The organism is Spirosoma koreense (assembly GCF_054777875.1).
This window is the reverse complement of sequence record NZ_BAAHAC010000002.1, coordinates 287,836-403,178: the sequence shown is the minus strand read 5'-3', so window position 1 is coordinate 403,178 and position 115,343 is coordinate 287,836. Positions and strand designations below refer to the sequence as shown.

General features: G+C 47.7%; 91 protein-coding genes and 1 tRNA gene (2 of these 92 only partly in view). 55 read left to right on the top strand and 37 right to left on the bottom strand.

Annotated features, from left to right (window positions below):
• Nucleotides 1-2,091: the 5' portion of a 2-oxoglutarate dehydrogenase E1 component gene (locus ACYVC2_RS02330; protein ID WP_461100666.1), read on the bottom strand. It extends 681 nt beyond the left edge of the window; 2,091 of the gene's 2,772 nt are visible here — the first part of the coding sequence; the start codon lies at nucleotides 2,089-2,091; the stop codon falls past the left edge of the window.
• A gap of 480 nt (nucleotides 2,092-2,571) precedes the next feature.
• Between ACYVC2_RS02330 and ACYVC2_RS02325 the strand changes: the two genes are divergently transcribed.
• From ACYVC2_RS02325 to ACYVC2_RS02305, 5 genes are all read left to right on the top strand, one after another.
• Complete coding sequence (locus ACYVC2_RS02325; RefSeq protein ID WP_461100665.1) at nucleotides 2,572-5,745, top strand: cyclic nucleotide-binding domain-containing protein; 3,174 nt, start codon at nucleotides 2,572-2,574, stop codon at nucleotides 5,743-5,745.
• Nucleotides 5,742-7,109, top strand: a complete 1,368-nt coding sequence (locus ACYVC2_RS02320) for an ATP-binding protein (RefSeq protein WP_461100664.1) — start codon at nucleotides 5,742-5,744, stop codon at nucleotides 7,107-7,109. Before ACYVC2_RS02325 ends, ACYVC2_RS02320 begins: the two co-directional genes overlap by 4 nt.
• 244 nt (nucleotides 7,110-7,353) lie before the next feature.
• Nucleotides 7,354-8,418, top strand: coding sequence for an alpha/beta hydrolase family protein (locus ACYVC2_RS02315; protein WP_461100663.1), 1,065 nt, complete (start codon nucleotides 7,354-7,356; stop codon nucleotides 8,416-8,418).
• Nucleotides 8,419-8,475: 57 nt separating this feature from the next.
• Nucleotides 8,476-8,856 (top strand): response regulator, encoded by a 381-nt coding sequence (locus ACYVC2_RS02310; protein WP_461100662.1) that lies wholly within the window; start codon nucleotides 8,476-8,478, stop codon nucleotides 8,854-8,856.
• Complete coding sequence (locus tag ACYVC2_RS02305) at nucleotides 8,853-9,899, top strand: adenylate/guanylate cyclase domain-containing protein (protein ID WP_461100661.1); 1,047 nt, start codon at nucleotides 8,853-8,855, stop codon at nucleotides 9,897-9,899. Before ACYVC2_RS02310 ends, ACYVC2_RS02305 begins: the two co-directional genes overlap by 4 nt.
• Nucleotides 9,900-9,981: 82 nt before the next feature.
• Here the strand turns inward: ACYVC2_RS02305 and ACYVC2_RS02300 are convergent, their stop codons facing one another.
• The 3 genes from ACYVC2_RS02300 to hemC form a co-directional block, all read right to left on the bottom strand.
• Nucleotides 9,982-11,211 (bottom strand): ABC transporter permease, encoded by a 1,230-nt coding sequence (locus ACYVC2_RS02300; protein ID WP_461100660.1) that lies wholly within the window; start codon nucleotides 11,209-11,211, stop codon nucleotides 9,982-9,984.
• Nucleotides 11,212-11,274: 63 nt separating this feature from the next.
• Nucleotides 11,275-11,712: a GNAT family N-acetyltransferase gene (locus ACYVC2_RS02295; RefSeq protein ID WP_461100659.1), complete on the bottom strand. Its 438-nt coding sequence runs from the start codon at nucleotides 11,710-11,712 to the stop codon at nucleotides 11,275-11,277.
• Nucleotides 11,709-12,638, bottom strand: a complete 930-nt coding sequence (gene hemC / locus ACYVC2_RS02290) for a hydroxymethylbilane synthase (RefSeq protein ID WP_461100658.1) — start codon at nucleotides 12,636-12,638, stop codon at nucleotides 11,709-11,711. Before hemC ends, ACYVC2_RS02295 begins: the two co-directional genes overlap by 4 nt.
• Nucleotides 12,639-12,927: 289 nt before the next feature.
• Between hemC and ACYVC2_RS02285 the strand changes: the two genes are divergently transcribed.
• The 3 genes from ACYVC2_RS02285 to ACYVC2_RS02275 all read left to right on the top strand — a co-directional run bounded on the left by ACYVC2_RS02285 (nucleotide 12,928) and on the right by ACYVC2_RS02275 (nucleotide 15,458).
• Nucleotides 12,928-13,332 (top strand): Hsp20/alpha crystallin family protein, encoded by a 405-nt coding sequence (locus tag ACYVC2_RS02285; RefSeq protein ID WP_461100657.1) that lies wholly within the window; start codon nucleotides 12,928-12,930, stop codon nucleotides 13,330-13,332.
• A gap of 170 nt (nucleotides 13,333-13,502) precedes the next feature.
• A complete protein-coding gene (locus ACYVC2_RS02280; protein ID WP_461100656.1) occupies nucleotides 13,503-14,447 on the top strand; it encodes a bifunctional helix-turn-helix transcriptional regulator/GNAT family N-acetyltransferase in 945 nt (314 codons plus the stop codon).
• 210 nt (nucleotides 14,448-14,657) lie between these two features.
• On the top strand, nucleotides 14,658-15,458 hold the full coding sequence (locus ACYVC2_RS02275) for a lipid II flippase Amj family protein (protein ID WP_461100655.1): 801 nt from the start codon (nucleotides 14,658-14,660) through the stop codon (nucleotides 15,456-15,458).
• A gap of 215 nt (nucleotides 15,459-15,673) precedes the next feature.
• Here ACYVC2_RS02275 and ACYVC2_RS02270 read toward each other — a convergent pair whose 3' ends face one another.
• Genes ACYVC2_RS02270 through ACYVC2_RS02260 form a run of 3 tightly spaced genes read right to left on the bottom strand, consistent with a single transcriptional unit; the run spans nucleotide 15,674 to nucleotide 17,535 of the window.
• Nucleotides 15,674-16,174: a hypothetical protein gene (locus tag ACYVC2_RS02270; RefSeq protein WP_461100654.1), complete on the bottom strand. Its 501-nt coding sequence runs from the start codon at nucleotides 16,172-16,174 to the stop codon at nucleotides 15,674-15,676.
• A complete protein-coding gene (locus tag ACYVC2_RS02265) occupies nucleotides 16,171-16,995 on the bottom strand; it encodes a fimbrial biogenesis chaperone (protein ID WP_461100653.1) in 825 nt (274 codons plus the stop codon). The genes ACYVC2_RS02270 and ACYVC2_RS02265 overlap by 4 nt, the downstream gene beginning before the upstream one ends.
• Nucleotides 16,996-17,004: 9 nt before the next feature.
• Nucleotides 17,005-17,535, bottom strand: a complete 531-nt coding sequence (locus ACYVC2_RS02260) for a hypothetical protein (protein ID WP_461100652.1) — start codon at nucleotides 17,533-17,535, stop codon at nucleotides 17,005-17,007.
• Between the two features lie 322 nt (nucleotides 17,536-17,857).
• Here ACYVC2_RS02260 and ACYVC2_RS02255 point away from each other — a divergent pair, with 322 nt between their 5' ends.
• Together ACYVC2_RS02255 and ACYVC2_RS02250 are read left to right on the top strand one after the other, a co-directional pair.
• Nucleotides 17,858-20,611, top strand: coding sequence for a hypothetical protein (locus ACYVC2_RS02255; RefSeq protein WP_461100651.1), 2,754 nt, complete (start codon nucleotides 17,858-17,860; stop codon nucleotides 20,609-20,611).
• Nucleotides 20,612-21,258: 647 nt separating this feature from the next.
• Nucleotides 21,259-21,636, top strand: a complete 378-nt coding sequence (locus tag ACYVC2_RS02250; protein ID WP_461100650.1) for a hypothetical protein — start codon at nucleotides 21,259-21,261, stop codon at nucleotides 21,634-21,636.
• Nucleotides 21,637-21,776: 140 nt separating this feature from the next.
• Here ACYVC2_RS02250 and ACYVC2_RS02245 read toward each other — a convergent pair.
• Nucleotides 21,777-21,847 (bottom strand) — tRNA-Gln (locus ACYVC2_RS02245).
• Nucleotides 21,848-21,968: 121 nt separating this feature from the next.
• A complete protein-coding gene (gene fabD / locus ACYVC2_RS02240) occupies nucleotides 21,969-22,844 on the bottom strand; it encodes an ACP S-malonyltransferase (RefSeq protein WP_461100649.1) in 876 nt (291 codons plus the stop codon).
• A 370-nt stretch (nucleotides 22,845-23,214) separates the two neighbouring features.
• Here fabD and ACYVC2_RS02235 point away from each other — a divergent pair, with 370 nt between their 5' ends.
• The 5 genes from ACYVC2_RS02235 (at nucleotide 23,215) to ACYVC2_RS02215 (ending at nucleotide 31,415) form a co-directional block, all read left to right on the top strand.
• Nucleotides 23,215-23,910 carry a succinate dehydrogenase cytochrome b subunit gene (locus ACYVC2_RS02235; protein ID WP_461100648.1) on the top strand — a complete coding sequence of 232 codons (696 nt, stop codon included), beginning with the start codon at nucleotides 23,215-23,217 and terminating at the stop codon, nucleotides 23,908-23,910.
• Nucleotides 23,911-24,003: 93 nt separating this feature from the next.
• Nucleotides 24,004-25,941, top strand: a complete 1,938-nt coding sequence (locus ACYVC2_RS02230) for a fumarate reductase/succinate dehydrogenase flavoprotein subunit (RefSeq protein ID WP_461100647.1) — start codon at nucleotides 24,004-24,006, stop codon at nucleotides 25,939-25,941.
• Nucleotides 25,942-26,019: 78 nt separating this feature from the next.
• Complete coding sequence (locus tag ACYVC2_RS02225; RefSeq protein WP_461100646.1) at nucleotides 26,020-26,778, top strand: succinate dehydrogenase/fumarate reductase iron-sulfur subunit; 759 nt, start codon at nucleotides 26,020-26,022, stop codon at nucleotides 26,776-26,778.
• Between the two features lie 191 nt (nucleotides 26,779-26,969).
• Entirely contained in the window at nucleotides 26,970-30,446 is a 3,477-nt protein-coding gene (locus ACYVC2_RS02220) for a ThuA domain-containing protein (protein ID WP_461100645.1), read from the top strand.
• Between the two features lie 90 nt (nucleotides 30,447-30,536).
• Complete coding sequence (locus ACYVC2_RS02215; protein WP_461100884.1) at nucleotides 30,537-31,415, top strand: SMP-30/gluconolactonase/LRE family protein; 879 nt, start codon at nucleotides 30,537-30,539, stop codon at nucleotides 31,413-31,415.
• 79 nt (nucleotides 31,416-31,494) lie between these two features.
• Here the strand turns inward: ACYVC2_RS02215 and prfA are convergent, their stop codons facing one another.
• Complete coding sequence (gene prfA / locus ACYVC2_RS02210; protein ID WP_461100644.1) at nucleotides 31,495-32,568, bottom strand: peptide chain release factor 1; 1,074 nt, start codon at nucleotides 32,566-32,568, stop codon at nucleotides 31,495-31,497.
• A 199-nt stretch (nucleotides 32,569-32,767) separates the two neighbouring features.
• On the opposite strand from prfA, the gene ACYVC2_RS02205 reads away from it, so the two are divergent.
• Nucleotides 32,768-33,349: a hypothetical protein gene (locus ACYVC2_RS02205; RefSeq protein WP_461100643.1), complete on the top strand. Its 582-nt coding sequence runs from the start codon at nucleotides 32,768-32,770 to the stop codon at nucleotides 33,347-33,349.
• Between the two features lie 66 nt (nucleotides 33,350-33,415).
• Here the strand turns inward: ACYVC2_RS02205 and mnmH are convergent, their stop codons facing one another.
• Nucleotides 33,416-34,465 carry a tRNA 2-selenouridine(34) synthase MnmH gene (gene mnmH / locus ACYVC2_RS02200; protein ID WP_461100642.1) on the bottom strand — a complete coding sequence of 350 codons (1,050 nt, stop codon included), beginning with the start codon at nucleotides 34,463-34,465 and terminating at the stop codon, nucleotides 33,416-33,418.
• Between the two features lie 74 nt (nucleotides 34,466-34,539).
• Entirely contained in the window at nucleotides 34,540-35,259 is a 720-nt protein-coding gene (locus ACYVC2_RS02195; protein WP_461100641.1) for a pyridoxine 5'-phosphate synthase, read from the bottom strand.
• Between the two features lie 133 nt (nucleotides 35,260-35,392).
• Between ACYVC2_RS02195 and ACYVC2_RS02190 the strand changes: the two genes are divergently transcribed.
• The 4 genes from ACYVC2_RS02190 to ACYVC2_RS02175 all read left to right on the top strand — a co-directional run bounded on the left by ACYVC2_RS02190 (nucleotide 35,393) and on the right by ACYVC2_RS02175 (nucleotide 39,117).
• On the top strand, nucleotides 35,393-35,842 hold the full coding sequence (locus ACYVC2_RS02190) for a GatB/YqeY domain-containing protein (protein ID WP_461100640.1): 450 nt from the start codon (nucleotides 35,393-35,395) through the stop codon (nucleotides 35,840-35,842).
• 76 nt (nucleotides 35,843-35,918) lie between these two features.
• Nucleotides 35,919-36,485, top strand: coding sequence for a CvpA family protein (locus tag ACYVC2_RS02185; protein WP_461100639.1), 567 nt, complete (start codon nucleotides 35,919-35,921; stop codon nucleotides 36,483-36,485).
• 37 nt (nucleotides 36,486-36,522) lie between these two features.
• Nucleotides 36,523-37,569 (top strand): dual-specificity RNA methyltransferase RlmN, encoded by a 1,047-nt coding sequence (gene rlmN, locus ACYVC2_RS02180; RefSeq protein ID WP_461100638.1) that lies wholly within the window; start codon nucleotides 36,523-36,525, stop codon nucleotides 37,567-37,569.
• 126 nt (nucleotides 37,570-37,695) lie between these two features.
• Nucleotides 37,696-39,117, top strand: coding sequence for an inorganic phosphate transporter (locus ACYVC2_RS02175; RefSeq protein ID WP_461100637.1), 1,422 nt, complete (start codon nucleotides 37,696-37,698; stop codon nucleotides 39,115-39,117).
• Between the two features lie 18 nt (nucleotides 39,118-39,135).
• Here ACYVC2_RS02175 and ACYVC2_RS02170 read toward each other — a convergent pair whose 3' ends face one another.
• The 4 genes from ACYVC2_RS02170 to ACYVC2_RS02155 form a co-directional block, all read right to left on the bottom strand.
• A complete protein-coding gene (locus tag ACYVC2_RS02170) occupies nucleotides 39,136-39,831 on the bottom strand; it encodes a 3-keto-disaccharide hydrolase (protein ID WP_461100636.1) in 696 nt (231 codons plus the stop codon).
• 132 nt (nucleotides 39,832-39,963) lie between these two features.
• Nucleotides 39,964-40,788 (bottom strand): formylglycine-generating enzyme family protein, encoded by an 825-nt coding sequence (locus ACYVC2_RS02165; protein WP_461100635.1) that lies wholly within the window; start codon nucleotides 40,786-40,788, stop codon nucleotides 39,964-39,966.
• 5 nt (nucleotides 40,789-40,793) lie between these two features.
• Nucleotides 40,794-43,109, bottom strand: a complete 2,316-nt coding sequence (locus tag ACYVC2_RS02160; protein WP_461100634.1) for a DUF7133 domain-containing protein — start codon at nucleotides 43,107-43,109, stop codon at nucleotides 40,794-40,796.
• Nucleotides 43,110-43,382: 273 nt separating this feature from the next.
• Complete coding sequence (locus ACYVC2_RS02155) at nucleotides 43,383-44,195, bottom strand: lysophospholipid acyltransferase family protein (RefSeq protein WP_461100633.1); 813 nt, start codon at nucleotides 44,193-44,195, stop codon at nucleotides 43,383-43,385.
• A 282-nt stretch (nucleotides 44,196-44,477) separates the two neighbouring features.
• Between ACYVC2_RS02155 and ACYVC2_RS02150 the strand changes: the two genes are divergently transcribed.
• Nucleotides 44,478-45,173 (top strand): porin family protein, encoded by a 696-nt coding sequence (locus ACYVC2_RS02150; protein ID WP_461100632.1) that lies wholly within the window; start codon nucleotides 44,478-44,480, stop codon nucleotides 45,171-45,173.
• A gap of 211 nt (nucleotides 45,174-45,384) precedes the next feature.
• On the top strand, nucleotides 45,385-46,416 hold the full coding sequence (locus tag ACYVC2_RS02145) for a fatty acid desaturase (RefSeq protein WP_461100631.1): 1,032 nt from the start codon (nucleotides 45,385-45,387) through the stop codon (nucleotides 46,414-46,416).
• A gap of 135 nt (nucleotides 46,417-46,551) precedes the next feature.
• Here the strand turns inward: ACYVC2_RS02145 and ACYVC2_RS02140 are convergent, their stop codons facing one another.
• A complete protein-coding gene (locus tag ACYVC2_RS02140; RefSeq protein WP_461100630.1) occupies nucleotides 46,552-48,648 on the bottom strand; it encodes a protein-disulfide reductase DsbD family protein in 2,097 nt (698 codons plus the stop codon).
• Nucleotides 48,649-48,812: 164 nt separating this feature from the next.
• On the bottom strand, nucleotides 48,813-49,646 hold the full coding sequence (locus ACYVC2_RS02135; RefSeq protein WP_461100629.1) for a phytanoyl-CoA dioxygenase family protein: 834 nt from the start codon (nucleotides 49,644-49,646) through the stop codon (nucleotides 48,813-48,815).
• A gap of 152 nt (nucleotides 49,647-49,798) precedes the next feature.
• Between ACYVC2_RS02135 and ACYVC2_RS02130 the strand changes: the two genes are divergently transcribed.
• Entirely contained in the window at nucleotides 49,799-50,674 is an 876-nt protein-coding gene (locus ACYVC2_RS02130; RefSeq protein ID WP_461100628.1) for an AraC family transcriptional regulator, read from the top strand.
• Between the two features lie 80 nt (nucleotides 50,675-50,754).
• Here the strand turns inward: ACYVC2_RS02130 and ACYVC2_RS02125 are convergent, their stop codons facing one another.
• The gene (locus tag ACYVC2_RS02125; RefSeq protein ID WP_461100627.1) at nucleotides 50,755-51,057 is read right to left on the bottom strand and encodes a hypothetical protein; all 303 of its coding nucleotides are present in this window, start codon (nucleotides 51,055-51,057) and stop codon (nucleotides 50,755-50,757) included.
• A gap of 291 nt (nucleotides 51,058-51,348) precedes the next feature.
• Between ACYVC2_RS02125 and ACYVC2_RS02120 the strand changes: the two genes are divergently transcribed.
• The 4 genes from ACYVC2_RS02120 to ACYVC2_RS02105 all read left to right on the top strand — a co-directional run bounded on the left by ACYVC2_RS02120 (nucleotide 51,349) and on the right by ACYVC2_RS02105 (nucleotide 54,525).
• Nucleotides 51,349-52,641, top strand: a complete 1,293-nt coding sequence (locus ACYVC2_RS02120; protein ID WP_461100626.1) for a serine hydroxymethyltransferase — start codon at nucleotides 51,349-51,351, stop codon at nucleotides 52,639-52,641.
• A gap of 92 nt (nucleotides 52,642-52,733) precedes the next feature.
• Nucleotides 52,734-53,591 (top strand): twin-arginine translocase subunit TatC, encoded by an 858-nt coding sequence (tatC, locus tag ACYVC2_RS02115; protein WP_461100625.1) that lies wholly within the window; start codon nucleotides 52,734-52,736, stop codon nucleotides 53,589-53,591.
• Nucleotides 53,592-53,679: 88 nt separating this feature from the next.
• Entirely contained in the window at nucleotides 53,680-54,303 is a 624-nt protein-coding gene (locus tag ACYVC2_RS02110; protein WP_461100624.1) for a Uma2 family endonuclease, read from the top strand.
• A gap of 3 nt (nucleotides 54,304-54,306) precedes the next feature.
• Entirely contained in the window at nucleotides 54,307-54,525 is a 219-nt protein-coding gene (locus ACYVC2_RS02105; RefSeq protein WP_461100623.1) for a hypothetical protein, read from the top strand.
• Nucleotides 54,526-54,555: 30 nt separating this feature from the next.
• On the opposite strand, the gene ACYVC2_RS02100 is transcribed toward ACYVC2_RS02105, so the two are convergent.
• The 8 genes from ACYVC2_RS02100 to ACYVC2_RS02065 form a co-directional block, all read right to left on the bottom strand.
• Nucleotides 54,556-55,899 carry a DUF58 domain-containing protein gene (locus ACYVC2_RS02100; RefSeq protein ID WP_461100622.1) on the bottom strand — a complete coding sequence of 448 codons (1,344 nt, stop codon included), beginning with the start codon at nucleotides 55,897-55,899 and terminating at the stop codon, nucleotides 54,556-54,558.
• Entirely contained in the window at nucleotides 55,896-56,717 is an 822-nt protein-coding gene (locus ACYVC2_RS02095) for a tetratricopeptide repeat protein (RefSeq protein ID WP_461100621.1), read from the bottom strand. The genes ACYVC2_RS02100 and ACYVC2_RS02095 overlap by 4 nt, the downstream gene beginning before the upstream one ends.
• Nucleotides 56,714-57,856 (bottom strand): hypothetical protein, encoded by a 1,143-nt coding sequence (locus ACYVC2_RS02090; protein ID WP_461100620.1) that lies wholly within the window; start codon nucleotides 57,854-57,856, stop codon nucleotides 56,714-56,716. Before ACYVC2_RS02090 ends, ACYVC2_RS02095 begins: the two co-directional genes overlap by 4 nt.
• 32 nt (nucleotides 57,857-57,888) lie before the next feature.
• Entirely contained in the window at nucleotides 57,889-58,863 is a 975-nt protein-coding gene (locus ACYVC2_RS02085) for an AAA family ATPase (RefSeq protein ID WP_461100619.1), read from the bottom strand.
• 119 nt (nucleotides 58,864-58,982) lie between these two features.
• Nucleotides 58,983-60,179: a DUF4350 domain-containing protein gene (locus ACYVC2_RS02080; RefSeq protein ID WP_461100618.1), complete on the bottom strand. Its 1,197-nt coding sequence runs from the start codon at nucleotides 60,177-60,179 to the stop codon at nucleotides 58,983-58,985.
• 26 nt (nucleotides 60,180-60,205) lie between these two features.
• Nucleotides 60,206-60,961, bottom strand: a complete 756-nt coding sequence (locus tag ACYVC2_RS02075; protein ID WP_461100617.1) for a DUF4129 domain-containing protein — start codon at nucleotides 60,959-60,961, stop codon at nucleotides 60,206-60,208.
• Nucleotides 60,945-61,829: a hypothetical protein gene (locus ACYVC2_RS02070; RefSeq protein WP_461100616.1), complete on the bottom strand. Its 885-nt coding sequence runs from the start codon at nucleotides 61,827-61,829 to the stop codon at nucleotides 60,945-60,947. Before ACYVC2_RS02070 ends, ACYVC2_RS02075 begins: the two co-directional genes overlap by 17 nt.
• Entirely contained in the window at nucleotides 61,822-62,769 is a 948-nt protein-coding gene (locus tag ACYVC2_RS02065; protein ID WP_461100615.1) for a stage II sporulation protein M, read from the bottom strand. The genes ACYVC2_RS02070 and ACYVC2_RS02065 overlap by 8 nt, the downstream gene beginning before the upstream one ends.
• A gap of 165 nt (nucleotides 62,770-62,934) precedes the next feature.
• Here ACYVC2_RS02065 and ACYVC2_RS02060 point away from each other — a divergent pair, with 165 nt between their 5' ends.
• The 9 genes from ACYVC2_RS02060 to ACYVC2_RS02020 all read left to right on the top strand — a co-directional run bounded on the left by ACYVC2_RS02060 (nucleotide 62,935) and on the right by ACYVC2_RS02020 (nucleotide 73,354).
• A complete protein-coding gene (locus ACYVC2_RS02060) occupies nucleotides 62,935-63,630 on the top strand; it encodes an RDD family protein (protein WP_461100614.1) in 696 nt (231 codons plus the stop codon).
• A gap of 72 nt (nucleotides 63,631-63,702) precedes the next feature.
• The gene (locus tag ACYVC2_RS02055; RefSeq protein ID WP_461100613.1) at nucleotides 63,703-64,896 is read left to right on the top strand and encodes a M20 metallopeptidase family protein; all 1,194 of its coding nucleotides are present in this window, start codon (nucleotides 63,703-63,705) and stop codon (nucleotides 64,894-64,896) included.
• 205 nt (nucleotides 64,897-65,101) lie between these two features.
• Nucleotides 65,102-65,740, top strand: coding sequence for a gluconate 2-dehydrogenase subunit 3 family protein (locus tag ACYVC2_RS02050; protein WP_461100612.1), 639 nt, complete (start codon nucleotides 65,102-65,104; stop codon nucleotides 65,738-65,740).
• Nucleotides 65,741-65,837: 97 nt separating this feature from the next.
• Nucleotides 65,838-67,556: a GMC oxidoreductase gene (locus ACYVC2_RS02045; protein ID WP_461100611.1), complete on the top strand. Its 1,719-nt coding sequence runs from the start codon at nucleotides 65,838-65,840 to the stop codon at nucleotides 67,554-67,556.
• Nucleotides 67,557-67,724: 168 nt separating this feature from the next.
• Entirely contained in the window at nucleotides 67,725-68,273 is a 549-nt protein-coding gene (locus ACYVC2_RS02040; RefSeq protein WP_461100610.1) for a hypothetical protein, read from the top strand.
• Nucleotides 68,274-68,350: 77 nt separating this feature from the next.
• Nucleotides 68,351-69,781: an ATP-binding cassette domain-containing protein gene (locus tag ACYVC2_RS02035; protein WP_461100609.1), complete on the top strand. Its 1,431-nt coding sequence runs from the start codon at nucleotides 68,351-68,353 to the stop codon at nucleotides 69,779-69,781.
• A gap of 42 nt (nucleotides 69,782-69,823) precedes the next feature.
• Nucleotides 69,824-70,630: a 4-(cytidine 5'-diphospho)-2-C-methyl-D-erythritol kinase gene (ispE, locus tag ACYVC2_RS02030; protein ID WP_461100608.1), complete on the top strand. Its 807-nt coding sequence runs from the start codon at nucleotides 69,824-69,826 to the stop codon at nucleotides 70,628-70,630.
• A 79-nt stretch (nucleotides 70,631-70,709) separates the two neighbouring features.
• Nucleotides 70,710-71,318, top strand: a complete 609-nt coding sequence (locus ACYVC2_RS02025) for a cytochrome c oxidase subunit 3 (RefSeq protein WP_461100607.1) — start codon at nucleotides 70,710-70,712, stop codon at nucleotides 71,316-71,318.
• A 65-nt stretch (nucleotides 71,319-71,383) separates the two neighbouring features.
• A complete protein-coding gene (locus ACYVC2_RS02020; protein WP_461100606.1) occupies nucleotides 71,384-73,354 on the top strand; it encodes a M1 family metallopeptidase in 1,971 nt (656 codons plus the stop codon).
• A gap of 67 nt (nucleotides 73,355-73,421) precedes the next feature.
• Here ACYVC2_RS02020 and ACYVC2_RS02015 read toward each other — a convergent pair whose 3' ends face one another.
• From ACYVC2_RS02015 to secA, 4 genes are all read right to left on the bottom strand, one after another.
• On the bottom strand, nucleotides 73,422-74,360 hold the full coding sequence (locus ACYVC2_RS02015; protein WP_461100605.1) for a 3-oxoacyl-ACP synthase III family protein: 939 nt from the start codon (nucleotides 74,358-74,360) through the stop codon (nucleotides 73,422-73,424).
• 146 nt (nucleotides 74,361-74,506) lie between these two features.
• Complete coding sequence (locus ACYVC2_RS02010; RefSeq protein WP_461100604.1) at nucleotides 74,507-75,631, bottom strand: glycosyltransferase; 1,125 nt, start codon at nucleotides 75,629-75,631, stop codon at nucleotides 74,507-74,509.
• A 15-nt stretch (nucleotides 75,632-75,646) separates the two neighbouring features.
• Nucleotides 75,647-76,729 carry a hypothetical protein gene (locus tag ACYVC2_RS02005; protein WP_461100603.1) on the bottom strand — a complete coding sequence of 361 codons (1,083 nt, stop codon included), beginning with the start codon at nucleotides 76,727-76,729 and terminating at the stop codon, nucleotides 75,647-75,649.
• A gap of 115 nt (nucleotides 76,730-76,844) precedes the next feature.
• The gene (gene secA, locus ACYVC2_RS02000; RefSeq protein WP_461100602.1) at nucleotides 76,845-80,240 is read right to left on the bottom strand and encodes a preprotein translocase subunit SecA; all 3,396 of its coding nucleotides are present in this window, start codon (nucleotides 80,238-80,240) and stop codon (nucleotides 76,845-76,847) included.
• Between the two features lie 323 nt (nucleotides 80,241-80,563).
• Here secA and ACYVC2_RS01995 point away from each other — a divergent pair, with 323 nt between their 5' ends.
• From ACYVC2_RS01995 to ACYVC2_RS01970, 6 genes are all read left to right on the top strand, one after another.
• Nucleotides 80,564-82,888, top strand: coding sequence for an SLBB domain-containing protein (locus tag ACYVC2_RS01995; protein ID WP_461100601.1), 2,325 nt, complete (start codon nucleotides 80,564-80,566; stop codon nucleotides 82,886-82,888).
• A 52-nt stretch (nucleotides 82,889-82,940) separates the two neighbouring features.
• Entirely contained in the window at nucleotides 82,941-84,008 is a 1,068-nt protein-coding gene (locus ACYVC2_RS01990; protein WP_461100600.1) for a GNVR domain-containing protein, read from the top strand.
• Nucleotides 84,009-84,719: 711 nt separating this feature from the next.
• Nucleotides 84,720-86,042, top strand: a complete 1,323-nt coding sequence (locus ACYVC2_RS01985) for a flippase (RefSeq protein ID WP_461100599.1) — start codon at nucleotides 84,720-84,722, stop codon at nucleotides 86,040-86,042.
• Between the two features lie 18 nt (nucleotides 86,043-86,060).
• Complete coding sequence (locus ACYVC2_RS01980; RefSeq protein ID WP_461100598.1) at nucleotides 86,061-86,786, top strand: FkbM family methyltransferase; 726 nt, start codon at nucleotides 86,061-86,063, stop codon at nucleotides 86,784-86,786.
• Nucleotides 86,779-87,756, top strand: a complete 978-nt coding sequence (locus tag ACYVC2_RS01975) for a nucleotide-diphospho-sugar transferase (protein WP_461100597.1) — start codon at nucleotides 86,779-86,781, stop codon at nucleotides 87,754-87,756. Before ACYVC2_RS01980 ends, ACYVC2_RS01975 begins: the two co-directional genes overlap by 8 nt.
• Before the next feature lie 3 nt (nucleotides 87,757-87,759).
• Nucleotides 87,760-88,857, top strand: a complete 1,098-nt coding sequence (locus ACYVC2_RS01970; protein ID WP_461100596.1) for a glycosyltransferase family 4 protein — start codon at nucleotides 87,760-87,762, stop codon at nucleotides 88,855-88,857.
• Nucleotides 88,858-89,168: 311 nt separating this feature from the next.
• On the opposite strand, the gene ACYVC2_RS01965 is transcribed toward ACYVC2_RS01970, so the two are convergent.
• Nucleotides 89,169-89,972 carry a glycosyltransferase family 2 protein gene (locus ACYVC2_RS01965; protein ID WP_461100595.1) on the bottom strand — a complete coding sequence of 268 codons (804 nt, stop codon included), beginning with the start codon at nucleotides 89,970-89,972 and terminating at the stop codon, nucleotides 89,169-89,171.
• 931 nt (nucleotides 89,973-90,903) lie between these two features.
• On the opposite strand from ACYVC2_RS01965, the gene ACYVC2_RS01960 reads away from it, so the two are divergent.
• From ACYVC2_RS01960 to ACYVC2_RS01935, 6 genes are all read left to right on the top strand, one after another.
• Nucleotides 90,904-91,638 carry a glycosyltransferase family 2 protein gene (locus ACYVC2_RS01960; RefSeq protein WP_461100594.1) on the top strand — a complete coding sequence of 245 codons (735 nt, stop codon included), beginning with the start codon at nucleotides 90,904-90,906 and terminating at the stop codon, nucleotides 91,636-91,638.
• 24 nt (nucleotides 91,639-91,662) lie between these two features.
• A complete protein-coding gene (locus ACYVC2_RS01955; protein WP_461100593.1) occupies nucleotides 91,663-92,685 on the top strand; it encodes an acyltransferase family protein in 1,023 nt (340 codons plus the stop codon).
• Nucleotides 92,686-93,650: 965 nt separating this feature from the next.
• Nucleotides 93,651-94,460 (top strand): glycosyltransferase, encoded by an 810-nt coding sequence (locus ACYVC2_RS01950; protein WP_461100592.1) that lies wholly within the window; start codon nucleotides 93,651-93,653, stop codon nucleotides 94,458-94,460.
• A 111-nt stretch (nucleotides 94,461-94,571) separates the two neighbouring features.
• Nucleotides 94,572-95,873: an oligosaccharide repeat unit polymerase gene (locus tag ACYVC2_RS01945; protein ID WP_461100591.1), complete on the top strand. Its 1,302-nt coding sequence runs from the start codon at nucleotides 94,572-94,574 to the stop codon at nucleotides 95,871-95,873.
• 10 nt (nucleotides 95,874-95,883) lie between these two features.
• Nucleotides 95,884-96,594: a glycosyltransferase family 2 protein gene (locus tag ACYVC2_RS01940; RefSeq protein ID WP_461100590.1), complete on the top strand. Its 711-nt coding sequence runs from the start codon at nucleotides 95,884-95,886 to the stop codon at nucleotides 96,592-96,594.
• Nucleotides 96,595-96,604: 10 nt separating this feature from the next.
• Entirely contained in the window at nucleotides 96,605-97,519 is a 915-nt protein-coding gene (locus ACYVC2_RS01935; protein ID WP_461100589.1) for a glycosyltransferase family 2 protein, read from the top strand.
• Here the strand turns inward: ACYVC2_RS01935 and ACYVC2_RS01930 are convergent.
• Complete coding sequence (locus tag ACYVC2_RS01930; RefSeq protein WP_461100588.1) at nucleotides 97,514-99,145, bottom strand: glycosyl hydrolase family 28-related protein; 1,632 nt, start codon at nucleotides 99,143-99,145, stop codon at nucleotides 97,514-97,516. The two genes, ACYVC2_RS01935 and ACYVC2_RS01930, sit on opposite strands and share 6 nt — an antisense overlap.
• A gap of 159 nt (nucleotides 99,146-99,304) precedes the next feature.
• The gene (locus ACYVC2_RS01925; RefSeq protein ID WP_461100587.1) at nucleotides 99,305-101,119 is read right to left on the bottom strand and encodes a hypothetical protein; all 1,815 of its coding nucleotides are present in this window, start codon (nucleotides 101,117-101,119) and stop codon (nucleotides 99,305-99,307) included.
• 852 nt (nucleotides 101,120-101,971) lie between these two features.
• Between ACYVC2_RS01925 and ACYVC2_RS01920 the strand changes: the two genes are divergently transcribed.
• The 6 genes from ACYVC2_RS01920 to ACYVC2_RS01895 all read left to right on the top strand — a co-directional run bounded on the left by ACYVC2_RS01920 (nucleotide 101,972) and on the right by ACYVC2_RS01895 (nucleotide 109,890).
• Complete coding sequence (locus ACYVC2_RS01920; RefSeq protein ID WP_461100586.1) at nucleotides 101,972-103,657, top strand: beta strand repeat-containing protein; 1,686 nt, start codon at nucleotides 101,972-101,974, stop codon at nucleotides 103,655-103,657.
• Nucleotides 103,658-103,742: 85 nt separating this feature from the next.
• Complete coding sequence (locus ACYVC2_RS01915) at nucleotides 103,743-104,198, top strand: T9SS type A sorting domain-containing protein (protein ID WP_461100585.1); 456 nt, start codon at nucleotides 103,743-103,745, stop codon at nucleotides 104,196-104,198.
• A gap of 150 nt (nucleotides 104,199-104,348) precedes the next feature.
• Nucleotides 104,349-105,881, top strand: a complete 1,533-nt coding sequence (locus ACYVC2_RS01910; protein ID WP_461100584.1) for a capsule assembly Wzi family protein — start codon at nucleotides 104,349-104,351, stop codon at nucleotides 105,879-105,881.
• Between the two features lie 246 nt (nucleotides 105,882-106,127).
• A complete protein-coding gene (locus tag ACYVC2_RS01905; RefSeq protein WP_461100583.1) occupies nucleotides 106,128-107,507 on the top strand; it encodes a sugar transferase in 1,380 nt (459 codons plus the stop codon).
• 172 nt (nucleotides 107,508-107,679) lie between these two features.
• Nucleotides 107,680-108,921 (top strand): serine hydrolase domain-containing protein, encoded by a 1,242-nt coding sequence (locus tag ACYVC2_RS01900; protein WP_461100582.1) that lies wholly within the window; start codon nucleotides 107,680-107,682, stop codon nucleotides 108,919-108,921.
• 69 nt (nucleotides 108,922-108,990) lie between these two features.
• Nucleotides 108,991-109,890 carry an alpha/beta hydrolase gene (locus ACYVC2_RS01895; protein ID WP_461100581.1) on the top strand — a complete coding sequence of 300 codons (900 nt, stop codon included), beginning with the start codon at nucleotides 108,991-108,993 and terminating at the stop codon, nucleotides 109,888-109,890.
• Between the two features lie 4 nt (nucleotides 109,891-109,894).
• On the opposite strand, the gene ACYVC2_RS01890 is transcribed toward ACYVC2_RS01895, so the two are convergent.
• The 3 genes from ACYVC2_RS01890 to ACYVC2_RS01880 form a co-directional block, all read right to left on the bottom strand.
• Entirely contained in the window at nucleotides 109,895-111,043 is a 1,149-nt protein-coding gene (locus ACYVC2_RS01890; RefSeq protein ID WP_461100580.1) for an acyltransferase family protein, read from the bottom strand.
• A 110-nt stretch (nucleotides 111,044-111,153) separates the two neighbouring features.
• Nucleotides 111,154-112,059 (bottom strand): prohibitin family protein, encoded by a 906-nt coding sequence (locus tag ACYVC2_RS01885; protein ID WP_461100579.1) that lies wholly within the window; start codon nucleotides 112,057-112,059, stop codon nucleotides 111,154-111,156.
• 344 nt (nucleotides 112,060-112,403) lie between these two features.
• Nucleotides 112,404-112,844, bottom strand: coding sequence for a DUF1573 domain-containing protein (locus tag ACYVC2_RS01880; RefSeq protein ID WP_461100578.1), 441 nt, complete (start codon nucleotides 112,842-112,844; stop codon nucleotides 112,404-112,406).
• A 243-nt stretch (nucleotides 112,845-113,087) separates the two neighbouring features.
• On the opposite strand from ACYVC2_RS01880, the gene ACYVC2_RS01875 reads away from it, so the two are divergent.
• Nucleotides 113,088-115,343, top strand: partial view of a thiamine pyrophosphate-dependent enzyme gene (locus ACYVC2_RS01875; protein ID WP_461100577.1) — the 5' portion only. It continues 150 nt past the right edge of the window; only the first 2,256 of its 2,406 coding nucleotides appear in the window; it begins with the start codon at nucleotides 113,088-113,090; the stop codon falls past the right edge of the window.

Here is a 115,343-nt window from a genome sequence, read left to right as displayed (position 1 = left end):
GATAAGCTGTGCGCCGTTCGAGAAATCACCGAACTGCGCTTCCCAGATCACCAGCGCATGCGGATTTGCCATGGCATAGCCATATTCAAATCCGAGTACGCCGTATTCCGACAGAAGTGAGTTATAGACCTGAAACTTCTGCTGTCCTTCCTGAATGAAGTCGAGCGAAGAGTAGGTTTTGTTCGTTTCAGCATCATGCAGGACGGCGTGGCGGTGCGAGAACGTACCCCGCTGCACATCCTGTCCGCTCAGGCGAACCGGCTTCCCTTCCAGCAACAGCGAACCGTAGGCCAGCAGCTCGGCCGTGCCCCAGTTCACCAGTTTGGTGTCGGTCAGCATCGTTTGCCGATCTTTCAGCAACTTTTCAATCTGCTTCAACGGCTTGAAACCTTCCGGTACGTTGACCAATGCCTGACCGATCGTGGCCAGCGTGTCGGCAGCAACCCCCGTTTCGGGCGATTTCTCGAAGTCGGAAGGCTCACTGAACCGGAGTTCGGCCCAGTCGAGGTCCAGACGAAGCGGCTTATATGGAATTTCTTCTTTTTGCTTCACCCGGTCGAGCCGATCCTGCAACTGTTTCTTGAACTCGGTGTCCATGCGCTGAGCCAGTTCGGCATCTACGTCGCCCCGCTGGATCAGCAGGTCTTTGTACAGTTCGCGTGGATTCGCGTGCTTATCGATGATGTTGTACATCGTCGGCTGCGTAAACTTCGGCTCGTCGGACTCGTTGTGGCCGTAGCGCCGGTAGCAAACCATATCGATAAACACGTCCCGGTTGAATTTCTCCCGGAACTCGACGGCTAGTTTCGCGCAGAAAATAACGGCCTCCGGGTCATCGCCGTTGACGTGGAAAATTGGAGCATCCACGATTTTAGCAATATCGGAGCAGTAAATCGAGGAACGCGCATCCTCGAAATCGGTGGTGAAACCGATCTGGTTGTTAATGATAAAATGGACGGTTCCGCCGGTCTGATACCCCGCCAGTTTCGCCATTTGTGTTACTTCATAAACAATACCCTGCCCTGCCACAGCTGCATCGCCGTGGATCAGAATAGGCATAATTTTTCTGAAATCGCCGTTGTATTCTTCGTCGGCCTGTGCCCGAACAAACCCTTCGACTACGGGATTGACGGCTTCCAGGTGAGAAGGATTCGGGGCCAGTTTCACGCTGATTTGTTTCCCCGATTTGGTTTCGGTCAGGCTCGAATAGCCGAGGTGGTATTTCACGTCGCCGTCGCCATGAACCTGGTCGGGTACGTTCCCCTCGAAGCCATCGAAAATCGACTCGTACGATTTGCCAAGAATATTGGCCAGCACGTTCAGACGACCGCGGTGTGCCATTCCGATCATCACCTCTTCGACGCCCATGTCGGCGGCCTGGCTGATGATGGTATCGAGCGCCGGAATCGTTACTTCACCCCCTTCGAGCGAGAATCGTTTCTGGCCTAAATATTTGGTTGCCAGAAAGTTCTCGAAAACGGTTGCCTCATTGAGTTTTTCCAGAATCCGCTTCTTCTCATCGAGCGTAGGCTCGAAAACGAGAGCTTCTTTCTCGATTTTATTCCGCAGCCAGTTCTTAACGTCCAGTTCGCGGATGTACATGTACTCGAAGCCAATGTCGCCCGAATAAATTTTCCGCAACGATTCCATAATGACCCGTAAGGTAGCGGGGCCAATGCCCAGTAGCTTACCCGATTCGAATACGGTATCCAGGTCGGCATCAGACAGGGCGTAATCGGGTAGGTCGACACGGGGCTGCCGGTCTTTCCGTGCTTTTAATGGGTTGGTTTTCGCCAGTAAGTGGCCCCGGGAACGGTAAGCTTTGATCAGGCTGGCGACCGAAACTTCTTTTTCGGCATGTGAGGCATCCACCGGTTTCGAGCTGATCGCGTGACCATTGCTCGAAGCGCCGTTTGTGCTGACGCCATTGGCTTTACCGTTGGCTTTTTCGCCGTAGGCTAATGAAAATTCAAATCCTTTAAAAAATTGCTGCCAGCTTTCGTCAACTGACTGAGGGTCTTGCTTAAAAGACTGATACAGTTGATCGACGTAAGCCGCGTCGGAATTGGCGATATATGAATACTGATCCATGACGGGGGCGCGTCGTTGTTTTGACCCACAAAGGTAGCGTATCGCCCAAACAGTTTACTGCAAACGGGCCTGTTTTTTATGCTATTTTCTTCTGGTAATAACGCGCTTAGCTTTACAACAGCATAAACCCCGGATTAGTTGGCAAACTGGACCGGAGTTATAATTAATACAAGATCCCCGACCGCTTACTAACCACTGCGTATGACTTTTTGAAGAAGCCACTGGCCAGCCCTGATGAGCCGGGCAAAATTTAAAAAGCGAGCCGACTGCGTAGCAAGATCGGAACAAGGTATTGATATAGCGTGGCCTTATAGCCGTTAAATGCCTCGTCAGGTACGTAAACAGAAATTCTTTTGCTGAATAAGCACGTCACTGACAACAGATGAGCCCACGGGTCAGGCACCATATTCCGGCGCTGATTATCGGCTTCTGCGCTGCCGGTGCGTATATTTGACCATAAATCGTGTCGCGAACTTGCTTATGACCGTTGGTGCTTCTCCTGCTTATCAACCTTCTTCCTCAACACCGCGGTGGTACCGATTACTGGGTATCCGACCGGATGAAGCCCGAACGGTAGGATTATTTTTTATTCATAATTTTTTGCTGGGTATTGGTACGATCCTGATCTACGTAGCGGCCAATGCCATTCTGCTGGAAAATCATCCTGAATCGAGTTTGCCCATTGCGTACGTCGCTTCGGCGATGGCTATGATTGTTACGGGTCGATTGTATGCCTATTTCGAACACCATTTAGTGCTGCATAGCCTGGCAGTGCGGGTACTGCTGGCCGTGGTGGTTATGACACTAATCGTGGGCGTGCTGGTGGTGGTGGGTCATTCGGTGGCGGCTGCGGTGGCGATTATGGCCGGCTACCGGATCATTTATTTGCTGACAAACCTCGAATTTTGGGGGGTGTCGGCGGTGGTGTTCGATACGCGGCAGAGCAAACGGTTGTTTGGGGTGATTAGCTCGGGCGACATGCCAGCCAAAGCGTTAGGGGCTATTCTGGCAGCTCTGGTGCATGCACACGCTGACGTGCTGCGGTTACTATTGGTCGCTTTCGGTACGTTTCTGGCGGCTTTATATGTGCTTCGCCTGACGATTCAATCGCACGATGTTCATGCTCCGCACCTCCCACCCCGGCTGGCCCGACGCGAGCCATCACGGCTGATTGGACAACGATTTGGCGGTAGCGAGCTGGTGTTTTACATGTGCGTAAGTCTGGCTGCTCTGGCCGCCGTCGGTACCGAAATCGAGTATAATTTTTTCATCAACGTAAAGCATCGGTTTCACGACCAGACGGATGTAATTCGCTACGTCAGCTATGTGCTCGCGCTTACCTACGGGGTAGCCATGCTGGTGAAACTTCTACTGTCGAGGCAGGTACTCGATCGGTTCGGTATTCAGCGATCATTGCTGGTGTTGCCCTGGGTTGCCCTCGTGGCTCTGGCCGGTCTGACGTTCCTAAATCGGTTCGTTGCCGACGAGACTGTTCTGCTGGTGTATTTCTGCGGGCTTTATCTGGTGTTCGAGGTGCTTCGTCGGGCATTGTTCGATCCCGTATTTCTGGTGTTGTTTCAGCCATTGTTGCCGCCCCAGCGGCTCAAGGGGCATACGCTGGTCAAAGGGCTTTACGAACCTATTGGACTGGGAGTAGCCGGTTTTCTAATCTTCGTTCTGCATGCCACTCTCGATTCGTGGGTACCGTTGGTATGGATCGGGGCGTTGGCCGGAGCCATCTGGCTGCTCCGGCAAACGTATCAGCGGTATCTGCATGAACTGAATGATGCCATTGGTAGACGGTTTCTGGAGCAGGATCAACTGCCTATTCCTACGGCGGCCGAGGCTGTTCTCGTCAAACAGTTGCAGAGCCATAAATCCGAGGAGGTCTTAACCGCTATTGGCTGGCTGGCTGCCCACTCTCCAGCAACGCTGGCTCAGCAACTTCCTGCTTTACTGGCACATCCTGACGCCACGATCCGCCGGCAGACACTGGCGAGTATCACGCGGGTCAACCAACCCGTACCGACCCGCCAGCTGATGCATATCGCCCTAACCGACAACGAGGCCCGGTTGCGTCAGCAGGCTGCTTATCTGGTTGGGCGGCAGATTACCATCGAGCCCGCAGAACTGGCACCTTTGCTGAATCACACAGACCTGCATATTCGGCAGGGTGCGATCAACGGCGTCCTTGAATTGAATCCGCACGATGCCAGAGCCCGTCAGGCGTTGACGCAACTAGCGGACAGCGACCGCCCGGAGCAGCAGAAAATAGCGTTACATCTGATCGAAACTCTGCGGTTGAACGAATTCTCACCTTCGGTAAAACACCGGCTGGCGAGTATGCATACCGATGTTGTAAAAGCCGCCATTGCTGCCGCAGGTCGGCTATCGGACGCTGAACTGACGCGGTATTTACTGGATAAACTTACGGATGAAACCATCGGACGGGCGGTTATGCAGGCTTTGAAATCACGCGGGGCCGACATTATTCCGGTATTGGATCATGAACTGAAAACAACCGATAGTCGGCTGAAACGCGAACGGATTGCGGCCATTTGTGGCTCCGTTGCTACACCCGCGAGTCGGCATTTGCTGAATCGACTGGCGCAGCAGCCTGACGTGCAGGTTCGGGCAACGGCGCTGCGGGCCTTACGTCGGTTTCCCGACGAACCTGCCGATGATGCGCTCTTTCAAAAGCTGATGTACGAAGAAATCCGGCTGGCTCAGCGGCTCCTTCACGGTAGTGTGACCGATCCGGATCTGGCCGATACGCTGGCTTATGAGTTAACCGTACTTCGTCAGCGATTATTCGACATTCTGGCGCAGCTTTACGACTCCGAAACGATTGCGGGTGCTCGGATGGGGGTCGACCACCCGGCCCGTGAGCGCCGGGCCAATGCGCTCGAAATGCTCGACAATCTGATCCCCAGAGCTACTTACCAGACCTTGCAGATATTGGTCGATGATTTGCCTCTTGACGAAAAAAATCGTATTCTCGACACCGAACTTGGTCCGTTTGCCGACCCGGAGCCCATTCGGGGGTTTATTCTCCGAATGGGGGAAACCGTATTTTCGGCCTGGACGGTGAGTGTGGTGCTGAGGAGCCTGCCGCCCCAGGAAGCGGTGGTAGCTCATCAGTCGTTAGCGTCTCGTTTTTCTACCTTATCACCACTGCTTATGAATCATTCGGCGGATCAGATTTCGGCTTACGACCGTGTGCTGTTGCTGGCACACGCCAGCCTGTTTGCGCAGACGCCCGAGAATGTACTGGCCAGCATTACACCCATTATGAAAGAAGAAGCGCATGCTGCCGGAGAAACGATCTTTTCGAAAGGAGATCTCGGCACCGGTATGTACGTGATCTATACGGGGGAAGTAGCTATTCTCGACGGGAGCACCGAACTGGCCCGCTTTAGTCGCGGAGATTTCTTCGGAGAGCTGGCGCTGCTGGATACGGAAGCCCGCTCGGCCACGGTAGAAGCCATAACGGATGTACGTCTGCTTCGCATCGATCAGGACGATTTCTACGATTTGATGGAAGAGCGGGGCGAGGTTTTGCGGAGTATCGTCCGGAGTTTGTCCGGGCGGATTCGGCGGCAGAACGAAGTCATTGCACAGCGGTCGGTCCTTGCTAATGAACAAAACGTATGAGCTGGTTAGATGGTGAATCGGTCGTAGCGGTTTTTATCGCCTTTTTCTCAATTCGTTACATTCGGAAATTTCTGGAGACGCCGACACGGCTGCCGGGCTGGGACCGATATCTGCAGCAGGTATGGCTCACGGGCTTTATCCTGATGGGATTGGGGCAGGTCTTTCCGCGGCCCTGGCTTGTCTGGTACTGGCTCATTGGCTATGCTGCTATTGCCTATACGGTCTGGCTGCTGCACAGTTTCCGGCCAGGTCGTACTTTGCTCCTGGCCATAACGCCCTACACGATCGTCGGTATTCTCAGCGATGTGTTCGAGCATGTGGCCCCAACTTTCTTCAAACATAACGAAGACTATTTCAGCTCGGCCGCCACGTTTTCGGTAATCTGGATGATCACTTTTGTGATCATCGCATCGAATCAGAAAAAGGGGCTGCTGAAGGAACAGCAACGACGGGAGCAGGAAGCTGAACAACGGCGCGTCATTGAGGAGAAGAAGAACGAACTGGAATACCTGGTGGCCGAACGAACGGCTGAAATTACCCGCCAGAAAGACGAACTTGAGCAAACCCTAACGGAGCTGAAAGCGACGCAGAACCAGCTGATTCATAGCGAAAAAATGGCTTCGCTCGGTGAGCTTACGGCCGGAATCGCCCACGAGATACAGAACCCACTCAACTTTGTTAATAATTTCTCGGAGGTTAGCATCGAACTGATCGATGAGTTGAGCGAAGAGCAGTCCAGAGAAGAGCGCGATCCCGAACTGGAGGCCGAAATTCTGGCTGACCTCAAACAAAATCTTCAGAAAATTACCCATCATGGCGGGCGGGCGTCGTCGATTGTCAAAGGAATGCTGCAGCACTCCCGTGCCAGCACCGGGCAACGCGAACCCACCGACATAAATGCGCTTTGCGACGAATACCTACGGCTGGCGTATCATGGGTTACGGGCCAAAGACAAAAGTTTTAATGCTACGCTGACAACGGATTTCGATAAGTCGCTGGGGCAGATCAGTGTCGTGGCACAGGATGTAGGCCGGGTTTTGCTCAACCTGTTTACCAATGCTTTTTACGCCGTACAGCAGCGCCAGAAACAATCGGGCGCCGATTATAGTCCGACCGTGTCAGTCAGTACGCGCTGTATCGATGAACAGGTAGAAATTACCGTCCGCGACAACGGAACCGGTATTCCGGAAACAGTCAAACAAAAGATTTTCCAGCCTTTCTTTACCACCAAGCCAACCGGCGAAGGAACCGGACTGGGCTTGTCGCTGGCATACGACACCATCACAAAAGGACATAATGGTACGCTTCGGGTAGAGAGCGAAGAAGGGAAAGGGACCACATTTGTCGTAACCTTACCCGCTTAATAATTCCTCTGGGCAAGCCGGGCCGGCAGTTAGTTGTTTTCGCCCAACGTCTCCGCTGCTGGCCTGACGTCCTCCTGCACTGTCGAAAGGTTAGCCGACAGACGCCCGCACTGGATTTTAGAACCGGATTGTTTCAATAATCGTAGAGAACAGTCGGGCTAAAGGACCAAAGTTTGTATTTTACCTCTGCGCTCGAAAGGTCACCTCGTATCTTCTTCGACCAATCACTCAATCAATAAACTACATGTACAAACTCGGTCTACTCATTTATTTTTCGTTCATTCAGGCGGTAACGTACGCCCAGACAGCACTTCCCGTACCCGCAACACCAACTGCATCGCCCGACCTGAGCGAGCGGGTCCGCATGCTGGAAGAAAATAATCGCTTTTCTGATCAGGGGCTGGCGAAGAGCATCGACGATTTGCTCTGGTATCAGAAACTGGGTGACGTGGCTAACATCGATAAAGTACGGTACGCCAGTAAACCTCCGCATGTGGTCCGTAACCCAACCGGGCAGGGAGCTACTAATCCTGTCGTGATTCCTGCGTATACCTTCGTCGCGAAGAAGTTTGCGTCGGCCAAAAAATTGCCGTTGCTCATTTTCGTACACGATGGTATTCACGGTGACTTCAGTACACTGTATGCGCACATCGTCCGTGAATTGATGGAGCAGGGTTACCTGGTGCTGGCACCCGAATACCGAGGGAGCGCAGGGTACGGCGGAACCTTCTACAACCAGATCGATTATGGCGATTTTGAGAACGACGATGTGCTGGCCGGAAAGCGCTGGGCTGTTGAAAATCTGCCCCAGGCCGATGCCGATCGGGTCGGTATTATCGGCTGGAGTCACGGTGGTATGATTTCGCTGATGAATATTTTCGATCATCCCGACGAGTACAAGGTAGCCTACGCTGGTGTACCGGTTTCGGACATCATTGCTCGGTTGGGCTACAAACCCCAGTCGTATCGAACTATATTTTCGGCCGCTACACACATCGGAAAAGACCCGTCCGACAATGTAGCGGAATACCGTCGGCGGTCGCCGGTCTGGAATGCCCAGAAGCTGAAAACGCCACTGCTCATTCACACGAATACCAACGATGAAGACGTCAATGTGCTGGAAGTCGAATCGCTGATCAACGCTCTGAAAGCGCACGAGAAAAAGTTTGAGTACAAGATCTATCAGGATGCTCCGGGTGGACACAGTTTCAACCGGCTCGATACGAAGCTGGCCCGCGAGTCACGCGAGGAGATCTACCGGTTCCTGGCCCGCTACCTCACTCCGCCCGGCGCAGTTGGCCAGAAATGAGCTCGTCTGTCCCCGGCGGGTACGGCAAATTGCTTATCTTTGACTCATTGCTACATTATGATGAAGATACTAGTCGTCGATGATGAAGTCGACGTAAAAGATCTGTTTCTCCAGCGGTTCCGTCGGGAAATTCGTAACGCAGAATTTGAATTGGACTTTGCCAACTCGGGTGAAGAAGCCCTGACCTATCTGGCTGGCCATACCTCGGAGGTTATCCTGATCCTGTCCGACATCAATATGCCGGGCATGAGCGGGTTTGAGTTACTGCGCCACATTCGGCAGGATTTCAATTCAGAACCCCCGCCGGTAGTTATGATGATTACGGCCTACGGCGATCCTGACTCCCAACAACAGGCCGTTGATCTGGGCGCCAACGACTTCTTAACGAAACCGCTTGATTTCACGGTTCTCAAGCAAAAACTTCACGATCTGGTATGAAGGCCAAAATATTAGTGGTCGACGATGAAACAGACCTGGAACTGCTGATCAAACAGAAATTCAGGCGGCAGATTCGGGAAAAACAGTACGAGTTTGTGTTTGCCACCGACGGCGTTGCGGCTCTGGAGACCTTACTGGAGCATCCAGACACCGATATGGTGCTTACCGACATCAATATGCCAGGCATGGATGGGCTAACGCTGCTGGTGAAGCTTCACGAGAATAACCCCATGCTCAAAGCGGTCATCGTGTCGGCTTATGGCGATATGGACAATATCCGCACGGCCATGAACCGGGGGGCCTTCGATTTTGTCATGAAGCCCGTCAATTTTGAAGACCTGGAGCTGACCATGCAGAAAACCATGGAATACGTCACACAGCTACGCAAAACCGTACAGGCGATCAAAGAGAACAACATCCTGAAGATGTACGTCGATGAGTCGGTACTGACGTTCATGAGCCAGTCTGAATTCGAAACGGCCCTCTCGGCCAGTGAAGCAGTGGAGGCCACGGTATTATTTATCGACATCTGCGGATTTACGGCTCTCTCCGAACGGGAATCGGCCGATACGATCGTCAAGCTGATCAACCGCTATTTCGATGTGATGGTCAAAGAAATTATTGCGCAGGGTGGACACGTCGACAAATTCATGGGCGATGCCATTATGGCGGTCTTCCGGGGCGAATATCACCTTGATCGTGCCATCGAAGCTGCTCTGGGAGTACGTGCCCAGATCGATAGCCTGGAAGACCATCTGCCGAATCATCCTAACTACAGGCCACAGGTAGCCATTGGTATCAACACCGGCGAAATGGTATCGGGTAATATCGGTTCGACAACGCTCCGTCGGTTAGATTATACCGTGATTGGCGATGCCGTCAACGTTGCCCAACGGCTACAATCGGTAGCCCAGGCGGGCCAGATTGTTATTGTCGAATCGGCCCAGCGGCAGATCGCCGAATCGTTCACTTGCGAACGGATTGGTGAAGTGAGCCTGAAAAATAAGGCCGAACCCGTGGTCATTTATAACGTAGTAGGATGAGAGGAGATGTATGATATATGAAGTAGAATGTAGAATGTATGAAGCCGTGCATACATTCTACATTCTACTTCATATATCTTTTTTATTCTTCCGCCAGCGTACGCGAGATGTTCATCCGATATACGCCCAGGGCCGGTAGGGCAGAGGCCAGAAAACCGACCAGAAGTGCAACCCCCAGCAATGCCCATTCTTCAGGCAATATACCGAACGCGGCTAAATTATAGTGGTACTCCGACGAGACACTGCTCGAAAAAAGCCATAAGCCAATACGGCTCAAAAGAATCCCCAGTACGAAGCCGATCAGAGCCAATACCAACCCTTCCAGGAGCAGCATACCGAATAACTGCGCTCTTGTTGCGCCCATAGAGAGCATGAGGGCCATTTCGTAGCGTCGTTCTTTCAGCGAGTTGTAAAGCGAAACGAAGACGCTGATGCCTGAGATCAGCATAATCACGATGGCCAGCCCCCGCAACGTTTCGACACCGACGCCCAGGAGCGAAAACAGCCGGTTGACTTCAATATTGGGCAGTGCGGCCTGAAGCTTCGAATTGCTGTTGATGCCCCGCGCGAGCATCATACCCAGCGGATTCCGGAATTTAATGAGCATGCTCGTGATCTCACGGGGAGCTTCTTCATGACCTTCTTCGTGCGCTTCTCCGTCTTTGTGTTCACTTTCCTCATGGTGTTCTTCGTGTCCATGATCGTGAATAGCCCAGACGCTCGATACCGGGGTTAGAATGAGCTGGTCCGTGACCGTGTTGGTCGGGCTCAGGATTCCGACAACCTTATACTTCGAATCGGCATGTTCTTCGCCCGCTTCATCGAGACCGTGTGAACTGGCAAACGTATCGCCAATTTTCAGACCCGTGATGGCGGCTACGCGCGGGCCAATCACCGTTTCCAGGTTTTGTTGAAATAGTTTGCCTTCGGCTACGGTCGCGCCGAAATGATCCAGGTATTTTTTGTTGGTACCGACAATCCGAAAAGACCGATAATTATCGCCTATGGCCAGCGGAATAGCTGTTTTGATCATCGGATTGCGCGTCAGCCGCTCCGCTTCGTCAAGTGGAATATTGCCCGTCGGCGAATCGATCTGATAAATACTGGAAAGAATGAGTTGCAGTGGGCTTCCTTTGGCTCCCAGAACCATATCGATGCCCCGAATATTCTTGCGAAACTGGTCGTCCAGTTGCTTATTGAGCAACAACAGCAGCGAAATAATCGTAATCCCAAAGGTCATCAGTAATCCGCTCAGGAAACTGCTCAGGGGCTTGTCTCTCAGATTACTCCAACTAATTCGAAACAGATTCATAAAGGCAGATCAACAGCAGTCTTTGGAGGCAATACAAACGCAAATTACTGAATCGTAACGCGATTACAAGTCCAGCTTAAAATGATGACTGGTAATGTTGAATCGTTTGTTCAGGTATAATCGGTGGGCATCGTAACGCGCCGGATTTTGGCCTGAATCGAGCGAAACACATTGGCAACCGGCCTGCCGTGCCTGATCGATCACAAAATCGAGCAAGGCGCTGGCGCATCCTTTGCCCCGGGCTTCGGGCAGAGTCGACAGATCGTCGATGTAGAGAGTTTTGCCGCTGTATAACAGATTTAAATACCGATAGCCGACGGCGGCAGGCGCGGGTTCCGACGCATTGCCGGGATCCACGAATGCCAGTACGAATCCGTCGTTGGCCTGCTGAAAACGAATACGCTCAAAAGCCTCTTCAGGTGTCAGATGCGACCGAAGCGCCAGCATAGCCGGTATCGCCCGCCGGATATCGGCATCAGACGAAGCAATTACGATGGTCATAATAGTTCGCGAATAGTTTGTAAGAGTTGGTCACCTCCGCGTTCCAAAATACGTTCGGCCAGTGAGTGACCAATGGTAGATGCTTCTTCGGGCGTCCCTGCGACCGTTTCGCGCAGTAACTGACTACCGTCGAGACTAACCAGGCCGCCCGTCAGGGTAATCGTCTGGTCGCTGGTCCATTGCGCCAGCGCAAAAGACGGTATGCTGCAGCCGCCTTCCAGCCGCGCCAAAAACGCACGTTCGGCCCGCAGACAGGCCGCTGTCGGCTCATGATCGACCAGCCGGACAATCGCTTCGCGTACGTGGGTATCCAACGAAGCCGTAGCAATCTCGATCGCGATACTCCCCTGGCCGACAGCGGGTGTAAACTCATCGGTCGGCAAATGCGCCACGATCAGATCATCGTAGCCCATCCGGTGAACGCCCGCATAAGCCAGTAACAGTGCATCGCACTGCCCTTCGTCGAGTTTGCGAAGGCGAGTTTGCAGATTGCCGCGCATATCGACCGTCGTCAGATGCGGGCAGAAGTGTTTGAGCAGGGCTACCCGACGCGTGGAGGAAGTACCGATCCGAAAGGCTTTTCCACCGGTTAACGAAAGGGTTTTATTTCGGCTAACCAGTACATCGTTGGCCTGTTCCCGTTCGGTAAAGGCGATAATGCTAAGATCGGCTGGCATGTTCGAAGGAAGATCTTTGGCGCTGTGAACAGCTATATCGATCGTACCTGTCCGGAGCTGGTCTTCCAGTTCCTGTGTAAAAACACCTTTACTGCCAATTTTTGCCAGAGAGCGGTCGAGCACGAGGTCTCCTTTGGTTTCGATAAATACCAGCTCCGAGGTCAGCCCACCCCGCTCGAGCAGAGTTTTTATGTGTTCCGCTTGCCAGACGGCTAACCGGCTGCTGCGTGTTCCAATTCTGATATGCATGGTTTCACAAAGATACGGCATGATATGCAGCTTTTGGCAATGCGTTTATTGTGGTGATGTGTAGAAACCTAGCCACACACAGCCCATAAATCGCAACACTGCTGTTTTTTCGTAGATAAGGGGGGGTTACGTTAAAAGATACCTAAAAAAGTGGAATATGGTGCCAAAACGGCATTATCTGGCTAAAATAAATCCTCAGTTCCTGACAACCTGGCGTAGAGAAGGCCATTAATCCTTTAGGCACGACGTTTGTCTATAATATAGTACTTGAACAGTAAATAACACCATTATGAAAGCGATAGAAAATGTGTTTAAGGGAACAGGCGGTCAGATCGATTTGCTGAACACGCTCTATGGTGGTTCGACTCAAACCCGTATGGACGTCGAGCGTGAAGATGAACACCTGGTTATTACCCTTTCGGCCCCCGGTGTCAAGGCCAATTCATTCAATGTGCTAGTCGAGGGCAGTAAACTCGTTCTCTATACATTGTTGGTCAGTACCTCCGTTCAGCAGGATGAAGGCAGTAGCCAACGGTTAGCGGTACCCATGTTCCTGCGGGTTCTGGATATCCCGTCTTTTGTAGACGCTGATCATATCGAAGCGGTGCATGAGCATGGCCAGGTACGGGTGATGTTACCCTTCCGAGACGAAGAGCAGATGCATCGGCGCATCGATATCAAGAATCTTTTCTAGACAGTAACATGCATTTCTTCCAGGATCTGAGGGTCCTGTTGCCTATAGATGAGTCTGAGCCGCTTTTACGAAAGCGGCTTTATTATTTTATAGAAATCTAATCTGGCTACAACCTGAAAACAGAAAAGTAGTGTACATTTGCATAAGTACTTATATAAATGATGATATAGATGGGCTTTTATCAGAAAATAGGGCCTATGGCGCTGGGAAGTCGCTTTCGGCAGTTGAACGAGCGGTTAATGCAGGAAGCGGCCAGGATTTATTCGCTGTATGGCGTGAAAATGGAACCGCGCTGGTTCCCCGTTGTGTTCGCACTGACGCAGGAAGATGGTCAGTCGGTTGCGCAACTGGCTGAAGAGATTGGCCACTCGCAGGCATCGGTGAGCCAGATCGTTAAAGAGATGAACCGGCAGGCGTTCATTACTATCAGTAAAGCGCCCGAAGATGGCCGCAAAACTATCATCACTTTATCCGAAAAAGCGCGGCAGCATCTTCCTGCTTTGCTGGAGCAAGTGGCTGATGTGGGTAAAACAATGGATGATCTGCTGGCGCACATGCAGTATGACCTTTGGAAAAGCCTGGATGAGCTCGACTACCTGCTTGATCAACAGGGCCTTTTCGATCGGGTAAACCAAACTCGTAAATTGCGAGAACGACAACAGGTACAAATCGTTGACTATACGGAGGAATACCACGATGCCTTCCGTCGGCTCAACCACGAATGGATCACTACTTACTTCGTGCTGGAAGAGTCGGATAATCTGGCGCTCGACTATCCGAACGAGAAAATTATTCAGCCGGGTGGCGCGATTCTGATGGCTTTGTACGAAGGCGAACCTGTCGGGACCTGCGCGTTGATCAAAATAAATGAAACCCGGTATGAGCTGGCCAAAATGGCTGTTTCGCCAAAAGCGCAGGGAAAACACGTTGGCTGGTTACTGGGCCAGGCTAGTTTGCGTAAGGCAAAAGAACTCGGGGCTGGCACGGTATATCTGGAGAGTAATACGATTCTGAAACCTGCCATCAGCTTGTACCATAAGTTGGGTTTTCAGCGGGTTATCGGTCCGCCTTCGCCGTACAAACGGGCCAATATTCAGATGGAGATAACCCTATAGCCTAAGCCGCAGGTATGACTGATACCTAAAACAGGCCGCCTGATAATTTCTTTCGATGAGCCTATTGGCAATTGGTTATGTGACTATTTATGAGCTATCCGTCAGCAGCTTACCCCTTGACCTGAAACGTGAGTTTGTCATGAGACTCATTGACAAGCAATAATTTCGTCTCAGAAGACAGTACTCAGTTTCACATAAACCCACTTGCCAATGACGGTGCCTGTCGTTTGGGTCCTGGTTTTAACCTTCCTGATCAACCTGATCAGTACGCTGTCTTATTCGGTGCGCATTGTCGGCATACGCACGAAGAAAATAGCTGTTTCGTTTGCATTGTTCAATGTGCTGGTATTGGTGTCGAGGCTATCGAATGGCTTTCAGGCGCCTATTCTGGCAAACCTAGTTGAGAAGGCAATTACCCATCATCAGCCTAATCCGATTGAGCAGTTTCAGTGGATTTTGTGGATGACCTCCCTCGCTACCCTTGTCGGTGCGCTTCTGATTCCGGTATTCCAGCGATTGTTTTCCTATGCTGTGGTGCATTTCAGCGAGCATAAGTCGATGCCTAAGCTGTTGCTGGCCAGCCTGTCGCCCGCTGGGTTTCGCCTGATTCGATCGAGTGCAGTACTACCTAGTTACCTCAATCTCACTCAACTGGTGAGTAAAAAATCTATACCCTGGCAAGTGTTTATCGCCAATATAATTACGGTGGCTGTACTGACAGTAGGTGTATTAGCCTCATTGTATGCCGGCTATCTGAACCCAGACCTAAGGACCACGTCGAGTAATCTGTCACCGGTCATCAACGGTCTGGCGACTATCCTGATGTTTCTGTTTATCGATCCTTATTTATCGATTCTGACCGATGAAGTAACAGAAGGAAAATATGGAGAGCCTGCTTTCAGGCAGCAGGTTGTTTTAATGGTGATTGCTCGGCTATTGGGAACCCTCATTGCTCAGATCACCTTCCTGCCTGCGGCTAGGTTGATCGTACTAGTAGCTGAACAGATGTGACGTGATTTTTATCGGAAGGGCAAGGCTGAACAGGCTCCGAAACAAATAGTGAGTAGTCTACTTTGCCGCGTTGGTGCAGATGCCCACGTTCGGGGCAATCGATCCCTACGAAAGCCTTCCGGTTAGGAGTGGAACGAACCACTAACCGGAAGGCCTCGCTATTAAAGCCATTCCTTACAGTTCGGTATGACTTGGGTTTGTTCCGCAATTATTTATTAATTAGCTGTATAGCTGAATATTAAGGTTGTTGTATAATTGCCCGCAGGTTTCAGGAAAGCAGTTCCGCCCACGGTTCGGTACCGAATCAGGTTGACAATATTGAGCAGCGAACTGGCTAAGCCGGATGCCAATGTCTGATTGGTTGTACTAAGAAAAATTTCCGGGCGATTCCCCAGATTTAACGACTGCATAGCAATCGATGAAACCGGTATCGACTGATTCTGATACCGCAGATCGTCGGTTGCCCGAACTTGTAATGACCAGCCAAGCCCAACAGAAACGCTTAACTGCAGGGTATTGTGGTTGATCGACACTCCATTCTGGTAATCACTGATGCTGCTGATACTCAGCCCCGGATTACTCAGGATAGTAATGCCAAGTGCGCTGGGAGCCGTGGCTTCTGCCAGTAGTTCGTCCGGTATATAAGGCTGAGCCAGAGCGGCTGATCCCCAGAGGAGTATGGCGATCAGGCCAAATAGGATCTTGACAGACTTCATTTTAAATTAGCTTCCAGCTCTGCTACCTTGAGCGCCTGACTCGGCCCGCTGTCGAGAACCGCCACAATAAGGTATTTGCCTGCCGATAGGTTAGCTGGAACTGCCGCGGTGACCTTATAAGCATCCTTCGGCATGGTATTTACCGGAACTGCCGCAGTTTTTACCTCCTCCATTGTTTCCAGATTCAGATACTCCAGCCGGAGTTCGCTTTCCAGTAACGTTCCGCCAGTGTTATTGACCTGTACTTTAACCTGGTACTGTTCTCCAGCCTTCGCTACATCCAGGCCTGTAATGGCGATATCCGCCTGGGGCGTTTCTTCCGGAAGAACGTATACGTGTACGCCAATTTGCGCTTTTACAATGAACTGCGACGCTCCTTTCAGGCGTGCCACTTCCTGTTCATTCGACTGGGTCAGGAGCAACATGCCGTTACGAATGAAATTGAGTTTGTTTGATGAACCAGTCGTCAATGTCACTAACACATCCCGCTCTTCGCCCGGTGCCAGTTCAATCAGACTCGGGGTAATTTTAAATAAAGAGCAACTGGACGTCGGCAGGGTGCCAGATGGATAATAGACTTTGTCGCCTGTCGAATCCCGACGCCAGTCAGCGCAGGTAGCCTGCAGGATCAGGCGCGTGTCCATTGGGTTTTTCAGATGCAGGCGAAGTGTTTGCTCGGCGGTTCCCCGTTGGGTAAAATACAATTTTGCGGGCGATACCTGAAAGCCAATCTGCGCCTGACAGAATAACATATCTGTCAGGCACAGGATTAGCGCCAAAACCCCTGCCCGCCCAATTGGGGAAAGAAGTAGTTTTGTCATGCTGTTTGGTTAATGAGCTGATATTGAATAAGTTAACGTAGCCATGTACGCTCCGCCTTTGACATAGAAAGCGTTGTTATTCGTGACGGTCGAGTACTTTACGTCATAAATCTTTAGCATAGCTGCCGGTGCATTGGCGATGATGGCCTGGTCGGCAGTCGACAGGTTCAGCGCCGAGGTGTAGCTTGTCGTAAGCGTTGGAGCCGCCTGTACCATAATGTTGTTGATGGGAATACTGCTGCCCGCTGCCGTTAGTAAACCCTGCAAGTCACCATCAGATTTGACCTTGATATCATAAGGCCGGTTGCTACTGGCGGTCAGCTGGGCCGGAGCGACAAAATTAGATCCGTTCTGGAACTCGGTGATGGTGCCAATGCCTAGTGGTACGGCGGGTACGGCTACCACCAGAGCTAGTACGTCGAGTACAGTTACGGTTACTACCGCATTACCACTGGTAAGTTGAGCCTGAGCAGGTTTGGTGCTTAGACCAAGAACAAGGGCAATGGCAGCAGTGATGAAAATTTTGGCAATTTTTCTCATTTGATTGATTGTTTTAAGCAATTACAGTTAAACATTGGTTAAGTACTTTCACTACAAAGATTATAGAAATTTATTTTTTACGCAAAGCGGATTTGCGTTAACTAAATTATAGTATGATTTGTTAAATATATTTTTTGGTAACAAGCACTCATTTACAGTCCTTTATATTTTCATGATATTTACTATTCGGTAGTAATGCATTTGTTATCAAGCGGTTGTGTTTAAAATACTGACAAGCAAATAGTAATATTGTAGAAAGATAATTCTCCATAGCGATCGTTTCTAGTTTGTTCAGACGCTCAAAAGACAATACTTTGTTAAAATGTATCGTACAATTAAATGCCTGGTATATATAGGTATATTTACTATATACGTAAGCCATCTGTCTGCCCAGCCGATTCAGCTCAAAATAGCACAGGATTCTATTGTGACAGCGGTCGGGAAGACATTTACCAGCCGGCTGACAATAGCGAATAACAGCCAGCAAAAGCAGCAGATCGATCTGTTCGTACAACTGCCGACATGCGCCCAATTGCTGTCAGCTCTTCCGGAGCATATTGAGTTGATACCAGGCCAGGTAACAATGGTCCCCATAAAAGGGCTGGTGAACAATCAGGCGAACTCGCCAGAAGAAAAGATGACCATCCGTATAGCCGACCAGGCAGGTCATATTCTGCAGGAGCTGTCCTGTCTGGTTTTGATTAAGGGGAAAATGAAGTCAGCGGTAACGCTATATTCGCTGGAAGAAACAGTTGTTTTACTAGACCCGACTCAATCGGCTCGTTTGCCGCTACGTTTCGTACACAATCGCAACCGGGCTGGGCATTTTACTATCGACATTCGGTCGTTGCCCGAAGGCCTGGATCGATCGGCTTTTCCGCTACCCATTAAACTACTGGCAGGTCAGGATACAACCATAACGTTTGAGGTAGATCCACTACACAACTGGTCGACGCGACAACCTTATCAGTTGATTGTAAATGTGCTGGATGATCAGAAGACCCTCGTCGGGACAATGGCTTATAAACTGGTCGTGGCAGTGGCGAACAAGCGATTTCTGGAAACGAACATGAACACACCCGGTGGCTACGGGGCCAGTGCCGCGCTGACCTGGTTAAGTACCAACCAGTGGGCCCGGGAGGTGCGGGTGTGGGGGAGCGATTCGATTGGAAAAGCCCAACTGGAGTTTCATCTCAACTACCTCAACTACGGCTCCGATCATTTTCAGCAGCTTCAGAACTCGTTTGTTTCTTTGCGTACCAACCGGGCTATGGTGCGACTGGGAACCTCGTACGATTACCATGAGCTGGCCCTGTTCGGCCGAGGCCTGAAGGTAAACATTGGCCAGCCCGACCGGCAACTGACCGTTTGGGCCATCAACGCAAATCCGAACTGGTTCAGCCCTTACGATAATATCTGGACGGGTAATATTTTTTCGGTTCGTTATGACCGGCAGATGCCGTCGTTGCCGGGAGGAAGCTGGTCGGTCAGTAGCAATTATTTTACCCAGACCAATACAATGCGGGAGGGTTATCTGAATTTTGCTTCCTTTCGCTACGACCAGTCGGAGCGTCATTCCCTGCAACTGCTGGGTAGTCAAAGTGTTGAATTTGCCAGTCAGGGAGCCGACCGTGCACGACGATTCGGCTGGGCGGGACAGCTAAACTATGCCTATCAAAGCCCCAAGCTAAACTGGCAGTTACGCTCGTATTTCAGCAATCCGGTTTATTCAGGGCTGCAGCGGGGCGCTTCGTTGGTGTATAGCCAGTTATTCTGGCAACCATCGGCTTACACGTCGCTGGTCGCCAGGGTCAATCACATGGGCTATGACCGGGTAACGTTCTCATCGGCCGTTGATTATACGCGGAACAAGTTCAGTAACACCGTGGCTGAGCTAAGCGTAAACCATCGGATCAATCAGCTTTCGCTCGGTCTTCGACCGTATTGGTTTTCTCAGAGTGATATGGCTAATTCAGCCAGCCAGCGAGCCGATGCGTATCGGATAGCACCCTCCCTGGCCTATCATCTCCGGAGCGGGCAGCACATCGAATTTAGTTATGATGTTGGCTTATTCCATGACCGATCGACAGGAGCGGGAGGTTCCGGACAGTTAAGTCAGCGAATCGTATCGACCATCATTGCGGGTCCTTTCAGCTTCTGGGGTTATTTCCAGAAAGGACCGTACTACCTATTCGACCTTCGGAATATTCAATCGGATAAAATGATGACCGCGTCGCTCACGCCGACTCTGGACTTTGCCTTCTTCAACAGAAAGCTTTTTGGATCGATTGGGCTGAATTACCTGTACGATGGCACCTCCGACCAGGCTCGCTACATCACTGTCGGGCGCGTTCAGTGCGATCCATCGCCAGGACTGTCGATCCAGCTTACGGGTAATGGAACGCCTTATAGCGCTCGTCCCGAATTGTCGTACAGTTTATACCGCATGGAAGTGGTCAAACGCTTAAACTCACTCAAGTCGAAGCATCGGGGTCAACTGCAGTTGAGATTTTTTGAAGATACCAACGGAAATGGAATAAAAGACACGGAGGAAGGGTGGATGGATAGCCTGCTGGTTACCATCAACGAAAATACCCTGATGACAAACGCGAAGGGAAATATTACATACAGGCACATTCCACCGGGCGATTATAAGATTTCGGCCATTAGCGCAAACCGGCTGGGCGATCCGGTACTGTATCATGAAAGCATTAGTGTCGGCAAATCGGTTACCAAAACAATCCCGCTGTCGCGCACGTTTCGGGTGGCTGGCCAATTGCGCTGCCAGACTAACACGTACGACAATCAGCCCTGCCAGTTCAATCGGTTTGCTATCGATATAATACGCGATCAGAAAACCATTTCTTCGACCAGCCCACTGCCCGACGGTACGTTTTCGGTTCATTTGTCGCCGGGCAATTACCAGTTACAGGTTCATGACTACGGTCGCCAACCGCATGTGACGGCAAAAGCCACCACATTTACCTTAACTGAAACCGGTCAATACCCCGTTTTTGACTGGACCGTCGATGGGTCGACCCGACCGGTCGACGTCAAACGGTTCACTGCTAAATAGAGAATAAGTTTGATGAGCGAAAGTATTGAAAAAGCCGCTTAACCTGAGTTGAGCGGCTTTTTCAATAACCCGAGGGTGTTAAACCTCCGGATAGTGGATGGCGTGGATGGGTATTTAAAATTATTCATGACCCCACCAGGCCTGGTGGCGCCTGGTCAGGAGCCGACGCTTTACGGAGCGGCCAGGTTTCGGGAGCAGATGTTTGAGCAGACGTTTCATTGGTTTGTTGTTTTCGCAATTGGATCTTATGGGTGGATTTGATGCAACGAAGGTAAATCGTTGAGAGGTCGAAGCCATGCAGAAGCGGATAGACTGACAAAAGAAGCGGTTGAGATGAACGATCTGTTAGATGAATAGCCAGGAGCAGACCGATTGCCAGTGAATGAATGAGTCGCGTGTATAAAGTAGCCCGGGTAGAAACCCGCGATTTTCGATTAAAGCTCGCAGGTTCCACCCGGGCTACGCTAATCTTATCACCCCTTTTTTTGTCCGCAATTGAACAACACTTGTCCAGTTGCGGACAACTTTATGAATTGGCACTAGAGTTAAGTTATTGATAATCAGTTGTTGATTTCGTTGGCACGGGCTTTGGATTAAGGTGATCAACTCAGTAAACAACTCATACAAACCACTAAACACATACGACCATGTTACCATTGATGACCAAAGTTGCCGCTTCTCTGTTGTTAAGTGCTTCGACCATTATCAACCCAACCACCCCTAACAAAGCCCTGTCTTTCGATGCCAGCGCTTACGTGACGATCAACCACCAGATTCGCGTAGCCGTCCAGAAAAAAGCGAATGTGCCGGTTACGGTTTTATTGCGAGATAAAGACAAACACGTATTGTACCAGCAGCACCTGAACCGGAAAGAAGAGAAACACGCCATGATGTTCAATGTAGATGCACTGGCCGACGGAGAATACGAACTGGAAGTGAAATCCAGTGAAGGCAGCATCCGCAAACAACTGAATCTGTCTACGCAGCCCGTTCAGCAGACCAGCCGCATCGTAGCGATGCAGTAACAACCGACTGAATGAAACGCCAAACGCCCGGCAATTGCCGGGCGTTTGGCGTTTTACAAACCCACCCGATCACGGCTAAGCTTGTACCGTTGGACAAAAACAGAAAAGCCGCTCAACGGAAGTTAAGCGGCTTTTCTGAGTAGCCCGAGAAGGATTCGAACCTCCACAAACAGAACCAAAATCTGTCGTACTACCCTTATACTATCGGGCTGTTTTGCATTTGCGAGTGCAAAGATAGCGGTCAGTGTGGGTTAAAAGCAAATACTGACCCGAAAAAAATGGCTTTTTCGCTTCCAGAATTGCCTATGTGCTGATTTTCAGAGGTATCTTGGCTACAGGCTGGTGGCTGGCGTGGCAGAACTGATCTTTTTAATCAATCCCTGCAGCACTTTACCGGGTCCGCATTCCAGAAACTCCGTAGCACCGTCGGCCACCATCCGCTCGACCGACTGAGTCCAGCGAACAGGCGAGGTCAACTGGGCAATCAGATTTGCTTTGATTCGGTCTGGGTCGGTATTGGCCTGGGCATCGACGTTCTGATATACCGGGCACCGGGGTGCGTTGAAGGGCATTCGTTCGACGGCTTCGGCAAATTCAGTCTGGGCAGGCTCCATAAATGTCGAATGAAACGCTCCGCTCACGGCCAGGGGCACCACGCGCTTAGCGCCTGCGGCTTTCAACCGTTCTTCAGCCAGTTGAATACCCGCCACGCTTCCCGAAATAACCACCTGACCAGGGCAGTTGTAGTTTGCTGGTACCACAACTTCCTCGGTAATCTGTGCGCAAACGTTTTCGATGACCTCGTCGGCCAGACCCAGGACGGCGGCCATCGTCGAAGGAACCAGTTCGCAGGCTCGCTGCATGGCCGTCGCTCTGACCGAGGCTAACCGTAAGCCATCGGCAAACGAAAGCACTCCCGCTGCGGTCAGGGCAGCCAGCTCACCGAGCGAATGCCCGGCTACCATGTCGGGAGCAAACGAATCGGTGGTCAAAGCCAGCACAACACCGTGTAGAAAGACAGCAGGCTGGGTATAGATGGTTTGTTTCAGATCGTCGTCGGAGCCTTCGAACATAACGGTGGTCAGGCTATAGCCCAATACCTCATTAGCCTGATCGAACAAGTGGCGGGCCGCGTCGGAATTTTGGTAGAGATCTTGTCCCATACCCCGAAATTGCGAGCCTTGCCCCGGAAAAACGTATGCTTTCATGCGAAGTGCCTATTGGTGAATAAAAACGGCGAATGAGTGCAAAATAGCGGGATAATTACGGTTGAACAAAACAGAATTGAAGACACCGGCAAGAAAGGGCTTAGCGTCGGTAGTTGGCTAAAGCTTACATCCGTTAGCCGATACTCGTCGATTTTTCGTCGGAAGAGCCAGTAAATCATAAACTATTGGCTTAAACGCCTGGTTAGCAAACCGGCTGGACAACTAATTTATACCGACTGTAAATAAGTTATAAAACTGCGGATAAAGGCGCTTAATCTTGTTTCCATCGGGTTTGTGCTTTAGCTTTGATGCGCCATTCAAACCGGCTTTTTTTCAATAGTTTACTTCTAAAATTCGTGTCGTTCATCCTATGGCTTGGGTAACACAAACACTATCCAGCTCCCTTGGTCGCAAGGTTATTATGTCACTGACGGGACTGTTTTTATGTTCATTTCTAATTGTTCACGCGGCTGGAAATCTCCAGCTTTTCAAAGGCGATGGCGGACGGGCTTTCAACGAGTATACGTACTTTATGACCCACAATCCGCTCATCATGACTGTCTCCTACCTGCTCTACACGTCCATCCTGGTGCATGCGCTGATGGCCATCGTACTAACCCGTCATAACCAGGCTTCCCGCCCGGTTAAGTATGCCTACAACAAACCCGAAGCCAACAGTTCGTGGTCTTCGCGAAATATGGGTATTCTGGGGACCGTTCTGCTGGTATTTATTGTTATCCACATGCGTACGTTCTGGTTCGAAATGCACTTCGGTTCGGTCCCCATGGCCGAATACGATGGCAAAGAGTACAAGGACTTGTATGCGGTAGTAAAGGCAGCTTTTGGCGAATTGTGGTACGTTACGTTGTATGTTATCTGCATGGTGGCGGTAGGCTATCACTTATGGCATGGCTTTCAGAGCGGTTTCCAGACGCTGGGCATCCGGCATAGAAAATATACACCGGTTATCGAAGCGCTGGGTAAGTATTTCTTTGCCGTTATCATTCCGCTGGCTTTTGCTGTTATGCCGATTTACGTGTATTTACAGGTTCATCATATAATTTAATGAATGGGTCAATGAGTCGGATTATTGACGTGACAGGGAAGTCGTCACCGTTAATTCGAGCATTCACGCATTCGATTAGTCAACACTGGACGAATGAAACTGGAATCTAAAATCCCCGAAGGGCCGCTAGCCGAAAAATGGTCACGGCATAAGTTTGGGTTGAAACTGGTCAACCCAGCTAACAAGCGCAAATACGATATTATTGTAGTGGGCACGGGCCTGGCTGGCGCATCAGCGGCAGCCTCGCTGGCCGAGCTGGGCTACAACGTCAAAGCCTTCTGTTATCAGGATAGCCCCCGCCGGGCGCACTCCATCGCTGCGCAGGGGGGGATCAATGCCGCGAAGAATTATCAGAATGACGGCGATAGTGTTTTCCGTTTGTTCTATGACACCATTAAGGGGGGCGATTACCGCGCTCGCGAAGGCAACGTTTACCGGCTGGCCGAAGTGAGTGTGAACATCATCGACCAGTGCGTGGCGCAGGGGGTTCCGTTTGCGCGGGAATACGGCGGTACGCTCGCTAACCGTTCCTTCGGGGGCGCACAGGTATCGCGTACGTTCTACGCACGCGGCCAAACGGGTCAGCAACTGCTGTTGGGTGCTTATTCGGCGCTGAGCCGTCAGGTGGCCAACGGTAAGGTCAAGCTGTATACCCGTACCGAAATGCTCGACCTCGTTGTCGAAGGCGGTAAAGCGAGAGGCATCGTAGTGCGTAACCTGGTAACGGGTAAAATCGAATCGCACTCGGGGCACGCTGTTCTGCTTTGTTCCGGAGGGTACGGCAACGTATTCTACTTATCGACCAATGCTATGGGCTGTAATGTTACAGCTGCCTGGCGTGCGCACAAAAAAGGGGCTCTTTTCGGAAATCCATGCTATACGCAGATTCACCCAACTTGTATTCCTGTGTCGGGTCATTACCAGTCGAAGCTGACTCTAATGTCGGAGTCGTTGCGGAACGATGGCCGGGTATGGGTGCCCAAGACTAAGGAAGATGCCGAAAAAATTCGGAAAGGCCAGCTGAAACCCAGCGATTTGCCGGAAGATCGGCGGGATTATTTCCTCGAACGGCGGTATCCATCGTTCGGTAACCTGGTGCCACGTGACGTCGCGTCGCGGAACGCCAAAAACATGTGCGATGAAGGCCGGGGTGTTGCTAAAACCGGTCTGGCGGTTTACCTGGACTTCGCCGATGCCATCAAGCGTGATGGACTGAAAACCATCGAAGCAAAGTACGGTAACCTGTTCGAGATGTATCAGCAGATCACCGGCGAAAACCCGTATGAAACCCCGATGATGATTTATCCTGCCGTGCACTATACCATGGGCGGCTTGTGGGTCGATTACAACCTAATGACCACCGTTCCGGGTTTGTATGCGTTGGGCGAAGCTAACTTCTCCGATCACGGCGCCAACCGCCTGGGCGCTTCGGCACTGATGCAGGGGCTGGCGGATGGTTACTTTGTCATTCCATACACCGTTGGCGATTACCTGGCAACCATCGGTCCGGCCGACAAGATACCGGTCGACGCGCCGGCTTTCAAAGAAGCGGAGCAAAAGGTTCAGGCGCAGATCCAGCGGTTTTTATCGATCAAGGGTGAGCGGCCCGTCGATGAGCTTCATAAGGAACTGGGGCATATCATGTGGGAGTACTGCGGTATGTCGCGTACGGCGGAAGGACTACAGATCGCCAAGAAAAAGATTCAGGATCTGCGCAAAGAGTTCTGGACGAACGCCAGAGTACTGGGCGGAGCCGAAGAAACCAACCAGGCTCTGGAACAAGCCTGGCGTATTGCCGACTTCATGGAACTCGGCGAACTGATGGTCGACGATGCCCTGCACCGGAATGAATCCTGCGGTGGTCACTTCCGCGAGGAATACCAGACGCCCGACGGCGAAGCCCTGCGCGACGATGCTAACTTCACCTACGTAGCCGCCTGGGAATATCAGGGCGAAAACCAGCCGGAAATTCTGAATAAAGAACCATTGGAGTTCGAAAATGTGAAACTGACACAGCGGAGCTATAAATAACAGTAGTCAACGTCATGAGTCGGCCGTGGTCGAAAAACGGCCCGATCGGCTCACGACAATCGACTCGCGACTACAATTATGAAGATTACACTGAAAGTCTGGAGACAGAAAAATAGCAATACAGAAGGAAAACTGGTCGAATATCAGCTGGATAATGTATCGGAAGATATGTCGTTTCTGGAGATGTTCGATGTGCTGAACGATTCGCTGACCCGAAAAGGGGAGGAGCCCGTAGCGTTCGACCACGACTGCCGCGAAGGAATTTGTGGTACCTGTTCAATGTATATCAATGGCCGGCCGCATGGTCCACAAACCGGTGCCACGACCTGTCAGCTGCACATGCGTTCGTTCAACGATGGCGACACGATTGTGGTTGAACCCTGGCGGGCCCGCGCTTTCCCGATAATCAAAGACCTCATGGTCGATCGGGCCGCTTTCGATCGGATTATTCAGGCTGGCGGTTATATATCGGTCAACACCGGTTCGGCACCCGACGCTAACGAAATTCTGATTCCCCGCAGTGTGGCCGACGAGGCTATGGATGCGGCTGCCTGCATCGCCTGTGGTGCCTGTGTAGCGGCCTGCAAAAATGCATCGGCTATGCTATTCGTATCGGCCAAAGTATCGCAACTGGCTATTTTACCGCAGGGTAAGTCGGAGCATAAAGAGCGGGCTGAGCGCATGGTAGCCCAGATGGATTCTGAAGGTTTTGGAGCCTGTTCGTTTACCGGCGCTTGTTCGGTCGAGTGCCCGAAATCGATTTCGCTGGATCACATTGCACGGCTGAATCGGGAATACCTCGGTGCTAAACTAAGCTCAGAAAACGTTCAGGGATAAGCTCCTGTATCAGAAAAAGCCCGGCCAGAAATGGTCGGGCTTTTTCGTTTATAAACAAGCAGCTTAGGTGCCGGATTTAAAAACGGGCGTCTGGTTAATAAAGTAAATTATACGATAGGAATAAACCGGTAAAAGATAGGCTAAACAGGCTTTCTGTAGTAAGCGTATTTATTCGGCCCTGACCCTGAATCATGTCTTTTACTCGTAAACTTTGTTGCCTGATCCTGCTCGGCGCTACGGTGCTGCTTTATTCGGAGATGACGGTCCGGAAGCCGGCCGATCCGCCCCGCGTGCTGATCTTCTCGAAGACAAAAGGTTGGAAACATACCTCTATTCCGTTCGGCATTGCGGCTATTCAGAAGCTGGGCAACGAAAACGGTTTTCTGGTCGATACCACGAAAAACGCAGCCCTGTTTACCGACGATAACCTGAAACAGTACGCAGCCGTTGTCTTCAACAGCACAACCGGTAACGTACTCAATGGCGAGCAACAGGCCGCTTTCGAGCGGTATATTCAGGCAGGCGGTGGGTATATGGGTATTCACGCTGCTGCCGATACGGAATATGACTGGCCGTGGTACGCCAAGCTGATGGGAGCCCATTTTTCCAGTCATCCGCACAACCCAAACGTGCGCAAAGCGACCGTCGAGGTGAGTGATAAAACCCACCTGTCTACCAGTATGCTGCCCGACCGCTGGGACCGAACCGACGAGTGGTATAACTACCGGTCCTTTTATTCAGGCATCAAAGTCCTGGCCGACCTGGACGAAAGCTCTTACGACGGAGGGACCAACGGCGCAAATCACCACATTAGCTGGTATCACGAATTCGACGGTGGTCGGGCTTTTTATACCGGTGGCGGACATACCGACGAAAGTTTTAGTGAACCGCTGTTCGTGGCCCATATCTTAGGCGGAATCAAGTACGTCATTGGCGAAAATAAGCCACTGGATTACCGAAAAGCGTATTCGAAAGTAACGCCGGAGCAGAACCGCTTCGTAAAAACAGTACTGGTCAATGACCTGAACGCGCCGATGGAGGTCGCTGCTGCTGCCGACGGGCGGATCTTCTTTACGGAAATGTCAGGTAATTTATCCGTGTACGATACTCGTACGAGCAAATACGCGCTCGTGCACAAATTTCCGATTACGAACATGGGCGGAACGGGCCTGATCGGGGTGACGCTCGACCCGAATTTTGCAAAGAACCAGTACGTATACCTGTATTATGCGCCCGGTGGCTTGACGGAAGAAACGCTGGGTTTTCAATTATCCCGCTTCAAGCTGAGCCCGGCTAACGTGCTGGATGTATCATCGGAAAAGATTTTGCTGAAAGTGCCGGTTCAGAAAAACAGCGGCTCTCACCATGGTGGGTCGCTGGCCTGGGATAAGGCGGGGAACCTGTATTTATCGACGGGCGACGGGTCCAGCCCCTTTCCGTCGGATGGCTACGCGCCTATCGACGAGCGGCCCGGCAAGGAATATTATAGCCTCGATGCTCAACGGTCGGCAGCCAACACCGATGATTTGAAAGGGAAAATACTACGCATTCATCCGGAACCCAATGGCACCTACACCATTCCGGATGGCAATCTTTTCCCAAAGGGAACCGACCCGTCGGACCGCGCCAAGACGCGCCCTGAGATTTATGTGATGGGTTGCCGGAATCCGTACCGCATTGCCGTGAATCCGAAAACGTCGGTGGTCTACTGGGGCGAAATTGGGCCGGATGCTGGCAAAGAGGGGATTCAGGGGCCACGCGGTTACGACGAATTCAACCAGGCTCGTAAAGCGGGCAATTTTGGCTGGCCGTATTTTGTGGGCAACAACTATGCCTATCCGAAATGGGATTTCGCGACCAAGACCGCTGGCCCTAAATTCGAAGTGGCTGCACCGATCAATAATTCACCGAATAATACCGGGCTCAACCAGCTTCCTCCGGCAACTCCAGCCATGATCTGGTATCCGTATGCGGCATCGGACGAGTTTCCGGAATTGGGCCTGGGCGGCCGTAGCGCAATGGCGGGCGAATTTTATACCTTTAACAAGAGCGCTACCTCGCCCAATAAATTTCCGGATTATTACGACGGCGCGTTGTTCGTTTTCGACTGGATGCGCAATTGGGTGATCGCCCTGCGATTCGACGAAAAAGAAAACTATGTTCGCAACGAGCCGTTTATGGCGGGTAACGGCGACTTCCGGCGGCCCATCGACCTGACATTCGGACCGGATGGCGTTATGTACATGCTTGAATACGGTTCTGTATATGGGGCGGATAATGAAGATGCCCGACTCGTCAAAATCGAATATAATACGGGCAACCGGGCACCTCTCGTTCAGGCCAGCGTGGTCGATTCGGCAGCTCAGGCTTATGTAGACAAAACCGTGTTTCTGACCTCGGAACGCCGGAAATTGCCTATTCTTCGTGAGGCTGATGGGCAGGCTCCCCTACGGGTTATGTTCAGTAGTCAGGGGACAAAAGATCTCGACGACGATGACCAAATAACCTACCAATGGTTTTTTGATGGCAAAACAGCTGGCGCTACGACGCCCAACGCTACCTACACCTATACAAAACCGGGCGTATATAAAGCTATCCTGAGCGTGACGGATCGGGCAGGAGCCGTTAGTCGGGATACGCTTCTGGTGAAAGTCGGCAATACAAAACCGAACGTCGCCATTACCAGCGCTGGCAATAAGTCGTTTTACTGGGCAAATAAACCCTTTACGTATACGGTAAAGGTCAACGACAAAGAAGATGCGAACGTCGACCCGAAGCAGCTTAAGGTAATGTATGCCTACAATCCGCAGCCGAACATGATCGAAAACACGGCTCCCAACGCGAAAACACCCGCACTGGCTAAGATCGAAACCAATTCGCTCGGGAAAACTCTGGTTGCAGGCAGCGATTGCAAAGCCTGTCACACGATCGATAAAGTTTCGGTTGGCCCATCGTTTTTGGCCGTTGCGCAGAAGTACAAAAGCCAGACCGGTTCAGTAGAGCAACTGGCCACGAAAATCATCAATGGTGGGGGCGGAAACTGGGGCAAAGAACATGTCATGAGCGCGCACCCGCAACTGGCCGCTCAAGATGCCCAGGAAATGGTTCGCTACATTTTCTCGCTGACCGATAAGCCACGCGATCCCGTGGCCTTACCAGCACAGGGCCGTCTGCCGATGATTGACCACGCCGAAAGTGACCTGCGCGGCCAATACACCTTATTGGCTTCCTACACGGATAAAGGCGGTAAACAAGTCGGGCCTCTCACCGGAACCGACGCCGTTACCCTGCGCAATGCGAAGGTGATGGCTATTTATACCGACGCACAAATGGGTTTCGCCCGGTTTGGAAATAACCTGTCGCCTGGGGCACATAAATCATACATCCTGCTGAAAAACGTTGATTTGACGGGGATCAGGCAATTTACCTACGAATACGGCTCAGCTGACCAGACTGGCGAGATCGAGGTACGTATCGACTCGCAGGCGGGCTCAATTGTCAGTACAGCGACTTATCAGCCAACCGGTTCCTGGGATAAGCTGGCTACCTTGACCGGCACATTAGCCAAACCCGTTTCGGGCAAACACGATGTTTATTTCTTTGCCGTCAAAAAGACGAAACCAAACGATAAAATTCTTAAGCTGAACAGCATCCAGTTCGACGAGTAAAAAATAATCATCCTTTTTTTTGATGCATTTAAGAAATTACCAATGAGTACATTTAAGAAACCGATAAGTGCTTTTGCCGTGCTAGTAGTAATGGCAGGACCCGTGTTTAGTCAGCAGACCAGTTCGCCGGGCAGCCTCGATTCCATTACGGTCGTGGCGCCCGGCGCTACGCTCAAACAGATTTCCAGTCAGTTTACCTTTACGGAAGGACCAGCCGTCAACAAAAAAGGCGATATCTATTTTACTGATCAGCCCAACGATAAAATCTGGAAGTACGACACCGACGGCAAATTGTCTCTCTTTATGGACAAAGCTGGCCGGTCTAACGGACTCTATTTCGATAAACAGGGCAATATCATCTCCTGCGCCGACGAAAAAGATGAGTTGTGGGCGATTAGTCCGGATAAGAAAGTGACGGTATTGATGACCGACTTTAAAGGGCAGCGCATGAACGGTCCGAACGATTTATGGATCGATCCGAAAGGAGGTATCTATATGACCGATCCGTATTATCAGCGTGATTATTGGGAGCGTAAAAAGCCGGACATCGACGGACAGAAAGTGTATTATCTGCCCAAAGGAAAGAAAGAAGCGATTCTGGTCGACGGTGACCTGAAACAGCCGAACGGAATTGTCGGAACACCCGATGGCAAATTTCTATATGTTGCTGATATTCGCGACAATAAAACGTATAAGTACCAGATCAGCCCGGATGGAACGCTGACTAACCGGCAGCTTTTCCTGTCGCAGGGCTCCGATGGTATGACCCTGGACAGTCAGGGGAACCTCTATATCTCGGGAAAAGGCGTTACGGTCTACGATCCGAGCGGTAAAAAACTGGGCAACATTCCGGTGCCGTCGCGCTGGGTCGGCAACGTCTGCTTTGGTGGAAAAGACCGCAAAACATTATTCATTACCGCATCGGAGTCGGTTTATACCCTGCCCATGCGGGTTAAGGGAGTGGAATAAAATGAATAATGGATAATGTACAATGAATAATTTGCATCAGTCGTGGCATTATTCATTGTACATTATCCATTATTCATTTCTACGCCGTGGCTCCTTCTTTGAGTCGTTCAGCATTTTCGGTAATGCGGAGCTGTTCGATAAACTCGCCGATATCGCCATCCATGACCGCGGGTAGGTTATAGACCGTCAGGCCAATCCGGTGATCGGTTACGCGGCTTTGTGGATAATTGTACGTCCGGATTTTGTCGGATCGGTCGCCACTGCCCACCATTGTTTTACGCTGCGAGGCAATGGCATCGTTATGCTTCTGCAACTCGATTTCGTAAAGCCGCGAACGCAGAACGGTGAGGGCTTTGTCAAAGTTTTTTAACTGCGACCGTTCGTCCTGACACTGAACTACCAGGCCCGTCGGAAGGTGGGTAAGCCGAACCGCAGAATACGTGGTATTGACCGACTGGCCACCCGCGCCCGACGAGCAGAACGTGTCTTTGCGGATGTCGTTCATGTTTAGTTCAACGTCCACCTCTTCGGCTTCGGGGAGTACCGCCACGCTGGCGGCCGAGGTATGGATGCGTCCCTGGGTTTCAGTGGCCGGTACGCGCTGCACGCGGTGTACACCCGACTCGAACTTCAGTTTGCCGTACACGTCTTCGCCTTCAATTTCGGTCACAATCTCTTTGTAGCCGCCCGACGTTCCTTCGGTGTAATCGACCAGGGACATGCGCCAGCCCATTTTCTCGCAGAAACGCTGGTACATCCGGAACAGGTCGCCCGCGAAAATAGCTGCTTCATCGCCCCCGGTACCACCCCGAATTTCGAGAATGACGTTTTTGCTGTCGTTGGGATCTTTCGGCATCAGCATTTCCTTAAGCAATTCTTCCTGCGCTTCCCGGCGAGGCAGTAGCTCATCCAGTTCTGCTTTGGCTAACTCCCGGAAATCTTCGTCCTTCTCGGTCGCAACGATCTGCTTGGCGTTCTCAATTTCCTGAATCAGTTGCGTGTAGGCCTGATACTGGGTGTCGATCTTTTCTAAATCTTTATATTCTTTGCTCAGCTTCATGAACCGTTTCTGGTCGGAAACGACCTCGGGCTGCACAATTTGCTGGGCTACTTCGTTGAAGCGTTCGCGAATGGCCTCTAACTGGTCGAGCATGGTATATACTGTTAGTTTGCCTTCCGGCTGCGGCAGGTAGCCGATGCGCAGATGGGCAAGCGGGAATAGACAACTGATGAATAAACAAATTTACGAAAATCTGCTGAGTCGGTCTTTATTAATGCTGTGTGCAACCAACCGGTTTGTCAGCGCGTTTTCTTAGTAAATGACGAAACGTAATCCTATTAAGTTCCTGTTTATGGTCCGCTCTTATGTTCTTTCCGCCTTCTTAATCAGCTTTTTAGCGGCCTGCAATCCCGAGCGGGTGCATTATACGAATGAGTTGAAGGAAGAGATGGCTGATTCGAAAATCAAACGGATTAAGGATGCCGATTTAATTGAAACCATCGATAACCTGGGTGCAAAAGTCAGTGCAACTCTGCAGAAAGAACTTGCTGCCCAGCTTCAGAAGACGACCGACCCGGCCGAACGGGCGAAACTGTGTCAACTGAAAAACCTGCCCCGTACTAAAGCTATTGCCGAGCGCTACAAGCTCGACATTCGCCTGCTGGGTGCGGCCGATATACAGAACCGATCCTTACCCGCTAAAGAGCGTGAGATTCTGGATGCTTATCTGTATAGCGCCAGGCAAAAACAGACCTCAATTGCTAACATTCAGAAAATTAGCGATACGTCGTTCGTCTACAATGCAGCCGTTCCGGCAGATAACCCCATTTGTGAGGCCTGTTTTGGAAAGCAGGAAGTGCCCTACGCCGTCTGGCATCTGGGGTTTCGGAAGCGTGAGGTGATCCGGCGCATGAGTGCCTCAACGAAAAAATAAATACCTGTAGAAGCCTATTGATCAGTAGGCTTCCTATTTCGAAAGTCAATTTTTATATTGACTTATCTATCGAAAGACGGAGTTGGCAACCTGACTATCAGCCCAGCTAATTAGCTTTGTCGCTGTTTCGCTTGAGCTATCTCCTTGAACGTCAATTGAATGGATGTTCTCTTCAGGGCGTTGCGAAAGTCCGTGCAGATAAGCTTTGTCGTAATACGCTAACGTGAGATCAACTACGGTTGCGTAGTCCTGACGGTCGAGTGCCTCAAGGGCGTCTTTAGTGACTTTACCACCGAGCCGCTTGCGGATACGCTCAGTGGCTTCGACAAGCAAGGCGTGATCGATTCCAGCATACTCGGCAACAAGCCGGCTTATACGCAGCGGTTTGGGTAGCTCGATCACCGCAATGGGCGCGGTGCGCATCTGCTGCCAGAGCGGCATGGGAACGAAACATGAGCCGATACTACGACTTTCGTCTTCGAGCCAGATTCGGCGTGCAGGATCAAGCTGACGCCATTGGCCGAAAAGCAGGTTTTCAAACTGCTCCGTCGTAGGTTGCGGGCGTTGGCCAATAGCGCCATAGGATGACCCCTTATGGTTCGCCAGGGCTTCGAGGTCGATCACCTGTTCGCCCTGACGAGCCAGTTCTTTCAGGATATCGGTTTTCCCGCTTCCGGTTTTTCCGCCAAGGACAAGGAGTTGCCGGGGTTCGGCAAAAGCCGCCAGAACAGTATTTCGGTACGCTTTATACCCGCCAACGAGCGTCGATGCGGACAAACCGGCGGTGTCGAGCAGCCAGGCAAATGAACCGCTTCGCATGCCGCCCCGCCAGCAATGGACCAACACTTCCTTCCCGTCTGGATTCAGTTTTCTCGACTGCTTAACGAAATCGGCCAGTTTCGGACCTACCAGGTTAAGACCCAGCAGGACGGCGGCATCTTTTCCGGCCTGTTTGTATTTCGTACCCACCTGAGCCCGCTCGGCATTGTCGAACAGGGGAATATTGACCGCTCCGGGGATATGGGCGTGCGTATACTCTCCCGGCGACCGAACGTCGATAACCGGTAGCGTATGCGCTTTTTCCAGAAAAGTATCGACAGCAAGTGGATGGACCATTATCTGAACCAGGATTTAGTTGATTAAACTGACTGACTATGATCTATGGTCAATAAATAGTTCTGAAAATCAGATCAATCCTGGTTCAGACAGCGCAGATACATCTGTATCGTATTGTCCAGGCCGTAATAAAGCGCATCGCAGATGAGCGCGTGGCCGATCGAAACCTCCTGTAAATTAGGAACTTGCTCGTCGAAAAAGCGTAAGTTTTCCAGACTCAGATCGTGACCGGCATTCAGGCCCAGACCCAGTTCGTTGGCCCGTTGCGCGGCCCGGACAAACGGAGCTACGGCCGCTTCGCGGTTGCTGTCATATTGGGCTGCATAGGGTTCGGTATAAAGTTCGATCCGGTCGGTGCCGACCGCTTTCGCACCTTCTACCATCCGTTCGTCGGCATCGACAAAGATCGATACACGGATACCGTCGGCTTTGAACGTATCCACCAACTGGCGCAGATGATCCGCGTGGCGAACCGTGTCCCAGCCAGCATTGGACGTAATGGCGTCGGGTGCATCAGGCACGAGAGTCACCTGAGTAGGTTTCACTCGTTTGACCAGTTCGATAAACCGCTCATCCGGATTACCCTCAATATTGAACTCAGTTGTGACGACTTCCTTTAAATCCAGCACGTCCTGGTAGCGAATGTGTCGTTCATCAGGACGCGGGTGTACGGTAATGCCCTGGGCACCAAACCGCTCGCAGTCGAGCGCGACTTTCACAAGATCCGGGTTATTACCACCCCGCGCGTTTCGAAGGGTAGCAATTTTATTGATATTGACGGATAAGCGAGTCATTTGGGTAATGAATAATGAGTAATGTACAATGAACAGTGACTGGTTTCTTAACTTTGCCGAACCGGTGATGGTTCATCGGTCAATAACCAATCCCGCATTATCAATTCTGCTTTCTACATTATTCATTACTGCAATGGCTCTAAAACAACAAATTGACGCCGATATTAAACAGGCTATGCTGGCCAAAGATCAGGACAAACTCCGCGCGCTGCGGGCCGTGAAGTCGATGATTCTGCTCGAAGAAACGAAAGAAGGCCAGTCCGGCGAGTTAAAACCTGAAGACGAAACCCGTATTCTGACCAAAGCCGTGAAGCAGCGGAAAGATTCGGCCGACATCTATCGGCAGCAGAACCGCGCGGATTTGCTGGCCGTTGAAGAAGCCGAGATTGCGGTTATCGAGCAGTATTTGCCCAAACAACTATCGGACGACGAACTGAAGGAAAAATTGCAGGCCATCATTTCCCGCGTAGGCGCATCGGCTCCTTCAGACATGGGCAAAGTGATGGGCGTGGCTACGAAAGAACTGGCCGGCCAGGCCGACGGGAAAGCCATCTCAGCGATGGTAAAAACGCTATTGGCGTAGCGGGCAGGGCAGAGGGGGACGGGCGCGGGGTTATCCTGCCCCATGCCCTCTGCCCCATGCCCTCTGCCCTTACCCCATGAACACACTCGACTTACTCATGCTCATTCCCTTAGCCTGGGGTGCTTTCAACGGCTATCGCAAAGGTCTCCTGGTCGAGATCGTTGCGGTGATTGCCTTTGTGGTAGCTATGATCGTCGGGTTTAAATTTCTGGCATTCGGTATCGATCTGCTGAGCCCCTACATCAGCCGCGAACTGGCCCGAAAAATTCTTCCCTGGCTGGGTTTTTCGGTGATTTTCTTTCCGACCGTATTCATGATCAACCAGATGGGTATGGCCATCCGCCGATCATTGAAATATACGCTGCTGGGTACCTTCGATAGCCTGGCGGGCGCTATGGTTGGTCTTTTTACCTGGATCTTTGGAATTAGTGTTATCCTTTGGTTGTTAAGCTATATGGGCGTGAAAATGCCTCCTCGCCAGACAGAAAGTGCCTTCCTGTACCCATACATTCGGCCCATTGCGCCCATCGTAATGGACAAAGCTGCCGTCTGGGTTCCCAAAGGGCTTGAAGCGGGCAAGAGATGGCAAAGTACTATTGATCGTCCCGGCCAGCCAACTGAACTAGTACCGGCCGCCAATTGAGGAAGACATAGCTGACCAGGACGGTCGGCACTACCGTATGAAACAAGACATCCGTAAGGTATCCGTTCCACAGTTGAAAGACTGGCTTTCGCAGCAGGGCGAACAAGGGTTTCGGGCAAAGCAGATTCACGAATGGCTGTGGAAAAAAGCGGCCCTGTCGTTTGATCAGATGACCAACCTGTCCCGCTCGACCCGGGAATTGCTCGACACCCATTTTGAAATTCGGCCGCTGACGGTCGATCAGCAGCAACGAAGCAGCGATGGGACCATCAAATCCTCATTCCGGCTGTTCGATGGCAATTTAGTCGAAGGCGTGTTGATTCCCGCTCTGCGTAACGACGACATGGACCGCATGACCGCCTGCGTATCCAGTCAGGTGGGCTGTTCGCTGACATGTAAATTCTGCGCGACTGGCTACATGGACCGAAAACGAAACCTCGATGCCGCCGAAATTTACGACCAGGTGGTAGCCATCGACCGTCAGGCAAAAGAAAACTACGATGTCCCGCTCTCGAACATTGTTTACATGGGCATGGGCGAACCTTTGCTGAATTACAAAAATGTACTGGAATCGGTGGATCGGATTACCTCGCCCGACGGGTTGGGGATGTCGCCCAAACGGATTACGGTTTCGACGGCGGGCATCGCTAAAATGATTCGGCAACTGGGCGACGATGCAGTCAAATTCAATCTGGCTCTGTCGCTTCACGCAGCCAACGACCAGAAGCGCGATCAGATCATGCCGATCAACGAGAGTAATACACTGGAGGCATTGGGCGATGCGCTCGGCTATTTCTACCGGAAAACCGGTACCCGAATTACATTCGAATATATCCTCTTCTATAATTTTAACGATACCCCGCAAGACGCCCTGGAACTCTGGAAGTTTACCAAGCGTGTGCCGGCTAAAGTGAACATTATTGAATATAACCCTATTGCCGAAGCTAATTTCAAAAATACGGACCCACAAACGCTGGATAAATTTGCTGGTTTTCTGGATAGCAAAGGCGTGACGGTCAATGTTCGCCGAAGCCGAGGAAAAGACATCGACGCGGCCTGCGGTCAGTTGGCAGGCAAAAAGTAGAGATGCAACGGATTACATCTCTACTTAACAATTTGATAACACTGCTATGTATAGTTTGACGTACTTTTGTGGCAATCATTGGCTTACAGACCAATTGTTCGTCATCTTACAGAAGCTACCCCACCTATGTTTGGATTAGAAACGGATGTTTTTATCCTCCTCTTCATCAGCCTCTTCGCTGCTTGTGCCTTCGAATTTGTCAATGGTTTTCACGACACCGCCAACGCTGTTGCAACAGTTATATACACCAATTCGCTAAAGCCGACCATCGCCGTTGTATGGTCCGGTATCTGCAATTTCACGGGCGTTTTGCTGGGCGGTATCGGCGTCGCCATGGGGATTGTCAACCTGCTACCGGTCGAACTGCTGGTCGATCAGAATGTGTACCACAGTGTGGCCATGGTGCTGGCATTGCTGCTAAGCGCTATTATCTGGAACCTGGGTACCTGGTATTTTGGGATTCCAAGCTCAAGTTCGCACACGCTTATCGGGTCGATTCTGGGTGTAGGACTCGCTTTCTCGACGCTACCAGACAATAAAACCGGCTCTGCCGTTAACTGGGATAAAGCCATAGAAACCGGCGAAGCGCTACTGTTGTCGCCCTTGCTTGGTTTTAGCCTGGCCATCGTCCTGATGTTTATTCTGCGCCGACTGGTAGCCGAAGATGTGAAGGCGCAGCTTTTCAAGGAACCAAAAAAGAATAGCGAACCACCTACCTGGATTCGGAGCATCCTGATTGCCACCTGCTCACTGGTTAGTTTCTTTCATGGGAGCAACGACGGACAAAAGGGGGTTGGCCTCATCATGTTGATCCTGATTGGGGTCGTACCCTTTCATTTCGCCGTAAAAGCCGACCTCGACCCGCGTCTGATGCAGGCGAATATTGCCGGCATCGAACAAACTATTGCCGTACTGAACCCACAACAGTTATCGTCGGCCAACCGGGACCGGCTTACGAGAACCCGTACTGAATTGAGCGAACTGAAAGCCCTGATCAGCGGTCCGCTGGTAGATAATAAAATCCCAAATGAAAAGCGGCTCGATGTTCGGCGCGACTTACTGCTGATCAACAGCAATATGAATAAGATAGTGGCTGACGAAGGCGCTAACCTGAGCGCAAACCAACTGTCGGTGCTGAACCGTAGCCTTAGCGAGGAGCATGGCTTACGTCGGTTTACGGACTATGCGCCTTTCTGGGTTATTCTGATGATTGCGCTCTCGCTGGGGCTGGGTACTATGATCGGCTGGCGCCGGATCGTGGTAACGGTGGGCGAGAAAATTGGTAAACAACATTTGACCTACGCACAGGGAGCTTCGGCCGAGCTGGTAGCCGCCACTATGATCGGCCTGGCGTCGTGGCTGAAACTGCCGGTGAGTACGACGCACGTTCTGTCGTCGGGTATTGCCGGAAGTATGGTGGCCAGCAAGGGGGTTAAAAACCTGCAGGCTTCTACGATCCGGAACATTGCCCTGGCCTGGGTGCTTACACTGCCCGTTTCGATATTGCTCGCTTTTACGCTCTATTTGTTTTTCCGCTGGATTCTGTAACGTGGACGGTCGGCCGCGCTACAACTCTTTAATCGCAATATTCCGGAAGCGGTGAGCGGCACCAGGTTTCCAGGAACCCGCCATGTTAAAGGCTTTGGCGTCTTCGGAATAGACAGCCGACCAATGGGCCTGTAAGCCGATCATGCCCGTGGTGGCACCGGCAATAAAATCATTGGCAGGTTCGGTGACTTCCCACATCTGTTCACCGTTTACCCACAACGTAATGCGGGGAATATCGCCTTCCATTCGAATGCGAAACGAATTCCAGTCGCCCGCTTTCCAGACACCGGCAATGCGTTCGGCATGCGCGCCTTTACTGACGTTCATGCGTTCGCCCAGCAGGTCGCCTAGCCCACCGGGCGTGGCCAGCTCGATCTGGTAAGCCGCTCCGCTTTCGGTAGAACGAATGAAGATGCCCCCATTGCAGAACGAGTCGATTTTTGCTTCCAGGTACAGTTCGAAGTTTCCGTATTGCTTATTGGTCAGCAAAACGCCACCCTGACCATATGGGTGCTGCTTGAGGGTAATGACACCGTCTTCCACGTAAAAATTGCCCGTCGTACCCTGGTGCGAGGTTCGGCTGGTATGCCATCCCGTTAGGTTTTTGCCGTTAAACAGAGGGGTGAAGCCAACTGGAATCCGACGGGTCTGTGCAGGAGCCGGGTTCACAAGAAGTGAAAGAAGCAAAATGCTGAGTAAGGTCAATCTTGTCATGATGCTGTAGCTGAATGAATTCTTTCCTGTCATGCTGACAAGGAAGCACCTTAAGCTAATCGAACAATGTAGTCTGAAAATTCTGAGATGCTTCCTTCGTCAGCATGACAATTTCGCTCATTGATGAGGTGATTATTTAACTTCCATAAATACCCGAAAGCCAACATCCCAGCCATTTCCCGGCCCGGCCGCGTGGGTCATGTAGGTTGCGTTCTTGACGTCGCCCATAAACGAAGCGCCTTTCAGAACGTGCTGACTTCCTGAACGGGGGGGAGTCGGGTCGGCGAAGATTTTTTCGTTGTAGTGATCCTGAACCCACTCCCAGACATTCCCCAGCATGTCGTACAGCCCCCAGGCATTCGGGGCTTTCTGTCCTACTTTACCGGTAGTTTTGCCGCCCATCTGTGCTGATGCCTGAATGTCTTTCCAGGAAATGTCGCCCTGCGCGCCCGCTCGAGCTGCGTATTCCCACTCGAATTCAGTAGGCAATCGATAGCGGTGATCCTTATCGAGTGCATTGAGTTTCTTCAGGAATGTTTGCGTATCCTGCCAGGTAACCTGTTCAACCGGATGCTGATCAGCGTCATCGCTAACCTTATCGCCCTGAAAAGTCGACGGGTTGGCGTTCATTACCCGTTTCCACTGCGCCTGCGTGACCTCATATTTGCCAAGGTAATACGGTCGGCTGATCCTGACCTGAAAACCGGGTTGGGCATCCCGTTTAACCAGATTTTCGGCAAGCTGATAATCCTGTGGTCCCCAGACGGCGCCAGTGTTGGCAGAGGTTGTCTGGGGCGGTTTAGGGTAAGGGGGCTGAAAGGTACCGACGACCATGTTTCCGGGATGAATCAGGACGAATTCCATACCGATGGGATTTGTGAAAACGGGCGACTGAGCGAAGATTTTGGTCGCGAAAAGGAGCAGGTAAATAAACAAAATCCTTATAACGGCAGGCATAGTACTTACTTATTGGGTTTACTCCAGTTTGTTCGTTCGGCGCGACCCAATTTGAAAATTTCCAGTTCCTGTTGTGTCATACCACCCGGAATCACCGGTGTAGTCGCACGTACATCGGCCACTTCGTTGGGCGTAACCACTGAAGCCCTGTTGCCCAGTTCACTGCTATTGCGGATATAACTAAGGACAGACGCGATCCATTTATCATCGTTGCTACCCATGGCAGGCATCAGATCTGTATAGGTTTTACCGTCGAGCGGACCTTTCGTGCCGTTTAACAACAGCTGAATAATCAGGGTTTTGTCGCCCCGCACCCGTGGCGAACCAACGAGCGGGGGAGCAGGCATTTGCTTACCGCCCATCGTGATTCCTTTTCCATCGGGGCCATGGCAGGTTGCGCAGAGTTGCTTGAAGATAGTGGCTCCCTTGGTGACCAACTCCCGGTCGGCAGGGCTGAGGTTGCGGGTTCGTTCCAGCTCAGCCTGCTGCATTTTCTGCGTTTCGGCGAAGGTGGCGAACGAAAACTGCATGAGCTCATTCTGCGGATTAGCCGCCAGTAAGTCGTTTACAAGTGCTACTGTTCGTGGTGTTTTATGATTTCGAAGAGAAAGAGCCAGTTGAATGCGCACATCCGCACTTGGATCGTCCTTGAGCGTTGCCAGTTGGTCGATCATGGCCAAATCTTTTTTCTTCAGGAAAGCCTCACTGATCCAGACGGCGGTTTTTCGGACCTGAGCGGAAGTATCAGTAAAGGCTTTAAAAAGCGTAGGCTTGTCGATAGCTTCCAGGCCTTCCAGCGTCCACAAAGCGTGGATGCGGGCCAGCGGGCTGGGGGCCTTCGTTAGAGACGCTTTTTCACCAAGAGCAATTTGCTTTAAGGCCGGAACAACGGATTGATCGTTTCGGACGATGAGCAGCATTTGCGCATTATCCCGCCACCAGCCATTCGGATGATCAAGATAATTGACCAGTTGACTGCTCGGTTCATTGAGCATATTCGGGCGACGGGTATCGCGCTTGAAACCGTCGTGAACCACGCGGTAGATACGGCCCATTCCCCGATTTTTATACAATCCTTTCTGCTGAATGACAGTGCCTAAATACGAGCCGGGTTTTGTCCATTCGCTTTCCTGAATGATGCCGTGGTACATATCGACGATGTAAAAGCAGCCATCGGGTCCTGTATATGTATTGATAGGACGAAAATTCATGTCGGCCGAGGCAAGCCAGTCTTTCTGTTTATATGCATCCTGAATATAAACCTTGCCGTTACGGTTGAGGACTTTACCCCGCTTGATGATACGCCCCACGGGTTCTGCGATAAAGTAATCGCCCTGCATATCGGCGGGCAACCGGTCGCCCCGGAAAATAGACTGGCCACAACCCGACGTGAACTTATGCAGCGTATTGTCTTCCTTTCGCAGCGCTTCGCGCCCACCCTGCGCATCGACATTGCCGATTATAGGCCAGGGTTGGGTAAACTCTTCGGCGTACTGATCCGTAAAGTTCAATGCGCCATAAGCCGGGTTCTGCTGAATCTGCACGGCTGGTAAGCCCGGCCCTGCTTCGGAATAAAATAAACGACCGTAATTATCACTCGTCATTCCCCACTGTCCAATCATGTTATCGACAAGCGTATCGGCAATCAGTTTACCATTTTTGTATTTATACCGGAGGTTGTCGCGCGTAGGGTAAATCCAGTTATCCAGATTCCACAATAAGCCACCGTTCTGGTGTTCCAGGTTTCGGGAATCCAGCGCATCGTTTTTGAAAACGATTTTTTTCTCATCCGCTTTCCCATCGCCGTTCGTATCCCGGTAGCTCCAGATATGCTGAACATTGGTGATGCCTACCAGCAACTGATCGCCAACGGGCAGAATGACGCGGGGCAACACCAGGCTATCGACGAAAATCGTCGATTTATCCATTCTCCCGTCGCCATCGGTGTCCTCCAGTCGCTTGATACGGCTAGTCGGTTCGTACTCTCCGCTGGCGTTGGCATCTTTCATGTACGTATTCATTTCGGCTACATACAGCCGGCCGTTGCCGTCCCATGCCAACGCGACCGGCTCCTGAATCATGGGTTCGCTGGCGACCAGCTCGACATGGAAACCCGGCGGTAGCTGCATTTTTTTGATGCTGGCTTCGGGCGACAAGGGATCGACGGGTGGGTTGGTATCCTGTACTACGCGCGCAAAATCCTGTCCGGATGAGGTCCTGTACGAGTTATTGCAACCGGATGCTAATTGGCTAAAAACCAATAAACAGGTGGCCAAGCGAGTAAGTCCAAGCCTTGTTTCCGAATCGATAGGTAAGACCATTGCGGTTCCTGTTAGATGAGGTTTCTGCTACTTGAGACTGTTACTGAAGCTGCATGGATAGAATTGTCTTAACAAATGGCCCAATCGCTTTCTGTATACTACCTTAATACCTGAACGGTGGGTTTCTACTACAACTCATGGAGGGAGTCGACCGCGCATTCTGCAACCTGTTCACTAAGCAGAATTATTCTGGCTAATGTATGGCTGCCCCGATACGGCTCCGGCGTATTAGTTAATCAGGCTCGATTGCTTAGAGTCGAAAAGAAACTGCCCTCAACTCTGCTCTTGTGCCCATTCCGGAGCATCCTGCTCGATGGCATGTCGGACTTTGGCGATGATGTCGTCGATCGTATCGTCTGGGCCGTACTGGAGCGGAGCCTTAAACTGAACTGTCAACAGCGTATTCCTTTTTTTGAATCGTAACCCCTTTTTGTCGAAAGCCCGCCGGAATCCGTTGATAACGACCGGTACGACGATGGGTTCGTTGTTTTTAACGAGGTGGCCCGTGCCCTTCCGAACCGGCGCGTAGGGGGTGGTGGTGCCCTGCGGAAAGCTAACGACCCAGCCGTGAGCCAGTGCTTTGGCAATTTTATCGTTAGCCGTCGTATCGACCGCTCGCTGAACTTCACGCCCATCGGCCCGCCAGGAGCGCTCTATTGTCAATGCTCCGGCTGCTGCCAGCACACGCGGAACAAATCCTTTCTTCATTGTTTCAGAGGCTGCTACGTAATACTGTCGGGCGCGGGGACCGAATAAATAAACAGGTGGCACCATTGTGTTCTGAAACCCCCATTTCACGGCGCAGAAAATGTGAAAGAATGCAATCACATCCGCAAAATAGGTCTGATGATTCGACAGGAACAGAACATTATTGATGGGCAGATTTTCCAGATTTTCGGTGCCTTCGATCTGAATACGATTAACAACCGTGTAGCGTGCATACGTCAGCCAGCCGACAAGGCCGATCAGGAATCGTCTGACAAACAGTGAACTGCCGAATGGGTCACACTCAAACAAACCCAGTATATCCAACGGCATCAGAAACTTGGGTAGGTAACTGAATTTGGTTGGCTTGATATACTTCATCGTTCGGTTAAGAGTCGTAGGTAATCGGTAAAGTTAAAAGACGGCTTCAATGTTTTCAAGAAAAAATATAACTGGCTGATTGCCAGACTGCGGGTTTCAGGTCGTAGGCATTTTCACGTGTAATCCGATATACCGAATGCAAATTTTTTTAAGCCTGATTAATCCTTTCAGGTTATCTGTTCTCTAACCAACAGGTTTGACACTAATAAACTACTTCGCCTATTGCCGACAGTCTACACAATTAAGTTCAGGTCTTTTCCAATCCATTTTCTCATCAATACCATGAAACGAATTGTGCTTGCCGGTGCTCTTGCTTTAGTCAGTCTGATCGGTTCTCAAACTTCTTTCGCGCAGGTTCAGGTCGGCTTTCGGGCGGGTGCCAACTGGGGCTTTGCTTCTAAACCCGATTATCTGGGGAGCCTGACCCCCGCTTTCCATCCGTCCGCCGGACCGACGGGCGCTATTTTTCTGGACATTCCGCTCAGTGATCGGGTGTCGTTCCGCCCCGAAGTCGCTTATGTGCAAAAAGGCATTTCGATCAAACAGAGCATTGATTTTAACGTAGGCGGATTCAATCTGCCGCTGGGGGCCACGATGTCCTACCAGTCACAGCATATCGAGATTCCGTTGCTGGCCAAATTTAACCTGAGCGATGGTCCCGTACAACCTTACCTGCTTCTTGGCCCGGCCGTAAGCTACGCCGTCGATGGGAGAATTCGTACTCGTGCTACGGCTCTTATTACAACCCAGCCTATAGATATAGACGTCAATTACGGCGGGTCACTGAGCCGCTGGGATGTCGGTGCCGTTGGTGGATTAGGACTGGCCATGGATGCCGGCGCCGGTAAATTTTTCATTGAGGGCCGCTACACCCAAGGCTTTACCCGGCAAATACAGGTGCCGGTTGTAAACGTAAACGTTCGTAACCGGGGTGTTGCTGTGTCGCTGGGGTATTCGTTCCCAATCGGAGGATACTAAGGACCTGGGTGCTGTCCTGCAAAACCTTATTATAATTTTGTTGAATCAACCTGAATCGGTAAAGGCGAAGCTAGTAAGCTTCGCCTTTCTTGTTGAGCTAAAATAGGATTAAAAACAGAGATTTTTCGGTTAATGACTTGCTATTACCAGTTGGAATTGTGTTAATTTTACTGTTCGTTAATCACCGGACTTGTCCTGCGACACCTCATTTATGGCAAAATTCACTGATTTTGTTCGTTCGAACGCTTCCGAACCTCATCGCATTCGTACCCGACAAATTCTCAAATCACATCCCGAGATCAAAAAACTGATCGGCCAGAAAAACCCGACGACCTTCTGGGTGATCCTGGGCTGCGTGTCGATGATGGTCGGTATGGCTTACCTGGTACACGATCAATCGTGGTGGGTTGTGGTGGCGGCTGCCTGGTTTATTGGGGCCTTCCCAGCGCACACGCTGTTCGTCTGCATACATGAAGCAGCCCACAATCTGATTTTCCGCAAGCCGACGGCAAACGCCTGGGCTGCTATTTTTGCTAACCTCCCAACCGTATTTCCAACGGCGCTGTCGTTCAAGAATTTTCATATCAAGCATCATGCCTTCCAGGGTGTGCATGAACTGGATGCCGATCTGCCCGACTGGTATGAAGCGAAGCTAATCAATAATTACGCGATCGGTAAAGCTGTCTGGTTGCTCTTCTTTCCCATTTTTCAGGCGATTCGGACCATTCGCTGCCGCGAACTGGCGGTCATCGACAAATGGGTAGCCGCCAATATTGTCGTTCAACTGGCGTTTGATGTACTGGTTGTTGCGTTGTTCGGCTGGAAAGCGCTGATTTTCCTGCTGCTGTGTTTGTTTTTCTCGGTAGGGCTGCATCCGCTGGGTGCCCGCTGGATTCAGGAGCATTACCTGACGCTCGATCCGGAACAGGAAACCTACAGCTATTATGGACAACTGAACGGAGTAAACCTGAACGTGGGCTTTCACAATGAGCACCATGATTTTCCGTCGATTCCCTGGAATAAGTTGCCGGAGCTTAAGAAATCGGCCCCTGAATACTACGATACGCTAAAATACCACACGTCTTACGTCCGTTTGTTCTTCCGCTTTTTATTCGACCAGGAGATCTCACTTTACTCGCGGATTGTACGTAAAGAACGTGGCCGGGTAACTGTAGCCGATCAGTCTAAACCAGATATCGAGCTAGTCCAGTCGCAGGCTATCCCAACGGAAGTAGCGGCCTAAATCGAAATGACCAAAAAAATCCCCGCCAGCATCTGGCGGGGATTTTTTTTATGGTAGAGTTTGGCGGTTAGTAGCGCGGTTGGAAACCCACAATTTCGGGCTACTAACTGCGGGTTTCCATCTGCGCTACTAAGTTCAGAACTTCGCCTTTCCCGAATCCAGAAAGGCCACAAAATTCGCTACATCGCGGTCGTAGTTTTTAGGTGGAACGAGCAATGAACCGTCGCTCTTGACCAGGCAATAATGCGGCTGGGCGTTGTTATTATACTTCGTTATCTGCAAGTCAGCGTTTTGCGCACCGATCGTCTTTTTTACTTTTTGATCGTATGAAGACGTATACCAGTCGGCTTCGGGTAGCTCGGTTTTATCGTCTACGTAAAGCGCCAGTACAACAAAATCATTCTGAAGGCGCGACAGCACCGCTGGGTCCGACCAGACACGTGCTTCCATTTCGCGGCAATTCACGCAGCCGTGGCCCGTAAAGTCAATGAAAACGGGCTTGTTCACTTTCTTCGCGTACGCCAAAGCTTGTTTGTAGTCGAAGAAGCCTTCCAGTTGATGGGGCAAGTGAAACAGATTGGCATATTTGATGCTTTCAGCAATTCGATTTTCTGGCTTTAGCCCTCGGCCCTCGGTCCGGTACAGATTGAAATCCTGCGAGGCTTCAGGAGGCAAATAGCCCGAAAGCGCTTTCAATGGTGCGCCCCATAAGCCCGGAATCATGTAAACGACGAATGAGAATGTAACGATCGCCAATAATAATTTCTGTACGCTAATGGATTTGACTTCGCTATCGTGCGGCAATCGAAGTTTACCCAGGAAATAAAAACCGATCAACGAAAAAATCACGATCCAGATCGAAAGAAAAACTTCCCGGTCGAGTAAGTTCCAGTGATATACCTGATCGGCAACACTCAGAAACTTCAACGCCAGCGCCAACTCCAGAAAGCCCAGCACCACTTTCACCGAGTTGAGCCAGCCGCCCGAGCGAGGTAAGTTTTTGAGCCACTGCGGAAAAGCGGCAAACAGCGTAAACGGAATGGCAAAAGCCGATGAAAAAGCGGCCATGCCCAGAATCGGCTTGACGACTTCGCCCCCCGCCGACGCTACCAGCAGGCTGCCTACGATCGGGCCTGTGCAGGAGAAAGAAACCAGAACGAGGGTGAAGGCCATAAAGAAAATGCCCAGAATACCACCCTGCTCAGAGCGAGCATCCGCTCGGTTGATGAGTGAATTAGGGAGTACAATCTCGAAAAGACCCAAAAACGATAAGCCGAAAACAAAGAATACCAGGAAGAAAAGCACATTGGGTAACCAGTGTGTACTGACGAAATTCGCAAAAGCCGGTCCGTTGATGCGCGACACTACGGTGCCAACGAGTACATAAATGCCGATGATAAACGCGCCGTAGAGAAACGCTTTCCACTGCCCACCCTGTTGGTTGGTAAAAAAGCTAACCGTTGCCGGAATAATTGGGAAGACACAGGGCGTCAGCAATGCTACTAAGCCCGACAGAAAAGCGGCCAGCATAAACCCCAGTAAAGACCCGCCCGATCCTGTTGCGGTTTCATCCAAGGCTATTACGGGACTTTTAACCGTTTCAGTGAGGGTCGGTCTGGCTTGTTTGGGCGTCTCCGCGGTAGTAGCTGAAGCAGTGGTCGGCGTCGAAGCTGTAACAGCCGTTTCAGCAACTGGAGCACTGGTGGCCGACGAGGCTTGAGGTACTGAGGCTACAGCCGTAGTAAGGGCAGCGGGAGCCGAAACCGTTAATCCTGAGATGACAAAATCTTCATTGCCCGGTATACACTGCCCGTCTTTATCGGTACAGACCTGGTAGTCGATATTTCCTTCCAGGAAGGGCTTATCGCTGAGGAGTTTGATCCGCTGTGTAAACTGGGCTGGCCCGTGCATCAGGTAAGTGTCACCCTCGAAGGCTTCTTCGTATTTGGTTTCTACCTTGCTGACAGGCTTCGGTTTGCCAACCAGTTCATAGGTTTTGTTTTCGTTAAACTTGATGACCGTTGGCAGCGGACCGTCGATTTTAGGGTTGACATCCGATGAGTAGATGTGATAGCCAGCCTGAATAGCTGCTGTGAAACGAAGCTCAACGACATCGCCGACTTTAGCGGCTGATTTAGCCGGCTTGTAGGACCAGGTGACTGGTTTCAAAATCTGAGCCGACGTGGCCAGCGGTAGCAAAAGCCACACGATTAGCCTAAGAATTGATTTCATACCGCTTCGGGTAAGTGTTGGTTTGCTTGATGAACAGAAATTCAACAAAAATATTTCCATAAAAACGAATAGTCGATAGATGTTCGTCGGAGAGGGGCAAAAGTCCGCGAAAACCGACCTCCTCCTGACGAACACCTGCCGACCACCGACAGATGAGAAACTGACTAATAACTGAACAAGATCGGATTCGACTCATCCTCTGGCTTGCTGCCGATAGGAGCGTTGTTAAGCCATTTGGCATGATCGGCTAGCTGATAATGATTGCGGGGCGGCATGATAATCTGATCCTTATCCATGTAAATCATGGTCATCACCTTGCGCGGCCGGTCGGAAACGTTCGGCCCGGCCCGGTGAAACGTCCAGCCCGCATGATAGCTGACCTCGCCAAGCTCGAAGGGGGTGTCGTTGAGGGGGAGATTCTGTTTGCGTAGTTCGGCATCGAGTACTTCTTCGCTTTCATCACTAATCTCGATGTCGCGGCCAATCTCAACGTGCTGACTACCTTCAGCGAACGCCAGTGGCCCCATTTCCATCGGCGTATCCTGGAGCGGAATCCAGACGGTAACCGTATTTGGCGAGGCTAGTGGCCAATAAAACTGATCAGCGTGCCAGGGCGTAATGCCACCCGACGGTTCTTTGTAGAGTGCCTGATCATGGTAAAGCCGCACGCCCTGAACCCCCATCAGGTCCGCTGCTATGTTGGCCAGACGTTTGGAAAAGACAAATTCTTTTGCCTGCTCGTCTTCCCGCCACAGGTTCATGATCTGTAGAAAGGCTCGTTCGTAAGTCGAGCGTTCCTCCATGGGTTTGGTAAGCGTATTGAGCCGAAAAACCAGATCCGTCAGTATGGTTCCGTAATGATCCAGTACCTCCGGACTCAGTACATGCTTTAATTTAACATAACCGTTCTGACGGTAAAAAGCGATTGCTTCCGACGGCACCGAATAATGATTATTCAGCTCCTGGAGCAGGATTTCTTTATGAACAATGGCTTCCATTGATAAATACGACGGTTAACGATCAGGTAGATGAATTAGACAAAAGTAGTCTGATTCATACGGAATAGCGCACAGGAAATTAGCGGTTTTGTGTGTAATTTTGATGACTTTTTAGCGAAAGCATCAAACTAGGGATCAAAATAGCACACCTCTTGAAAGCACTCTTTGAAAAAATAGTTGTGCGGGAGCAAAGCTCGCTGTTGGTTCGTCGGTTTGCCTTGCCTTACTTCGATGCACCCTGGCACTATCATCCAGAATATGAGCTGACGTATATCGTAAAAGGTACCGGGCAACGGTTTGTTGGCGACCATGTAGAATCTTTCAAAGCAGGCGACCTCGTGCTGCTGGGGCCAAATTTACCCCACTTCTGGCGCAGCGACGACGAGTTGATCCCGGAGAATCCGGCCCCAAAGGCCGAGTCGATCGTCGTGCAGTTTCCCGCCGAATTTAAGGAAAGCGGCATAGTCAGTGCACCCGAAGCCAACGCCGTTCACCAACTTCTCGACCGGGCTCGTCATGGCGTTTGTTTCAGTGCTGCCGCCGGGCAAGCAGTGGCTGGGCAGCTGGAACAGCTAGTACTCAGGACGGGCTTTCGGCAGTTACTTGGTTTGCTGGCTATTCTCGACCAGTTAGTCGACGACACCGAAGCCTACCTGCTGGCGAGCGATGGCTACCAACTGGCAACGGGCATGGCCGATACCGAGCGCATGCAGCGGATTCTGACGTTTATCTTAGCCAATTTCAAAGACGAAATCCGGGTTGACGAAATTGCGTCGATAGCGGGTATGACTCCTGCCGCTTTCTGTCGGTATTTTAAGACCCGAACCCGAAAAACTTTCGTTGAATACCTAAATGGCTTGCGGATCGGACACGCCCGGAAACTGCTTACCAGCGCTACCATGAGCATCGGCCAAGTGGCTCTGGAATGCGGGTATAACAATAGTTCACATTTTCACCGGCAGTTTAAAATTCACACCGGTATGACGCCGTTACGCTATCAATCGGCACTAAACCAATTTAGTTTTTAAGGGGCTCCTCGTTGGTATAAATCACTACGCCCTAACAAAAAGGGAGCTCATACCATAAGCTCCCCGAACAATCATATTCGTTAGCGCCAGTGACCTTCGACCCAGACCGGGCCTCGGCGGGATTGTTGCCAATGGCCCGGTGCCCAGGCAGAATAACGGGCTGGGGCAACCTGGTAATGGCCATTGACCCAGATATAATTGCGTCCCCGCCGGACATAATGGCCAGGAATCCAGGCATGGCGGGCAGAAGGAGCCGCCGGAATAACTTCGACGCGAGCAGGTGGTGGCCCCTGTACGGTAGTGCGGCTTGTAGTGGTACAGGAAGAAAGTAGGGCTGAGAAGAATAAGCCTGCCAAGGCTACTAGTTTGATTGGCGTTTTCATAGCGTTAGTTAATTAGGTTCGACGAGTGCTCAGGCCCGATCCACTGAATCAATGCCTAAGAAAAGCCGTTATTGTCTGTAAGATGACTCGACTAGCTGAAGGTTTAATCGGAGGCCATGAGAGACTAGCCCGCAGCTAGCCCAGGTCGGGCTTAGTTTTGTCGGATTTGGCCGCAAAATCTTCTACATCTTATGTACCTTTGTGTAGTTGTTCGGCTGTTCTTCAGTTTGTTTGCGCAGACATCGACTCAAGCGGATAGCCGACACCCAACTAAATAAACCGATCATATCGATGACTACCGTCACTACTACCACCCGCGATACGCAGGTGTTTGACCTGATAGCCAAAGAACAACACCGGCAGGAGTCCGGCATTGAATTAATCGCTTCCGAAAACTTCGTGTCGCCCGCCGTCATGGAAGCCGCCGGGAGCGTTCTAACCAATAAATACGCTGAAGGGTTGCCCGGCAAACGGTACTATGGCGGTTGTGAAGTGGTCGATCAGATTGAGCAAATTGCCATTGACCGGGCTAAAGAGCTTTTCGGAGCTACGTGGGTCAATGTGCAGCCGCACTCGGGGGCACAAGCCAATACGGCTGTGTTTCTGGCATGTCTGCAACCGGGCGATACGATCCTGGGTTTCAATCTATCGCACGGTGGGCACCTGACGCACGGTTCACCCGTGAATATATCGGGGAAATATTTCCGCCCTACATTCTACGGTGTTGAAAAAGAGACGGGGGTTATCAACTACGATGTGGTCGAAGAAACGGCCAGACGCGAACGGCCCAAAATGCTGATCTGTGGTGCTTCGGCCTACAGCCGCGATTGGGATTATGCCCGCCTGCGTGCCATCGCCGACGAAGTGGGAGCATTGTTACTGGCGGATGTTTCGCACCCGGCCGGCCTGATTGCCAAAGGGTTATTAAACGATCCACTGGCTTATGCCCATATCGTCACGACTACGACGCATAAAACTTTACGTGGTACACGTGGGGGGATCATCATGATGCGGAATGATTTCGAAAACCCATTCGGTATCAAAACCCCAAAGGGAGAAACCCGTCTGATGTCGTCGTTACTGGATTCGGGCGTGTTTCCGGGTACGCAGGGCGGCCCACTGGAACACATCATTGCCGCCAAAGCCATCGGTTTCGGCGAAGCGCTGAGCGAGGATTTCTACGACTACGCCGTTCAGGTGAAAGCCAATGCCCAGGCAATGGCCAAAGCATTCCTAAGCCGCGGGTACGAAATTATTTCGGGCGGTACCGACAACCACCTGATGCTGATCGACCTGCGGTCGAAAGGGTTGACAGGAAAGCTGGCCGAAAATACGCTGATCAAAGCCGATATCACAATCAACAAAAACATGGTTCCGTTCGATGACAAGTCGCCGATGGTGACCTCGGGTATTCGGGTCGGAACGGCGGCTATGACTACGCGCGGCCTGAAAGAATCGGACATGGAGCAGATCGTCGTATATATCGACAAAGTGCTGATGAATCACGACAACGAAGCCACTTTGTCAACCGTTAAAGAAGAAATTAACGAGTGGATGAAAGCATTTCCGCTCTACAAAAGTTAATCGTGAATGGCAGAGTGAGTGAATGAGCGAATGGACTTACCGGAACGTTTTTTATTCACTCATTTACTTATTCACTCATTCTCAATTAAGCAATGCCACTCGACCAACTGACTGACGAAGAAATTGATTCCGAAGGGAAGGAAATGTCCTTTTTGGATCACCTGGAAGAACTACGCTGGCACATTATCCGAGCTGTCGGAGCCATTCTGGTATTTGCTATCCTTGCCTTTATTTACATTGAAGAAATTTTTGATATCGTCATCATGGGGCCTAAAAATCCCAATTTCTGGACGTATCGAATGATGTGTAAACTGGCGGATGTCACGGGTTATAGGGACCTATGCGTTACGAAGCTGAACTTCGAGCTACAGTCGCTCGGCGTATCAGATCAGTTTACAATGGCCATGACCTCGGCAGCTATTATCGGACTTTGTTTCGCTTTCCCCTACGCCTTCTGGGAGTTGTGGCGGTTTATAAAACCGGGTTTGCGCATAGAAGAGAAAAATGCTGCTCGTGGTGCCGTATTTTTCGTTTCGATGTTATTTCTGCTGGGTTTGTTCTTCGGCTATTTCATCGTATCGCCACTGGCCATCAATTTTCTGGCGAACTTTCAGATTACCCCTGAAATCAAAAACCAGTTCGATATTACATCGTACATCGGTATACTTGTCACCCTTTCGTTGGGCTGTGCTCTGATCTTCCAGATGCCTATGGTGGCGTTCGTTCTCTCGAAAGTGGGAGTACTAACGCCAAAATTCATGCGCGAATACCGTAAGCATGCCTGGATCGTTATTTTGATAGTAGCCGGTGTCATAACACCTTCGCCGGATATTTATAGTCAGGTGCTGGTTGCTTTGCCGCTGGCTATGCTCTACGAAGTCAGTATTATCGTGTCGGGGCGTATCGAGAAGCAGCGAATAAAAGCGCATGAAGACTTAATGAAATCGTAATGAACTAGTCAATCGTAAGCCCTTTCTTCGGAAAGGGCTTTTTGTTCTCTAGTGGGTCCGACTATATTTACTAAAAAGCAGATGACGTATGCAGGCTCTGGAAAAAATACAGCTGAGGGATGAGCAGGTAGAGACGCTTGAGCGGGGAGGATTGGTTGCTATTCCAGCATCGTGGGAAGAGTTTGAGGACTTTTTGACGGAAACCAATTACCAGGCTGAATACTATAACGGCCAGATTATACTAATGGGCCTAGCCACGTTTATCCACGAACTTTTAGTTAGCCAGCTGATTTATCTGCTGAAAGGCTTTTATTTGGGGAAACCCTACTATGTAGCGGGTAGTAACGCAGGGATAAGAAAAGAAGGTGAAAAAGGGCATTATAATGCCGACGTACTGGTTATTAAAGACAGACCTGTTTACCAGAAAGGCTCTCAGTCAATTATTGCTAACCCCTATCTTATTGTCGAAGTCCTGTCGGAATCGACACTCAATTACGACTTGGGTGCTAAACGCCGGAAATACGAACAAATCGATTCGCTTCAGGAGATCATATTTGTTGACCCACTTGACCGCGAAGTAATCGTGTGCCGCCGGACAGAAAAAGTTAACGTTTGGACAGAAACCCTGTACACGTCACCGGATGAACCCGTTAGTATCGACGGTTTTGAGTTAACGCTGAAAGAAATTTTTGCCAATTTACCCGAAGAATAACCAATGCAGTACGATTTTCGAAAATATCATTATCGCTCCATCAATGCCACCAACGACACGGAGCGGGCGGCCATCAATCAGGAGTTGAAAGACCTGTATGCGTCGTTGCCGGACGAAGAGAAAGAAGAGTTCAACCGACAGCTGCAAACCTTTCTAGCCAAGGAAATGGGTCGCTTAAAGTCTAATTACGAATCGGTAAAAGGAAGTTTAGGCGATAATTGATGTCTGGGCGATTTTACCGTAGCAAACTTATCAGATCATTCCCCGCGCTTTTAATTCCAGGTACTTATTCACCGTATTGGCCGTCAGATTTTGCGGAGCGGTCAGGATAGTCTGAATGCCGTACTGCGTCAATTCCTTCACGATCTGCTTTTTCTCAAAGGAAAATTTTTCACCGATCGTCTGGATATAAATCGCTTCAGTATCGGCAGCGGGTTGGTCGAGCAGGGCGCGAAGCTCGGTATTCTCGAAGAAAATGACCAGCAGCAGATGATCTTTGGCCAGCCGACGCAGATAAGGTAATTGGCGACGCATGCCGCTCAGGGTTTCGAAATTGGTAAAAAGCAATAGCAGACTTCGCTGGCGGATATGCGCCCGAACGCTGGCGTACAAACTCTCGTAGTCCGTCTCCAGAAAACGAGTGCGCTGCCGGTAAAGGAGTTCTAGTATCTTGAGCATATGCCCGGAACGACGATCGGCGGGTAGCAGTTGGCCGATATGATCCGAGAAGGTCAGAATGCCGGCCCGATCCTGCTTTATCAAAGCAATGTTACTCAGAACCAGGCTGGCATTGATGGCATAGTCGAGCAGTGTCAGGCCTTCGAATGGGGATTGCATAACCCGGCCCTTGTCGATCAGGCAATAAACTGGCTGAGAACGCTCATCCTGGTAAGCATTGATCATCAGGGCCGTATCCTGAGCGGCTCGCCGGGAAGTCGCTTTCCAGTTGATGGTTCGAATATCGTCTCCGGTCGTATACGGTCGTACCTGCTCGAATTCCATGCTGTGACCAATGCGTCGGATACGCTTAATGCCAATCTCGTTCAGCCGGTTGGTGACGGCCAGTAGTTCGTACTGCCGCATCTGCAGAAAGGATGGATAAACGGCAACCGTTTTGCCCTGTTCAAACTGATACCGGCGTTTGAGCAGCCCCAGGGGCGATAACACGAATATATTTACTGCTCCAAAACTGTACATACCCCGGCGGGTAGGCCGTAATTCGTAGCGAATGGCCCGCGTCTCGCGCGGAGCCAACCCAGCCCGAAATAAAACATCGCGTCGCTGAAACTGAAAGGGAATTTCGTCGATGACTTCTACATCTGCCCGAAACGGGTATCGGCTCTCGAGGTAGATCGTCAGTGGATTTTCATCACCGTTCGATAGGCGCTCGGGTAATTCCCGGCGGGCGAAAAAACCATCTCTCGTACGAAACAGGAGCCAGCTGTCTAAACCGATCAGGAGGACAAAAACTGCGAAGGCTATCTGCGCCAGCGGAAACAGAAGCGGAAACGCGTAGGCCGCAATGAACAACAGTACGATCGTGATGAACACGAACCACAGCCGGGTTGAGACGAAGAGCGGGCGTAGAAAAGTCAACGGATTTTGTTCTTTAAAGTGGCAAGAGCCTCGTCGATCTCTGGCTCATAGATTGGGTTATAGTCGTCTTCCTGATAATCGCCAGTTCGTTCAGCGCGTAGTGCTTTGAAGAAGAAGGAAGCATCGTCAAAAGCCATTCGAGCTTCATCGAATCGATTGAGTTGTCGCAGCGCGCGGCCGCGATGGTACTGCACCAATGCACTACGACCGAAATTTTGAGCGGCTTTGTCCAGATCGGCCAGGGCTTTCTGGGGCTGCTGCGTTGCCAGATAACTCACTGCCCGACTCACGAAATGACGGTAATTGACCCATTCCGATCCGTGTTTGCTGGATAAAGAGTCGATGCCTATCGAAAACTGTTCAATAGCTTTTGCATACTTGCCGAGACCACGGTAAGCCAGCCCACGCATGTAACTGACCGGATTATGGCTAATGATATCATCGAATCGGGGCGTCAGGGCATCATAGGCATCGAGGTGGCGAAGTGCACGAGGATAGTCGTGCAGCCTCGCCAGATAAAACTCGCCGACCATGCCGTGTTCTTTAGGAAACTGCGCGGCTGTTTTTTCCAGCCATGAAGCGGCCGCTTCGTAGTCATTCTGCCAGAAGTAGTGGAACGCCAGCTGGCGATAATTCTGGGCGCTGGCGGCTAACGTATCCAGTCGAAGCTTTTCCCGGCCGGGTGCGGAAAAAAAAAGCGGTTCAGTCCGTCGATTTGCCCGCAGCAGCGAAGTCGTAGCCGTCAAAAAGCGTTCGCCATCAGGTTGTGCCGTCACGAAAAGCGGTAAAAGAAGGAGCAGCCAGCACAGTCGATTCATGGTAGAATATCCGTTAAACAGCCATCTTTTAGGCGAAACGTCAGAGAAACGATGGCATCGCGTGCGCGTGTATCCAGATTGTCAGCTTCCTGAGTGGAAGCGCTGGGAACCACCCAATTCTGGCAAATTGCCAGTAGTTGTTTCGTAATCCGGTTATCGAATGTCTTCGGGCAGTAATCCTCGTCAAAGCTGCTCAGCTCGAAGCGACCGCGTTCGCCCTGACAATTAATGACAAATTGCACCCTGATTAGTCCTGATTCGCCTGACTGATCGACGGCCCGGTAATACTGGCTAAAGAGCTGGGTGATATCGTAGCGCTCAAGTCCGTGCGTTAGTGACGTCCAGCCGCTTCTGAAGCAGTTGGTGCAAGTCTGAAAACCGCTGGAACGGCATGAGTCGGCTGTACTTAAGTTTCTGACCTGCTGAAACGTTTCCGTTGCCACAGAATAGCCGTTCCAGCCGATAGCCCGTAGCTGCTTTGCGGTTAGCCCACTGACCTGCCATATCGATTTGTAGTCGCCGTCTCGATCGAGCCGATTTCCCCGAATGACCAGAAATACGGATTTCCCGAAACGCGCTAATTGCCAGAAATGAGTCGTATGTTCTTTCGTTATCGGGTTTTCTACCTCTGCCTGACCATTTGCATAAAGATAAACGATCTGGTGGGCTGACTGCCAGACAGACCCGCTCAACTGCCGGAACGCCTTGGCTGAATCAATAGGTATAGGGGTAAACCGACGGAAAAGCATAGGGTAATTAGTGCCGATTCGGAGTAGATCACCCTGGACCGTAACTAGCCCGCGCGCGAAGCGAACAGTGTCCAGCCGTACGCTCCCCCCATTGGCAGACCAGGTGGCCGTGTGTTCCCGGGCCGACCCATCGATCAGGCCCAGATGATAGGTACTGTCTGGCTCGAGCTGGATATAAGCGGGTAGAGCACAATAGAAATGGACATCCCATTCAGTATGAACGCCGATCCAGGTCCCCACCAGTTGAGCTGGATCCTGTGCCCGGAGGAGCATGGGCTGGATAATGAATAATGTACAATGAATAATGAACAACGCATGCGTAAATCGGTACAACCCCGAACCTGAAGGTTCAGGGTTGCTCTTGACCGCTTTGTGTACTGCACTGTTCATCGTTTATATTGCCATTAATCAATATTCACTCGTCATCGGGGAACTTCTATTTTTTTTACCAGTTGCTCAATGACTTCGTCGGTTGAAGTTCCTTCCATTTCCCGCTCCGGCGTAAGCAGTACCCGATGACGCAATACGGGAGCGGCCAGCTCCTGCACATCTTCGGGCGTAATGAAATCGCGGCCGTTGAGGGTAGCCAGCGCTTTGGCACTGTTCAGCAGCGCCACCGAAGCCCGGGGCGACGCGCCCAGGTAAAGCGATTTATTGGCGCGGGTAGCCTGCACAATCTGTGCGATGTACGCAAACAGTTTATCCTCGATATGTACCTGATGCACCTGAGCCCGTAAAGTCGTCAGTTGATCGGTTGTGAGCACCGCATCGATCGCGTTCAACGCATCGGTCAAATTACGCCGTTTGTGGTGACCACGCAGAATATCGACCTCTTCGTCTGCAGTAGGGTAAGATACCACAATTTTGAATAGAAACCGATCGAGCTGGGCTTCGGGCAGCCGATACGTGCCTTCCTGCTCAATGGGGTTCTGGGTGGCCAGTACCATAAACGGCTCTTCCAGATGATAGGTGACGCCATCGTTGGTTACTTGCCGCTCTTCCATTACTTCGAACAGGGCAGCCTGCGTTTTCGCCGGAGCGCGGTTAATTTCATCGATCAGAACGATGTGAGAAAAAATGGGTCCCTGCCGAAAGGTAAAATCACCGGTTTTGGGCATGAAAACGGAGGTTCCCAACACGTCGGATGGCATCAGATCGGGGGTAAACTGAATTCGGCTGAAGTCTACCGATATCGTTTTGGCCAGTAGTTTGGCCGTTAGGGTTTTAGCCACGCCTGGTACGCCCTCGATGAGCACGTGTCCATCGGCAAGTAGCGCCGTTAGCAGCAGATCGACCATTTGCTGCTGACCAATGATCACCTTACCCACTTCAGTGCGAATCGCATCAACTGCTGTTTTGAGCGCAGTAAGGTCTAACCGGGAATCGAATGTTTCCATAATATACGTCTGAACCGCATCGGCGGCCCGGCAGGATTTTTATGATTTCATCTGACCGACCTTGATTTTAAAATTCAGCTTTCGCAGAAAGTAGCTTAACTCAAAGTCAATCAGCAAAATCACAAAAATCCTGGTTCAGATAGATGTTTAAAGTTTTGTATAGCCTGGTTCAGCGTCAGCAAATCGAATTCAGAAAACGAGATGTTGCGTTGGGCTTCCCGCAGAAGCCGAACCAGATCGGTGGCTTCTGCCGGCGTTACCCCACTCTTGCGGGCCAGCGTTTCGGTAAATTCTTTATCTAAAACAGTGGTGTTCAGCCCGTAGCGTTCACGAAGTTCGGCCAAAAAATACTGTATTTTCTTGCGTGTAAGGTTATCGTGTTCATTTTGCAGAAAATACAACCGACCGATCGATTGCACAAAGTCCAGTGAGGTGTTCCTCGGCTGCTCCATTACCGGAATAACCCGCTGGGTTCGTTTGCCGGCAAAGATCGCGTAGACAACCAAACCGAAAACGATCAGGTAATAAGCCCAGTTCAACGCAGGTTGCGAACGAATATACCGAAAAATAGACTGTTGCTCTTCATCGAACCGCCCTTGTTTCTGGTATTCGTCCCAGTAGGTAGGCAAGGGTGGCAAATAAGAAAGAGCCTTGAACGCGTAATCAGAGGTTTTGGTGTCTAATACGTAATAGTTCGTAAATGCCAGTGGTAAGTTGTGGATGAAAAACTGGCCTTTACCGTATTGGACCCGAATGAAGACAGGCTCGCTACGAGCATTACGCCCTAATACGGTAATCTGCCCCGACTCTTTGATGGTCAGGAAATTACGGCCATCGTCGTGAAAAAAATTGTAGCCACTGGTTGTTCGTAGCCGCGGGTTCATAAAATTTTGCCGTAGGGTCGTGTCGGCTTTTGTCGGCGCTTTTTCTTCGGCACTGAACCCGAGTACCGCTCCTAGCGTGTCGGGCAGGCTGTAAGCAGAAACGAAGACGTTGTTGCCGCGTTTTACATAAGCGAGAAGATTGGGAAGTTCATTCCCATCGATCTTAAAATCGTGACATATCAGGACATAATTACCTGGTGTCGGCAATTTTGTTTCCGTCAGAAAATTATAGATCGGTAACCGAACGGTTTTAATCGTCGGCTGATGCATCACACTGGGCAACAACTCGAATAAAGCCTGAGTACCGAACGGAATGGTTTGGTCGTTTCGGTAGGTCGGCGTCCAGTTGATCGGTTTAGGCCGGTAGTACTCAAAGAGCACATAGGCCATTACCGTTGCCAGCAGGATCAGCAGATATTTATTCGGTTTCAAAGCAGGTAAAGGCGGTAAAGTGTAGGTTACGACAGTTGGGTAACGGGCCGATTAAACGTCCTGAATTGTTGCCATAACTGGGTAAACTGTGTTTCATCGATCGGAAAATCGCCGTACCAGACAAATTCGAACTGGCGGGTCAAGTGTTCGAAGTCGGGCTGGTAGGGCGTGTTTTTTAGCTCATAAACATACTGTCGGTTGGTTTTGTCGGGTTTGTAATCGATCCGGCCCGCGTCGGTCAGGTGTTTAATAGTTTGCAGATACAGGAGCCTTACCGCCAGCCGAAAATTATGCTGATCGACGGCTTCCTGAACGGCCAGATCGAAATTGATTTCATGAATATTTTCGCTTAGATTCTCGTAATCCAAACTACCCGTCCGGGATTTTTTTGGAAACAGAAATCCCAGCACTTCGGCTTTCATCAGCAGGTAAATAACCAGCCCCGCAATGACGGCCAGGATAATGTATTGCCAGATATTCTGGTAAGCCTGACTGCTCAGGAAAACGGCGAGTTTCCGAAACAACCAGTTGAAAAAACGCGCTATCGGATTTTCGGGCGGTGGTGCATCATTCCCGTACTGGTAGTCGTGATCGGTTTGCAGATCTCGTAGCTGCTCAGGTCTGGGGTAGCGAACCACCAACGGCGAATGATCATCCCGACCGGCAACCGATGGTTTTTTAGAGTCGGCCTGCTGGGCATAGACGTCGGCGTATCTGCCTGATAAACAGCCGATCAGAAAAAGCCAGTACAGAAGTTGCTTTATCTTAGAAACTGCCTTCATCCGTATCGCGGGGTTGGGTTGGCGCCGTGCCGATGGAGTCGATTGCCGACAGCATACCCCGCCCTTCCTGCCGTTCGACCAGGTTGGTATACTGAAAGCCGATGGCCGTATATAGCACGGCGTTGAGGAGTGTTTTACCGACCAGATTAATTACATTACCGAGGGTCAGCCAGACCACCGACACGTTGGGCAGCAGTTTGGCCCCTGTCAGAAAAGCGAGGATCCCCGCCGGTATCGCGAACGCAAGCCCAATGAGCATGATAATAAGCCCCATCACGAAAATAAGTCCGAGGGTAGACCACCATTTGTCGCGAATCAGCTGAAAGCAGCGGCTCCAGGTAACCCCAAAATCAGTGTTCTCGAAGACGGTGACGGCCAACGATAGGGAAAGCACGACGGCCAGATAAACGCCGGGTATGAACAAAAACACAAAGCCAAAACCAATGATGATAGAGTTGAGAACGGAGATGACGATTGCGCGCCCAATGTGCGTCTGCATTTCTTCCCAGACATCGGCGACGGCAATATCGGCTTCCTTATTTCGGTTATATACCTTCATGTGCGCATAGGTAGTCAGAATGACCGCCAGATTAGCCAGCATGCTGAACAAGATGGTCAGCCAGAAGGTGGGCGATACAAAAAGGCTCAGCATCTGAAAAGCCGCCATAGGATCGCCATTGTTCGATGACTCGTTCGCAAATTTCATCATGTTCGACTGCATGAAACCCGTAGCGATGCCCGCCACCAAAGCAATCGGTCCGACGATGTAGAGCAGACACATACCCAGGCTTCGAAAGTTCTGGGTGACGTACTGAAACGTAGCGTTGATTTTATTGCCAAAATCGCGCTGCTGATAGAGGTCAATCATGACTAATTTTAGAGTTAAGGTAGATGGGGTACAGAATAAAATACCAGACGATGAACGAGGCCGATATAAGAATGATGCTGCCACTGATAATGGGGGGCAGTGTTAACCGCGTGACAAAACTTTCGAGGAAGCCAGCCATGATGAAAATAGGAACCAACCCAATCGCAATTTTCAGCCCTTGCTTGACGCCCCGCCTAAAAGAAACCAGTCGCGAGTAGGTTCCCGGAAATAACAGGCTGTTGCCAACGGTAAGACCCGCACAACCGGCAATGACAATCGCTGAGATTTCAAGCGTACCATGAATCCAGATTTTCAGCACCGAGTCGAGGAGGAGTCCGCGTTCATGAAAAAAATATTGAAAAGACCCCAGCATGACCCCGTTGTAGAACAGCATGGCCATGGTCCCGAACGAGGCAAATAACCCGAATAGAAAGGTGCGGAAAGCCACATAAATGTTGTTGAGGGTAATCTGGACGAACATGCTGGCCTGATCATGGCTGTTGTAAACCCCCAGCGGATCACCTTTTTTGATGTTCTCAAGAGTCATATTGACGTACTGATCGCCTAAAATCAGCCGTACGAATGTATTGTCGTGAGCCGCCGAGATCCAGCCCAGCAGGCAGGCAATCAGAAATATTCCTGCCGACAGGGCCAGCAGCCGGTGCGATTGCCGGAATAGCAGCGGCAGTTCGTATTTCCAGAACGTAACGAACCGACTTCGGTCGTCCTGTCGATTCTGCATTAAACTGCGGTGCATGTTGGCCGCCTGACTGTTGAGGTAGCGAGTTACTTTGGAGCCAGGGTAGAACGTACGTGCGTACGACAGGTCGTCGGTCAGCTCCACAAACCGATCCGTCAGCTCGTCCGGATCGCGGGTGGGGTTCTGCTCGATGTCACGCCATTTGTCGGCATTCCGCTTGATAAAGAGAGCTTCACGCATAAAAGTACTGACGAGCCGCTCGGGTGGCTGTAAGGGTCAAGGTAGCTAAGTTTGCCAATGTAACCAAGTTGGGACTAGTTTTATGCAAAAAGTTTTTGACTGAACCGACTTACTTACGACTTTTGATAACTGACCGTACGGAGGCCTCCGTACCGACTCTTTCGCATGGCTGTTACCATCCTGACTTCGCAAAACGTATTGCTGGAATATGACCCCGCCAGTATCGGCGAACGGATTCTGGCAACGCTGATCGACTACGCAGTCTTTTTTGGATGGTTTATCCTGGCCCTGGCCATTCCGGCTCAGTTAGGCATTCCCCGGAGTAATTTTTATGCTGTGTTCGTGTTCCTGCCCGTAGTGCTCTACGATTTGCTTTGCGAATGGCTGCTGAACGGGCGGAGTGTTGGTAAGTTAGCTATGAACATTCGGGTCGTCATGCTCGATGGATCACAGCCAACGCTGGGCCCTTACCTGATTCGCTGGCTATTTCGAATTGTCGAGTCCGTTGCTTTTATCGGTGGTATCGTTCCCATCGTTACTGTGGCCGCTAATGGAAAAGGGCAGCGGCTGGGTGATATTGCCGCCGGTACCACGGTCGTCAAACTGAAGCCATCAGTTACTTTAGACGAGATTCTGATTCAACCCGTTCCCGAAAACTACGCCGTTCATTTTCCCGACGTGCGGTTGCTGTCAGACCGTGATATCACGATTATCCGCGAAATTCTGCGCCGGAGCGATGATAGTGCTGCTCTGCGCACAGCCGATAAGATCAAAGCCGTAACCGGCATTGAAAGCGGCTTGCCGAACCGGGCATTCCTGGAAACGGTTATCCGCGATTATGAGTTTATAACCATACAATAGTGCGGACGGTCCGCCGTTGCGGCTGGGAAGCCGCCATTATTTACCATACTGCGGCTCCCCAGCCGCGCAATTATGCTCGATTCCATTAAATCGCTCGCCCGGCAATACGCAGCCGATATTGTGCAGACCCGTCGGCATCTGCATGCTCACCCCGAATTGTCGTTTCACGAGCGCAATACCGCTCGGTTCGTGGCCGATCAGCTCAAAGCCATCGGTATCACCCCGCAGGAAGGGGTGGCCGATACCGGTCTGGTAGCTATCATCGAAGGTCGAAAAGGAAATGGCACGTCAAGAGTGATCGGGCTGCGGGCCGACATGGATGCACTACCCATTCACGAAGCCAACGACGTACCCTATAAATCGACGGTAGAGGGGGTCATGCATGCCTGCGGCCACGATGCCCACACCGCCAGCCTGCTCGGGGTATCCCGTATCCTGCACGTACTGCGCGATCAGTTCGATGGAACTGTTAAACTGGTTTTTCAGCCGGGTGAGGAAAAAGCTCCTGGCGGTGCATCGCTGATGATTCGGGAAGGAGTGCTGGAAAACCCGGCTCCGGTGAGCATGCTGGGCCAACACGTTGCGCCGAATATTCCGGTGGGTAAAATCGGGTTCCGTGAGGGCATGTACATGGCCAGCACCGACGAATTGTACCTGACTGTTCGCGGGAAAGGTGGTCACGCAGCCATGCCCGATAATCTGGTCGACCCGGTCCTGATTGCTTCGCACATCATTGTCGCCTTGCAGCAAATCATTAGTCGGAATCGCCCACCCGCCAGCCCGTCGGTCTTGTCATTCGGTCGGTTCATTGCTGATGGGGTCACGAATGTCATTCCGAACGAAGTCACCATTCAGGGAACGTTCCGATGTATGAACGAAGAGTGGCGGGCCGAAGGCAAAAAACGAATGGTAAAACTGGCGCAGGGTATTGCCGAAGCCATGGGAGGCTCCTGCGAATTCGAGGTCGTTCACGGCTATCCATACCTGAAAAACCATCCTGAACTAACTCGGCGCGTGCGGGCCGAAGCCGTCGAATACATGGGAGCCGAAAATGTAGTCGATTTAGATCTGTGGATGGCGGGCGAAGATTTTGCGTTCTACTCGCAGGTTGTCGATTCGTGTTTTTACCGACTCGGTACCCGCAACGAAGCGCGGGGCATCGTCTCGGGCGTACATACACCGACCTTCGACATCGACGAAGCCGCTCTGGAAACCGGAGCTGGCCTGATGAGCTGGCTGGCCGTACGGGAGTTAATGCAAGGATAGATCGATTAAAAAATCACTTAACTAGTTTGACATACAGCCTGATAACAGCAACTGCTATCAGGCTGTATTGGTTAGACATTAGTACCTTTCTAAATAGCCCGATTCCTGCAAAAGTGTATCCTCAAATAGCACAATCCATTCCTTGATTGTTATACATTTGTACTTACTTATATCGTTCTACCTGAAAGTCTAATTACTTATACCTATGAATAGAAGAGACGCCCTCATGCGGGTGGCTGCATTGGCTGGCGCAACCCTCACGTTGCCCGCGCTAGCCGATACGCTCGAAGCCTCGGCCACTCGACGTGCCCTGACTGGCAAACCGGTCTTCTTTACGGCAGACCAGGATGCCACCGTTGCTGAACTGGCCGAAACAATTATTCCAACGACCAGTACGCCTGGTGCTAAAGCTGCTAAAGTCAATGAAGTTATCGATGTCATTCTGAAGGATTGCTATAAACCCGACGATCAACAGCGCTTCATCGAAGGCTTGGCCCAAACCAATAAGCTAAGCCAGGACGCATACGGTAAAGCCTTTGTACAACTCGATCCGACGCAGCGAATCGAGATCGTGAAAAAACTCGAAGCCGACGACAAGCAACGCCGGGAACAAATGGCGTCTGGCAAAGCCGTTGCTAAAGTGGAAAATTCGCAGGCTGACCTGCAAATGCCGGATTCCAAGAAGCGGTATACCCCTTTCTTCTCGATTCTCAAAGACCTGACGTTGACGGGATATTTCACTTCCGAAATAGGCTGCACACAGGCGCTTGCTTATGTGGCGGTTCCCGGTCGCTACGATGGTTGTATAACCCTTAAACCCGGTCAGAAAGCCTGGGCAATCTAATGTAAAATGAATAATGCACAATGAATAAGTAAGATCGAGTGGGCTTGTGTTAGTAACCAGCATCCATTTTACATTATTCATTATTCATTGAATAATCATGAACCTCAATATAGACGCAAAAAAAGATATGACCTACGACGCTATCGTCGTCGGGTCGGGTATTTCGGGTGGCTGGGCCGCTAAAGAACTTACCCAGAAAGGATTGAAAGTATTGATGCTGGAGCGCGGCCGTGATGTGAAACACATCGAGGGCTATCCGACCGCTACCAACAACCCCTGGGATTTTCCGCACCGTGGCCGGATCACGACCATGGCCGCCGAAGAATATTGGGCTAACATGCGTACCGGTTACACGGCCAACGAAGAATGGCGGCATTTCTTTGAGAACGACGCCCAAAACCCGTACCTCGAAAAACGCAAGGTCGACTGGATTCGGGGGTATCACGTAGGCGGTCGTTCGCTGATGTGGGGACGGCAGAGTTACCGCTGGAACAAAGAAGATTTCATGGCCAATGCCAAAGAAGGTATCGGGGTCGACTGGCCGATTCGATATGAAGATCTGGCCCCCTGGTATACGTATGCAGAAACGTTCGTGGGTGTTTCGGGTAATAAAGACGGAATCGATGTACTGCCCGACGGTAATTTTCTACCGCCTATGCAGTTGAACTGTCTGGAGAAAGAATCGAAGAAACGCATTGAAAAGGCTTTCCCCAAACGATTGGTTACCATCGGGCGGACGGCTCACCTGACAGCTCCCAAACAACTGCACTACGACCTGGGCCGGGCGGCTTGTCAGTTCCGGAATCAGTGCATGCGGGGTTGTCCGTATGGCGCTTATTTCAGCACACAGTCGGCAACCTTGCCCGCTGCGATGAAAACCGGTCGGTTAACCCTCCGGCCTGATTCGATCGTATCGGAAGTACTCTATGACGAAAAGAAAGGAAAAGCAACGGGTGTTCGGGTTATCGACCAGAATACCAAAGAGGTTCGGGAGTATTATGCCCGGGTCATCTTCCTCAATGCGTCGGCCTTTGCCAGTACATCGATTCTGATGAATTCGAAATCGCACCGATTCCCGAATGGAATGGGTAATGATTCGGATCAGCTCGGTCGTAACATTATGGACCACCACCTGGCCGCGGGTGCTGCCGGTACGTTCGAAGGTATGGAAGATCAGTATTACTACGGACGGCGGGCGAATGGGGTTTATATTCCTCGTTACCGGAACTGGAATGGCGACAAGCGCGATTACGTGCGGGGCTTCGGATACCAGGGAGGAGCGGGCCGTGGTGGCTGGAACCGGGGTAACGGCATGGCTGGCTTCGGCGCTGATTTCAAAGAAAGCCTGACCCAGCCCGGTCCATGGACGATGAGCCTGGGCGGATTCGGCGAGATGATTGCCGATCCTAATAACCGCATGACCCTGTCGCCCGATCAGAAAGACAAGTGGGGCCTGCCGCTGATCGTGTTCGACGCGGCTTATGGCGAAAATGAAAAGAAAATGCGCATCGATATGATGAACGATGCGGCTGAAATGCTTGAAGCGGCCGGTATGAAAAATGTAACGCCTTACAACGACGAGTCCAAACACCCCGGCATTGGTATTCACGAAATGGGTACGGCGCGCATGGGGCGGGATCCGAAGACGTCCATACTGAATGCACACAATCAGATTCATACGGTAAAAAACGTGTTCAATACCGACGGTGCCTGTATGGTGTCTGCTTCCTGTGTGAACCCCTCTCTGACTTATATGGCTTTGACGGCACGCGCTGCCGATTTTGCCGTAAAGGAAATGAAGAAAGGAACGATCTGAGTTGTCAGATTTCAGTACTTTTTAAAGGCCATGAGTTTGAACTCATGGCCTTTTATTTTTTGTGTAAATCGCTGGACCCAGGTCAAAAATTAAAAAAAAGTTAAACAATTCAGGATGAGCCGAGTTCTATTGTAGAATATCGCTTAAAACGATAAACATACTCAACTAATGAAAAAAATAATGATAATGGGTTGTATGCTGGTAGCCGGCATCGCCCTCAACGCTAACGCACAAACAACGAACACGACGCCAGGTACCACCTCATCTGGTACGACCGGCACGTATTCGAGCCCATCCAACTCGGGCACACCTTCGAGCACGTACCAAACGCAGCCCTCGACTAACTCGAGTATTCAAACGCCAGGGACTACCAACAATGGTATGCAGCCCTCGACGAATTCGAACACATATCAGAACCGGCCGAGTACAACGACCACCCCTGGTATGACACCGGGCGCGACGACGCAACCGGGTTCGGTAGATCCGACCACGGGTAATGTAAATCCATCGGGTACAACGACCCCAGGTACGGTAGCAACGCCTAACAGTACGTACAGCACGGGTACGGGCACCATGAACAGCACGTCGCCAAGAACCGATTCGCAGGGTACGTCAGGTACTATGGGTACCACAGACCGGACCAATAGCGGCACTACGACGAATAACAGCCGCCGGACCAGAAGCACGACCACGACGACGACTCCCAAACCTCAATAAAAGTAGTTTGGTGAAAATTGCATAAAACGCAGTTGGGGGGCATACCTTTGCAAAGGTATGCCCCCCAACTGCGTTTTATGGCTGATATAGATTCGTTGATTTTCCTGAATGAGTTAAGTGTTCGTCGGGGTAATCAAACTGTTTTAGACGCGATTACTCTATCCATCCGGACCGGCGAGTGCTGGGCCATCGTAGGCCCGACCGGTAGCGGCAAGACGACGCTTTTGCAAGCCATTGCCGGACAGCTTTTACCTACTTCGCCAGGTATGTTAACCCGAAAAGCTTCGCTCGAATTTGTCTCATTCAAGGAAGAGTCCAGCCGGTTCTCATACAGCGGGTACTTTTATCAGCAACGCTACCAGGCGACAATGGGTGATAAGCCCGAAGGCGAAGACCCTTCGTACCATGCCATTCCTACAGTCCGTAATTTTTTACAGTTTACAGACTCTCCGGAAAATAATGCGCTGATTCAGCGGCTGGGCATCGATCCGCTTCTGGATCGGTCCTTTCTGAAGCTTTCGAACGGACAGACCCGTAAAGCTCGGATTGGAAAAGCACTGCTGCGGCATCCGACCGTACTACTGCTGGACAATCCCTTCGTGGGGCTGGATAAAGCGTTTCGGGCAGAACTTACAGGCTGGCTAAGCGAATTGATCGAGCATGGGCTGACGCTCATACTGGTTGTAGAACCCGAAGACGTTCCGCCTTTTGTGACGCATATACTGGCCCTCAACAATGGGAGAGTACAGTGGCAGGGATCTAAAGTGGATTACAGTCCAAAAAACGAACCGTTGCCTGACGTTTCGCTTCCTGTTCTTCAAACGAAGCCCCAACCAGTAGATTTTACGGAAGCTTTCCGACTTCAGCACGTGACCGTGCAGTATGGGGAAACGGTTATCCTGAAGGATATAAACTGGGCCATCCGGGCGGGCGAACGGTGGGCATTACTAGGCCAGAACGGGGCTGGGAAGTCGGTATTGCTTAGTCTGCTCTATGGAGACCACCCCCAGGCTTATGCCAATGATGTGCGCGTGTTCGGTTTCCGACGGGGAAAAGCAGGTGAAAGCATTTGGGATGTTAAACGCCGTATCGGCTTTGTCTCGCCCGAATTACATCTTTATTTTCCACAGCAGTTGTCGGTGCGGCAGGTGGCGCTTACGGGGCTAACCGATACGCTTACACCACCCCGGCGTATATCGCCTGAAACGGAAGCTGATCTAGCCCAGTTACTGGCTTATTTTGAACTGGCTCACACAGAAGATCGCCCGTTTAGAACCTTATCGGCTGGCGAGCAACGACTCGTGCTGTTGATCCGGGCGCTCCTCAAAAATGCGCCGGTGTTACTGCTGGATGAGCCTTTTCAGGTTATCGATGCGCGGCATATTGAACGAGCCCGGCGGCTGATCGCCAGCTTCAGCAACAAAACCATTTTGTTCGTTACGCATAACCAGCACGAGTTGCCCGAAAATGTCGACCAGATTTTTGATCTGTTGACTGATAAAGCTTGAGCCGTACAGTTGATCAATGGCTGTAATCCTTTATTCTGAGTTGTGATAACCTTCCCCAACTGCAAAATCAACCTTGGCCTGCGGATCACCGAAAAGCGTTCCGATGGGTACCACAATCTGCAATCGTGCTTTTATCCCGTCGGCTGGAGCGATGTGCTGGAGGCCATTCCGGCTACTGAGTTTTCTTTTAGTAGCAGTGGATTAACTATCCCGGGTGACTCCACGGCAAATCTTTGTGTTCGGGCCTATAAGCTGTTGAAAGCCGATTTCGACCTGCCGCCGGTTGAACTTCATCTGCATAAATTAGTCCCGATCGGGGCTGGGTTGGGTGGCGGTTCGGCTGATGCGGCCTTTACGCTGAAGCTTTTGAATAACCAATTCTCACTTGGCATAAACACGCCACAGTTGGAAGACTATGCTCGCCAACTGGGCAGCGACTGTGCTTTTTTTATCCAGAACCGGCCGCTGTACTGTTTCGAAAAAGGCGATGTATTCAGTGACATTAGTGTCGATTTAAGCGGTTATTCTGTCGTGCTGGTCTATCCAAATCTGGCCATATCTACCGCCGAGGCTTATGCTGCGGTGCGCCCCGGGTTACCTGAAATTCCACTCGATCAACAACTGCAACTTTCGCCCGATACCTGGCGTACCACTATTCATAATGATTTTGAAGACAGCCTGTTTCCAAAATACCCGATCTTACCCCAAATTAAGCAGCAACTTTATAGCCTTGGTGCCGTCTACGCTAGCATGAGTGGTTCCGGTTCTACGGTGTACGGAATTTTCGACGCACCGATAAGTACGCTAAACCAATTTAGTAATTACAGCGTTTGGCAAGGAAAGTTATAGGGGTTAGTAGTTCATAAACAAGCCTGCTACGGGTACTAATCACCGCACGGGCATCCCTGTATCGACCGACCACTCTAAGATGAGTAACTTTGTGACCAAACGGCGGGAGCCGTTCCGTTTTATGGTCTGGCTAGGTATTGCGAGCAGTATTGTGGTGTTCACGATGCTGCTGGTCGCTTACGCCGTTCGTCGGACCGGCACAGGGTGGTCTGATATCAAACTGCCGGGGGTTTTCCTGGTGAGCACTATCGTTATCATTTTAAGTAGCTTCACGCTCAACAACGCCATCCAGGCGTTCCGGCACGAGCGATTTGGCAGCTACCGTACCAATTTGGGTACTACGCTCGTGCTTGGTACGCTGTTTATGCTGCTGCAGGGATGGGGTTGGCGGCAGATGATCCGGGCGGGGATACTATTAGAAGGAAATCCGGCTGGTGGCTTTATTTATATCATATCGGGCATTCACTTACTACACATTCTGGTTGGGCTTATTTTTTTAGGGATCATGTTGGTTGAAGCGCTGCGTCGCCGACCCTACATCGATTCGTTCGTGTACAGCGTTAACCCGCCCAACCGGCTTAAAATCAGGCTTATTACGCTCTATTGGCATTTTGTCGATATTCTCTGGATTGGTCTCTTCGTCTTTTTGCTCGTTCATCAGGGTCTCGATTTGCACCTGTCTTTGTGAACCCTATCTGGTTTTAAGGCTTTATCACGTTATTTGTAGGACATATTTTAGTTTTGAATTCATTCATGAGAAAAATTGCTATCTGGGTGGGGTTTTGGGCCTTAAGCCTGGCTTCATTTGCCCAAACGGCACCTTCGTCGACGACCACTTCCAAATACGATCCGCTCGCGTTGTTTCACCCGCTGTTCAATATGCAGCCCGGCAATGATTACCGTACGGGCAGTGGTGCCCCCGGCCCCCGGTACTGGCAGAATCGGTCTGATTATCAGATCAATGTAACTCTGGACGACCAGCAAAATACCATCACGGGCGAGGTGGTGATCACCTATAAAAATAATTCACCAGAGTCGCTGGCTTATTTGTGGCTCCAGCTCGATCAGAATGCCTTTAGCGATACTTCGCGGGCAACGAAAACTACGCCCATTTCGGGTGGGCGGTTCGGTAACCAGGGCTTTGCGGGTGGATTCTCGATAGCAAGCGTAACCGTCGATCAGGCAAAGGGCAAATTTACGGCTATGCCTTACGTCGTTACAGACACGCGCATGCAGATCCGTCTGGCAGAACCCGTAAAACCTAACGGTGAGGTTGTAAAAATAAAAGTAGCCTATTCGTTTAAAATTCCTGAATACGCGTCGGACCGTATGGGACAGCTGCAGCGGAAAGATGGGATTATCTACGAAATCGCTCAATGGTACCCGCGCATGTGTGTGTACGACGACATCGAGGGCTGGAATGTATTACCTTATCTGGGCGCGGGTGAGTTTTACCTCGACTATGGCGACTATGAATACAGCATTACCGCTCCCTGGAACCACATCGTTGTTGGGTCAGGCGAACTGCTAAATCCGAACGACGTGCTGACGGCCGACCAGATAAAGCGGTTGGCGCAGGCACGGAACAGCGATAAAACCGTAGTTATTCGTAGTAAAGACGAGGTGACGGATGCGAACACACGGCCCAAAAAATCCGGTGCCTTAACCTGGAAGTTCCGTTGCCAGAATAGCCGTGATGTGGCCTGGGCTTCGTCGAAAGCATTTGTGTGGGATGCCGCCCGGATTAGCCTGCCCAGTGGGAAAACCATCCTTGGTCAGTCGGTATACCCGGCAGAAAGCGCCACCAACGATTCCTGGAACCGCTCGACCGAATACGTAAAAGGCTGTATCGAATTTTATTCGAAATACCTCTACGAGTTTAGCTATCCAGTAGCAACCAATGTAGCCGGTATTGTGGGAGGAATGGAGTATCCCGGCATCATCTTCTGTAACCATAAGGACAAAAAAGATGGCCTCTGGGGCGTAACCGATCATGAATTTGGTCATAACTGGTTCCCCATGATTGTCGGCAATAACGAACGCAAATTTCCCTGGATGGATGAAGGCTTCAATACCTTTATCAACGAATTGTCGACCGCCAATTTCAATAAAGGTGAGTACAATCGGGAACACGGCACGATGCACGATATAGCTCCGGCACTTTCCTTTCCGTCTGAGCCGATTATGACCATTCCGGATGTGCAGCAACCGCGCGCGTTGGGTATTCTGGCTTATTACAAGCCCGGTATAGGCTTAAGACTGCTGCGTGATGTCATTCTCGGACCAGATCGGTTCGATTTCGCTTTCAGGAATTATGTCAACCGCTGGGCATTCAAACATCCTACCCCCTACGATTTCTTCCGCAGCATAGAAGACGGAGCAGGGGAGGACTTAGGCTGGTTCTGGAAAGGCTTCTTCTACGAAACCTGGAAACTCGACCAGAGCGTGAAAGAAGTAAAGTATGCGGAGGGATCGCCCGATAAAGGATCATTGATTTCTATCGAGAATCTTGAAAAGATGGCGATGCCCGTTACAGTTGAAATAACCGAATCCAACGGTAAAAAAGGACGAGTTAACTTACCGGTAGAAGTCTGGCAGCGTGGGGGTACATGGACATTTAAGTACGATTCGACCTCGCCCCTGAAAACCGTCGTGGTCGATCCGGACGAAAAACTGCCTGATATCAACGAAAAGAACAACAGCTGGCGGGCAGACGCACAGTAAAAGCGAAAAGTAGTTAGTGGCTAGTTGTCAGTAGTATTTGCTGGCAACTAGCCACTAACTACTTTTTTTATACTTCTACCAACATCGCGCCGTACGAATAGCCGCCCCCAAATACGGTAATAACGATGTGTTCACCTTTTTTGAAGGTATCCCACCGCTCAGAAAGTGCTATGGCGCAGCCCGCACAGCCTGTATTGCCGTAGTACTGAATATTTGAAATCAGCTTTTCTTCCGGCAGTTTGAGCGTATTCATCACGTTTCGTGAAATGCGCAGATTAGCCTGGTGCGGCAGAACATAGTCAACATCCTCAAGAGTAAGGCCACATTGCTCCAGCACCTGTAAGCTGGCTTTCGGCATATATTGGCAGGCATTGATAAAGACATCCCGGCCATGTGGCATTGTAACACCGCCCTCCATTGGTTTCATCATAACACCTGTCGTTGCCTTTGCCGTATGGGCGGCCCCGCCCGTTATCAGTGCTTTTATTGCAAAATCATTCTCGCTCTGACGTTCTTTGGTAATGAGCAGAGCAGCCGCCCCATCGCCCCACAAATGGCCCGAAATGGTATCTGTTTCGTTGTAATAAAGAGTATTGTGTTCGGATACGATTACTAACGCCCGGCTGGCCTTGTTAAGCGCAAAATAGCCTTCGACCACTTCTATGGCGTTTAGCAAAGAAGAGCAGGCCGTCGATATCGAAATGGTGGGGATATCAGGAATTTCCAGAAGATGCTGGGCTTCGTGCGCTATGGAAACAATGGTATCATAGGGGGTATACGTACCTCCCACAATCAGATCGATTGAGGAAAGGTCGGTTTTTTCCTGGAGTCGTTTGACGACTTCAAGAGTCATGGTGTTTGTATTTTCACCCGGAGCGGCTTTTCGGCGCTCCACAATGCCGGTACGTTCGATGATCCAGTCGCTGGAAAGGCCGTTGAGCTGGGTGAAATGTTCATTGCCAACCACCTGCGTTGGTAGGTAGTGGCTTACTGCGTGTATATACATCAGGCCAAAAAATAGAGGTCTAACACAGCTACAACCTGGATTAGTACCTAAAGTTAAATCCTTCCGGGAAATCGTGGTATTGAACATTAGAACAATACCATAATGTATTAGCTATGTCTAATTTTAATCTAAGAAAATGCATTTTGTCAGTCCGTCAAAAGCACAGCTTCATAAAAGTCTAATAATTTCTGCGCTTCTGTCGACCAGTTATATTTTGTCTCAACAGCCAGGCGCCCACGTTTTCCCATCGCTTCTGCTTCAGTTGGGTGCTCGATCAGGTAGATGAGCGCCTGGGCAATCTGTTCTGCGTCCGTAGGCGATACACAGAAACCACAATTGTGCCGTTCGACAACGTCCTGATAAAGGGGAAAGTTCGAGGTAATGACGGGTAAACCAAGCGCCATGTACTCAAACAGTTTGGTCGTATAAGAATCCGGATAATCGCCGACTGGTTTTAAGAGAGCGAGTCCCGCCGTTGCCTGCGCAGTGTATGAAAAAGCCTCCCGCTGGTCTGTATAACCATAAAAATAAAGATTCTGGCGCACCTGCGAGTAAGCCGGTAACTGCTCCAGGTCTTTATTGGTAAAGGTACGTTGGCCAAACAGATGAACACTAAACTGAGGATATACTTTCATAAGGCGGGCCAGGCTTTCAACCAGCACATCAAACGATCGCTCAAAACTAAGCCAACCGATGTAAAAAAACGATGGTTTATCCGTCTTAGGTTGGTAAGGACGACGAAAGGGCTCAAGAAACGATAGTTGTGGGTAGTTGTAAATGACCGCGTGTGGCTTCCTCAAGTGCTTATAAGTCTTCAGGTAACCATGTTCCGTAAAAATCAGATAAAAATGACGACAGGCGAGCCGGTCGAACCAGCGGAAACACGCTTCGAGAAGAATGCCCCGGTTGAAGGCTTTCAGGTACATTTTCAGGTGCAGATTCTCCTGCACTTCGTAAATAACTTCTGCTCCAATCAGGCGAAAGATATAAGCAAATGGCAAAAATTCCGGGGCGTAAACATGCACTAGCTGAGGCCAAAGCCAGATGCAGCGAAGTATAATGAGCGGGCAGGTCAGCAGTGTTCGCCAGATGACACGCCTGAAATAAGGCAAACGGATAAAACGAATCGTAGGGGCTATGGTCGCATCGGCCCTTGGCAAAGCGCAATATACCTCATACACATCTGCCAGCGTCTGACATTGTTTAAACACAATGCGCGGGTCCTGAGGCTGATGGGCCGTACTTATGTGCAGAACGCGGATTTTTTTCACGAAACGGCTGCGTAGTTATTTAACCAGCCCAAAACTACGCAGTTCTGTGTCAATCTTTTGATTCCATTGTTCCTGAGCCGCCTGATTAAGGCTATGATTGGTTTCAGTATCATACTGGGTTTGCAAGCGGTTCATTTCCCGGAAAGCTTCCAGGAATTCGTACTGCATCTGACTGTTATAATCTTCGAGGGTCAGAATGTCGGCCTGAATCTTACGCTTAAACCGCTCGACAATAATTTTTGTGATGTCGAAATGGCGCTGCTCGTGGTTCAGGGCGTAGGCATTTCGGGCATCTGGTCGGCCCCAGGACGATTGCTTGAGCATGTACGCTTTTGCCGTCAGGTTAAGAATAATCACCCCGTCTTTTACAATACTTTTCCCTTCGTAGGCAAAGCTGGTAAACACTTCAGCTGCGTAATGACTACTCCGCCGGGGATCGGCTCTAAAATCGTCCCAGATCAATTTTCGATCGGGGTTGTAGTGGACGGTATCATCGTTGGTAATGCGCATGTCGTCCATAAAATTTATTTTTAGACTTTTAGCCAACTTTTCATTTTGCCCACTTTCCCGGTTCATGTAGTCATTCAGGTTGCGCAGAGAAGCCACTAACGATTGCCGGATAACCGACTCGATGACGGTTGTTTGTTCCAGGGGACGCGTGTAATTGGCTCCGCCTTTGTATTCGGTTAATTGAGTGCGTGTTTCCGCACCTGTATCATCTTTACCCAACAAATCGAAGGCGACGGAAAAGGTAAATTTTCCCGTTACCCGTCGTCCATTGGCTGTTTCGCTTACCTGGCACTGACGGATGCGCACGCCGACCGGCCGCAGGGATTTATTCTGTCTCATCCCCTGATTGATAAACTGTTGAAAACTGGTAGCTGCACCTTTTTCCAAATCGACAGGCAGCGGAGCCTGATTGAGCGCAAAAGCCAGCCGGGCAATCGGGCCACCTTCCGGTCGCTGATCGGTTACGGCTGCGATATAAAACTCTTTAGGGGTAAAGGGAACTGACTCTGGACGAAGCCGAATCGGCTCGGGCGGGGGAAACAGCAGGGCTAATCCCCACAAAAACAGTGAGAAAAGAACGTTATTCATGTTGACTAAATAACGGCTTGGTATCCGTAAAAGTGTCCGTAAGACCCGGGCAGTTCATAAAAAAACGCCCGGTGAATCATGGATACACCGGGCGTTTCTCAGAGAGTTACAGATCTTACTCGATTAGCATTGCTTTACCGCTAACGACATCATTTTCAACGGTTTTAAATTTGACGTCGCGCTTTACGGAGCCATCAGCATACTGGACATTGACACGAGCGTTCCGGTCCAGTTTGACCACGCGGGCCGGAGCCTGACGCTGGGGAGGCATAGGCGGAGCACCCGCGCCCATAGCGTCGTTTTCGGCCATGCGACGGGCATACTCTTCAGGCCCGGTAGCTAGATGACTGTCGTCAAAGTCTTCTATGTTGGTGTGAAGCTTTGGTTGCGGCTGTGGCCGTTGTTGCGTCGGTGCCTGACGAATTTCCTGCTGAACTTCTTCGGCTTCCTGGGCAGGAATATCTGCTTTCGTCAGAAAGCTAATCGTGTCGAAATTGACCTTGGTCAGGAAGCGCTTAAACAGTTCTACCGATTCGAATTTGTAAACCAGCAGCGGATCTTTCTGCTCGAAGACCGCATTCTGTACAGACTGCTTCAGGTCATCCATTTCGCGCAGGTGCTCTTTCCATTCCTGGTCGATCACCGACAGAGTCACGGCTTTCTCCATTTCCGTGACGATCTCGCGAGCGCCGGTCTCTACGGCTTTTCGCAGGTCTGAAACCACGGTTAATTCATGAAGGCCATCAGAGAATGGAACGACGATATTTTTGATCTGATGCCCCTGCTCAGTCAACACCTGGGTCAGAACCGGCAACGCTTTTTCGGCAATGGCCTGATTTTTCTGCTGATAATTCGTTTCTGCTTCCGTGTATAGCCGGTGAACCTGATCGGGCTTTTTCAGCCGGTTGAATTCTTCGGCCGTCAATTGCGGAGATAGGCCAAGCGTGGTCAGCAGTTGCAATTTGATTTCCTCGTAGTTGCCTTCAGCGTTATTGACCGTTTCTTCCACTACGTCATACATCGTGTTGGCAATATCGAGCGGTAAGCGGTCGCCGAACAATGCGTTCCGGCGACGCTTGTAAATGGCTTCACGCTGGTAGTTCATGACGTCGTCGTATTCAAGCAGCCGCTTCCGAATCCCGAAGTTGTTTTCTTCTACTTTCTTCTGCGCCCGCTCGATCGATTTGGTGATCATCGAGTGCTGAATCACTTCGCCTTCTTCCAGGCCCATCCGGTCCATCACTTTCGCGATCCGCTCCGAACCGAACAACCGCATTAGGCTGTCTTCGAGCGATACGAAGAACTGAGACGTACCCGGATCACCCTGACGACCCGACCGACCCCGCAACTGGCGGTCGACCCGACGCGATTCGTGGCGCTCCGTACCGATAATGGCCAGACCACCGGCCGCCCGCGACTCGGGAGTTAGTTTGATATCGGTACCCCGGCCTGCCATGTTCGTTGCAATGGTTACGTTACCCGGCAAACCGGCTGTGGCTACGATTTCGGCTTCGCGTTGGTGGTACTTGGCGTTCAGCACCTGGTGCTGAATTTTTCGCAAAGTCAGCAGTCGGCTCAGCAATTCGGAGTTTTCGACCGAGGTCGTACCGACCAGAACGGGTCGGCCTTTTTCGACCAGACTCGTAATTTCTTCGACGACGGCGTTGTATTTTTCGCGTACCGAACGATAAACCTTATCTTCCTCGTCTTTCCGGCTGATGGACCGGTTGGTTGGGATTACGACTACGTCCATCTTATAAATCTGCCAGAATTCCGAGGCTTCCGTTTCGGCCGTACCGGTCATACCGGCCCGCTTGTGGTACATGCGGAAATAGTTTTGAAGCGTAATCGTGGCGTATGTCTGTGTAGCATCTTCAACCTTCACGTTTTCCTTCGCTTCTACGGCTTGGTGCAGCCCATCCGACCAACGACGACCTTCCATAATCCGGCCCGTTTGCTCATCTACGATCTTTACCTTGCCATCCATGATGACGTATTCTGTGTCGCGCTCGAATAGGGTATAAGCCTTCAGTAATTGGTTTACGGTGTTGATACGCTGAGTCTTGACGGCATAATCCCGAACGACCGCTTCTTTATGGAGAAGCTTATCCTGCTCCGAGAAATCAGGATCTTTGTCGATGGAATTAAGATCGATCGACAGGTCCGGGAGAATAAAAAAGTTAGGATCTTCGCCCGAACCAGTAATGTAATCAATCCCTTTTTCGGTCAGGTCGATGCTGTTGTGGCGCTCATCGATGGTAAAATAGAGGGGCGCATCCGCTTCGGGCATCAACTTCTGATTTTCGGCCAGATAAATCGCTTCGGTTTTCTGGAGTAGGGCCTTATTACCGGTTTCACTCAAAAACTTGATCAGCGGCTTATGTTTGGGCAAGCCGCGATGGGCCCGGAACAGGGCCAGCCCCCCTTCTTTTTCGTCGCCCGCGGCAATCTTCTTTTTGGCTTCGTTCAGATAATCATAAACCAACTTGCGTTGTGCTTCGACCAGGCGCGAAACGCGCGGTTTCAGCTCGATATAATCCTGCTCATCGCCACGCGGAACAGGACCGCTGATAATCAGGGGCGTACGGGCATCGTCGATCAGCACGGAGTCGACCTCGTCGACCATAGCGTAGTGATGCTTTCGCTGAACCAGTTCGCTAGTTTCGCGGGCCATGTTATCCCGTAGGTAGTCGAAGCCAAACTCATTATTTGTTCCGTACGTAATATCGGCCAGATAAGCCTGCTTCCGCTGCTCCGAGTTGGGCTGATGCTTATCGATGCAATCGACCCGCATGCCATGGAATTCGAACAGTGGAGCCATCCATTCCGAGTCACGCTTGGCCAGATAATCGTTGACCGTAACGATGTGCACACCCCGTCCAGCCAGCCCATTGAGGAAAGCCGGAAAAGTAGCGACAAGCGTTTTCCCTTCCCCGGTAGCCATTTCAGCGATTTTACCCTGATGCAACACCACCCCCCCGATGATTTGCACATCGTAATGGACCATATCCCATTTAATGAGTGTACCGGCAGCATCCCAGCGATTGGCCCAATGCGCCAGCTCACCCTCAATCACTACGTTTTTCTTGCGGGAAGCGATTTCGCGATCGAAATCGTTTGCCGTTACCGCCAACTGTTCATTTTCGGTAAAGCGACGGGCAGTTTCCTTCACGACGGCAAAGGCCCGGGGCAGAATCGCCAGCAGCACACGTTCGAGTTCGGTATTACGATCAGCTTCGAGTTTATCGATCTGGTTGAAGAGCCGTTCTTTCTCATTGACGTCTACTTCTGAGTGGACGACATGTTCGTTGAGCTCGGCGAGTTGGTTGTCGATATCGCTTAGCTCGTCGGCGATTTGAGCCTTGAGTTCAGCTGAGATCTGACGCAACTCATCATTAGAAAGGTCTTTTAACCGGGCAAATTCGGTGTTCACCTTCTCGACATAAGGCAGCAATTCCTTAATATCGCGCTGTGATTTCGTACCGAAAAACTTAGCTATTAAATTAATCATTTCGTTTTATGCATTGGTAATCGGTGAATAAGCGTTACTTTTTAGCTAATAGTCTATCTAATTAAGACTATCTACCAATGACTGCCGACTGGTTTTCCGGCAAATTTAGTGCATTACCGTGGGACTACAACCTAGCTGGCTCCCTGACAGGCAGTGCTCAATATAATACAGTAACGTTTTAAAAGGAATCTATTACTTTTGTAACTCAATTTTTGGCCCAATCGCCAGGTTTCATGCGTACTAAGGACAAATTGTCATATTTTATTTGCCGTACCTATCCATTCACACTTGTTCTCCTGCTATTTATTCTGACAGGAGTTACTATGGCAACCGCTCAGCAGGCTGGTTCACGAGCTGGTCAACTAAGCGATGAACAGGTAATCGATTTTTACCGCCAGGCGCAGAGCCGGGGACTTACTGAAACACAAATTGAAGTGGCTGCCATGTCGCAGGGGTATACATTAACGGATATTGCTACCATGCGCCGACGATATACGGAAATTCAAACGAGGGGAGCTGCGCAAGCAAAAGACAAGGTTACTTCATCCTCAAGCAATGCCCGAACCTTACCTTCGGATGTCTCAACAAGAAGTATTGATTCGTTACCTACGAATACTCGCAAAGAGGTAAGTGCTGGATTACCCGTATTCGGAGCGTCATTATTCTCTAACGCTAATCTAACCTTTGAACCGAATCTACGTATCGCTACCCCCCGTAATTACATTGTGGGACCCGATGACGAGATTGGTATTGATATTTCTGGAGCATCTTCGGACAATCTTAAACTTAAAGTCTCGCCAGAAGGAGAAGTTAAAATTCCGAACTTACCGCCAATTTATGTGAGTGGTCTGACCATCGAACAGGCACAGGCGCGTATTATAGATCGACTACGCAAAAGTGGTTATCAGGGCTTGGGTGTTCCTGGGAGTGGTACGTATGCTAATGTGACCTTGACTAATATCCGTAGTATCCGCGTAACACTTGTCGGTGAAGTTGTTAAGCCCGGTACCTATACGATTTCCTCACTAGGATCTGCTTTTAATGCACTATATCTTGCCGGTGGGCCAAATCCGTTAACTGGTTCTTTTCGTAAAATCAGTGTTATTCGAGGTAATCGAGTTGTGCGAACTATTGATTTATACGACTTCATTTTAAGAGCTGACCAACGAGATAATATCCGACTAATGGATCAGGATGTCATTCGGGTTGCAGATTATGAAACTAGAGTCGAGTTAAACGGGCAGGTACGTCGCCCAGCTATTTTTGAGGTATTGCCGGGCGAAACCCTTAAAACAGTATTGGGGTTTGCAGGTGGATTTTCGGATGATGCCTACAGAGCCAGCATCACCGTCCGGCGTAACACCAATAGAGAGCGGCAAATAAAAACCATCACGGAAGCCCAAATGGCCGAGTTTATTCCTCAGCCGGGTGATGTCTTTTTTGTAGGAAAAATTCTGGAACGGTATGAAAATCGTGTTCAAATAGGAGGTGCTGTGATGCGGCCGGGGGATTTTGCCATTGAGCCAGGGACAGAAACCGTTCGCCAATTGATTCAGCGGGCAGAAGGCTTGCGAAATGATGCTTTCAAGAATCGGGCTATGATTGTTCGTGAGTTGCCCAATTTAGATAAAGAAAATTTATCGTTCGACTTAGGGAAACTGATGAAAGGAGAGATCGCTGACATACCCCTGATGAAACAGGATGTCATAACGATCCTGTCCATTAGGGATTTACGTGAGGAATACTTTATAAACATCGAAGGCGCTGTAAACAAACCAGCTGCTATTCCCTACGTCAGTAACATGAGTATAGCTGACCTAATCGCTAATGCAGGTGGTTTTCGGGAGGGAGCTAAACCAAGTCTGATAGAAGTAGCTCGACGAATTCGCAAAGACTCGTTAGACGCTAATTCACCCGCTCTTGAAATTCATCAATTTGCCGTTGACCGGAATTTACAGATTAGTTCTCAAGAGATTGGCGCCGATACAAATCGGAGCAAAGTTGCCTTTTCGTTACAGCCCTTTGATATTGTCTACGTTCGTACGTCACCTACCTACGAACCGCAGCAGCAAGTGTATATAAGCGGTCAAGTGATGCAGCCTGGAAGCTACGCTATCTTCAGACCTCGTGAGCGAATCGCTGATCTCATCAAGCGAGCAGGTGGTCTTCGGCCCCAGGCCTATTTGGCCTCAGCGCAATTCATACGCAATGGATCACTCATTGGTACCGATATTAGCAAGGTAATCGAGCATCCGGAGACAGAAGATAACTTACTGCTCAATCCTAACGATACCCTGTACATTCCTCGTCGCCCTGAAACAGTATCAATTCAGGGGGCGGTTTTAAACCCAGCGCAGGTAAGTTATAAATCCAACTATAGCTTTGACGATTACGTGAGTGACGCAGGAGGATTTACGGAAGATGCAGTTCAAAAGAAAACGTACGTTATTTATCCAAATGGACATAAAAAGCGAACTCACAAATTTTTATTTTTCAAAACATGGCCTGCAGTAGAGCCAGGTTCCACAGTCATTGTCCCCTTCAAGCCCTTCGAAGCTAAAACAAGAATGACTACAGGTGAACGCATTTCTATTTTGTCGCTACTAGCAACTTTAGCATTTGCGCTTACAAACGTATTGCGTAACTAATCTATAAGCTGAAGAAAAAGGCGTTGATTCTATTTTTTTACTTCGCACTATAATGGACGTTATAGAAGAAAAAAGAATTCAAAGTATTAACCAGGAGGGAATAGAAATCCGACTGAGCGATATTGTCGCTTTTATAAAAGCAAACCGGTTAAAAATTCTGTTAGGGGGTGTTGCTGGTCTGATCATTGGGGCGCTATATGCATTTTCAAAGCCCAACATATATAAAGTTGAAGTGACGGTAATGCCTGAGTTACAAGGTAGAGGAGCTGGTGGGCTGGGAGCGGCATCTGTGTTTGCTGGTTTAGGCCTTGACAATACAAATGCATCAGATGCTATTCGTCCCGATTTATATCCTAATGTTTTGGAAAGTGTTCCTTTCGCTATGGATATACTTAAGCAACCAGTGTATTCTAAAAAGTTGAATGCAACGACGACATTAGAAGAGTTTATCAATAAAACCAGTACTGCCAGCTTTATAGACAAAATCTTCAGCCTTCTAACAGTTAACGATGATGAAGAAAAAAAGAATAAAGGTGGAGCATATAATACACAAGCAATTGAATTAACTAAACAACAAGATGGATTAGTAAAATTAGTACAAGGTAGCGTGCTATCAGCTTATGATAGAAAAACTGGAATTTTAACAATTACCGCTACAATGACTGATCCAATTGTAACTGCTTCAGTTGCACAGCTCTCTTTAAACTATTTAACAAGTTACATTACAGCTTACCGAACAGATAAAGCTCGTAAAAGAGTGGTTTTTCTTGCTAATCAAACAAGAGAAGCAAAACAACGATATCAAGCTGCTGAATATGCGCTGTCCAATTATAGAGATCGTAACAGAAGTATTTTTTTGAACACAGCCAAATTAGAAGAGCAGAGGCTGCAAGCTGATTATATACTTGAACAATCCGTTTATAATGATCTTGCTAAGCAATTAGAGCAAGCTAAAATAAAGGTGCAAGAAGATACGCCAACATTCAAAACACTTGAGCCTCCAAAAGTGCCCTTGCAAAAAAGCGGGCCTAAAAGGACATTCATTATGTTGGGCTGTGCAGTTGCTGGAGTATTTATTAGCATGGCTTATGCTATAACCCGACGCTTATTTTTAAGGTAATAAAATAAGAACATTACCCCGTTTAGTATTTATAGTTAAGATGATGAATGAACAGGGAAGCTTTTACTTGAGGATGTATAATGCACGTTGGTTCACATAATAATACTAGAACAACTCTCGTCAGATACCAGAAAAATTTAAAAATTTGTAATGATGTTCATTTTAAAATTACTAATAATGATCTTAAAAATGAAAAGAATTGGCTAAAGTTAAAGACGACTAATTTTAAGTTGTCATCTAATATATTAAATCCACAAAATTTTCAGCTAAACGAATAGTCTTATTAATTAAAAAATACTATTTAAATGCCTTTTATTTAGAGAAAGGCTTATTAGTTTAATTTACAAGGCCATTAAGTTTTGGCCTTTGAAACTTACAAGGCCTAGCTGCGGATAAAATATATTGATAAATGAAAGCCTGAAAATCTTAAACTGATGTTTTATGTCGCTTTAATCAATGTTCATTTTATTAGTACATATTTGGAGTAATAGAAGCAAGAGGTATCAATTAAATAAGCTTCATGTGTCTGTTAATATTAGAGTAAATTTAAAAAATATTGCCGTTTAGATTGGTCAATATTTATAAGGAATTGATTTTTAAGCAAAACCAGCTCAAGTAAGTGGGGAAAAGTAAAATAACAATTTGCATGTGCTTTTATTGCGATAACTTTGATCGACCGACATTAAATCATTAATAATTGTATAAATTAAAATGCGGAAAATTATTGCAAATATTGGCTGGATATTCTTCGATAAAGTTTTTCGAATGGTGGTCGGTGTATTGGTTGGTGTCTGGATCGCTCGTTATTTAGGCCCTGCTGAGTTCGGTATATTAAATTATGCTAGCCTTTTTCCAACTATTTTTATATCATTTGCTGGCGCTGGATTAACAAATGTGCTAATGGTGGAGTTATCGGCAAATAATAGCAGTCCAATAAAACAAAATCGACTGGTACAAACAAGTCTAATTATTAAACTTATCGCTGGCATTTTAAGTTATGGCCTTACCCTTCTATGCAATTATATTTTTAATAGAAATAATCCAAGTTTATTTTTTCTTATAAATATAGCAGGATTGTCCCTCATTTTACAAAGTTCAGATGTAATCGAAACATACTTTCAGGCTCACACAAAGGCTAAAATGTCAGTTATAGTAAAAGTAATTGCATTTGGCATAGCATCAATTATGCGTGTATATGCCTTGCTTAATCATAGAGGTATTATATACTTCGCGGCAATCAACGTCATTGAATTAATAATTGCTTATATTCTATTGGTCAGTGTTTATAAGTTTCATGAGCTAAAACTTATAAACACTGTATTTATTAAGCCTGATTATAAATTAATTAGCCATCTACTAAATGTTGCATGGCCTATTATGCTTTCTGAATTTTTCATTTTTGTATATATGAAAGTAGATCAGTTCATGATCGAGTCGTTGTCAACAAATCGCGAATTAGGCCTTTACGGTGCAGCATTACGATTGTCTGAAGTATGGTATTTTATTTCAATTGCTATTAATACGTCTTTTTATCCTAAAATTGCCGACTCATGGAATAGTGATAGAATAAGATATTATAACGAATATCAGAATTTACTCAACATACTAGTATATATAAGCCTATTTCTAGCGATTTTCGTTAGTCTATTTTCTAATCAACTAATATCGTTAATTTATGGAGTTGCATTTAGTGAAGCAGGTATTATATTAAGTGTTCATATATGGGCTGGTGTTTTTGTTTTTATTGGCGTAGGAAGTAATAATTTAATATTAGTCGAAAATTTACAGACCTTTGCGCTTATTAAGACAATATTAGGCGCAGTAGTAAATATTTTATTAAACTTGTGGCTTATTCCTAAATTAGGAGCTCTAGGGGCATCCATAGCTACTTTTATTTCTTACGGGTTCTCAGCTTATGGAATGAATATGTTCTACAAGCCAGCAAGACATATTTTTTCCTTACAGTCTAGATCATTCATTAATTTTGTTACTTTTCAACTGCCGTTTACTCGTCAAAGCCAGTTTCTTTCATAAGAAAATTAAGACAATAGAATGCTTACAAAATTTTTCAAACAATTTCCTTTGTACTATGCAATAAAATTTAGTATACTGGAAATGGCAAGAAGGGTATTTAGCCCTGATTCTTCTTTAACCTATTCTCAAACAGGTGAGGATATTATTATTCGTACTTTTTTAGAAAAAAATATTACTGGCTTCTATGTTGAAATCGGTAGTAATGAACCTATTCAGCATTCCAATACATTTGGATTATATCAAAAAGGTTGGCGAGGCATTACGGTAGACGCTAATCAAAAAATGGTAGATATGCATAAAAGCCTACGACCAAACGATATTTCATTATGCGCAGCTGTTTCAGATATAGAAAAAGAAGTAATTTTCTACGAATTTGATATGGATGAGATTAGTACTATAGACAATGATTTTTATAACAAACATAAGGATATTCAAAAAGTTTCTAGACAAAGTACATTGAGAACTCGCACCCTTGATTCAATATTAATAGAGAGTTTGCCTGCTGGAACAGATATTGATCTCCTTTCAATTGATGTTGAGGGACATGATTATCATGTGCTTCGATCAATCAATCTGAATAAATATAGACCAAAGCTAATAGTCATTGAAATGCATAATTTTGACATTTTGCTACCTCTGGAAAATCAAGTATATAAATGGTTGTTAGAAAATAGATATCATCTTGCTGGTTATGCAGTCTGGAATGGATATTTTATAGCTAACGAATGGACGCCAAATGAGTAATTTAATAGAGTCGAAAACGAGGTACTCATTTGATGTGCCAATTTTATTTGTAATGTTTAATCGCCCTGAGCATGCCCGTCAAGTGATGAATCGAATCAGGCAAATTCAACCTGCCCAATTATTTATTGCAATCGATGGCCCACGAACAGGTATAAAACGTGACAATGAAGGCGTTCAGCAATGTATAAAATTGTTGGATGAAATTGATTGGCCATGTAAAATAGAGAAGCTAATAAGAACTCAGAACTTAGGTTGTAAAAAAGCAGTGAGTTCAGCTATCGACTGGTTTTTTGAAAATGTAGAATATGGTATCATTTTAGAAGATGATTGCTTGCCTGATATTACGTTTTTTGAGTTCTGTCGTATCTTATTGCTAAAATATGTAGATGAGCCTAAAATAATGCATATTGGTGGAACTAATCTATATGGGAATTTGACTTGGGGCAGCTATTCCTATTTTTTCTCTAAGATAGCTCATGTATGGGGATGGGCCACATGGCGACGGGCTTGGTCTCTATATGATGTAGAGATGAAGGACTATGATACATATAGGAAAACAGGCGGAATTAATGAAACTGTTATATACCGTCCGTCGCTGTCCTACTGGAAATTCTCATTTGACAACACACGTTCAGGCATAATAGATACTTGGGATTATCAGTGGGTTTTTGCAATATGGAAAAACCAAGGATTTACTATTATACCTAATCAAAATTTAATTTCAAATACTGGTTTTGGCCCGAATGCTACCCACACAGTAACAGATTCCGTTTGGTCTAGTTTACCCACAGTGGCTATAGATACTCAATTTATGAAGTTTCCCAAAGAGATAGAATTAGATACAGTAGCTTTAAAGTACGCCTTTGCTCATTTTTATCGGTTACCTTCTTGGTGGCTAATTAAGTTGAATAGAGTACGACGTTTAGTCTCTACATTATTAGTTAAAATGGGCCTCATAAAAACTCTATGAACTGTGAATATTTTTTTTGATTATCAAGCTTTTACATTACAAGCATATGGAGGTATTTCCAGATATTATTGTGAGTTAATTACAGGTATAAATAAAACGTTGCCCAATAAGGCTCATCTTTCAATACTATGGTCTAACAATATTCAGTTGCGTGAATATAATATTCCTGTACATAAATATATTTTTCCGAAGAGACATCGGCTATTATCTAAAACTAATAAATTATATAATATACTAGATAAAGAAGTACACAATTACGATATTTACCATGCAACCTATTTTGACGATTTTTTAGGACGCTATATAAAGACGAGGCCTTTTGTTACTACCTTTCATGATATGACATATGAGCGTTTGTCGCATAAATTCGCCGAATTATCTGATGATAAATGGATTATTCCACAGAAGAAAAAAATTGCCGAACGAGCTTCTCATCTTATTGCCGTATCTGAGAGTACAAAACGGGATATGATCGAGTTGTTAGCAATACCTGCTGAAAAGATTACAGTGATTCATTTAGGTAGTTCTTTTATGCAGTCAAATAGCCGACAAGAGTGTTATGATACAGTCTCGAGGCCTCCTTATTTATTGTATGTGGGTAATCGTGCTGGTTATAAAAACTTTATCCCATTTTTACGTTCAATAGCTAATTTACTTACTCGTTATAAAATAAACCTTATTTGTGCGGGAGGGGGTAAATTTACCATTGAAGAAAAAAATATAATTCAGCATTTATCTATAACTGCATTTGTACATCACCATGCTATAGATGATCATGCTTTAAAGAATTTATATTTGGGTGCAACAGCATTTATATTTCCATCTTTGTATGAGGGATTTGGAATTCCGATACTTGAGGCATTTTCTTGTAATTGTCCATGTATAGTCAGTAATAATAGTTCATTGCCAGAAGTAGCTGGGGAAGCTGCTTTATACATTGATCCTACCGAACCAGACTCTATTGCTATAGCCGTTGAAACCCTTATACTAGATAGTACAGTACGCAAAAAATTAATTCAGTATGGTCAATTACGGTTAACTCACTTTTCTTGGGCCCATACGGTCGATGAAACTATTAAATTATACAAAAAACTTCTTTAATCTTAGATATTAACTACAGTCGTATATTGTCCTGAAAGTTAAATACAATAAGATTATATTTGTTCAAGTAACTCGATAAATGTTTCAACAGTTGAGCTTTATTAAAGCTTTGCAGCTAGATCAGACAATCCTGACGATACTTTGAAAGTAGAACAGGGCGAGTCTTTAGTAAATTTAAGGTATGTGTAATCTTGATAAGTTGACAGCTTTGCTCTTTTAGGCAATTAGAGCATAATTATCCGTAGTTAGTAGGACTACCATTGAGTAACCTTCGAAAGCAAAGGCCTAATTAGGATAAAGCAAGACTTCTGTTAAAAGTTCTTCCAGCGGGTTGTCCTTCTGACGAGTAATCGAATCTGATCAATTATTCTTAATACTTGCCCTTTCAATATCGACACAGCGCCATTTTTCATCTTAGCGTGGTAAGTTTCGTAGCTGGCTGTGGATAGCATTAGATTACTTATGCCGCCCACTCGCATTTTAGCTGTAATATGATCAATATAAGAGGTGATTAATTTATCTTTAGGGCGTAACAACAACTCGTAATCACCTGATACTTTATACAGAGTATTGAAAAAGCCATATTTGTCAAACAGATGCCTTGCATGGAAAGCACCTACATGCCAGGTATTCATTTGGCGCTTAAAATGCTGCCACACCCATGGGGTTCCTACAACGCTTATGAGTGAAAGATCCTCATTTATAAGTTCAAGACGAGAAGATATAAACTCCAGTTCATATTGGTTTGGATGTTGAAGAATATGATTAACATAGACGCTGAGGGCGTCCGGATATAAAAGATCATCAGCTCCAATAAAGGCAATCCAATCACCCTTAGCCCGAGCAAGTCCTTTATTCCAGGCATCATAAATGCCTTTATCAGGTTCACTTACCCAGTAAGCAAGTTCGGCCTCATATTGCTTGATAATAGTTACAGTCTTGTCGGTTGACCCGCCATCGATAATGATGTACTCAAAATTCTTATATTCTTGGTTTAAAACGCTTGATATACAGGCATCTAGATACTTTTCCGCATTATAGGTGGCCGTAATCAGGCTTACCATAGGCATTGTTTGGCCTGAAGTGTCAGTAAATTCTTTAGCTTGATTTTTCATAATCAAAAAATGTTCTTTCGAAGAACGAAAATATGTTATTATATTCACATTCTTTTAAATGTGTAGAGATGAAACTGATAATGTATTATAGCTGGCGGAGTATTAAACGCTTGTCATTATGATAGAAATAGAGCTGTATATGTTATCGACTTGCTAATGCTACTTAAGCTTGTTCAAAGTCATACCATGTTCACAGTAATTATGTAGTATTTGAGTTGTCGACTAATTGACAATCTTTCCTGGGAGCACTACTTTTTAATCGACTTATACTGCTCGTTAGCTCACTAACCATTGTAACGGTCCAACTCCCTTAGTAAGGCCTGCATGTGCTGCCTAGAACCTATTGACAAGCTATTAATGCGTGTTTCGAATGGATTGTAAACGATTTTACCTATGAGTGTGATTAGACTGCTGATGTCGCAAAAGCTTGTCTCTATTCGCCATTTCGGCACCTAAACCCGTTTAGGAACGAAATAATTCGCCGAAGCGTCTGTAGCCCTATGTGGAAAAGCAGCTCATAGAGAAGCCTACAAATATAAGCTTTTCTATGAGCTGACATTGAGTAAATCTATGATAATAGTCTAAAACAATCAAAATTGTCCGGCGAAAGATAAGCAGCTCATTTTGATTTAAACTATAATCTTTATGGCGTGTGTGTGGTAAAACGATGATAAGTCCAATCTTGAACTGAATGTTATCGCGTCATTATCGCTATATATCGAGAGGTTATGGGACTAAATGAAAAGTGTCAAGCTATTAAATGATTATATTTGCCCAATTTTAGTTGTTCAGTGCTTATTATTATACTTTGGTTCTATTGTATAGCACTAAATTACGCTCATGTAGGAAAATTAATAAAAAATTCAAAACATGCTTTAAGATATACTTCTGCACCTTTGGCTTTTTATACATTAATACAAATTATTAAATCATGGAACCCCAATTAATTTCTATAATTACAGTTGTATACAATGCGGTCGAGACGCTGGAAGCAACAATACAAAGTGTATTAGATCAAGATAGGCACTTATATGAATATTGGATAATTGATGGAGGAAGCACTGATGGATCACTTGATATAATACGTAAATATCAACGTCTACTGGCGGGATGGTGTAGTGAGCCTGATAAAGGTATTTATGATGCTATGAATAAAGGTATTGATCGCGTAAATGGAAAGTGGATCTACTTCTTAGGAGGAGATGATAAGTTGAGACCAGGAATATTAAGAGAGATTCACAGATATTTAAATGTAGAACATTCGATTGTATACGGAGATATCATGTTTGACAATGGTCATCATTATCGATCTTTTTTAGGACCTAGAACCACTTTACAAAATACAGTTCATCATCAGAGTGCATTTTACAATGCGACGTTATTCCAAAAATATCGATATAATATTGACATAAAAATAGTTTCAGAATACGATTTACATTTACATATATATACAAAAAAAATGTCTACATATTATATGTCTTTTATTATAGCCGACTGTGCTACTGGTGGTGCTAGTAGCAATCTGATACGTTCATTAAAGGAAACTAATCAAATAAGAGCACTTCATGTGGAAAACAAATGGCAGAACAAAATCTATTCGTTTTTTTTAGGATTATATTATGCACAAAAAGGATTAAGGTATTTACTCTACGGGCATAGGGTGTAGTATTATTGATGAATTGGTATTCTTATGATGACTAAAAATAGTTTCGATTTTATCAGATTTCTTTTTGCGATCACAGTTGTATTAAGACATATTATAGATTTATCTGATGAACCTACACTCCTGAAATTTCAAAATTTTTTTGATTCATACATTTGTATTACTGGTTTTTTTGTCATTAGCGGATTCTTAATCAGTAAAAGTTACGCCAATGGTGAAAATGTAAAAAGTTATTTCGTAAGGAGAGGTAAACGATTGTTACCTGCTTATATGGTGTCGGTTATTGGAGCCGCAGTATTATTATCAATAACTAGCGAGTATACATTCACATCTTATTTCGCAAATAAACAGTTATATAGTTATCTAGCAGCAAATATCTTTTTCTTGAATTTTTTACAACCTTGTTTGCCGGGAATATTTGTTCATAATCCTAGCTGCGCTGTAAATGGAGCTTTGTGGACTATTAAAGTCGAAGTTTTGTTTTACTTAATCATTCCTTTAATGATTCGCTGGTTGAATAGAATAGATAAGAAATATGTGTTGATAATATCAATATACGTACTATCTATTATATATAAATACTACTTAGAGAGCAGTGGCAATACTTTAATGGTTATTTTAAGCCGACAAATGCCTGGCTTTTTAAGTTATTTTATATGCGGTATTTCATTTTATTATTATTTTGAAAAAATATACGTTAATAAGTTTAAACTATTTTGCTTAGCTTTTCCTGTGTTTGTATTTGAATATTATTATAATTTAGAGATTTTTCGACCAGCCGCTTTTTCTATAATAATATTCTTTTTTGCCTATAGTTCTAGTTATCTGAATAGTTTTGGGAAATATGGAGATTTTTCGTATGGAATATATATATTCCATTTTACCATTATACAATTATTCGTACACTATTATCTTTTTGAGAAATACAACCCATTTGTCATTTCTACATTTATTACAGTTTTAGTACTACTGATGTCGATATTGTCCTGGAATTTTATAGAAAAACCTTTCCTGAGCAAGAAAAGGACAAGATTGCTTTTAGATCTGTGACTTAGTAGTAGAGAAAATTATTACCTCAATGTGTAAGAATCCTTCTACTAGACTTTTATTTGACTATTATATTAATCAATCTCAATAGATTAAAATTTGTCTGGTTTTTTAATGAGAATCTATTTTGCCTCTACACCGATGTTGTAGATAATGTATTCGAGAGAAGAGAAAGATAGCGCTCAAGTATGTCCTAACATAATGGCAGTTATCAATTCCTAAAAGATATAATCTCAAGCTTTAATAATACATTTTTTCTGATTTACAATGAATCTAAAGAAAATAAGGGCAAATTTTAAACAAATTTTTCCAACTACTCACGTAATTGAGAAATTGTTTTTGAAGACAGTCCTTATGGAATAAGATTTCGTAATTGTTATAGTCTAAATTTAATATACAGATAATTATATCATAATAATATGTGGTGATTATATTTAAATAGTTGCAAAACTTTGATTTTTATCTAATTTAGATTATTTTATTCGTATTTCTTAACCTAAATTAGATATCAAACAGTAAAAAGGCAAATGTTTAATTTTTACTTTAATGGCTCGCTTAATAACAATTGGGTGAGCTGTGGTTTACCAAAAATTTTGAAACATAAAAACTTCTGCAAATTTGACTAATTATGATCAATGTTTTTCTAGGAAAGGATTACCCAATTATTCAGTTTCAGCCAACATAGTGTTAGAATATACGAGATTATTTTAATGTTTTGAATATACATCATGTAAATGATTGCTAATCTTATTGCCTGTGGTTTATTATCTATAAGAATACTTTGTAGGCTTCTATACCCATTAATGACTCTGCGTATCGCTCAATACATAGCTATTTTTCCGGAAAAGTCAACTATATTTGATGAGTGAGTAGGAGTATCTTTTAGGAATTATTTATAATAAAGTGCTTTTTTAGGCCTAAAATACACTTTATATGGTAAGCGCTTACAACTTTTCAAATAAACTTTTATGCCACAGGCGGATTCTACTACTAAAAGTTTAAAGTATAAACCTTTCATATCAATTATTATCACTGTGTTGAATGGGGAAGAAACCTTGGAAGAATGCCTGAACAGCATCTATGAGCAGACATACTCTAATTATGAACTAGTTATAGTAGACGGCGGTAGTACAGACCATACAATAGATATTATAAATACTAGTCCGATAGCTAACAAGGTAGTAAACATATTACCTGGCAGTGGTTTATACGCGGGTTTAAATGCTGGAGTCAGTTTATCGACTGGTGAATGGCTTTATTTTTTAGGAGCAGATGATAAGCTTCATAATTTTGATACCTTGCAAAAGGTGTCTGGAATGATTAAACATAAAAAAGAAACAACTAAAGTCCTGGTGGGGAATGTAAACTGTGTGAAACAAAAAAATATTTTACGGCCTAAATTTGGCTCGCCATACTTACTACGTCATTCCGTACATCATCAAGGCATGTTCTATCATAAAAGTGTTTTTGCCAAATTGTCTTACAACGAAAGTATGCGAATAGCATCCGATTATGAATTTAATTTAAGATTAGCGATAATTGGAATACCACATCAATCTATGGACATTATTGTATGTGATTTTGCCGGAGACGGTATTAGCGAGAATCAATTAAATCGAGGTTACTCCGAAATGCAGCAAGCTCATGAGCGCCTTTTTAATGGGTTTGATTTTTTATGGGTAAAGAAGTATTTCTGGCTGCGCAGAAAGACAGGCGCATTATTAAGACATTATAATCTTTTAAAATTCAGAATGTGGCTTAAGAATATATTTGGTTAACAAATGTGCTTCCTTAGCGTAAATTAATATATGAGAATCGCTTTGTTTTAAGTGAGTTTCATATGAACTGGTGTGTTTATTAATAATTACAAAGTTTAATTAAGCGAAAAAATGGAAATAGAATTTGATATTCTGTCAAACCTTTTCGGATGGGTAGTTTTGATATTTGCATTTTACATGGTACTATACTATAGATTTGTTTTTTCAATAATTGACCCTCTTTTTAGCTGGATATTTTCGACAGCTTTCGCCAGTTACTTTGCTACACAAATTATTCCAGACTTGCAAGATATATTTCATTTTTTTGGTTGTCAAGCTTTTCTGTGGATGGGTTTCGTAATTGCATACAGGTATACTACCCCTTTACATGAAGGAATTCATGAGCAGATAAACGACTTTACAGGTCAACTAGCCTTGCGTCATACAACATATTTGCTGGTCTCATTTTATATTATATCAAATATTATAATAGCTGCTAATACCGGTTTTGCTTTATTTTCCGATGATCCTACTGTATCCAAGATCACGAACTTTCAGGGAGGATTCGGTTTATTTAGAAAAATAAATTGGGCTGCAGGTAAATTTTCTATTACAGCTCTTATTTATATGTTTATACTGAAAAAAGGAAGAATAGACTTAATACTATTACTATTAGTTGTATTTTTTTCTGCTGTTGAAGGCTCTAAATCAGCCCTCTTGGGAGTTATTACTTCCCTTGGTGTAGTAATATATCATCCAGTATTCGCTTATAGAAAAAATATTTTGAAAAAATTCCAAAGATATATTCCATTTTTTTTGTTAGCTGCGCTAATTATAGCTTTTACTGTACTAATTAAAGAGAGGGGTAACTTTAGTGAGGCTTATTTGGGACTAGTTAAACGCTTATTGTATAGTGCAGACTCTCTTCTATTTTTTTATCAACCAGTCAATGTTGATTATTTCGCAAAATATTCATTTACGGATTATATTCCTGTTATAACGAGTCCTGTTCTTGGTTTTCTTCGTTTACAGCCGTATCAAGAAACCATTGGGAATATTATGTATGATAATTTACGTACACCAGGTTCTTTTGGCGCTACTATCGGGCCTAATGCCCCATTTTACATTGAAGGGCGTGTCTATTTTTATTATTGGGCGGCTTTCCCCTTCAGTATGTTATTAGGGTTCTTATATGCCAGGACCAGGGTCTATTATTTTTCTCTAAACAATGTAAGTGCTTTTTATTTTGTTTTTATGGGCTGTTTCTTACAGTTTATGGGGACTATAATTGGGGACGTTAACCTGACAGTTAATCTTTTATTTGGATTGTTTTTTTTTGTTATTCCCCCTTATATATTGGTAAAACTTTTATTAGAGAAAAAGCTTATCATACCATTAAGGCTAATATCCTTTAGACTATATAACAAAAAATAAGTATTATTCTATGACTCGTGTCAGTGTATGCATGGCCACTTACAACGGTGCCTTATTTATTGAAGAGCAGATTATATCTATCTTGAATCAATTAAGCGATGATGATGAATTGATTATTTCAGACGATGGCTCCACTGACTCAACAATTTCGCTGATTGAGTCCTTTTGCGATCCTCGTATCCATTTAGTAATAAATCCGCGGTATGGATCCGCCGTACGGAATTTTGAGAATGCTCTTAGGCATGCTAAAGGAAAAGTTATTTTTTTATCCGATCAGGATGATATTTGGTATCCAGATAAGGTAGAGGTTCTATTGAAAGATTTAAATCACTACGATTTAGTATTGACTGATTGTCGAGTAGTTGATGAACAAGGGCATACACTTAGTGAGTCATTCTTTGCGAGTAGGGGTAGCCAGCTCGGATTTTGGCGAAATCTTTGGAAAAACTCTTACATGGGATGTTGCATGGCTTTTAACCGGAAGGTGTTAACGTATGCTTTACCTTTCCCTAAGCATATTCATATGCACGATTGGTGGATTGGGTTGCTCACGGAGTTACATGGAACGTCTTATTTCCGTAATCAGCCTCTAATTCAGTACCGCCGTCATAAAGCCAATGTGTCTCCCACTTCTGAAGGCTCCTATCATTGGGGCATACGTATTGTAAACCGACTTTGGATGGGTTGGTATGTTTTCAAACGCGCCTACGCGTCGCAGTAACTATTATATTATGATTTCTGTTGTCATCCCTACCTATAATGCAGCAACTTATTTACCAAGTCTGTTAGATCGTTTAGCTAACCAGACGATCGCTCATGAGCTAATAATCATCGATTCATCATCAACGGATCAAACGCCCATATTGCTGAAAGAACGAGGGATCGCCTTTCACTCGATACCAGCAAAGGAATTTAACCATGGAGCAACCCGGAACTTTGGTGTTTCGCTGGCTACCCATGAAAATGTCATCATGCTTACACAGGATGCGTTACCTGCTGACAATAAAGCATTAGAAAGATTAGTCGCAATGATGAATAGACAGCCGACCATTGGTATGGCCTATGGTAGGCAACTGGCTTATCCTCAGGCTCAATTAATGAGTCAATTTGCTCGCTTAACTAACTATCCGCCCCAGAGTATTATCAAGTCTAAAGCCGATATCTCGCGGCTAGGTATCCGAACCTGTCATTGTTCTAACTCATTCGCAGTTTATCGCAAATCGGTCCTTCTTTCAGTTGGAGGATTTCCAACTGACACGGTATTAGGCGAGGATGTAGTAGTAGGCGCCCATCTTATTCAAAACGGGTATTCGATTGCCTACTGTGCTGACGCACTGGTATATCATTCGCATGATTATACTATGATGGAAGAATTCAGGCGTTATTTTGATATTGGCGCTTTTCATCAGCAACAACGCCCTTTACTAAAACCCTTTCAGCGAGCAGAATCAGAGGGTTTCCGATATGTTCTCGATGAGTGGAAATATTTGAAGCAGCATCATGCTATGGCTTCCATACCTAATCAATTAGTACGGACAGGGGCTAAGTACATAGGTTATCGACTTGGTCGGCTATATGATAAAATGCCGGTCAGTCTACGACAGAGATTAAGTATGCATCCGCGTTTTTGGAAGGGCAGATCATAGAGGGATGGCATCATTAACTAAAAAGTCACTTTGCAGTTCAGCAACACCATCATAGTTTACTAATTCGATCCCACTCCCATTGCCCGTAATCCGGGGAGTGACGGTGACGGTGCCAATACGGTTTGCGAATGTAACATCTACCAATATACCTACAATATCTAGATACCATGGGCTTGTCACACTTCTGTCTAGCATAATAACCGTAGTTGAAGGCGGGTCCATTGCCCCAACATAATTTTGGGTGACAAGTACTTGCGCCTGGAAGGAAAGCACAGCGTTACTGGCAGAGCCATATCCGCCCGCTCGTATAATCCCATCAATCCAGATTCTATAGAACCCTGCTCTTCCGTTCGGGGAAGACGGATTATCGGCCTGTAAAAAGTTGATGGCAGTTGCAGGTGTTATTGCATTTACGTTACCAGCACTTACATTATTATGGGTTAATTGCCTTATACGGCCTCCTTTTTTTTCAAACGGACGTGCTGTATTAAAGAGGACATTAGCAGTTTTTTTTAAAAGATTTGGTGAGATAATGTATTGATTTGATGTAATATCGAAACACGTGATAGTGCTATTGAGAATTGATCCACTAGCTACCTGATTTGGATCGCTGGCAGGGGCATGATATAAGACATATCGATTATTACGTTCCGTCACTATTGGCAAGGTAATGCGGACATTTAAATTTTTTACAACACAACCCGTAACATCTATTAGTTCAGTTGTCGGCGAAGCTGCATTTGATGAAACAATATCCAGGTCGTTCCCTTCAAATCCCCCATTCGTTACCTGGAGTATCCGCGAAAAAGCTTCAATAGTGGCATGGACACGAAGGTTCGTTGTATATCCATTACAGAGTATGGCTGTTTCGTTTGTGCCGGCATTGCTTATCGATTGGCCTATGTACCCCTGAAAGTTGAGGCTGTTAGTCCCGTTCAGTAGTAAGGCTGGCTGGCGCTTCTCAAAGTTTTGTAATGATGTTGATACTATGTTGATCGAGCCCATACTTCCAGGTCCAGTAGCCAACGTTTGATAGCGACTTGTTGCTGTGAAAGTACTCCCTACACCAGTTACACTAGCGGTATAGCTCATTATGACTGGTGTGTTAGCACGAATAAGGCAACTATCGATGTAAAACTCTTCTGATCGTATATTTAGTATGCCAATTGTACCTAGGCCGTTATTGGCAGTTGGGAAATCCTGTAACTGGAAATAGCAGTTTCGAATACCACAGTTAAGTCCGCCAAAAGAGGTCAGAGCAAACTGTACTCCTATCGTTGAGCGATTAGGACCGTTGCCTGGGTTCGATACAAACGTAAAATTTTCACAGCCAGCTAGTGATGAACCACTGAAATCGAATATAGCTCCACCAGTAACGCCAATGATGCTAGTGTTAAGATAAGCTCCGCCATCTCCCATCAGCCAGATTCCATACGTGTTGGTAAGATCAAGTGGAGCAGTGATGTAATAGAATCCAGCTGGGAAGAAAATACTGACTTTGTAGGGGCCACCTCCGGTTGGATAGGTCAGACTTTTTGCATAGTTTATTGCTCGTTGAATTGCTGCTGTATCGTCGACCTGCCCATTTCCTAAAGCACCGAACTGTGAGTCTTTAACACTTATCATAATTGTATTCTATTGAATCATCAATAACGCTATATAACAACTATAAATTAAACTCTTTAAGGATTATTTATTTAATAAAACGAATAATTTTAAAATTATATTATCATTTTGATGAATATGGTTACTCTAATATTATTTAATTAAGCACTATAAAACTGCTTACTGGCTGGTATAACGGTAGTTAAATCGTCGGTCTGGCGCGCTGTCTCCATTATAGAAAAACTCGTTTATGTCATTCAACCGCTGAATGTTGTCGGCCCAGTGAAAGTCTAATTGTATCTTATTCGGCTTCTGTCGAATCATAGCTAATGGTACACTAAGTTCAAGTTCGTTATTGGTATAACGAAAAAGGCCTGAGGAAGTCTGAACCCATGTTTTGCCATTCCATCGATTAATTATCGATCTGTTCCCATCGTTCTTATAATTTATTAAAAAGTCATAACCCGCCCATCCGGTTTTGTAGGATTGATCAGTGTCAATAAATAGAAGCATCCAGTGCTTATCTGTTGAAGGGGTTAATTTTTTGATCGTTTTAACATAAAAATATAGGTTCTTCTTGTCGTGAGCGACTCGGCAATGGTTAATATCGTTGCGACCTGTATTATTTACATAATTCATTTTTTTATCGGCTCTTGGCCAGTTACGGTGTAGAACATCTCCATTAGAATCGATAAAATCAGGCTTTACAGAAGCCCATTCATCAAATTGCCCATCAATGGTAATGGTTTGTAGCGGACTAGCTGACTCAGGTGCAGGCGTCCCTTTAAACCGACGAATATTAGCTACTAATTGATAGTAATAATTATCGGTGTACCCTCCCTTCATCGGATCGACATCCCGATTATACTCTTCATTGTATAGGTCGACAAAAAAGGTCTGTCCTGATTTTAGCGGTCTGCCTGCAAACATAACGGGCTTTGCTTTGACAGCTGAGTCCGATCGATCCTCGATAAAGCGCTGGGCCATCCACTCGTTCCAGCCTGTAACGAATACTACTGTTGGGTTAACCTCCAGAGCCCGCTTCCACTGTTCGTCAAAATATAGCCCCTGTTGAGTTTGATTGGTAATCCCTTGCTTATTTAATAACCCTTCTTTTCCCTTGTGGAAACTCTTGCCTATACTATTATCAAAGGGATGGCTGGCAACCGAAACAGGAATTTCCTCTGGAATAGCGGGGTCTTTATCCCAGCCATAGTTCTGCGGGGTTCGGTCAAGCCACTGCCAATGATGGGGTTCATTGCGAGCGTTTGTCCACGCCCAGCTATATCGCCATGTAAAGAAATCGCGTATAGAAGGGTCTTTCATTTCTTCTATTTTGCCTAGTATCAATGGTTTGCCTTGCCAACGGAACCAAAGTTCCGGGTAGCGGTTCTGCGCATAGAATTGTTGATAAACATTTGTGATAGTCTCAGCGCTTTTTGAGTAGGTGACGAAGCATATATAAGGTGTTGGCATCCCCTGATGGCGCATTGAAACTGATATTTCACAGAGTTTATTTACGGTGGGTAAATACAGATCTGCGTTCGTTGTATCAAAAAAAAGAATATCGACACCGGCCAGGGTAAGTAACTGTAGATTACGTCGAATTACCCATGGATCATTTGCACTGAAATAACCAATTTCTGGTTCGCCCCACCAGTGAAACGAGAACTTAGGCCCGAATTTCGGTTTGGCCGGATTACCTTTAGTTATAACGGAGATGTCATAAATTGCTTTATCGTTATAATTGCCGTGCCATAAAAAATAGAAAATACCTACATATTTATTCTGTTTGAAGTCACCGGTCTCTTTGTATGAAGGAAGTGATCGTCCAAGACCGTCAGTTGCCGCCCAATTTGCACTGACTGGCGGTAAAATCGGTGATCCTGTTTCTTGATGAGCATAGGTTCCTGAAACGGTGTCGCTAGGTATAATTAATTGAGAAGAAGAGCACAGCAAGCTGAAAGCGAGCATACTAAGAAAAAACCATTTCATTATTAAACACTAGTTTTAATGATTAATAATTGAACATAGATTTATTGGTATAGTTCAGTATGTCAGCTCAGCTCAGCTCTGCAACTTCAGGAACTGAGTTAAATCTAGACTTAGGGGCTGAAACAACGACTCAATTTACAAATAACAAGATTACAATATTTAACATATGTGATTTCGTTACCATTCCTTAAATACTTAACAGATAAGGTGTCTGGGACGTTTAGCCCTACGGTGGCTAAGTAGAACTCTTTGAACCGATGCATGCAATTTACTTATATACCGGGTGTTTGCATTAGTGTTCCGATCCTTGTGAGTAATTAACAGGCAGTTCTAGTAAAAGTTTTTGTCGATTTCCAAGCATACGGTTCATGGCTATCCTGTTGAAACCAGCAGTTGGCTATTAGCTTGCTCCACATTATAGGGCCATATGCTTTCAAATTATCAATCCATAAGATAGTTGCCCGAAGATAAGTGCTTCTGTATTTGTTATCTAGCCGTCAAGGAGGACTCGAGTGTATACACTAAATTCAGGATTGACGGTTAGCTTCCTCACTCTCATAGAAATTAATTTTAACTTTTAAGAAGAATGTCTTGGCGTTTACATTGAAAGTTTACTAATTATTACAAAAGTTAATAACAGGTTAAATGAAAAGTATCTTTAATTTGCTATTTTTGATCATAAAAACGAGATGGTAAAGAATTTTGTCTAAAAAGGGCTCCCGATTTATGCAAGGCGTTTTGGTAGAAAAATATTTATTGCTGATAGCCGATTCACTGCCGTAGAGGCCAACAAGTGATTAAGAAGTGATTTTTGTAGTATAATTGACACACAATATTTAGATCATATCCAACGTGGAAAAAATTTTACTAGCATTTTGCTGCTGCTTTTCAGCCATTGCCAGCTTTGCACAAACAAATTTTGTTGCCACTTCCCCCATGTCAGCTACTCCAGGCTCCGACAATACCCTGGTGGGTGTAGGAGCAGGCAATTTGAATATGACTGGTGCCAGCAACCTATTTATCGGGCGGGGAACGGGTACGCTGAATATGTCAGGAACGCAAAATGTTTTTTTGGGTGCATCTGCTGGAAATCAGAATTCGTCGGGTCAGCAAAACTCATTCTTGGGATTTAGCGCTGGACTTACTAACGACGGGGGGAACAATAATACCTTTCTGGGGGCTAATAGCGGCTACTATAATAAAAATGGTTATAACAACGCCTTTGTAGGTGATCGATCTGGCTTCTCAAATTCCTCAGGTCATCACAATGCCTTTCTGGGTTCTGGGGCCGGTTATGTTAACACGCAGGGAAACAATAATACATTTGTTGGTGCTGACGCAGGTAGTGGGAACTCGACGGGATCTAATAACACGTTCTTAGGCTCACTGGCCGGGGCGTCCAACGCGGGATCTGTACAGAATACCTTCGTGGGATCTAATGCCGGAACAACTAATACAGGCTCGGGAAACACGTTCATTGGATACCGATCTGGTGAAAATAACCAATCTGGCGGGTACAATGTGTTTATTGGAGCCGTTGCCGGAGCGAATAACACTACTGGTTTAGGAAATTTGTTCCTGGGCCAACAATCGGGCTTAAGCAATACAACCGGTAGTTATAACCTATTTATGGGAAATGGGTCGGGCCTAAGCACAAATACAGGAACGGGAAATACGGCCATTGGTGATGGGTCACTTTTGTATAACACAATAGGTAATTTAAATACTGCTATTGGTCGTTATGCAGGAGTTAATAACAGCGGTAGCAATAATGTGTTTATTGGTTTCGGCGCAGATGTGTCAAAATCTACGCCTACCATTACAAATGCTATTGCTATTGGTTTCCAAGCCGTGGTCAGTCAGACTAACAGTATGGTTTTAGGAAATGGGGTTAATGTTGGTATTGGTACATCGGCTCCGGCTAATAAATTAGAGATCACTCAAGGCACTGCTGGTAATAGCGGCTTGCGGTTTACTAACCTAACCTCTGCTTCAACAGCCACAGTACTAAATCAAACCAAATTTTTGACTGTTAATGCTCAGGGTGATGTTATTTTAGGAAGCCTCAATGGATCAGGGCGTATAGGTGCTGAAACGGAAAGCTTATGGCAGACCAATGGTGATAATCTTCTTAACTCCAATGTGGGTGGGGTAATCATTGGGCCAGGTGTCAACAAGACACCAACGGGTTATCGACTTTATGTCGCAGACGGTATTCTGACCGAAAAAGTAAAAGTGGCTGTGAAAAGTACCGACGATTGGTCTGACCGGGTATTTGAAAAAGGGTATCAACTTAGAAGTTTGAACGAGGTAGAGCGTTTCATTCATCAGGAGAAGCATTTGCCGGGCGTACCATCTGCTAATGAAGTAGTTAAAGAAGGGGTCGATGTTGGGAAAATGCAGGCAAAGCTGCTCGAAAAAATAGAGGAGTTAACCTTATATGTTATCGAAGTAAAAAAGGAAAACGAAGCGCTTAGAAAGAAGAGCGTTGCATTAGAGCGACGTGTGAATAAACTTCAGCTTAAAGCCCGAAAATAATATGCGACTCCTGTTGACATGTTTAGGATGTTGTATAGCGCTCATAAGTGCGGCTCAATCCACCCACCAATCGCTACGGATTCTGATGACCTACGAAAAAGCCGGTCATTATATAGAACAAGCTACAGCGACTATAGAAGCCACCAACAAGGTGAACGCTTTGACAAATGTTGAGTATAGGGCTGGACGCTCAGTTACTATGTTGCCTGGGTTTGAAGCTCGCACAGGTAGTATCTTTAAAGCGGCTATAATGGCAACAAGCATAGATGAAGAAGGTAGCGCTAAATTACAGTTAGTTGCCTTTCCCAATCCATTTGAACGGTCAACTACAATTGAATATTATCTACCCACAAATGGGAAAGTGAACGTTTGGGTCACAGATTTACAAGGAAGGATAGTTGGGCAATTAGTTACCGCAGAAAATCAATCTGCAGGCACACATCGTATAGAATGGAGACCTACCGATTCAAATCCCGGTATATATATGCCTACGGTAGAGCTAAATCAGCAGAAAATAATAAGCCGAATAGTAAAAAAATAGTCTTCTAGTCCCAAAACTAAAGACCCCAGGTATCTACCTGGGGTCTTTAGTTTTTTATAATATCGACCAAAAATTAAGCTACTTATTAATAAAGATTAATCGAAGGCATTATTATTGTGAATTACTTCAATTCATTTTATTTGGCAATCAATGCGTACTTGCTCTAAGTCAGGTCACTTATGCCTACTATTTGTTCTTGTTATCACTGCCAATTGCCTGCATGCACAGCCTATTCGCAAACCATCCCAGTATGTTGCAGAGGCTGGTGCTTATATTTCGTCATCGACAGAAACACCGTTCTGGTTACGGGCCAATCAATACGGGATTGTACCCTATCGCTCGCCGGTAGCTACCTTTCGCGCTGGTATATATGGTGGCTATGACTCCAGTCGGCATGGAGATGGTCGCTGGCGAGATTCGAAGTTCGACGTTGGGTATGGTTTGAATGTCGTCGTAAATGGTACGCAGAACGGATTATCTTATGAGCATAATGTATTACTGCCAGAAGCTTACCTAAAAATTCGGAGAGGTATATGGGAAATCTACGTAGGGCGTCGACGGGAGAAATTTGGCTTAGCCGATTCGACGCTTTCTACTGGTTCCTATGCTTGGTCAGGCAACGCTATGCCTGTGCCTAAGATACAGATCGCTATTCCTAATTTTACTCCGATTGGCTTTACCAAGGGTTGGGTAGCCGTTCAGGGCACCTTTGCGCATGGGTATCTGGACGCAAACGGGTATATTATGAACACTATGCTTCACCAGAAGTCGCTGTATCTACGATTTGGCCGTCAGCGTGATTTCATGCGTGTATATGCAGGACTTAATCACCAGGCTATATGGGGAGGTAAAGTTGCCGATCCTGCAAATATTCCACCATCCATTCAGGCAGATGGCAAGCTTCCCTCCGGTTTACTCAACTATTTTTATGTAGTATCGACTTTGGCACCCCGAAATACAGACCTTTCAGAATATAATTATTTTGACCTAACGAATCGAATCGGTAATCACCTGGGATCCATAGATGCGGCTGTTGAAATCGATATGGCGCGTCATACTTTATATGTATATCGGCAAAATATTTATGAAGATGGCTCGCTTTTTTATTTAATAAACATTGCCGATGGGTTGAACGGGATACGGCTCCGACGAAACGACGGAAACGCGATTGTTCGGGATATACTGTTTGAGTTTTTAAATACGACCAGCCAGGGCGGGCCTGAATTTATACTGGAAGACCCTAAACGGCGTGGAAAAGATGATTACTTCAATCATCAGCAGTTTCGGGACGGCTGGGCCTATAGGCAACATACCATTGGGACCCCCTTTATTCCGCCTGCCCTTGGACCAAGAGATCAATATCCATACGGATCATTTACGGCGAATAATCGCGTGTATGTATTTCATACAGGAATAGCCGGTAGCCTGCCATTGCGCGGCCGGGCACTACTAAACCCTATCGCTTATCAGATTAAACTATCATACAGCCACAACTTAGGTACCTACAATATTCCTTACTTGCCTGTTCGTACGCAGTTCTCGGGATATGCTGGGATCATGGCACCCCTGAATATTTTGGGGGGCCTTCAGCTAACGGGAAGCATTGCAGTAGATGCCGGAACCTTGTATCAGAATAGCATTGGTTCCTTTATTAGTATACGCAAGGTCGTCAACTCGAATTGAGTTGAGCAGCGGATAATCTATTGTTGTTATTTTTTAAACATATTCCCTATTCGTCAATTATTAATAAGTAGCCGATTGATAGTTTTTTAGCTGAAGCCTAGGGTTTGTGTTGGTTTTATTATAATTTAACAGGCTATTTCATCGGGTATTGGATTTTTTTGATCCAAAATACGTACTTCCTATGCTACTTTATTGAATGTGGAGAGTCTAATAGCTACCTATACTTGATAAGCAAACCGAACAGATATGAGGCATCGCTATTCTATACTGTTTTTTCCACTTCATATCATTGTTGATTTCTTAAGCCTGAACGCGGCTTTCTACGGTGCCTTTTTGCTCAAATTTCAGACGGACGAAGGTGTAATGGTTCCACCTTATTCTTCATTCTGGCTGTTGTTTAATCTGATTTGGCTAATTGAGATATTACTGCTTAAACCGTACACATTTCCCCGGCAACTGTTTAAAGCCGACCACCTCTTAAAGCAACTGTTGACGCTGACAGCGATTCACATTGCTGTCATTTCGATGTATTGGGTCGCCGTACGCGGATATTATTATTCGCGGGAGCACTTGATAATCACGTATATGCTCTTTGTTGGTATAGGGGCATTAGTCAGGATAGGGGAGCTGGTCTTCCTTAGAGAATACCGGGCCCGGGGGTATAACAACCGCCGGTATATTATTGCCGGTTACGGCAAACTGGCTGCTTCAATCCAAAGCTTCTATGATGCACATCCTGAAATGGGATTTCGGTTCTATGGCTACTTTGACCGGCCGAACCATGAAAACAGCAATGTACTTACCGGCTCCTATAGCGATTTGATACATTTTGTCGAAAAAGAGCATATTGACTGTATTTACTGCTGCCTGACCTACATGGACAACGAGCAGTTGAAAACTATCGTCGATCGGGCCGAAGCAGGAAATTACCAGGTAAAATTATTGGTCGACTTCAGAGGGTTTCTGGCTCGTGGGGCTGCCGTCGAGTACCACGACATTCTGCCCGTACTAAATATATCGCCCAATTTATTGGCGGATTTACAGATCAACGTATTTAAGCGATCCTTCGATATCCTGTTTTCTTTGACTGCACTAGGGCTGGGAATGCCATTTTTCCTGATTATAGCAGCAATTACACGATTTACATCCGCTGGCCCTATATTTTACGCACAGGAACGTATTGGTAAAGGGGGGAGACCTTTTAAGATTTATAAGTTTCGCAGTATGTATGTAAATGCGGAAAAGTCTGGACCAGTGCTATCAGGTGGCCTTCTCGACAATCGTATTACACCCTGGGGACGATTTATGCGCCAAACCCGTCTCGATGAAATTCCTCAGTTTTACAATGTGCTGATAGGCGATATGTCTGTAGTAGGGCCGCGGCCGGAAAGACAATTCTTTATCGATCAGATTGTTGAAATTGCCCCTGGATATCGCTCACTGCTGGAAGTAAAACCTGGTATCACCTCGATTGGCCAGATTAAATATGGGTACGCAGCCAGCGTTGATGAGATGGTGAAACGATTGCGATATGATTTGATTTATCCTAAACGTCGTTCGTTTATGTTTGATATGTGGATCATTGCGCAAACCCTCCGGGTTATGGCACAGGGCCGGGGAAAATAATTTCCTTACAGACCAATCCGGATCGTAAGCCATTTAATAAGAATGGCTGGCAAAGCCCGGAAAAACATTGATTTTTCATGCTGTTTTAACAAATTGCCCGCTAATTGATAGTGGGCAATTCTTATTTTTGTGATAGTTGGCTTGTGTAGAAAAGCGAAATAAGCGCGTTAGGATGGTGCGAGTACGTAGAATCTGGAGTTGGTTGAGTATCATAATAATTGTCGGTTTAGGGGGAGCATGTGGACAAAGCTCCGAAACCAGACAGGCGCAGAACTTACGCCGGTGTGCAGACGACCAAGCACTCACCGCTGAACAACAGGCTTCTATCAGGAAGCAAATCAATGCAGACGAGAAAATTCAAAAGATCGAAACCATCTTCCGTCAGAAGGTCCGTAGCGGTCTGAATGGCAATGTTCTGGTCGCGCAGAAAGGCCTGGTTCTGTATAAGAAATGCTTTGGTCTCGGGCATTTCGAGCGAAACGAACGCGACACGCTGGTCGAAGATTCTAAGTTTCAGCTCGCTTCCTTGTCTAAGACCTTTACGGCTATTGGAACACTCAAATTAATCGAAGCCGGTAAGCTGAAATTTGAGGATACTATTCAGAAATTCTACCCTGATTTTCCATATCACGGCATTTCTGTTCGAGATTTGCTAAGCCACCGGAGTGGTCTGCCCAATTACCAGTATGCCTTCGACGATAGCATGAAGGTGAATTTCTATAAGAAAGAGAAACCTTACCCAACCAACGCGACCATCATGCACTGGTTTGCGACGGTAAAGCCCACACCCCACCGATACAATATACCCGGACGTGGTTTTAGTTATAGCAATACGAACTATATGGTGCTGGCTTCGATCATCGAAAAAGTAACAGGCCAAAGCTACGAAGCCTATATTCATAAGAATATATTCGAGCCGCTCGGCATGCATCATACGTTCGTTGCAACCACTAAAAACGATTCGATTAATCAACATCGAACGGCTGGTTATCAATGGAATCGTCGGATTCCCAAGGATTATTATGACGATGTTGTCGGTGATAAAGGCATTTATTCCACGACGGGAGATTTGTTTCGATGGTATCGGGCCTTGAATGGTGATTGTCTGTTACAGAAAAAAAGCCTGGCCGAAGCGTTTGTGCCTCGTAGTTTCGAACGAAAAGGGGCAAAAAATTATGGTTATGGCTTTCGTATGATGCTCAACGACCTTAATCAGCCCGAATACATTTACCACGGCGGTTGGTGGAAAGGCTATAATACTATGTTCTGGTTCAGTCCGAAAGATGAGTACGTCATTATCATCTTAGGTAACCGATATAACACTACGGTTTATCAAGTTAAGGAACTGGCTGAGATACTGCACGGTGGAGCGGCTAATAAAACATCCGGTACAGACGGTGACGTAGAAATATGAGTAGAGCCGACCGCTAGGTCGGCTTTTTCTGTTCTAACGTCGTTCAAAATGCGCACTTTGCTTGTCTGTATGCTTTTAGCTACTGCTATTCCCCACATTGGCTTATCTCAGGAAGTTATAAAGTTATGGCCCGATAACGCCATTCCCAATGCAATCGCCGGTGCCCAGATTACCGAAAAGTCCGAAACAGCCGGGGGCATTCTGCGTATTAGCAACGTGTCGGTTCCCACGCTGACAACCTATCTGCCTGCTAAAGATAAAATGACGGGCGCAGCCGTTATGATCTGCCCGGGGGGAGGTTATTCAATTCTGGCCGCCAGCCATGAAGGGGAAGATGTTGCCCGTTGGTTCAATAGTTTCGGGGTAGCCGCTTTCGTGCTGAAATACCGGCTACCTAACCCCGATATAATGACTAACCAGCAGGAGGTTCCGCTCATGGACGCTATGCAGGGAATGACGCTGATTCGTCAGAACGCAGCTCGATATGGGATCAGCCCCGACAAAATTGGCGTGATGGGCTTTTCGGCAGGGGGGCACCTGGCAGCCACCTTATCGACGCATTATCACCGGGGAACGCAAGCCAGCGAAACGGCTAAACCAAATTTTTCCATTCTACTTTATCCAGTAATCACCTTTGGCGATAAAGCGCACGCGGGATCCCGAGATAAGTTGCTGGGTAAATTGAATACGTCTCCTGACCTGATCGCTTACTACTCCAATGAACAGCAGGTGACAAGTCAGACCCCGCCTACGTTTCTGGTTCACTCAGAAGACGATAAAACCGTACCCGTCGAAAATAGTATCAACTACTACCTCGCATGTCTGAAAAACGGAGTTGCAGCTGAGATGCACCTGTATCCAAAAGGGGGGCACGGATATGGTCTCCGGACTGAAAAGTTCGGTTCATTAAATGCATGGCCTGATGCCTGCAAAGCCTGGTTGATGGCGACAACTGCCGCTAAACCGTAAATGGCTAAACCCGAAGGAATGTATTTTTCTTGTATAAGAAATACAAAAAGATCCATTTTACTGCCAGAAAGGCGAACACCGATCCAACGGCCTGAACCGGTTCACTGAAAAAGTGCAGCAGTCCACTAAACAAAGAATGGGTTGTGTATTCGAAATCGATGAACCGCTCGGATAAATATATCAGGATTGAATTCATACCGATCACAATAAAGAAAAAGGTCCACCGCCGGAATTGTAGCATGTCGATAAGCCAGTAGAACAGGCTCAGCATCAATAAGCTCCAGCCACCAGCTACCAGTACGAACGAACTGGTCCATAGGTTTTTATTTACCGGAAGCACGAGATTCCAAATCCAGCCCAGCGTTACGCAGGCAATTCCACCGATTACCAGCCGCTGGAGTTTTTGACCATCGCGCACGCCATGCTGACGTAAAACCGTTCCGGCAAAAACTCCCAGTAAGCCTGTGCCAATAGCGGGGAAGGTTGAGAGCAGGCCTTCCGGATCATGAACCACTTTATAGAGTCGCCCCGGTAGCAGTAAGCGGTCTACATACCCGACCAGGCTACCTTCCAGGGTCAGATTTCCAGCTCCAAAACCTGGTACGGGCACCAACATAAGCATAGCCCAGTAAAGCAGAAGAATCCCGGCAAAAATACCATACCGCGCCCGTTCATTCTGGACATACAAATAAATCAACTGAGCAAACATACCGGCCAGACCGATACGCCCGAGTACACTACCAAAGCGCATGTCGGCAAAGGGCTTGGCAAAAAGGCCATTGTTATAAATGATACCGAGCAGGACCAGCACTAAGCCGCGTGTGATAACTTTTCTGGCCAACAAGGCCCGGTCGTCTCCTTTAGCCAGCCGGCTGCCCAGTGAATAAGGGGTTGAAACCCCCGCCAGAAACAAAAACAAAGGAAAGATGCAGTCATACGGCCGAAATCCGTTCCACTCAACGTGCGTGAACTGGTCTGCCATAAAAATAGCCCATGCCCAACCTGTCGTTTTAGCCAGTACATGGAAAATTTCTTCCCCCCCCATAATCCAGAACATGTCGAAGCCGCGTAAGGTATCGAGTGAAAGCAAGCGCCGGACGGGAGCAGGCTGGGCCAGGGCAGGCTCCTGCGCAGAAGAAGTAGTAGTTTGCATGAATTGACGAATCAAGGGATAAAGCAATGATATGCAAAAAACACCACCCATCAAACCACTGTTGGCTGACAGGCGGTGTTTTCGGATTTTTTTACGAAATACCTACCCCGCTACTTGTCATTTAGAATCAGCGGAACATTACCCCGGCTGCCCATAATGATAATTTTAGCATTGGGCGAAGCTGCCAGCTCACGCTGCGCTTTGATTTGTTCATACTGTAATTGTTTATCGCCAAGGCCCGTAGAAATAATTTTCTGGTAATCGGCAATACCCTGCGCTTCGACACGCTTACGCTCCGCTTCCTGTCGTTCTTTCTGAAGCACGAACTGCATTTTTTGCGCTTCCTGTTCAGCATTGATTTTCGACTCGATGGTTTTCTTAACCGAGGTAGGCAGGTCGATATTGCGGATCAACAGTTGCTCGAGCAACAGCCCCCGCTTCTTGAAGTCAGCTTCGATGGTTTTATAAATCCGATTCTGAAACTCATCGCGACGGGTCGAGTACAAAGCAACGGCATCGTAATAAACGGCATTGTCCCGGATGCGGGTGCGCGTTATGGGTCGAACAATTTTGTCCATGTAGTCAGGACCGATTTCACGGTATATTTTAGGCGCATCTGCAGGCACGACCCGATACAGAACTGTCAGATCGATGACCACTTCCAGACCATCCGCTGTCAGCACCCGAATGGCATCATCACCCGCTTTCTGGCCTTCATCATGGCTTGCCGACATGGTGTAATTCTGAGTTTTAATATCGAATTCGGTAACGTTGGCTAACGGATTGACCACATTCAGGCCGGCGCTTAAAGCCCGGTCGCTAACATTGCCGAAAAGGGAAATAACTCCCACTTGTCCGGCATCGATCTGACGAATGCTGGCTGTGAATATACCAAGAACGCATAAGATCAACCCGGTTACTTTAAGGGGCCTGGAGTAGCGCGAAAAAGTGAGCGCTGGGGTATTGATGGCAAAGCCGATGATAATCAGCAGAAAGCCAAGAGTGAGAAAAAACATAGTTTAGGAGCGTTTGTAGCCTGTTTGCTAAAACGACGAACCGGCCACGAAAGAGTGAATAATAAAGTGGTAATGTACTGTCATACAGGTGGTAGACAGTACCGCTTGCATAAGCTGGCGGTGAAGCTGGTTTACTGACGATGGGGCGGTGTCATTCGATAGGTGGCCAATCAGAAGGCATCCTAAACTACAGAATAATAGAGGCAAAAAGAAGCGACAACGGAAGAGTGGAAGGCAGGCTTGTTAGTCGGTCGGGAAACAGGATGCAAACAAAAGGGCATGAAAAAAGCATCCGGTACACTACCAGATGCCTTTTTTAACCACACTATTAACCCTTCAGTAGATTAGCGTGAAGTTTTTTTCTTGTCTTTTGCAGCAGGTGCAGCCGGAGCGGCAGCCGTTTCGGCTGCTTTCTGAGCTACAACTTCTCCCTTCAGATACAGTACAACGTTACCGGCTTCAGCATTGCTGGTAACCGTAACGGTTTTGGTAAACTGGCCCATCGACGCGGCATTGTACGTTGCCGAAATGCTGCCAGTCTTACCTGGGAGAACGGGTTCGCGAGAAAAACTTGGTTTGGTGCAGCCGCAGGAAGCCTGGGCATCATTGATAACAATCGGATCAGTGCCAGTATTTTTGAACTCAAATACGTGCGTTACAGGTTTGCCTTGCTCAACTTTGCCAAAATCGTGCGTTTCCTTGGTAAACTTCATAACCCCTTTTTGGGCGTAGCTAACGGCAACGAGCACAAATAAAGCTACGAATAGTGAAAAAATCTTTTTCATCGGACGAAACTGAATTATGGTTTGATTGTTAAAATGCTAACTCCTACCAAAGATAATCAGAACCACTAGTTTACCAAAGACTTGCGGGCTGTTATCCAGTCAACAAAGAAACTCAAAAAATCGTTTTCTTGAAAGCTGCCGTGTTTTATCTTACTTTTACTTTCGCTTGGCAATCCATAAAGACAATGCCAGCTACCACATCAACAAAATGAATGTTGGACGATTTTAATCCGTAGCTCTGTTGTGATAGCAAACGAACAACTCCGCTCGACTGATATTTTAAGTCGTGAAAAAATCCTATCAGATTACCGATTGGCTTACGAAAGCCGCCAGGTCAGTCTGTTAGGTCGGCGTGATGTGATGGGGGGACGAGCTAAATTCGGCATTTTTGGTGATGGTAAAGAAGTTGCGCAACTGGCAGCCGCTCATGCGTTCAGTAAGGGCGACTTTCGGTCCGGCTATTACCGCGACCAGACGTTTGTTGCCGCGCTGGGCGAACTCAGCTGGCAGGAATTTTTTGCGCAATTATATGCCCATACTGACCTGAAGGCAGACCCTAATACGGGTGGTCGGTCGATGAACGGTCATTATGCAACCCGCTGGCTCGATGAGCAGGGGTTATGGCGTAACCAGACAGAGCTGTATAATTCCGTCTGCGATATTTCGCCCACGGCTGGCCAGATTCCTCGCTCCATTGGGTTGGCCTATGCGTCCCGCTTGTTTCGAAACAATCCTGAATTAAGCGGAATGACCGGTTTTTCTCATAACGGGAATGAAATCGTATTCGCCACAATCGGAGATGCGTCGACTTCGCAGGGCATGTTCTGGGAGACGATGAATGCTGCCGGGGTGTTGCAGGTGCCTCTGCTAATGTCCGTCTGGGACGATGGCTATGGTATATCTGTGCCGGTCGAGTATCAAACCGTAAAAGGGAGCATCTCTAAGGCCATGGCGGGCTTTCAGCGGGATGCCGATGACAAAGGACTGGAGATATTCGTGGTCAAAGGATGGGACTACGTAGCCCTGCTCGAAACCTACCAGCAGGCAGCCTACATCTGCCGAACCGAACACGTTCCCGTGTTAGTGCACGTGCAGGAGCTTACCCAGCCGCAAGGCCATTCGACCTCCGGCTCGCATGAACGGTATAAATCGCGGGAGCGACTGGATTGGGAAGCCGAACATGACTGCAATCGGATTTTCCGCCAATGGATTCTGGAAAACGGATACGCCACCAACGAAGAGCTGGAAAACATCGAAGCGGCCGCTAAAGAAATAGCCAAAAAATCGCGTATGGCGGCCTGGAATGCTTTTCAGGAGTCTATAAAAGGTGATTTTGCCGAAGCGCTTGATTTGCTTCAGCAGGCTGCCCGCCATCAGCCCAGATCGGCAGAGCTAATGGCGATCCGGGAAGAATTGCGAAAAACCGTGAGCCCCTTGCGTCGGGATATCGTATCGACGGTACGCAAGGCCTTGCGGATTCTTCGGGCCGACACAGGTGCTGGCCGCCAGCGATTGCAGGCCTGGCTGAAGCGTACGGAAGCCGAAAACGAAGAGCGGTTTAATTCCCATCTGTACAGCGAATCGCCCGAATCGCCTATGCTGGTCGAAGCAGTGCCGGCTCAGGTTACGGACGAGAGCCCGTTACTGGACGGTTACCAGTTACTTCAGCGGTATTTTGATAGCCTGTTTGCCCGCGATCCACGTGTCGTAGCGTTGGGTGAAGATGTGGGGAAGATTGGCGACGTCAATCAGGGGTTTGCGGGTTTACAGGAAAAATATGGCGAAATCCGGATTACCGATACGGGCATTCGCGAAACAACCATCATCGGGCAGGGCATTGGTCTGGCGATGCGTGGCCTGCGCCCGATTGTCGAAATTCAGTATTTCGATTATGTTTACTACACGCTAGCTACGCTGACCGACGACCTGGCGACGCTGCTGTATCGGACCAAAGGCGGGCAGAAAGCACCCCTGATCATTCGGACGCGCGGACACCGGCTGGAAGGAATCTGGCACTCGGGCTCTCCACTCGGCGCTATGCTCGGAAGCCTGCGCGGGCTGCATATACTGGTGCCGCGAAACATGACCCAGGCCGCCGGTTTCTACAATACGCTCATCAAAGGCGATGATCCGGCCTTGCTCATCGAATCACTGAATGGCTACCGCCTGAAGGAAGTATTGCCCGACAACCTGACGGAATTCTGCGTTCCGCTGGGCATACCGGAAACGTTACGCTCTGGATCGGATGTAACGGTCGTGACTTATGGGTCGATGTGCCGGATTGTGCTGGAAGCCGCCAGCCAATTGGCACAAATGGGTGTTCAGACGGAAGTAATAGACGTTCAGACGCTGCTGCCATTCGATGTTCATCACCATATCGTCGAATCGATCAAAAAAACGAACCGGGTAATTTTTGCCGATGAAGACGTACCGGGCGGAGCGTCGGCCTACATGATGCAGCAGGTAGTCGAAGGACAAAACGCTTATCGCTATCTGGAT

Bases quoted from the DNA above. Each gene is read 5' to 3' on its own strand.
- ACYVC2_RS02325 (WP_461100665.1), top strand. From the start codon at position 2,572: ATGACCGTTGGTGCTTCTCCTGCTTATCAACCTTCTTCCTCAACACCG.
- ACYVC2_RS02320 (WP_461100664.1), top strand. From the start codon at position 5,742: ATGAGCTGGTTAGATGGTGAATCGGTCGTAGCGGTTTTTATCGCCTTT.
- ACYVC2_RS02315 (WP_461100663.1), top strand. From the start codon at position 7,354: ATGTACAAACTCGGTCTACTCATTTATTTTTCGTTCATTCAGGCGGTA.
- ACYVC2_RS02310 (WP_461100662.1), top strand. From the start codon at position 8,476: ATGATGAAGATACTAGTCGTCGATGATGAAGTCGACGTAAAAGATCTG.
- ACYVC2_RS02305 (WP_461100661.1), top strand. From the start codon at position 8,853: ATGAAGGCCAAAATATTAGTGGTCGACGATGAAACAGACCTGGAACTG.
- ACYVC2_RS02300 (WP_461100660.1), bottom strand. From the start codon at position 11,211: ATGAATCTGTTTCGAATTAGTTGGAGTAATCTGAGAGACAAGCCCCTG.
- ACYVC2_RS02295 (WP_461100659.1), bottom strand. From the start codon at position 11,712: ATGACCATCGTAATTGCTTCGTCTGATGCCGATATCCGGCGGGCGATA.
- hemC (WP_461100658.1), bottom strand. From the start codon at position 12,638: ATGCATATCAGAATTGGAACACGCAGCAGCCGGTTAGCCGTCTGGCAA.
- ACYVC2_RS02285 (WP_461100657.1), top strand. From the start codon at position 12,928: ATGAAAGCGATAGAAAATGTGTTTAAGGGAACAGGCGGTCAGATCGAT.
- ACYVC2_RS02280 (WP_461100656.1), top strand. From the start codon at position 13,503: ATGGGCTTTTATCAGAAAATAGGGCCTATGGCGCTGGGAAGTCGCTTT.
- ACYVC2_RS02275 (WP_461100655.1), top strand. From the start codon at position 14,658: ATGACGGTGCCTGTCGTTTGGGTCCTGGTTTTAACCTTCCTGATCAAC.
- ACYVC2_RS02270 (WP_461100654.1), bottom strand. From the start codon at position 16,174: ATGAAGTCTGTCAAGATCCTATTTGGCCTGATCGCCATACTCCTCTGG.
- ACYVC2_RS02265 (WP_461100653.1), bottom strand. From the start codon at position 16,995: ATGACAAAACTACTTCTTTCCCCAATTGGGCGGGCAGGGGTTTTGGCG.
- ACYVC2_RS02260 (WP_461100652.1), bottom strand. From the start codon at position 17,535: ATGAGAAAAATTGCCAAAATTTTCATCACTGCTGCCATTGCCCTTGTT.
- ACYVC2_RS02255 (WP_461100651.1), top strand. From the start codon at position 17,858: ATGTATCGTACAATTAAATGCCTGGTATATATAGGTATATTTACTATA.
- ACYVC2_RS02250 (WP_461100650.1), top strand. From the start codon at position 21,259: ATGTTACCATTGATGACCAAAGTTGCCGCTTCTCTGTTGTTAAGTGCT.
- fabD (WP_461100649.1), bottom strand. From the start codon at position 22,844: ATGAAAGCATACGTTTTTCCGGGGCAAGGCTCGCAATTTCGGGGTATG.
- ACYVC2_RS02235 (WP_461100648.1), top strand. From the start codon at position 23,215: ATGGCTTGGGTAACACAAACACTATCCAGCTCCCTTGGTCGCAAGGTT.
- ACYVC2_RS02230 (WP_461100647.1), top strand. From the start codon at position 24,004: ATGAAACTGGAATCTAAAATCCCCGAAGGGCCGCTAGCCGAAAAATGG.
- ACYVC2_RS02225 (WP_461100646.1), top strand. From the start codon at position 26,020: ATGAAGATTACACTGAAAGTCTGGAGACAGAAAAATAGCAATACAGAA.
- ACYVC2_RS02220 (WP_461100645.1), top strand. From the start codon at position 26,970: ATGTCTTTTACTCGTAAACTTTGTTGCCTGATCCTGCTCGGCGCTACG.
- ACYVC2_RS02215 (WP_461100884.1), top strand. From the start codon at position 30,537: ATGGCAGGACCCGTGTTTAGTCAGCAGACCAGTTCGCCGGGCAGCCTC.
- prfA (WP_461100644.1), bottom strand. From the start codon at position 32,568: ATGCTCGACCAGTTAGAGGCCATTCGCGAACGCTTCAACGAAGTAGCC.
- ACYVC2_RS02205 (WP_461100643.1), top strand. From the start codon at position 32,768: ATGGTCCGCTCTTATGTTCTTTCCGCCTTCTTAATCAGCTTTTTAGCG.
- mnmH (WP_461100642.1), bottom strand. From the start codon at position 34,465: ATGGTCCATCCACTTGCTGTCGATACTTTTCTGGAAAAAGCGCATACG.
- ACYVC2_RS02195 (WP_461100641.1), bottom strand. From the start codon at position 35,259: ATGACTCGCTTATCCGTCAATATCAATAAAATTGCTACCCTTCGAAAC.
- ACYVC2_RS02190 (WP_461100640.1), top strand. From the start codon at position 35,393: ATGGCTCTAAAACAACAAATTGACGCCGATATTAAACAGGCTATGCTG.
- ACYVC2_RS02185 (WP_461100639.1), top strand. From the start codon at position 35,919: ATGAACACACTCGACTTACTCATGCTCATTCCCTTAGCCTGGGGTGCT.
- rlmN (WP_461100638.1), top strand. From the start codon at position 36,523: ATGAAACAAGACATCCGTAAGGTATCCGTTCCACAGTTGAAAGACTGG.
- ACYVC2_RS02175 (WP_461100637.1), top strand. From the start codon at position 37,696: ATGTTTGGATTAGAAACGGATGTTTTTATCCTCCTCTTCATCAGCCTC.
- ACYVC2_RS02170 (WP_461100636.1), bottom strand. From the start codon at position 39,831: ATGACAAGATTGACCTTACTCAGCATTTTGCTTCTTTCACTTCTTGTG.
- ACYVC2_RS02165 (WP_461100635.1), bottom strand. From the start codon at position 40,788: ATGCCTGCCGTTATAAGGATTTTGTTTATTTACCTGCTCCTTTTCGCG.
- ACYVC2_RS02160 (WP_461100634.1), bottom strand. From the start codon at position 43,109: ATGGTCTTACCTATCGATTCGGAAACAAGGCTTGGACTTACTCGCTTG.
- ACYVC2_RS02155 (WP_461100633.1), bottom strand. From the start codon at position 44,195: ATGAAGTATATCAAGCCAACCAAATTCAGTTACCTACCCAAGTTTCTG.
- ACYVC2_RS02150 (WP_461100632.1), top strand. From the start codon at position 44,478: ATGAAACGAATTGTGCTTGCCGGTGCTCTTGCTTTAGTCAGTCTGATC.
- ACYVC2_RS02145 (WP_461100631.1), top strand. From the start codon at position 45,385: ATGGCAAAATTCACTGATTTTGTTCGTTCGAACGCTTCCGAACCTCAT.
- ACYVC2_RS02140 (WP_461100630.1), bottom strand. From the start codon at position 48,648: ATGAAATCAATTCTTAGGCTAATCGTGTGGCTTTTGCTACCGCTGGCC.
- ACYVC2_RS02135 (WP_461100629.1), bottom strand. From the start codon at position 49,646: ATGGAAGCCATTGTTCATAAAGAAATCCTGCTCCAGGAGCTGAATAAT.
- ACYVC2_RS02125 (WP_461100627.1), bottom strand. From the start codon at position 51,057: ATGAAAACGCCAATCAAACTAGTAGCCTTGGCAGGCTTATTCTTCTCA.
- ACYVC2_RS02120 (WP_461100626.1), top strand. From the start codon at position 51,349: ATGACTACCGTCACTACTACCACCCGCGATACGCAGGTGTTTGACCTG.
- tatC (WP_461100625.1), top strand. From the start codon at position 52,734: ATGCCACTCGACCAACTGACTGACGAAGAAATTGATTCCGAAGGGAAG.
- ACYVC2_RS02110 (WP_461100624.1), top strand. From the start codon at position 53,680: ATGCAGGCTCTGGAAAAAATACAGCTGAGGGATGAGCAGGTAGAGACG.
- ACYVC2_RS02105 (WP_461100623.1), top strand. From the start codon at position 54,307: ATGCAGTACGATTTTCGAAAATATCATTATCGCTCCATCAATGCCACC.
- ACYVC2_RS02095 (WP_461100621.1), bottom strand. From the start codon at position 56,717: ATGAATCGACTGTGCTGGCTGCTCCTTCTTTTACCGCTTTTCGTGACG.
- ACYVC2_RS02090 (WP_461100620.1), bottom strand. From the start codon at position 57,856: ATGAACAGTGCAGTACACAAAGCGGTCAAGAGCAACCCTGAACCTTCA.
- ACYVC2_RS02085 (WP_461100619.1), bottom strand. From the start codon at position 58,863: ATGGAAACATTCGATTCCCGGTTAGACCTTACTGCGCTCAAAACAGCA.
- ACYVC2_RS02075 (WP_461100617.1), bottom strand. From the start codon at position 60,961: ATGAAGGCAGTTTCTAAGATAAAGCAACTTCTGTACTGGCTTTTTCTG.
- ACYVC2_RS02070 (WP_461100616.1), bottom strand. From the start codon at position 61,829: ATGATTGACCTCTATCAGCAGCGCGATTTTGGCAATAAAATCAACGCT.
- ACYVC2_RS02065 (WP_461100615.1), bottom strand. From the start codon at position 62,769: ATGCGTGAAGCTCTCTTTATCAAGCGGAATGCCGACAAATGGCGTGAC.
- ACYVC2_RS02060 (WP_461100614.1), top strand. From the start codon at position 62,935: ATGGCTGTTACCATCCTGACTTCGCAAAACGTATTGCTGGAATATGAC.
- ACYVC2_RS02055 (WP_461100613.1), top strand. From the start codon at position 63,703: ATGCTCGATTCCATTAAATCGCTCGCCCGGCAATACGCAGCCGATATT.
- ACYVC2_RS02050 (WP_461100612.1), top strand. From the start codon at position 65,102: ATGAATAGAAGAGACGCCCTCATGCGGGTGGCTGCATTGGCTGGCGCA.
- ACYVC2_RS02045 (WP_461100611.1), top strand. From the start codon at position 65,838: ATGAACCTCAATATAGACGCAAAAAAAGATATGACCTACGACGCTATC.
- ACYVC2_RS02040 (WP_461100610.1), top strand. From the start codon at position 67,725: ATGAAAAAAATAATGATAATGGGTTGTATGCTGGTAGCCGGCATCGCC.
- ACYVC2_RS02035 (WP_461100609.1), top strand. From the start codon at position 68,351: ATGGCTGATATAGATTCGTTGATTTTCCTGAATGAGTTAAGTGTTCGT.
- ACYVC2_RS02025 (WP_461100607.1), top strand. From the start codon at position 70,710: ATGAGTAACTTTGTGACCAAACGGCGGGAGCCGTTCCGTTTTATGGTC.
- ACYVC2_RS02020 (WP_461100606.1), top strand. From the start codon at position 71,384: ATGAGAAAAATTGCTATCTGGGTGGGGTTTTGGGCCTTAAGCCTGGCT.
- ACYVC2_RS02015 (WP_461100605.1), bottom strand. From the start codon at position 74,360: ATGTATATACACGCAGTAAGCCACTACCTACCAACGCAGGTGGTTGGC.
- ACYVC2_RS02005 (WP_461100603.1), bottom strand. From the start codon at position 76,729: ATGAATAACGTTCTTTTCTCACTGTTTTTGTGGGGATTAGCCCTGCTG.
- secA (WP_461100602.1), bottom strand. From the start codon at position 80,240: ATGATTAATTTAATAGCTAAGTTTTTCGGTACGAAATCACAGCGCGAT.
- ACYVC2_RS01995 (WP_461100601.1), top strand. From the start codon at position 80,564: ATGGCAACCGCTCAGCAGGCTGGTTCACGAGCTGGTCAACTAAGCGAT.
- ACYVC2_RS01990 (WP_461100600.1), top strand. From the start codon at position 82,941: ATGGACGTTATAGAAGAAAAAAGAATTCAAAGTATTAACCAGGAGGGA.
- ACYVC2_RS01985 (WP_461100599.1), top strand. From the start codon at position 84,720: ATGCGGAAAATTATTGCAAATATTGGCTGGATATTCTTCGATAAAGTT.
- ACYVC2_RS01980 (WP_461100598.1), top strand. From the start codon at position 86,061: ATGCTTACAAAATTTTTCAAACAATTTCCTTTGTACTATGCAATAAAA.
- ACYVC2_RS01975 (WP_461100597.1), top strand. From the start codon at position 86,779: ATGAGTAATTTAATAGAGTCGAAAACGAGGTACTCATTTGATGTGCCA.
- ACYVC2_RS01965 (WP_461100595.1), bottom strand. From the start codon at position 89,972: ATGAAAAATCAAGCTAAAGAATTTACTGACACTTCAGGCCAAACAATG.
- ACYVC2_RS01960 (WP_461100594.1), top strand. From the start codon at position 90,904: ATGGAACCCCAATTAATTTCTATAATTACAGTTGTATACAATGCGGTC.
- ACYVC2_RS01955 (WP_461100593.1), top strand. From the start codon at position 91,663: ATGATGACTAAAAATAGTTTCGATTTTATCAGATTTCTTTTTGCGATC.
- ACYVC2_RS01950 (WP_461100592.1), top strand. From the start codon at position 93,651: ATGCCACAGGCGGATTCTACTACTAAAAGTTTAAAGTATAAACCTTTC.
- ACYVC2_RS01945 (WP_461100591.1), top strand. From the start codon at position 94,572: ATGGAAATAGAATTTGATATTCTGTCAAACCTTTTCGGATGGGTAGTT.
- ACYVC2_RS01940 (WP_461100590.1), top strand. From the start codon at position 95,884: ATGACTCGTGTCAGTGTATGCATGGCCACTTACAACGGTGCCTTATTT.
- ACYVC2_RS01935 (WP_461100589.1), top strand. From the start codon at position 96,605: ATGATTTCTGTTGTCATCCCTACCTATAATGCAGCAACTTATTTACCA.
- ACYVC2_RS01930 (WP_461100588.1), bottom strand. From the start codon at position 99,145: ATGATAAGTGTTAAAGACTCACAGTTCGGTGCTTTAGGAAATGGGCAG.
- ACYVC2_RS01925 (WP_461100587.1), bottom strand. From the start codon at position 101,119: ATGAAATGGTTTTTTCTTAGTATGCTCGCTTTCAGCTTGCTGTGCTCT.
- ACYVC2_RS01915 (WP_461100585.1), top strand. From the start codon at position 103,743: ATGACCTACGAAAAAGCCGGTCATTATATAGAACAAGCTACAGCGACT.
- ACYVC2_RS01910 (WP_461100584.1), top strand. From the start codon at position 104,349: ATGCGTACTTGCTCTAAGTCAGGTCACTTATGCCTACTATTTGTTCTT.
- ACYVC2_RS01905 (WP_461100583.1), top strand. From the start codon at position 106,128: ATGAGGCATCGCTATTCTATACTGTTTTTTCCACTTCATATCATTGTT.
- ACYVC2_RS01900 (WP_461100582.1), top strand. From the start codon at position 107,680: ATGGTGCGAGTACGTAGAATCTGGAGTTGGTTGAGTATCATAATAATT.
- ACYVC2_RS01895 (WP_461100581.1), top strand. From the start codon at position 108,991: ATGCTTTTAGCTACTGCTATTCCCCACATTGGCTTATCTCAGGAAGTT.
- ACYVC2_RS01890 (WP_461100580.1), bottom strand. From the start codon at position 111,043: ATGCAAACTACTACTTCTTCTGCGCAGGAGCCTGCCCTGGCCCAGCCT.
- ACYVC2_RS01885 (WP_461100579.1), bottom strand. From the start codon at position 112,059: ATGTTTTTTCTCACTCTTGGCTTTCTGCTGATTATCATCGGCTTTGCC.
- ACYVC2_RS01880 (WP_461100578.1), bottom strand. From the start codon at position 112,844: ATGAAAAAGATTTTTTCACTATTCGTAGCTTTATTTGTGCTCGTTGCC.